Source organism: Bacteroidota bacterium, assembly GCA_016699695.1.
In the GTDB taxonomy this organism is placed as follows: Bacteria; Bacteroidota; Bacteroidia; order Bacteroidales; family UBA10428; genus UBA10428.
In genome coordinates this window covers 980,414-1,095,756 of record CP065006.1, presented here as the reverse complement: position 1 = coordinate 1,095,756, position 115,343 = coordinate 980,414, and the positions used below count along the sequence as shown (strand labels likewise).

Here is a 115,343-nt window from a genome sequence, read left to right as displayed (position 1 = left end):
AGTCGCGCTGTTCGGGGTCGAATTTTGATTGGTTAACAAGGGTGCTTATTAAAGTAATATTATTCAGTGGAGTCCGTATCTGATGCGACAATTGAGAAAGAAAATCATCTTTCTTTTTAATTTCCGCACTGTTTTGCTCGATCTCTTTTTTCAGTTGCAAGGACCCCGATTTTTTTATGAATTCATAAACCAAGAACATAGTGTGCAAGGCAACATAGGCAATAAAAAACCTTATTGTAAGCGAGATTGAAATTAGTGAGAGATTAGGCAAATAGAATCCTAAAAGGGTAACCAAAGCTAGTGTTGAAAGAAAAAGCAGAGAAAACAAGTTACCCTTTTCGAAACCTTTTATGCTTATTGCCAGCAAAGGAAAAATCAGCGACCACAAAAAGCCCCAACTATCAATGCTTTCGAAAACATAAAGATAAAGAAGCAGTATGGCCGAAAGGAGAATAAAAATATTCACCGAAGGTGCAAATCGCTCAATTTGGAAAAGGAGCTTGTAATTAATAAAAATCATCACGCAGAATGCCATCAAAATACTTGCAGTCTTGTAATCCGCTTCGATTATTCTTGAAAGCATAAAACCAATTAACAGTAAAATAAGAGATAAACTGTATATACCCACCAGAACAGCAACATTCTGGTGCTCGGTATCAAGAGTATTTCCAGCCTTCGTTTTCAGGTAATTCGCGAGCAAACTTAAACCCCTCATTCTTGTATGTAGTTTTTTAGCTTGGTTATTTTGGGCATGTTAAATATAATTAAAAAACAGTTACTGTTTACCTTTGGCATGAAAATAGCTTGTATCACAGGACTTGCGAGTACGTTAATTTTTGTAATTTAGTAAATGAGGCAGCAGTCCGTTTTATCTTATTAGTATACAATGAAGCAAATTTTAACCAATAACGTATGGATCAAATACTCCCGTATCGGAATTGCTCTGTACTGTTTGTTATTTATAAGCGGGTATTCCCGGGCACAGGCTGATTCCCTAATACCCTATTCTGCCTCGTTTAAATTTCAGGAGGGAATCTTTCTTTCTTTTGCCGATGTTACCTACAACAACCCAGTTCCAAAGGGTCGCATACTGGCAGATGTGGATTACAGTCACCCCGAGTTTTTTGAAAATGTACTGCAAAAGCCCAAAATAGTATACCTTGATAAGTTGGGTAATCAGATAGTAGTGCCTACTAATAAAATATGGGGGTACTCGCGCAATGGCTTCTTATACATCCGCGTCGACGATGGTTTTTACCGGATCACACTGGTTGGTAGTTGCTGTCACTTTTTGGCATATAAAACCTACCAGGTAACCACCAATTCCTCTCCATATTACAATAGTTATCAATATCCCTATTCCACTTATCCGCAGCCTACTACAACACAGAGCGAAATGAGACAATACATGCTCGATTTTAAAACCGGAAATATTCTCGAGTATTCCGTAGCCGGGCTGGAAGTGATTTTAATGAACGACCAGGAGCTTTATGACGAATACATGCTCTTATCGTCGAAAAAGAAGAATCAGTTAAAATTTATGTTTATCAGAAAATATAACGAGAGAAATCCTTTATATTTATTAAAACTAAAATAAAAAACCATGAAAAAGCTATTCTTTTCCGCTTTGATTTATATTCTTATAGGGCCATCTTCCTATTCGCAGGACTATATTCCGAGCCGCGATGATATCCAGGCCTTCTTTAATACAAAAACCCTTGTGGTACTGCAAGATAATCCGCTTCTTGAGTACAATCAGGTAATTCAGGATGTAATGAAACAGGAATGGACCATCACCGAATTTGAATTTATCAGTTACAAAGAATTCGAAGAAAAGCGTTTCGATCCGCAGTATTCTTTTTTGTACATGTCGCAGGTAATGTTCGACAACGATAAAACGGATGCCCGTTACAGGTTTTTGCATTTATCCCTTGGTGGAGATTATTTCAGAACAAACCAGATGCCCGATATTGCCTCTGTACCCTTATCCTATTTCAGTGTCGAAGAGGATAATTATATCTATAAATTAGCCATATTGGTGCGTTTTATGCAAAATCACGCGAAGCTGATTAAGGATAAACCGGAAATTGTATCGGCTAACGTATTTAAATACTATAACAACAACATTAAAGATATCCATTCGAAAACGCTTTATGTGCTTGAAGAGGAATTATCGAAAGAAGTGAATTCTGCAGCGCGCATCCGCAAAATTTATCCTCATAAATTTCAGATAGTTACAAAAGAAGAAATTACTGCTGCCATTAAAGACAGAAACGAAGAAATTGTTTTTCTGCACAAAGTAGGTCCGGAAGGTACTAAAATAGATGCCCGTTGTTACAAGGTAATTATTGGTGCTGCCGATGCGAATTTCTATTATTTCGACTATCACAAAATCAGCGAAAAAAAGCCAGATGGGCTTTTAGATGCTGATTTCGAGAAAATGGCAAAATAATGCCCCAACCACAGGAATGGTTTTTCATTCCTGTTGGTAATTTTTATTCGGCAAGCTCTGATTATTGCTTATATTGCTTTAAATATGATCAAAATGTTTCGTCTTTCAGTTTATACTGTGTTATTGTTGCTTACAAGTTTATGTCAGGCACAAACTACCCCGTTTGAAATGGAGCTAAAACAAGCCGATAAACTTGCAAAGGAAGGTAGTTACACCGAAGCTCTGGTGGTTGTGGAGGCTGTAGTAAAAAATGATCCCTTGAATTTGCCAGCACTTGAAAGAAAAGTCAACCTAATGATTCTTGCGGGGAAAGAGAAAGAAATCACCAAAGAGATCAACTCGCTTATTGAAGCATATCCGCAACAACCAGAGTATTATTACCTACGCTCCGTTTTGTACCTTTATAATCAAAGAGGAGCCAAAGCAATTGAAGATTTAATCAGTGCCGAATACTACCAGATGCCCCAACCATATCTCGAAAAAATGTATATCAATCGCGGAAAGGCTTATTTTTATAACGATGAATTCCCACAGGCCGAGGAGGACTTTAAGCAAGCTGTGGAAATTAACCCGCGAAGTGCCACTGCATACCATAGCTGGGGCATGTTAAAATACGAGGAGCAATTGTATGAAGACGCAATTAAATATTTTAATAAAGCAATTCAATTTCAAGACGATAACGCCATCCTTTATTACAACCTTGGTATGTCGTATTTTAAAACTGGCGATAAGAAAAACGCCTGCTACAATTTCAATCGATCCTGCAATTTAAAACATTCCAATGGGTGTAAAATCTATGTGGTAGAATGTTCCGAATAGCATAAACTAATTCAACTATCCTGGCTTCAACAGCCTTATTTGTATGGATATTTCCATCGTCATTGTTAATTATAACGTAAAGCATTTTCTCGAGCAATGCCTGCATTCTGTTTATCGTGCAGTTCATTCCTTGGAGGCTGAAGTTTTTGTGGTAGATAACAACTCAGTCGATGGTTCATGCCAGATGGTAAGAGAAAAATTTCCATGGGTTAAATTAATAGAGAATAATGAGAATCTTGGTTTTTCAAAAGCCAACAATCAAGCTCTCAGGATGGCTACAGGAAGGTATTCTTTGTTGCTCAATCCCGACACTTTTGTACAGGAAGACACTTTTGTAAAATGCATCAATTTTTGCGACAGTCATCCTGATGCAGGAGGCTTAGGGGTTAAAATGATTGATGGACGCGGCGAATTTCTACCCGAGTCGAAACGATCATTGCCTACCCCTGCAGTAGCCTTTTATAAAATATTTGGCTTGTCGGCCCTTTTTCCTCGCTCGAAAGTGTTTGGTAAATACCATCTAGGTTACCTCGATGCCCACCAGACACATTCGGTTCAGATTTTAGCCGGAGCATTTATGATGGTACGCCAAACTGTGCTGGAAAAGATTGGTTTACTCGATGAGAGTTTTTTCATGTACGGCGAGGATATTGACCTTTCATATCGAATTACACAGGCTGGTTATAAGAACTATTATTTTCCTGAAACTACAATCATTCATTATAAAGGCGAGAGTACGAAAAAAGGGAGTATAAACTATGTTATGGTTTTTTATAAGGCCATGAACATTTTTGCCCGCAAGCATTTTACCGCTAAAAACGCCAGATTGTACGCTTTGCTAATTCATTTTGCCATTTATTTCAGGGCAGCTCTGGGAATCATACGGCGGATAGTGCTGAATCTGTTTGAGCCGGTGCTCGATTTTGTCTTTCTCTATTTTGGATTTTACCTTATTGCCTCCTATTGGGAAATGGTGAAGGGCGGATACAATCATTACTTCCCCAGGCATTATTTTACCTTTATTATCCCATTGTACATTTTTACATGGATTTTTAGTCTGTTTATTGCAGGTGGTTACGAAAAGAAAATTAAACCCATTAACCTAATCAAAGGGATTGGTTGGGGAAGTCTGGCAATAATTTTCATATATGCTTTATTGCCCGAGAGTCTCAGGTTTTCGCGCTTTCTGATTTTGGGTGGAACCATTTGGGCTCTTATTATTGTATTTATGGTAAGGGTGTTAGGTACTTTTGTTTTTCCAAAAAACAGAAAACTTGAGCTGGCAGCATTAAGCAGGCAGATTGCTATTGTGGGTGAGCACAATGAAGCAAACAGGGTACTTACCATTTTAAAGGAATCGGGACTTTATTTCGAATATACCGGTCGAATTGGACTTCATCAAAGAGTCCCTGATGACGACGTTATTGGGAGTATTGACCAGCTTGATGAGATTATTGCAATTAATAAAGTAGACGAAATTATCTTTTGTTCTGCCGATATTGCAGCCAGTCATATTATCAATGCCATGCTTACCACTTCCAGTACAGCCACGGCATTTAAAATAGCCCCACCCGAAAGTATTTCAGTTATCGGAAGTAATTCAATACACACCACAGGCGATTTGTATGTAATCGATTTAAATTCGCTTAACAAAGGAATGAACAAAAGAAAAAAAAGGTTGTTTGATCTGGCGTCAGCAAGCCTCCTTTTGTTCTTGAGTCCATTTTTATTTCCTTTCATAAAGAGTTACAAGGGATTTTTAAGAAATGCACTCAAGGTGGTAACCGGAAAGGTTTCGTGGGTTGGCATCAGGATTTCAAACTCCAGCCTTATGGTCAACCACAACGAAATAAAGAAAGGAGTATTAAATCCGGCAGACGGCTTTAAATCTAAGTCTATGTCCGATTCGGTAAAGGAAAGGTTGAATATAAATTATGCAAAAGATTACCGGGTAATCCACGACGTTAAATTAGTAGCACGTAACATTCGGGAACTTGGAAGGAATTTGTAAAAAGGAATAAATGGCAAAAGTTGAAGTGATATTGCCCCAAATGGGCGAAGGTATTATCGAGGCTACCATAACCCGCTGGCTTGTAGCAGTTAACAATAGAGTAGAGTTGGATAATCCGCTTGTAGAGATTGCTACCGATAAAGTTGATTCTGAATTACCGGCACCGGTATCGGGATTAGTTATAAAGCACTTCTTTTCTGAAGGTGAAGTTCCCCGCGTAGGAGATGTGATTGCAATAATAGACGATGGGAAAGAAGTGACTTCAAGCCCTGGAATTGTTGATAAACCAGAAGAGAAAATACCTAAAGGAAAATCCATTCAAAAAAGCAGTCTTGAAAAAAAGATGCCTTCTGCTAAACCCGTTGTCAACCTGCAACAAGCCTCTGTTTCACCATTCATTCGTTTCTTTGCCCAATCAAGAGGGGTTAGTTCAGCCGAACTCAATCAAATTGCTTTGTCGGTTCAACCCCGTAAGCCTGGCACCGAAGATGTATTGCAATACATCAGAGAGGGAAGATTTTTCCGACATACCGAAGATTTTTATTCGCCCAATATAAAAGCAGAACCTAAAAGCGAAATAGAATACACACCCAAAGAGGGCGAAGAAGTAATTGATCTGGACCGAACCCGTATTCTTATTGCCCAGCATATGGTAAAATCTGTGCAAACGGCACCTCATGTTACTTCTTTGGTAGAGGCAGATATCACCAGCATGGTGCTTTGGCGAGAAAAGATAAAAAAACAATTTCAGCAACAGAACAATACCAACTTAACATACACTCCCTTGATTGTCGAGGCTGTAATTCAGGCTCTGAAAGAATTTCCAGGGATTAACGTTTCACTATTGGGGATTGAGAAAATGGTAGTAAAAAAGAATATCAACATTGGAATTGCTACTGCACTGCCCGATGGAAACCTGATAGTGCCTGTGTTAAAGAATGCCGACAGACTTAACCTTGCATCGCTTGCTGCCGGTATTAACGATATGACCAGCAGGGCTCGCGAAGGCAAATTGTTGCCTGGCGAAACAACCGGAGGAACCTTTACCATTACCAACCTCGGTTCATTTGGCAATGTATCGGGTACGCCTATTATTAACCAACCTGAATCTGCCATACTGGCTGTTGGTGCTATACAAAAGAAACCATGGGTTATCTACAATCAGGGTACACCGGGTATTGGCATTCGCGATATTGTTACTTTATCGCTCAGTTATGACCATCGTATTATCGATGGTGCTCTGGGAGGAGCTTTCCTATCAAGAATAGGGCAGATTATTCAGGGTTTTAATCTAGAGAGAAGTAATTAAAATAACCCTTCAGACCTCTTTTATCAACATATTGAAAGCAAACCCTTTCAGATAAGGTTTTTATTTTTATTTTTGTTTAAAAACCAACCTTAACTCTTTCAATGAAACACATACAAGCAGGTCTGTCGAAGTTATCATTTCTTTTAGTTTTTCTTTCCAGTATCGCTTTTTCTCAGCAAACAATTAATGTGAAGGAGTTTTTTGTAGAGGCGGAATCCTTCTTCCTTTTCGAAGAATACTCCGATGCTCTGCCACTCTATCAGCGCATCTTAAGTGTCGACCCTGAGAATTACAACATTGTCTATAAGGTTGGTATCTGTTATCTGAACGATCCTTATCAAAAAGAAAAGTCCGTCAAGTACCTGCTCGATGCCTCTAACCATATAAGCACCGATTACAAGCCAAATTCCATTAAAGAACGAATGGCGCCACCGGAAGTCTTGTATTACCTTGGACAGGCATACAGGGCCACCCGACAACTCGATAAAGCCATTGAGTCTTATAATAATTTTAAAGATATTGCCGATCCGGAAGAGTTTGATTTTTCCATCATTGATTCGGAAATTGCATCCTGCCATGTGGCAAAAAAAATGATAAAGTCGTCGGTATACGCCAACCGATTCAGTGTGGGCGAGCCAATTAATTCGCGTTTTGCCGACATTAACCCTGTACTTTCAGGCGATGGCCGCTCCCTTGTTTTTAACCGCAAACTGCAATTTTACGATGCAGTATTCATTTCCACACTCGACTCTGCAGGGCAGTGGTCTGAGCCCTATAACCTTACACCTGATTTTGGCCTCGACGGAAATTCTTATGTTACCGGAATTACTTACAACGGCGATGAAATATTTGTTTACCGCAGCGACAATTTTGATGGCAATATCTATTCTAGCAAGCGGATTGGCATTCATTGGCAAGCATTAGTCAGGCTTAACGAGCATATCAACACCAAGTATTGGGAATCTTCTGCCTCACCCTCACCAGATGGCACACAACTTTATTTTACATCCAACCGTAAGGATGGTTTTGGAGGTCTCGATATTTACCGGTCCACAAAGGGATCCGATGGACAATGGCGAGCACCTGTTAACCTCGGGCCAATTGTGAATTCTCCATATAACGATGATGCTCCTTTTCTTTCGCCCAAGGGTGATATGTTGTATTTTACTTCTCTGGGCCACGATGGAATGGGAGGCTATGATATCTTTATTTCAGCTAAAACAGGCGATAATAAATGGAGTAAACCAGTTAATATTGGATATCCGGTTAACACAACCGGCGATGAAATGATGTTTTGTCCGGTAAGCAAAAATGAAATTACCGGTATTTATGCATACTTCGATCAGAACAGTAGTTATGGACTGAAAGATATATATTGGGCCGAAGTGTATAACTCCATTTTACCGCGTTCTTTTACCCTGAAAGGTAATGTAGCCATGCCTGCCGGATTGAGTTCAAACGCGGGCATTACAGCAACACTGGTGGATGATGCTACAGGCAAAATAGTAGCCCAGGTTCCTGTCGATTCCACAGGAGCCTTTAACATGGTTGCCACTCAGGGAAGCTATCAGCTTGTCATCGACGGGCAGGGAATTAATCCTGTAAGTTCACCTGTTGAGCTGGATGTGAATAGCGATAAATCATTAATCGCACTTGGTCTGATAACCGCCACTGCAGCCAGTAAAGGCGAAGTATTTGCTACAACGGACTCAAAACCAGAACTGAAAGTAGTGGGCGGGAACAATATAGTAGCCACAACTGCTCCAGTAGCCATTGCACTTAAAGTTGAGAAAGGAAGCGATTTAACAGCCGAACACTTTGTCAATGGAGAATTGGTGAATTCCGAAAAATTCTATCTTGCCAAAGATGAATTTACCTACAATTTTACGCCCGAACCAGGCGAAAATATTGTTGTGTTTACTATAACCGATAAGCAAGGCAATACCAGTGAGCAAAGAGTAGTTGTTAATTATAATCCGGAAGTGATTGAGCCAATTGCCGATGCAAGCGTATCTGAAAAATCTACTGCCCTGCCAGAAGTAGCTTTGATAGCAGCAGCAGGTGGTTTACAAACCTATTTACTTTCTCTTGGCGATGCTGATTATGATTCCAAAGCCGAATTGTACGAAATGCTTATTGCCAATGCTGATGAAAACAATTATACAGTTGAGGATGTAAATGAACTTTTCGCCATAATGCTCACTCAACGTAATAAAGAGGAGTACCTTTCTCAATACACTGTCGCCGATCCTTTTACAGAGCTTCAGTTGGCCGATTCTGTCATAGAACCCCTTGAGATGCCTTTAGCTATTTCATTGACAAGCCTTCAAACATTCCCTGCTTCGGGAAATGAAATACACGTAGGTTTAATAAGCATTGTACCTTATACTGCATCGAGCGACAAAGAGTTTGATTACCTTCTTTCGTTTAGTGATTCAGTTTTTACTGCCGGAAGTTATTCAGTGCCTGCAAACGATGCCGAAGCATGGACAATGCTGCAAACAATGGATGGTGCCGAAGGTGCTTCCTATGCTGTAAACCTGGCTTCATCCACGCAAGAGCTTAATTACTATTATCAGAATATTCTTGCGAGCAGTGATGGAAAAATGCTGGAGATGCTAAAAGCCATTGATTTTAAAACGAACAATCTGATTAATTCAATTGATTTGGTGAATCACCTTATGGCAGTTTCTCCTCAATATGGCATTGGTAACAGCGAATTAATCGACAACCTGGAGAAAGCACAAAACCAACAGGATATAAACCTGGTTGATTTCCAAAATGCCCTAGCTGCTGCAAGTACAGGCAAACTAAAAAGCGTTATTGAGGAACTAGATCTGGAAGCAGATGATATAAACACCTATGAAGAATTGTTTAACGTATTGCTTGCCAAATCAAAAACCGAAGGGTATTCTTCCAGCGAAGTTTACGATCTGATGTTAAGCATGCTTGAATATGCCACTGTTGAAGAATTGGCTGTAGCTATGAATTCCTCATCAAACGGTCAGTTGAATGAGGTCTTTAAGTCGGTTGATTTAAAACAATTCTCCTCTCAGCTTGAGCTTATTCAATATTTACTTGCGCATTCGGGTGAGTACGATTATACTGAATCGGATATCAACAATTTATTGCTACGCATGCTGCTCGAGAAAGGCATAAGCAATTACCTCGAAACTGAACAGGAGAAGAAAAGCGAAAAACTCATCATGCGCAGAAGGATGATAACTACTATCATACTCGTAAATGGCCTTATTGTTATATTCTTAATATTGTTTGCTCGTCGTCGTAAGAAGAAAAAAGATAGTATGCAAAATGGCAATTAATTCAAAGATATCGATTCTGCTGTGCGTTATATCTTTCCATATCAATGGGCTTTATGCTCAGATATGGATCGATCAGGAATCGATCTACGAGGAAGCTGAAGGATATCTCGAAGGCAAGGAACCGGAAGAGGCTCTTTCTCTTTATAAATTGATTGAAAAGAAGGGAATTTCCAATTCAAACATAAGCTACAAAATGGGCTTATGTTATTTTATGCAAGAAGGCCTGTCGAGGCAATCTATTCCTTATTTCGAGAGTGCCGTTGCAAATCTTACTAAAGACTATAGTTCGTCCATTTATCAAACAAAAGCTCCCTATGAGGCTTTAATCTATTTAGGACGAGCCTATCGTGCCGACAATCGCTTTGATAAAGCAGAAGAGTGCCTGCAACAAATGTTTGATGCACATATCAACGAGGAGCTTGACCTTAAGGCGAAGCATTATTTACAGCAAGTCCAGTATGCACGCCTTTTTACTTCGCAACCTGGCAGTGCAAGACTTGTGGATATAAACGATAACAGTGCCTATTCGGTCTATAACCCCATTGTTTTGTCTGATAAACAGGTGTTTTATATGGAGTCCCGTCCATTTTATGAAGCTGTGCTTTCAGGCGCTATACTCGACAATGTGCTTATTGAGAGTGAGAATCTTTCTCCCATGATCGGTACCGATGAGGATTTGATACTCACAAGTGCCTCTTATTCTGGTGATCAATTGATTTTTGTGGCTTATGTTCCGGGTAAAGGAAACGAATTGTATTACAGCCAGAAGGTAGATGAAAAATGGACTACTGCTACTGCCTTTTCCGACCCGATAAATAGTCCATCGAACGAAAACTTTGCATCCCTTTCTGCGGCTTGTGATATTCTTTATTTTAGCAGCAACCGCCCGGGAGGGGTTGGAGGTAGCGATATTTACATGGCACTCCCAGACGAAAACAAAATATTTGACAAGGTGCAAAACCTTGGCCCAATAGTGAATACTCCTTACGACGAGGAACTTTGTTATGTGTCACCAGACGGAAATACCTTGTTTATTAATTCCGAAGGATCTATCAATATAGGAGAATCGGATTATTTTGTTACAACCAAAGATGACAACGGAAACTGGAATGTACCCGTTAATTTGGGCTTACCTGTGTCTACAACCGATTTCGATAACTTTCTTTCACCTTCTCCGTCAGGCGATTTGTATTTGAGTCGCTACAGCGCTGAGATGGCTGGTAAGCAAGGTATTTACAGGGCTACTCCAACATCAGGTGCTGACTTGCGAAAAGTTATAGTGAATTCACAGCTCGATTTTACCGGACAAATGGAGCCTAAAGCTGTGCAGTATTCGATTACCAACACAGCCAACGGAGAATTAGTGAAGCAATCGCAAACCGATCTTCTGGGTGCAACCACCAACATTCTTACCGAAGGTACTTATCTATACTCCTTTGTATACAATGACGAACTGATTGCACGACAAAAAGTTGTGATTACACCTGATTTTCCGGCAGATGAGCTCAATCCGGAACCTCCCGTATGGGAATACATGAATTTAAAATTAGAAATCACCGAAATAGTTTTGCAGGATATTCTTTTTGAATTTAACAGTACAAAACTCGATTACCGGTATAGGCCTATGCTCGACTCCCTCTTGATGGAACTCCAGAAAGATCAAACAATTCAAATCATTATCGAAGGATACAGCGATGTGATTGGCAAAAAGGAGTATAACGAAATTTTGTCGCTAAAGCGGGCACAAACTGTGAAAGAATACTTCGTGAAAAATGGTGTGGCTGACAGCAGAATATCCATCCAGGGTAAAGGCCCAGTGAACCCTGTTGCGATTAATACAAATGACGATGGCTCTGATAATCCAGAAGGTCGAAAATACAACAGGCGGGTGAACCTGCAATTGGATACTAATCAGGCTAAGTTTGTAATTCGTCGGGTCAATATTGTACCCACCGAATTATTGGTTAAATAGAAGCTTGAGTGTTTTCTATTGTGATCAGAGATCATAAGCATTTTGTATTCTGTACACCTGCTAAAAATACTTTAGACCCTAATGGGTATTTTCTGCAGGCTTTTTATTTAAATTTGTTTTCGAGCCAAAACATTTACACCTTTTTGTCTGTCATTTCTAAAAGATTAGCCATAGTAAGGTGTTTTGGTCGGCTACCAGATAAAACTAAATCCTATGAAAAGAACATTGTTTCTGCTATTATTCAGTCTTTGTTTAAGCACTGTCGATGCACAAAAGAAAGAGATTTCGTTAAAAGAATACTTTGCCGATGCACAATTCTTCTTTACACAGGAAGCCTATATCGATGCTTTGAGCGATTATCAGCAGGTTTACGCCATGGGTTATGAGAACAATGCGAATATCAATTATCATATCGGAGTGTGTTATTTAAATATCCCAGGGCAGAAATTTAAATCCATACCTTATCTTGAAAAGGCTACACTAAATGCATCCTTAAAATACCGCGAATCGACATTAAACGAAGTTTATGCACCTCTGGATGCCTATTTGTACCTTGGCAACGCCTATCGTATAGATAATCAATTAGATACAGCCATAGCCCGTTACAAAACATACCTGGGCTTGATTTCTGAGAAATCGCAAGTTGAGAAGGACTATGTCAACAAGCAAATAGAATCGTGTCTGATAGCCAAAGAATACATGGATAACCCCGTTCCGGTTTCCTTTAATAACATGGGAAGTCTTATTAACACCAGCAGTTCCAATTATAACCCTGTTTTATCGGGCGATGGCAATACACTCGTGTACATGATTAAACTGCCTTTTTACGAAGCGGTTTTTATGTCGCAGAAACGTGGTAAAAACTGGTCGCGACCTGTCAATATCACCCCCCAATTGATGTCTGATGGAGACCAGACAATAACAGGTATTTCTTATGATGGAAAGACTATATTATTGGCTAAGGCTGATGTATTCGACAGCGATATTTATTACAGCGAATTTGTTGAAGGACAGTGGTCGAAATCCAAATCCATTAGTAAAAATATCAATACAAAATTCTGGGAGACAGAAGCCAGTTTTTCTGCTGATGGTAAGGTTATTTACTTTAGCAGCAACCGAAAAGGCGATGGTACCATGGACCTCTATAAATCGGTTCTGGGTACTGATGGCGACTGGGGTATGCCGGTGAACCTGGGAGAAGGTGTGAACACTCCACTCAACGAAGCTTCTCCATTTGTAACTGCCGATGGTAAAAGACTTTATTTTGCCTCGCAGGGGCATCGCGGTATGGGTGGATATGACCTGTACTTTGCAGAGTGGAACGATACTTCCTGGACCAACCCTCAGAACCTAAATTACCCATTTTCTACAACCGACGAGGACATGTTTTTTTACCCATTTAAGAATGGAGAAATTGGATATGTATACAAAATTCTCGAAAATGGCTATGGGGTTTACGATATCTATGAGGTAACACTGGTAGAACAAAAAGAGGAACCTGAACTTATTGAGCCGGTATCTGAACCCATTGCTCTTGTTGTTGAACCAACCGAAATAAAAACCGATTCTGTAATCAAGCCAGAGCCTGCTGTAATTGAACTCCGACCTATTCTATTTGGTTTCGACCGATCGGTAATACAAAACGATACCTTGAGTGGACTGGCGTTTCTTGCCCAATTGCTATTAGACAATCCGCAAATGAAGATGCGTCTGAGCGGACATACCGATGCGCTTGGCTCTGAAACTTACAACCAATATCTATCGGAGCGCAGGGCCAAAACCATTGCTAATTATTTTATTGGCAAAGGTGTTTCATCTAAACAGTTAGAGGTTATTGGAATGGGCGAAAAAAGTTTTGTTGCGCAAAACACAACCAGCAGTGGTGACGATAACCCTGAAGGAAGAAAATACAACCGGCGGGTTGAATTAGAGTTAATTCAGTACCCTACAGACAAATACCTGGTTAAGAGCATCAATATCGTGCCCGATAATTACCGACTAGCGAAACCCTAAGAAATAAACAGCCTACCTCTTTCTACATCAAACATGCACTTTTGTCTAGGAGGTAGGCTGTTTATTCGTATGACTTAAATTTCATGAGTTCACGAAATGAAATTTTATAGTCGAATTCCGATTTAAATCAATCGGGACTGAAAGCGGGTGCGCTGGTAAATACCCGCCCCATGAGGCGAATAAAGTAAAATCCTTTGCAGATAACCCGTCAGCTTGCTTCAGGGAGCTTCATTATTTTCTATGAACTTATTGTGAGAGTTTGAGGGATAAGTCTTTGTCTGAAAAGACTTATCTACAACATCTTATCAACAAGCCACTAATTTAAGGAGCGTCAAATATGGTCATCTAATATATTGTATTACAATTTATTAGGAATTTTATTCCACTGTAAAAGGCCATTGTTTATTATTTAAAGTGTTCTACTTGCTATTGACAGTGGAAAGATATGTCCTATTTTCACTAAATTTAGGTATTCATAACATATGTATCCATGAGAGGTTTTTTACTTTTCGCAACCATTTTGGTTATATTTTCTTCGCTTAGAGCACAGGAAACTTCTTCGCCTGAGGAGTTATTCGACGATGCCCAATACTTTTTTAATAGAAAAGATTACAAGGAAGCAGTATTTTTCTTTAAAAAACTACTTGAGGTAAAACCGAACAATGCAAATTTTAATTTTAAGGCCGGCGAATGCTATTTAAATATCCCCGGGCAGGAACATCTGGCTGTGCCTTATTTCGAAAAAGCGTGCCTGCATACAGTGCCTAAAAACCAATACAAAGATCGCGATTATAACGAAAGCAAAGCCCCCTTACATGCCTATTACTATTTGGGCAATGCATACCGTATGGCCGAACAGCTGGAATCGGCATTAAAAGCCTACAACAAGTTTATCGATTCGCCCTATTTTTATGGCAATTATAATCTGGCAGTGGTAGAGCAAGAAATAAAGTCGTGCGAACGGGCTAAAATTATTCAAGATTCACCCATCGACATGGTCCGCACACAAATGGGTGAACCCATAAGTAGTTCTTCCAGCGAGTTTAATCCGGTCATTTCTTTCGATAACCAAACCTTTGTATTTGTGAGGGGGCTAAAGTTCTACGATGCTGTATTTGTATCCCGTTTGGTTGATAACCAATGGTCAGAACCAGTGAACATTAATCCTGAAATAGGCTCCGACGGAGAGTATTATCCTACCGGAATCAACAGCAATGGTACTATGATTTTGTTTGTTCAGGTTAACACCGATAATTCCGACATCTTCTTCTCACAATTCGATGGTCAAACCTGGAGCAAGTTGCAGAAGCTACCTGGTAAGGTGAATTCTATAGCCAACGAGTCGTTTGCAAGTTTTGGTGCAGACGATAAAACTATATATTTAGTCAGCAACCGAAATGGGGGAAGAGGCGGAAAAGATATCTGGATAAGCTCACTATCTGAATCTGGCGAATGGAGTAAACCCAAAAATTTGGGTAAAACTGTTAACACCAAGCTCGAAGAAGAGTCGCCTGTTTACTGCCACGAAACAGGAGCTCTGTTTTTTAGTTCGCAAGGGCATTACAACATGGGAGGTTTCGATATATTTTATTCGCACAAGAAGAATAACCAATGGTCTATCCCACGAAATGTAGGATATCCATTGAACACTACCCGCGACAATTTAAACTTTATAGTAAACGGGAAATGCAATACGGGATATTATTCAATCATAGACCAGGAATCAGGTGTATCGGATATTTTTCTCATCGAATTGAAGTCGACATTGTCGATTCCTGGATTATATCCATAGTGAATGAAGGATTTTAGAATAATACAAGGATTTATTGCCTGTTCTTTATTTATTTCTCTTTCAGGCAATGCACAGTATTCCGATGCGGAAAAGAAGATTTTTGTAAAAGCCGAAAAATTTCTCGAAGAAAAAGATTACTCCTTTGCACTCGAACAGTATTTATTATTGCTTCCTGCGCAAGTGAGCAACGCAAATGTAAATTATCGGATTGGGCAATGTTATATGAATTTGCTTGGTCAGGAGAGAAATGCACTTTCTTACCTTCAGAAAGCGGAGAAAAGCATCGATGAAAACTATATCCCCGGAAGCTTTACTAGCGATGCTGCTCATCCTGAAGCATTACTTCTGCTGGGCGAATCTTATATGCGGGAGGAAATGACAGTAGAAGCTGCAAAAGCTTATCAGGACTATCGGAATTATGTATTAAACAATCCCCAGCAACTGGCTATTGTCGATGAGCAGATTCGAGCGCTTGGCATTACTGAGTCGGAAGAAAATCAAAATTCGCGTGAGGTATTGCTCACGAATATGGGCGACAAGATTAATACTGCAGCCTCAGAATACAATATTGTTTATAGTGGAGATATGAAAACGATGGCTTTTACGCGTTACGATAAGCGCAAAGACGTCATTTTTGTGTCTTTCTTGCGCAATGGCCAATGGACCGAACCCATGGATATTAGTTCGCAGATAAATTCACAGGGTGATATGTATGTAACAGCTCTATCTTACAATGGCCAGGAACTTTATGCAGTAATGCTAACAGAATTTGATGCTGACTTGTATGTTTCTACCCTAACAGATGGTAAGTGGAGTATGGCAAGCAATTTGGGTCGTAATGTAAACTCGAAGTACATCGAGAGCAGTGCCAGTATAAGTGCAGATGGAAATACTCTCTTTTTTGCCAGCGACCGTGCTGGAGGGGTGGGTGGTTTTGACCTTTATTATTCCACTAAGGCAGAAGGAAAATGGGATAAGGCTCAGGGAATAGGAGAAGTAGTGAATTCAAAATCGAACGAAGAATCTCCTTTTATCACCGAGAGTGGCAATGCACTTTACTTTAGTTCCGATCGATCTGGGTCTATTGGCCGTATGGATATATACCTTTCAACTCGCGAAGGCAATGGTGATAACTGGACCGCTCCAGAAAACCTGGGTATGCCTTATAACTCAGTCGAAGACGATATAGCTTTTCGCTTTTACAATCAATACAATAAGGGCTATCTGGCTCGGGATTTACCGGGAGGATTTGGGAAACTGGATATATACCTGATTCAAAGTGGTGCTGACCGCCAGCGCGAAATGGCCGACTATATAAAATCGCAAAAGCCAAAGGAAACTGAAACAAAAAAAGCAGAGGTTACTACTTCGCCAGTTGCGCAACAATCTAAAGAACCAACAGAGAAGACAATTCCTGTAGTAGCTACTGCTGCTGTGCTTGCTGTTGCAACTCCAGTTGCGGAGGAGAAAAAAGCCGAACCTGTCGTAGCAGTAAAGGTAACCTCCGAACCTTCGAAAACAGAATCTACTGTTCAGGTTAAAAAGACAGAACCAGAACTACCGAAAAAACCTACCCCTGCTAAGAGTGCAGAAAATAAAGTGGTAGAGCCGGTTGTAAAGCCACTATCCGGAAATTATGCTATTCAAATACTGGCATTGACACATCCTGTAGAAGTAGAAAAACTAAAGGGTGTGGACAAGGGTTCTTTGGCAGTTGTACACTGCAAAGATGGCTATACGCGCTATCTGGTTGGGCATTATTCTTCACAGGAAGAAGCTATTTCGGACTTGCGTTTGTATTTCACGAAGGGATACAAAGATGCATTTATTCGAAGCACCCAGGAAATTGAAAAGTTGAAATAGCGATGCCAGTCAATCAGCCTTTTCAGATTATTTTAAGGGCCCTGGAGCCTGAAGACATCGAATACCTTTATCGTTGGGAAAACGACCCTCAAACCTGGAAAGTCAGCAATACCATTTCCCCTTTTTCACGCAGTGTGCTAAATCGCTATATCGAGAATGCCCACCTCGATATTTTTCAAACCCGGCAGCTCAGGCTTATGATAGATGTAAAGGAAGATTCCCTTACAAAAACTGTAGGCGCCATTGACCTGTTCGATTTCGAACCTCTGCATTTGAGGGTAGGGGCGGGGATACTTATTGGCGAAGCTGCAGAGCGTGGGAAAGGTTATGCGCAGGAATCGCTTAAGAAGCTTTGTGAATATGCCTTCGAGGTTATGCAACTGCACCAGGTATATTGCAACATTATGGCCAATAATGAGGCAAGCCTGAAGCTTTTTCAACAACTTGGTTTTGAACAAACTGGCAATAAAAAAGAATGGATAAAAACCCCTGAAGGCTATGTTGATGAATGGATATTGCAAAAGATTAATCCCCGCGACCGGGTATAAACAAACTATTGCAGTTCGCGGTATTCTGGTATTGTATTCATGAACTCCATCTTTCCCTCTGCATTTCGTTTTAAGAAAAAATGGTTCATTCCATTTGTAATAAGCAGATAGGGGGCTGAAACGCTGGTGTTGTATGCAAAAATCTGGTCGAACACTGCCTGATTGATACTTACGGCCGGAGCCTTGCATTCGAGCAATACCAGCGGTAAATTCTGGCGAGAATAGATCAAACCGTCATACCGTCTTTTGAGGCGGTTTACCCGCAAGCCCGCCTCAATAGAAATCAATCCATTCGGAAAGCCTTTCTCAGTTACCAGGTACTTTAAAATATTTTGTCTCACCCACTCTTCAGGGGTAAGCACTACAAAACACCTTCGGATTTCGTCGAATATTTCCTTTTTTGAGCCTTTATTTTGAATATTAAAGCTATACAACGGAAGATTTAGTGCCTGCATATCCTTAGGTGATCATTCGGTTCGAATGCCCGAAAAATACTAATCTTTTTCCTATTTTAGCAGCCATAAAACTTCGAAATGACTTTTGAGTCTATACTTTCCGATCTGAAACAAAAGAAGTATGCCCCCATTTATTTTCTCATGGGTGAGGAGTCTTATTTTATTGATAAGATAACCGATTACATTGCAGCCAATGTATTAAAAGAAGAAGAAAAAGCCTTTAATCAGACGGTGCTTTATGGAAAAGATGTTGACATAGTGAGTGTAATCAATGCGGCCAAGCGTTACCCGATGATGGCGCAACACCAGGTAATAATTGTGAAAGAGGCCCAAAACATTAACTCTATCGACGATTTGGTGTATTATGCCGAACATCCTTTGAAATCGACCCTCCTGGTACTTAATTACAAATATAAAACACTCGACAAGCGCAAAAAACTCTTTAAAATACTCGAAAAGGATGCGGTATTGTTCGAGTCGAAAAAACTTTATGACGATAAAGTGCCCGATTGGATTACAAAATACTGCCAGTCGGGAGGATTCTCCATTCAGCCTACCGCAGCCTTGTTGCTCACCGAATTTCTGGGGTCAGATCTCAATAAGATTGCCATGGAAATCGATAAACTTACCATTACCCTTGCGGCTGGCGAAAAGCTCATCACCTCGGTACATATCGAAGAAAATATTGGCATTAGCAAAGATTTTAACAACATTGAACTTCAGAATGCTTTGGTGCGTCGCGATCACCTGAAGGTTTACCGTATTGTCGACCATTTTGCACGCAATCAGCGCGACAATCCTCTCGTGGTTACCCTTGCCATATTATATAGTTTTTTTAATAAGGTAATTGTCTACCATAAACTTTCCGATAAATCCAAGCTATCGGTGGCGGCAGCACTAAAAATAAATCCCTATTTCGTACCCGAATACCAGAAGGCTGCCAGTAGGTTCTCTTTTGAGAAATCGGCAGAAATTATCTCGCAACTTCGCCAGTACGACCTGAAATCGAAGGGCGTTGGAAATATTTCTGCCTCGCCCGGAGATTTATTGAAGGAGCTGGCCTTTAAAATTCTTAATTAGTATACTGTAACACATTAGCACATGACTATTGTATTAATCATTATCACCGTTGCAATATCGGTTCTGGCTTTTCAGAACAGAAGCATGTTTATCCGGCTTCAGTTCAACCCCTACCAGGTATTTCATCGCAGAGAATACTACCGGATTTTGTCGCATGGTTTTATTCATGCCAACTGGTGGCACCTATTTGTAAACATGTTTGTGTTGTATTTTTTTGGCAGCACGGTCGAACTCTATCTTGGCCAGCTGGCTGCCAATGGAATCATCCGTTACCCGGTGCTGATTTTTATTGTGTTTTATCTTTTGGCGATAGTATTTGCAGCCTCCATGTCGCTGTATCGTCATCGTGACGATCCGTGGTACAATTCTGTGGGGGCTTCAGGAGCTGTATCGGCTGTACTTTTTTTCAGTATCTTTTTCGATCCTTGGAACATGATTGGGGTTTATTTTATCCCGGTACCCGGAATTATTTTCGCCGTGCTTTATGTAGCCTATTCGCATTACCAGTCGAAACGAGGTGGCGACAATATTGCCCACGATGCGCATTTATTGGGTGCTGTATTTGGTTTTGTGTTCCCCTTATTTCTTGAACTTGAGCTGATCAGGCATTTTATATCCAAATTGCTCATGTATGCCTAAATACCTTTGCTATCAGGGAGATATGGTGGCGGCAGATAAGCCCTTGTTGTTTGCCGATAACAGGGCATTTTGCTATGGCGATGGCTTTTTCGAAACAATCCGGTGTGCCAATTCAGAACCATTGTTTTTTCACAGGCATTACGCACGCATTCTTCGAACTCTGGCCTTATTAAACATGCAAATGCCTGCTGATTTTACTGCAGAGTATTTTCGATTTCAAATACACAGGTTGTTGCAAAAGAACCGCATTTACAAGGCAGCCCGCATCAGGCTTGTCTTATTTCGCGTTCCGGGGGGCTTTTATGCTCCTGCATTAAAGGATGTCCAATACCTTATCACTTGCGAGCCGCTAAGTCAGGAGAAGTTTCAACTACCAGAAAAAGGGTTAAATGTAGAGGTGTATGAGGAGATTAAGAAACCCATCAACAAGCTTTCGGCTTTTAAACATAGCAGTGCCATGTTTTACGTAATGGCAGGTATCTGGAAAAATGAAAATGCATTGGACGATTGCCTGCTATTGAATGAGGAGGATAAGCTTATCGAAGGTTTATCGTCGAATTTGTTTTTGGTAAAAAATCGAATAATTTATGCAACAACAGCCGAATGTGGCTGTGTAGCAGGAACCATGAGGGAAACCATTCTCGAACTAGCTCACAATCAAAAGCTGCCTGTTAAAGAGGTTGAAGGCTTCGGTATCAACCATATACTCGAAGCCGATGAGTTGTGGCTTACCAATGCCATACAAGGCATCAGACATGTTGGAGCCTTTCGGAACAGGCGATACTTTCATCGCATGGCTGAGATGCTTACCCACCGGCTAAACGAATTGGCTGGACTTTAAATAGCAGGGTAGAGAAGGTTTACTAGTTCATCTCGGGGTCTTCCGGGAAGTTCGACCACATCTCGTATTTTTTTCCTTTGCTTTGCAGGTGGCGTTTCCAGTAATTGCGGTTCATGGGAGCCATAATTTCTTCCGGGCTGAGTTCGGATATTAACCATGCACTTTGTTCAAGTTCCTCTTCGAGCTGGTTAGCCGACCAACCCGAATATCCAAGGAAGAACTTTATCTGGCTGTTGGAAATATTACCCGATGCAATAAGCTTCTCTACCACCTCAAAATCGCCCCCCCAGAAAACATTTCCAATGACCCTGTTGCTGTTGGGAATAATATCGCCCAGAGTGTGTATGTAATGCAGTGTATTGGTATTCACTGGACCACCCAATGAGAGTGATGCGTTGGTTTTAGGAAAATTCTCTACAATTTCGCTGATAGCAATGTCCACAGGTTTATTCAGCACAAATCCAACTGTTCCTTCCGATTCCGAATGCTCTGTAATCAGCACAATGGATCGCTTGAAATAGTTGTCCGTTAAGAAAGGTTCTGATATGAGCACTTTACCTTTCTGCGGTTCCTGTCTGTTGTCGGGTTCGAAGAAATTGTAATTTAAAATCATTCTCAGCTTGGTTTTGAACGACCCGCCATGGTGCATTCGCAATTATTTGGTAAAAATAGACGAAAAAGAACAAAAGAACTTTACCAAATTGTTAATATTCCCTTATTTTACAAAACAAGCGGTGATTACCACTTAAAAAAACAGTATGAGTGCAAAGGCAACCAAGCAAATTTCTTTTTTTTCGGCCATGGTGCCAGTATTGTTCCTCGTTGTTTTTTTAACCCTTAACGTACTGCTCTTTGGCGACGATACCCTTTCGGGGTCGAATCAGATTATCCTTTTATTGGCCTCCGTCTTAGCTTCGGTCATTGCTTACCGGCATGGCGTGCAGTGGACCCAGATTAAATCGCGCATCCTTCACAGTATCGACAAAGCTATGCCAGCCATGTTGATTTTACTGCTTATTGGTTCCCTGGCGGGTACCTGGTTATTGAGTGGGGTAATACCAGCCATGATTTTTTATGGGTTGGAGATTATACACCCCAAAGTTTTTTTACTCACGGTGATTGTGGTATGCTGCATGGTGTCGTTGGCCACTGGATCGTCTTGGTCTACTGTAGCCACAATTGGGGTCGCCTTTCTGGGTATCGGCAATGCTCTGGGTTTTCATGAGGGCCTGGTGGCAGGCGCGGTTATTTCGGGTGCCTATTTTGGCGATAAAATGTCTCCCTTGTCCGATACCACCAACCTTGCCCCGGCCGTTGCAGGTACCGATTTGTTTACGCATGTGCGCTACATGACAATTACAACTATTCCTTCGATTCTTATTGCTATCTTAATTTTTACAATAATTGGATTTAATATTGAATTACAAAACACCGAAGCCAATGTTGCACAGGTAACGAAAGCCATCAGTGATTCCTTTTTTATCTCGCCTGTTTTACTTTTAGTACCTGTTATTCTCATGGTAGTGATTTTAAAAAAAGTACCCCCGCTACCTGCCTTAATGGCCGGAACCCTTCTGGGTGGTGTATTTGCACTCATTTTTCAACGAGGTATTGTGTTGGAAATAGGCTCTATCGATGGCAATAATTCTATAGAAGGAATTAAAAATTTCTTTGGCAGTCTGTTTCCTCATGCCGATGGCACCTATTTTTTTGCATCGTATAAGTCATTTATGCAGGCCATGTTTGGAAATTTGCACATTGAATCGGATAATGAAATCGTAAAAGAGTTGTTTACAACCACAGGTATGGCCGGCATGTTAAATACCGTATGGCTGATAATATCTGCGATGGTTTATGGAGGCACCATGCAAGCTGGAGGTATGCTGGCACGAATTACTTCTGCAATAATTAAACGGGCCAAATCTACAGGCTCATTGATCGCCTCTACCATCGGATCTTCAATCTTCTTTAATATCACTGCCAGCGACCAGTATATTTCTATTCTTGTGCCGGGTGAGATGTTTGCCGAAAGTTACAAGAAGAGAGGGTTGAAGCCAGAAGTGCTAAGCCGCACCCTCGAAGATGGGGGTACCCTCACCTCCGTGCTGGTTCCATGGAATACATGCGGGGCTACCCAGGCTAAGGTTTTGGGTGTATCGACATGGACTTATTTGCCGTATTGCTTTTTTAACCTGGTTAATCCTTTGGTGGCTATAACCATCGGGTACCTTGGTTATAAAATACGGCACATAGACAAAGGAAGTACTGCTGAAAAGAAGAATGAATAGTGGGCAGCAAAAGAGAGGTTAATCGTTTGATTAATCGAGTATTACTATTTTTAGGGTTTATTTTTCTTCTTTTTATTTTTTGAAGATTCTTTTCCAGTAAGGTCTTTTTTGTCGAATTTCAGACTGAAAGTGGTATTCCAGTTGTTTTTTTTTATGAGTTCGAGTACATGCGACTCGAAAATTTGTTTGATAATTAGTTCAGTAACATCCGGGTAATCAACCTCTACCCGGTAATCGGAGTCGACCCAGTTTTGTATTTTTCCAATTTTGCTTTCATTTAGTTTTTTAATAACCGGCACCCCCATACTTTTCAGAGCAGCCGCATTGCATTGCTGCTCATATTGTCCTTTCATAGGCACTACCATTAATTTTTTGCCCATGTGCAAGGCTTCAGCCGGGCCCTCGAACCCAGCTCCACATAAAAGGCCTGCACTTTTTCGCAGACTTTCGATATACAATTCGTTGGTTATCGGAAAAACCTTTATATCGCCATGCTCAGAGCTTTTCTTTGTATGCTTCGAAAAAATATGCCATTTCGTACCCTTTACTTCTGAAAGAAGTGTAACCAGTTTATCGTCGCCGTAAGCAGGAAGATATACAGTGTAATGCCCTTTGTTACTAAGTTTGGCCTGGCGTATTTCGCTGCGTATGATGGGTGTAAAAATAGTAGGCGAATAACGGCTGAAGTGCAATCCGAATTGCATGTTCGAGGGAGCATAATTTTTCAGAATAAACCTGCCCATTAAGTCGGTAGTTTTTGGTTTCGGCGCATTCGGATTGAGCACAGCCGACTGGTGACTAAACGCCACACAAGGCACTTTCTTTTTATAGCAGGCCCATGCCGAAACGGGTTCGAAATCGTTGATTACAAAATCATAATCTTCAACAGGAACACTCTTAATCTCTTCGCGCAATTTTTTGATGTTGGCTTTGACATAGGTATTCCACATATCGACCCCACCCTTTTTGCCAAAAATAAAACTTAATCCACGGTAATTGTATTTTACTTCGAATGGCAGTTTTACATCGGCCTGGTAGCCAGACACAAGAATGTCAACTTCACAAAACTTTTTTAAGGCTGGCACAACATCGCGTGCCCGGCTCAGATGTCCGTTTCCGGTACCTTGTATGGCATAGAGTATTTTCACTTGAGTAGGGAATTCGTTTTTATTCGTTGGGAACAATGAGAAGGTAAGTAGCGTTGGAGTACATTTTGTCTTCTCATCGATTTGTGTGTTTAATTCTGAAACTCCTTTAACATCTGGTTGAACAACTCTTTGTTATCGAGATCAGCAGGAGAAGAAAAATCCTCGTCTACCCCGCCATTGTTGGTTAGCAGCTTGTTGTCGTCGAGGTACCGGTATATTTTCCACTTACCCTTTTTATATTCAAGGGCAGTAAGGTTTTCAATCCAGTCGCCCGAGTTGAGGTAACGGATTGTTTTCCCGTGATTATCCTTCACAATGCGGTCATCGGGGTGATGGATGTGCCCGCATATAATGTAATCGAAACCTTTCTGAATGGCCAGCTGCGCGGCAGTTTCCTCGAAATTATTAATGTATTTTACGGCCGATTTTACATTGTCTTTGATTTTTTTCGAGAGCGATACTTTGCCTCTGCCAAAGAGACTGCTGGTTTTATTAATGAAAATATTCAAGAGAATCAGGGCATCGTAACTAATCGCACCTAGTTTGGCAAGCCACCGCGAATATTGCATGATCACATCAAACACATCGCCATGGAAAATCCAGGCTTTTTTGCCATCTAGTTCGAGTTCGAGTTTATTGACAATGTGAAAATTTCCCATGCTTAATCCGGCAAATTTGCGCAAGGTTTCATCGTGGTTTCCGGTGACGTAATATACTTTGGTACCTTTGGCAGACAGATTTAAAATTTGCTTTATCACCTTCATGTGAGGGTTGGGCCAGTATCGCTTCGAAAACTGCCAGATGTCGATTATATCGCCATTGAGAATTAGGGTTTCGGGATGGATACTTTTCAGGTACCGGTTGAGTTCTCGGGCATGGCATCCATAGGTTCCCAAGTGAACATCGGAAATAACTGCGATCTCAACTTTTCGACGTGTTTTATTCATGCAGCTTTTATGAATGGAAGGTAATGAGTCCAAATTCCACAATTCAAGGTACAAAATTCTTTTATCTCTGTAACCTAATTCCCTTCTCTTAATGCCAACGCTAAGGAATAAAAATATAAAGCTTTCTGATTTAATTTTGCGTTAAGTAATTGTTACTTATTTCTTTTTAAGCCTTATAAGACAAGGAACCCTGAATTATAGCATCAAAGTATTTATTCACCAAAGAACATTCGTCTTGCCACAGGAGATAACTGATGGGTGTCGAGTAGTACCAGATAATCGATGGTTTTAAAGGCCCTGTCGATGGCTGGGTAACTTATTACAGTAGCACCATAGCGCAGGTACATGCCCAGTAGCGGGGGCATTTCTATCTCGGGCTGGTTGGCTATTAGTTTGTTGGCACGAATGGTATACTCTGGCTGGGTGCCTATCAGGAAGTTTTTATCGAGGTGACCTGCATCTTTAAGCTGTTGCCAGAGTTTTATACCTTCCAGGTCATCTTGGCTTTTTAGCGAGCAGCAACCAAATAGATACCGTTTTTCGGTGTACTGGGCATAACGTGCAATACCACACCAGAGCAGGTACAATGTTTTTTTGTTACGAAAATCGCGTGCAATACAGGCACGGCCTAATTCTGCTGCATTTTCAATTATCGAAACCGGCAATGAATCAAGCACAAACTCATCGTTGGAATAAAAACCTTTACCTTCTTTAGCAATATCGTAAGACTGCATCCGGTAGGTGCCAATAATTTTTTGGCTAGCTTTTTCAATAATAATTAAATGGTGGCACTGCTGGTCGAAATCATCTTCGTCGCGCAGGGTTTGAAAAGAAGATTGCAAGCCTTCTCCCATTTCAAGGTTAAACACTTCGAAGCGAAGTTTTAAGGCTTCGTCGAGTTCAATCGGGGTTCTGGCAAGTCTGGTAATGTATAGTTCATCTTCAATGATAAACTGGGGAATGGTACTTTGGTTGTAGTTACTATTTTTATCCTGAAGGGTTTTCAGATACATAGATTAATTTTTAGTACCTGGCGAAGGTACAACCTGCATATTAGTAAATTGTGAAGTGTATATTAATAAAAGTAAAGCATTACAGCCTTTAAAATTAAATAATTGCAATACATCAGTCAAGAGTATGGGCAGGTTCTGATGCTATGGCGAAGGAAATGTTAGCGAAGGCTGTATTATTGAAGTGGTTTGAACTTATTTGGGTTGACCTTGCACATTATCTCATACGCCATTTCAAAAAGGTCGTCGGCAATGGGGTTCGAATAATAATCGCCATCGGAAGTATAAGCCGGCCGGTGGTCGCGACCGGAGAGGGTACGAGGTGCCATTTCGAGGTAATCAAAGCCGCCTTGCTCTTCGAGCACTTTCTGCATCATGTAAGCCGAAGCACCTCCGGGTACATCTTCGTCCATAAAAATAATCTTGTGGGTTCGTTTCAATGATTCTACAATCGAATGGTTGATATCGAAGGGAAGTAGTGTTTGTGCATCTATCAAATCGATAAATATGCCAAATTCTTCGAGTTGCAAGGCTGCCTCATGTGCCACACGTACGCTCGAACCATAGGTTACCACGGTAATGTCGTCGCCATTGCAGATAAATTCAGGCACTCCGAGGGCGATTTTAAATTCGCCAAGGTTTTGGGGCATGGGCTCCTTCAGGCGATAGGCATTGAGTGGCTCAATGATGATGGCCGGGTCTTGTCCTTCGAGCAGCATATTGTAAAATCCTGCCGCCTGAGTCATGTTGCGGGGCACACATAAATATATTCCGCGCAGGGCATTTATTATCATGCCTATGGGCGAACCGGCATGCCAGATTCCTTCGAGCCTGTGCCCACGGGTACTTACAATAAGGGGTGCCGATTGGCCGGCGGTAGTGCGCCAGTGAAGGGTTGCCAGATCATCGCTGAGGGTTTGCAGGCCGTAAAGCAGGTAATCGAGGTATTGGATTTCGGCAATGGGCCTGAATCCCCTCAGGGCTAATCCTATACCTTTGCCCATAATGCTTGTTTCGCGAATGCCAGTATCGAAAATGCGGCTTATGCCATATTTTTCCTGCAAGCCTTCGTAAGTTTGGTTAACACCGCCAATCTTACCTACATCTTCGCCAAAGGCAACCAGTTTGGGGTATTTGGCAAACAGTTTGTCGAAGTTGTCGCGAATAATCAGCCTGCCTGGCACCTCTTCAGGTTTTTCTGGGTATAGGGGTGGTACTCCTTCCTGGTGAAGTACCGATTTTTCATTCTCCGAATAGACTCCTGAGCTGTATTGTTCAAAATTCATCGACCTGTTTTGTGCCAGCCAGGACTTAATTTTTTCCTGTAGGTCCTCGCGCTCTGGACAATCGCTGCACACGAACCTTAAAAGTTTTCTGGCGGCAGAAGTAATGTCTTTTCTTAATGGGGTTTCGGTGTGTTCGAGGTTACGAACCAAGATTGAAAGTTTATCAATTCCTTCGTTCCTACACGCACATCTTCGGTTTTTAATAATCGCCATCAGCTCCTGCTTGTGCTGATTGATGGGCTTCCGGAAACCTTTCCATGCAATTTCACGTGCTTTATTCACTTCTGTGCTGGCTTCAGCTTCAATGGCGTTGAGTTGTGCTGCTGTTGCGAGTTTCTTTTGAAGAATCAATTCGCGCAATTTTGCAAGACCGTCATATTCCTTTTCCCATTCGAGCCGTTCGGCCGATTTGTAGCGTTCATGCGAGCCCGAAGTAGAATGCCCAAGGGGTTGGGTAATTTCGTCGATATGAAACAGCACCGGCACATGGTGCTTGCGAGCCTGGGCTATACCTTCGCTAAAGATATCGAAGAGCCCTTCATAATCCCAGCCTTTACCGCGGTAAATGAGCAATCCGTTCGACTTATCTTTTTTCTCAAAACCGCTGAGTGCTTCCGAGATGCTGCCTTTTATGGTTTGTTTTTCTTTTTCTACCGAAATGCCATAGCCATCATCCCACACGCAGGTTACCAAGGGTACTTGCAACACACCTGCTGCGTTCAGTATTTCAAAAAAGTGTCCCTCGGAAGTGCTTGCATCACCAATAGTGGCAAAAACAACCTCGTTTCCTTTGTTCGAAAAAGTAGTTTCGTCATGCAGGGTTTTATTGTGTCTATAAATTTTCGATGCCAGTGCCAGGCCAATCGAACGGGGCATCTGGCCGGCTGTAGGGGATAAATCGGCAGCAGAGTTCTTTTGCGCCATCAGGTCGATCCATTCGCCATTTTCTTTAAGGATGCGCGAACCAAAATGGTTGTTAAACGAACGACCACCATTGGAAGGGTTTTGCTCGATGTTGGTAGCCCCGTAGAGTTGGTAAAAAAATTCTTCGAGCGTAAACATTTCTGTGGCGAGCATCAGCGTCTGGTCGCGGTAGTAACCCGATCGCCAGTCGCCTTTTTCGAAAAAATGTGCCAGCACCAGCTGAGGAATTTCTTTGCCATCGCCAAAAATTCCAAATTTTGCCTTTCCGGTAAGTACTTCTTTACGGCCAGCCATGCTCAAATAGCGGCTTTGCCATCCGGTTTTATAATCGCGAAGAATTTGGTCTTTGGTTGCAGGAAGTGAATGTGCGCTCTTGGTCATATTATTTTTTTATCAAGTATGGAACAATCGAGCAGGCTTGTTGTTTAACAAATATAGCAACAATAGAGCTTGAATATACGTTTGTGTTGTTTTGCAAACTAAGATATAGAATGACAGGATTGATTAATTTTGTAAAAAATTGAAACATGGAAGTAGTATTAATTGCGATTGTGCTGGTGGGTATTTCCTTTTTAATTCTTGGTGTGAGGATTTTCTTTGTGAAGGGGGGTAACTTTCCGGAAACGGAGGTAGGCACAAACAGAAATATGCGGCATTTGGGAATTACCTGTGTGAAATGCGATGAAAACAAGAGATACCGTGAAGCCGTTCGGAAAAGAGCCGCAAAAAACATTAATCCTTTGTACTTAAAAGTCGATGTGTCGGGCCTCGGGTCGAAAAAATCTGCTGAATAGAATGCACTTTTCTTAAAAGCACCCCAGTAGAAAGAATATAATTTTTCCTAGACAATGACTCCTATTGCACCATTGAGTTTTTCATTCCCTCCGTAATAAAAGTTTTATAATTACCATCTTCATCGGCATAAATGAGGAAGGCATCCAATTCGGGGTGCTTAGTTAGCCATGCTATGCTATTTTCAAGACCCATTACCATAAAGGCAGTAGCCATAGCATCGGCAGTCATGCAATCGGAAGCAACCACAGTAGTGCTCAGTAAATTACTTACAACGGGGTAACCGGTATGCGGGTCGATGCTGTGCACGTATTTCTGGCCGTCTTTTTCATAAAACTTCCTGTAATTACCCGAGGTTGCAAGCGCCTTACCAGAAATTTTTAAGATTGCCTGAAGGTTCTGCCCGGGCGAAAAGTTATTGTCGGTGGGTTTGTCAACGCCAATTTTCCATTCTTCGCCTTTCGGATTTAAACCTTTGGTTACAATCTCTCCTCCAATTTCAACCATAAGGTTTACCACTCTTTTGCTAACGAGGAAATCTGCGATTACATCTGCCGAATAACCTTGTGCAATGGCATTTACATCGATTTTCACCGCTGGATGATTTTTAATCAATGTCCTTCCTTCCACCTTCACAAGCGGCATACCCACATATTGCCGTAGGCTGTCAATCAACGCGCTGTCGGCGTTCTGTGCCGGATCGGGACCAAATCCCCAGGCATTTACCAGGGGGGCTACTGTAATATCAAAGGCTCCATCGGTGAGGGTATAAATCTCTTTCGATTTATTGAAAACCGTAATAAAGTAATCATCTAGCATTACGTTTGTTTCGTTTCGGTTTACTCTCGATAGTATCGATTCCTGCACATAGGCCGACAATGAAAGATCGAAGTCGGCCAGCAGTTTTTCAATTTCGGGTTGAAAATTATTTCGCGGATGGCTTTGATAGGTAATATGATAGGTAGTACCCTGGGTTTCGCCTTGTATTTTTTTATAGACAGGTTCCTGTTTGCAGGATAAAGGCAATAAAGCGATAAAGAGAAAAAATAGTGATGTTAGTTTTTTGAATAGTGAATTCATTGTATGGGATTTTCATGCGAAGGTAAGAATCTAAATAATCAAAAAGTAGCGCAACTCATGCTATTCTGAATAAAATTGAAGTGGAATAAACTGTCAAAAAAACTACGGCCTACTCAGAAAATAGACTTAAGAATTGATATCTAAAAATAAAAAAAGGAGGCTAGATAAGCCTCCTTTAAAATTGGTTTGTTTGGTATGAATTAATTTCCAAAGTCGTCGAAATAGATACTTTCATCAGCTACACCCAGGTTGTACAACATTTTTTTCACTGCTCCAACCATAGGGCCGGGGCCGCACATGTAATACTCAATATCTTCCGGGGCTTCGTGTTTGCTGAGGTAATTGTCATAAATCACCTGGTGAATAAAGCCAACAGGGCCGTCCCAGTTGTCGTTGGGCTGTGGATCGCTTAAAGCAATTACAAATTTAAAGTTGGGAAATTCTTTTTCAATGGCACGGAATTGATCTTCGTAAAATATTTCACGGCGCGAGCGAGCTCCGTACCAATAACTTACTTTCCGGCCAGATTTTGCAGTATGAAACAGATGGAAAAGATGAGAACGCAAAGGGGCCATACCAGCCCCACCACCAATATAGAGCATTTCGTTGTTGGTGTCTTGAATAAAGAATTCGCCATAAGGGCCCGAGATGGTTACTTTATCGCCGGGTTTGCGCGAAAAGATGTACGATGAACAAATACCAGGGTTAACCTTTGCCCAACTTCCGGTTTTGGCATCCCAGGGTGGAGTGGCTATACGTATGTTGAGCATAACAATATTTCCTTCTGCAGGGTGGTTGGCCATCGAATAAGCCCGATAAGTTTCTTCGGAATTCTTCATTTTCAAATCCCACAGTTTGAATTTGTCCCACTCATCGCGGTACTCAGCTTCAACCTCCAAATCTTTAAAGTCCATTTCATATTTGGGAACATCTATCTGAATGTATCCCCCCGATTTAAAATCGAGGGTTTCGCCCGGCGGAAGTTTTACTACAAATTCTTTAATAAAAGTGGCAACATTGTGGTTCGAAACCACCTCGCATTCCCATTTTTTGATGCCTAAAATTTCTTCAGGCACATGTATTTTAAGGTCGTTACGCACTTTTACCTGACAACCCAGGCGCCAGTGATTGGCTTGTTCCTTACGTGTAAAGTATCCTGTTTCTGTCGATAGGATCGATCCCCCGCCCTCAATTACCTGACAACGGCACATGCCGCAGGTTCCACCGCCACCACATGCCGAAGGTAAAAATATATTTTGAGCCGATAGAGTACTTAATAGAGTCGATCCCGGACTAACCTCTACGGTGTTGCCATCGTTGATGTTAATCACCACCTTACCTTGCGGAGCAAGTCTGTTACGTGCTATAATTAAACTTGTAACAAGTAGCAGAATGATAATCCAGAAAGATAAGATGCTTATCAGAATTACCATCGAAGTTGTAGCCGCTATAATCATGTTCTAACTGGTTAAAAATCGTTAAAGTTTGATGCCCATAAAACTCATAAATGCTATTCCAAGCAAACCTGTAATTATAAAGGTGATACCCAAACCACGCAAGGGGGCCGGAATGTTTGAATACCTTATTCTTTCGCGTATTGCGGCAAGTGTAACAATTGCCAGAGCCCAGCCAAATCCCGATCCGAATGAAAAGGATAATACCTCACCCATATTTTGATATTCACGCTGCTCCATAAACAACGATCCTGCAAGGATTGCACAGTTCACAGCGATCAACGGAAGAAATATTCCTAAAGAATTGTATAGGCTGGGTGAAAATTTCTCTACTATCATCTCTACTAACTGAACCATTGCAGCAATAGTGGCAATGTAAATCATAAAACTTAGAAACGACAGATCAATTTCAGAAAAAGAACCTCCGAGCCAGGTTAAGGCTCCGGGTTTTAAAACATTTTCCAGCAAAAGGTAGTTAACCGGTACGGTAACCATTTGCACGAAAATTACGGCGATTCCAAGCCCCAGCGATGTTTTTACTGTTTTCGACACGGCAAGGTATGAACACATGCCGAGGAAAAAAGCGAAAATCATGTTCTCGCTAAAAATGGCCTTAACTATTATATTGATATACTCCTGCATGGTAGTGCTTTTATAATTTTAATGCGTTTCGTTCAGTTCAGGGAATTTGCTACGTTGCACCCAGATGATGAGGCCAACTACTATCAGTGCCATTGGGGGCATAATCATCATACCGTTATTCATATACCCAGCTTCGTAGAATGACTGGGGTACCACATTGTAACCAAGCAGGCTTCCAGAACCAAGTAGTTCTCTGGTAAAACCAATCATGATCAGAATAACTGCATAGCCTGCTCCATTTCCTACACCATCAACAAAGGAGGGCCAGGGTTTATTAGCCATCGCATAGGCTTCCAATCTTCCCATGATGATACAGTTGGTAATAATAAGGCCGACATATACCGATAATTGCTTACTGACGTCGTAAACAAATGCGCGCAGAACCTGGTCAACCAATATAACGAGAGCAGCCACCACTACCAGCTGCACTATGATTCTGATACGGGGCGGTATATAGTCTCTCATGAGCGATATGAGAAGGTTAGAAAAGGCAGTTACTACCATTACTGAAACACCCATCACAATTGCAGGTTTCAGTTTAACTGTTACCGCAAGTGCCGAACAGATTCCAAGAACCTGCACTGTAATTGGGTTGTGCAGATTGAAGGGAGCAGTAAACAGTTTTAAATTTTTCGATGATGTACTCATATCAGCTTATATGATGGTTATTTTCTGTTTATAAAATAATACTCTTTGTAAAGCACAAGACAGGAATCAATCATTGCCTCAAGGCCTTTACTGGTGATGGTTCCACCCGAAATGCCATCTACAGCATGAGGATTTGCAGGATCGACAATTCCTTTAAGCACTTTTATCGACACAAAAGTGGTCGAATCTTGAAATATTTTTTTTCCGATAAATTTCTGCTGATACCAGCTTTCTTTAATTTCTGCACCCAAACCAGGGGTTTCTCCCTGATGGTCGAAACTGACTCCATAAATGGTGTTTAAGTCTTTATTCAGCGAAATATAGCCCCAAATCGGACCCCAAAGCCCTTTACCTCTTAGGGGAAGAACAAAAGCATTTTCACCATTGCTAAGTGTGCTTACATAAACCGGGAGTGCTCTCTCAATAGAAGGTTTTGAAAGTTCTGCTTTCATATCTACTCCGAAGGCATCAATGCCATCAACCCGCAATCCTGTTGTGTTCACTACGTAACTTTCTGTAATGTATTTATCATAGAGTTCTTCTGCATTTTCTGCAGTAGCCGGAACATTAATCGAAGCGAGAATATTTTGTTTTTTCTCAATTTCGATATTTTTATCCTGCAAAGGTTTAAGTTGCAATGCAGCCAATGCAAGCAGCAGTGCCACAACGATTACCATGATGGAGGAAAAGGTGAATATATACGTATTGCTGAACTCTTTCATCTTTTTTTGCAATTAGATAGTTGATTTTACTTTCACGCGTTTCAGGCGTTTTTTAATGTTGGCTTCGATTACATAATGGTCGATGAGGGAAGCCCAGGCATTGCCAAGAAGAATTGCCAACATAACACCTTCAGGATAGGCTGGATTAACAACTCTAATCAGCACGGCTATGATGCCTATCAGGAATCCATAAATCCACTTTCCTTTTTCGGTTTGTGAGGCAGAAACAGGGTCGGTTGCCATAAATACTATTCCAAATGCGAAACCTCCCATTACCAAGTGATAATAGGCCGGAATATGCATGTAAGCATTTTCTATCGATGGGTTCATGATACCAACCAACTGAAAGGTAAGTCCCATGGCTAATGCTCCCAGCACCCCGGAAAGCATAATCTTCCAACTTCCAATGCCTGTAAAAACAAGAATAAACGCACCGATTAAAATGGCCAGCACCGATGTTTCGCCAATAGAACCAGGTATAAAACCAAAAAACATATCAGAAAAGTCGGCAAGTTTCGAGGCCTCGTTTTGTGCCAGATGAGCCAGGGGTGTTGCTCCGGAGAATCCATCCACTACACCGGTACCTTCCGGCAAGCCAGCTACCCACACCTTATCTCCAGACATTTCGGAGGGATAGGCAAAGAAAAGAAATGCACGGGCTAAAAGTGCAGGGTTAAAGATGTTCATTCCAGTGCCACCAAAAGCTTCAACTCCAATGATAACCGCAAATGCAGTAGCAAGAGCTACCATCCAAAGGGGAATATTTACAGGAAGTATAAGTGGAATCAGCATTCCTGTTACAAAGAAACCTTCTGGAACATCGTGATGTTTTATTTGGGCAAAGATAATTTCGATGGTTAATCCCGTGCCATAAGATACCAGTATAATGGGAAGCACTTTCAGGAATCCAAAGAAGAATACTTCGCCAAAGCTTTTATCGGCATAGGTACCTATTGATAAAAAATGGTGGTAACCTACATTCCACATACCAAAAAGAAGTGCAGGAACCATGGCCAACACTACCATAATCATGGTACGCTTCATATCGATGGCATCGCGTATGTGAGACCCGCTATAGGTAACCTTGTTGGGCACAAAAAGCAGGGTTTCGACCGAATCGAAAAGTGAATGGAATTTTTCCAACTTGCCTCCCTTTTCAAAATTCGGTTTTATTTTGTTGAGATAATTTCTAAGACCTTTCATTCAAATCTCTGTTTTAAAAATATCGGTTCTTTACTAACTCATTTCCTTCACCATCAAATCCAATCCTTTTCTTACAATGGACTGGATTTCGGTTTTAGAAGTATCGATAAACTCGCACAATGCAAAATCTTCTTCTGTTACTTCGTAAATTCCCAATTGCTCCATCAAATCGATGTCTTCGATGATGATGGCTTTAAGCAATTGCATTGGTAATATGTTGAAGGGGAATACTTTTTCGAAGTTACCTGTAATCATTAGTGCACGGTGGCCACCTTTTATGTTGGTATCGACGATGTATTCCTTATTGGGTGTGAGCCACGAGAAGAATGTGTGCGAGAAGCTGAATTTGTTGAAACCTGGAGCAATCCATCCCATGAATTCGTAATGGTTACCTTCCGGAATTACGGTAATCTGTGGTTCATAGTAACCAAGGAAATCATCCGAATCGAGGAGGCTTCCTGTCAGCACATTGCCACCAATTATTCGCACGTTACTTCCTTTTACATTGTTCGCAAGAATTGTAGAAAGATGTGCTCCCGAAACCATTTTAAAATAACCGGTGTTTTTCACTTCCGAACCGGTTAATGCTATTATTCTTGTGGCATCGTAGCGACCTTCTGTAAATAGGTGGCCAATGGCTACAACCTGCTGTGGGTCGAGGGTCCATACCACTTCGCCTTTGTTTATAGGGTCGAGTTTATGGATATGGGTGCCTACATTGCCTGCAGGGTGAGGGCCCTGGTAAGATGTAAGTACGAGATTTTGTGCGCCGGTAAATGCTGCGCAGGTTTCGGCTTTGGCATCTACTCCCAGGTGAATTTTGCCATCGGTGAGTTTCGAAAGAATATCAATACCTGCCTGAAATTCTCTTTCGAGGCCCTTCATGATGAAGTTGTAATCGACACCAAGCGGGGCACTGTCCATTCCGGAAATAAAAATGGATTTTGGTTTATCCTGAGGGCGAGCTATAATTCCGTATGGCCTCATTTTCAGCGATGGCCATAACCCACTTTTCAGTAAGTTTTCAACTATTGTTTCTCTGTTCAAACTGTTTGCTGCTCCACGGGTAAAACTTTTGTATTGCCCTTTTCCGTCTGGTTCAACCGTAATGGAAAGAATTTTCCTGCGGTCGCCCCTTAAAATTTCTTTTACTGTTCCGCTAACCGGAGAAGTAAAAAGAATTTCGGGTTTGACTTTGTCGCAAAAAAGCGGGCTGCCAGCTTTTACTTCATCACCTTCTTTTACGAGTAGTTTTGGAACCACCCCAATAAAATCAGAGGGTTTAAGGGCATACAACGCAGCCGTCGGAATATTGGCCATTGTCTTGCCAGCTTTACCGGCAAGATTGATTCGAAGCCCCTTTTTAATCTTTATTACTTTTGACATGCTTGATAAAGCTTTTAGAGGTGCAAAAATAAGTAAAATTCACAGTATACCAACTTTCCGAATCATTAGTTCAGGTTTGCAATTTGATGCTAAAAGCGAGATTCAGGAATTACTTTTTATTCCTCATAAACCCTTAAAACCAACAGATGTTTAGCAAAGGGCTTTATTTTTTTTAATTTGCACTAATTTTTAGAATAGATCAGCGTTTTAGAAGGTAAAATACCCTATGAGAATATTTGTTTTTTTGATATTGCTACTGGTTTTTCCTGGTTCCTCATTAAAGGCCCAGACTCTAAGCCATGTTTCCGGAATACCTGAGGTGCATCATTCCTCTATAGGCAATGTGGTCTTTCATCCAATTGGCAGTCCTTTGTCTTTTCCAGCGATCAATTTGTACGATGCGCAAGCTTTGTTGCTGCAGTTCGATCTGCTGACCACTGAAAGCGAAGCTTTGCGGTATGAAATCGATCTTTGCCTTGCCGACTGGAGTTTATCTGCCCTCGATTATTCGGAGTTCATAGCTGGTTTCGAAGAAAACACAATGGATGTATACTCCGCTTCATTCAATACCACTTTAGATTATCTGCAATACAGGCTTCAATTGCCCAATGAGGAGGTGCATTTCAGACTAAGTGGAAATTATTTAATTACTGTGTTCAACAGCAAGGATGAAGTTCTTCTTCAACGCCGGTTTGTGGTATATGAGTCGGGGGCCGGTCTTACTGTGAATCTCGATAAACTTTTGGCAGAACCCTATTCCGGCATTCAGGCAATAGAAGTGAAGGTGAACCCTCAATCGCTTTCCTTCAATCAGCTTGCCGGTAACATGAAATTGGCTGTGATGCAGAATGCGAACTGGTACAACCTCCGGTACCTTGAGAATTACCATATCGACGATCAACAGGGTTTTCTCTACACCTCCCGCCAGGAACTAAAATTCGAAGGCTTAAATGAGTTTAGATACTTCGACACCAAATCGCTGCGCACTCCTTCGGCCAGCATGGCAGGTATCGAATACAAGCCGCCCTTTTACAACGTGTATTTAAAGACCGATGGTTTGCGAGGGCAAGAGGGGTATTTTGCAAAAGTCGATTTCGATGGTAATTTTTATATCTGGAATCAGGAATCGCACGACGACGAAATGCTCGATGCCGACTATGCCTGGGTGCATTTTACACTCGAAACAGGCTATCCCTTTCCTGCAGAAGTATATGTCGATGGCAGTTTTAGTTTGTGGCAATACGATCGAAACAACATGACCTACAACAGCGAAAGAGGTATTTATGAACTAAACCTTTTGCTTAAACAGGGAATTTACAACTACCGATATGTTACCAAAGAATACAACAATCAACTGGTGTATTCCGATTTGACCGAGGGTAACCACTACGAAACGGGCAACAGCTATCAGGCTTTTCTGTATTACCGCCAACCCGGGGAAAGGAATGACAGGTTAGTAGGCTATGGTCTCTTATCGACAGGAATGGAAATAAAGGAGTATGATAAAAACGAAGACAACAACCTTATAAAACAAATACTTGAGCAGAAGAAAAAGCAGGAGGGGTTTGAATAAATTATTTTGAGGTACCAATACATTGCATAATCGCAGGAAACCAGCAGCTAAAATACCTTGTTGATGAGGGTTATATTTCTATTTTTATTCCGTATTTAATTATTTGATTAACAATAGGCTGGTTATAATTGAATTCATCCTTAGAAAAAGCATGTGGTTCAATTATGGTCTCTTCTCCCTTTCTATTTAACATCAATTGCACATCCGTATCAAATGTGTGAATCACGTTTTCTTTAAGCACAATAGCAATATCAATATCACTATTTTCATGTTGATTGCCATTGGCAAACGAACCAAACAAATAAGCATCAGAAAATCCAATATTTGAATTTTTAAGTCTATTTAAATATTCTCTACTTATCCTTAAAGCATCGTTTTTATCCATAATCTACAGTCTTTTATTTTATCAATCCATTCAGATGTGAAGCTATCTGTACACAGTCTATGAAAACTTTGTTTATAATCATCATACCTGGCATTTATATTAAATCTTGAAATGCTATCAAGCAAAATTTGTTGGTTATTATCCAAATTATTATTTGACTTTTCATACAACCTCCTTAAGTCATGAATCAAAGGAGGAAACTCTTCATTGCATTTGACAAATAAAGCTTTAAGGAGTTTTTCAATCACAAGATGCCCCATAAAGAGAGCCCAGCTGTTGTTTTGAGTATTGTATAAATCCATCATTGTTTTAAAGTCCTTATCAGAACTCTCAATCCAATGATTAATTATTCGTTCTTTGTCAAATAGATCATCCATATAATATTGATATTCAAAGTAATCTAGGTAAAGATACGAAATTTTTCATATGAACAGTTTATCGACGCTTTGCCGATTTTTTAATGTCCGCTAACATTGTGACACCTTATGCCCATAAACAAAAAGAGCAGGTTTTCAGGCCTGCTCTTTTTTTCGTCAATCAATTATTCATTCATTATCAAGGAATGGATAGCGGTAATCAACCGGAGAAACAAAGGTTTCCTTTATTGACCGTGGCGATACCCAGCGCATCAGGTTTACGAGCGAACCTGCTTTATCGTTGGTGCCAGAACCTCTTGCACCTCCAAACGGTTGTTGGCTTACCACGGCGCCAGTAGGTTTATCGTTAATGTAAAAGTTACCTGCTGCAAAGCGCAGTTTATCCTGTGCGGTGATGATGGCCTCGCGGTCTTTGGCAAATATTGCTCCGGTTAAGGCGTAGATAGAAGTTTTATCGCACAATTCGAGGGTTTCTTCGAATTTGTCGCCATCGTATACATAAATGGTCAGTATCGGTCCAAAGAGCTCTTCTTCCATGCTAAAGAACTTCGGATTCGTCGTGAGTATCACTGTGGGTTCAATAAAATAACCCACAGTCATATCGTATTTACCACCCATAATCACTTCGGCATCAGAAGCCGAACGGGCTTTATCAATCGAAGCACTTAGTTTTTTAAAGGCACTTTCGTCGATAACAGCATTGATAAAATTGCCAAAATCTTCCGGACCACCCATTTTCATCGAGCTCAATTGTTTCTGAAGTATGCTTCTTACTTCGTTCCATATTTCTTTTGGAATATAAGCCCTGCTTGCCGCCGAACATTTCTGCCCCTGGTATTCAAATGCACCCCTTGCCAGTGCGGTAGCTACTTCGGCCGGCACGGCACTCTTGTGGGCAAACACAAAGTCTTTTCCTCCGGTTTCGCCCACAATGCGCGGGTACGATTTATAAATCTGAATGTTTTTACCAATTTTTTCCCAGATACTATGAAAAACTCCGGTGGAACCTGTAAAGTGGAAACCGGCAAAATCGGGGTGGCTCATCACTACTTCGGCAGCGGCAGGCCCTGCCGCGAAAACCAGGTTTATAACCCCATCGGGCAGTCCTGCCCGTTGAAGCACTTCCATAATAACAGCTGCTGAATAGATTTGTGTTTTCGATGGTTTCCAAACCACCGTATTGCCCATCATAGCCGGAGAAGTCTGAAGGTTGCCGGCAATGGCTGTAAAATTAAAAGGTGTAAGCGCAAACACAAAACCTTCCAGCGGGCGCCATTCGGTGCGGTTCCAGTTGTTGGGCACCGAACGTGGCTGCATTTCATAAATCTGCTCCATAAACTTTACGTTGAAGCGGTAAAAATCTACGAGTTCGCATGCCGAATCAATTTCCGCCTGGTAAGCATTTTTCGATTGCCCCAACATGGTGGCTGCATTCATTTTTGCCCTGTAAGGTCCGGCCAGCAAGTCTGCTGCTTTTAAAAAGATAGCAGCTCTGTGCTGCCAGGGCATATTCATCCATTTGTCTTTAGCTCTCAAAGCTGCATCGATGGCCATTTTCACATGGCTTTCGTCTCCCTGATGGTAATAACCTAGTGTATGATGAATATCGTGAGGGGGGCAGATACGATGCTTGTTGTTGGTTCTTATCTCCTTGCCGTCAATTACCATAGGGATATCGACTTCTTTCGACCTCCATTCTTTTAGGGCAGCCTTTAATGCAGCACGCTCGGCGGTGCCAGGGGCATAGGTCAGAACAGTTTCGTTAACCGGATTCGGAATCAGATATCGTCCGTTGCTCATAGTTTATTTGTTTTGCGTTAAAAATAGATCAACACCCAGGGCTAAAAAATGACATTTCTTACACGACTTTAGGGGTTTGCATGATTTAAATCACGAATCGTGTAAGTTCCATGTCAATAACTTTTAAGGTATACCAGCAAGGAGAGAAAAACACTTAACTAATTTTACAGCATGAAACTGCAATTTGTAAAATCCTTTCTCGAAGGCCCCGGAAAGAAATGGGCTGTCAGGCTTAAGAATAAGTACATGATTGCGATTATAGCCTTTGTGTTTTGGGTGAGTTTTTTCGATCAGAACAACCTCATGGAACGCATCCAGATCAAACGTGAGTTAATGCGCATGGATAACGAAAGGGAATATTATCTCGAAAAAATTCAGCACGATGCAGCTCGTTTGAAAGAGCTAAAAACCAATACACAAAATCTTGAGAAATTTGCGCGCGAACAATACCTGATGAAACGCGACGACGAAGATGTATTTGTGATTGTTTACGACTAAATTCGTGAGTATTTCCTAATTATTCCCTAGCGTCCAATTTGCGGTAGGCGTCGAGTAGTAAGAATACATCCCTTTCTTTCGTGTTCAATTGTTTTGATGCCGCCTTGCAAATTTCTACTGGGGGATAAAAACTCTGACGGACATAATTCAGGTACTTTACTACCATCAATCCATCGAACCAGACAAACAAACGCTTTAAGAAAGTTTCGATTGAAGCACTGTTTTTTCTGGCCTCTTCCACTTTTGAAATTAGTTCAGTATGTTGAAGGAAATTTTGAACCGATTCTGGAAGGGATTTGACTATGCTCTGCATTTCATTCACTCCATCGTACATTTTCTCAAAACTTTGAAAAAGGGGTTTCAGGTCTCTGAAGGAATCAGGGTGGTAGGTATAATAAAGTTGATCTTTATCTTCAAGAATTTTTTGTATAGCAGGGCCTGTGCCAAAAGGTACTCGCCAGGATGGGCGCGGTGAGGGTTGAATTTGTACTTGCGGTAAGAATTGGGTGGGGGCTACAGGCATCACTTTTTGTAAAAAATAAAAATCCTCTCCGGCCTTACGGCGACTCATTCCACCTGCTTTGATGTAGGTGCTGGCTTTTACAGCAAAACACGACCCCAGGGTATAATGATAAAAAGGGAAAGCTATTTTTTGCAGCTGGCTTTTGTAGTAGCGCAGGTGCAATTCGTATTGCGCCGCAGCATGATATACCATTGAAGGAAATTCTTCCCCCACAACAGGGTGGCAGGGATTAAAGATGAAACAGGCTGTTTGAGGGTTTAAGGTCTCCTGCTCATGAATTCTGGTAAAATAGTTAACCGGAACTTTCGTGTCGGCATCGAGCGAAAGTATGATCCCGTTCTCCTGACCGGCCTGCAAAAACCGATGGCAGGCTTCATCCATAAGTATTTTTCTGGCCAGGCCTGCACCTGCATGTTTATCAGGCAGGTTTTTTGCGAGCATCGGAATAAACCGTAACGATTCGAAGCTATTTTTATCTGCCCATTCCCTGAGTAAATCGAAATCCTTTTGATTCTCTACCTTCAACACATCTAATGTACCCTGCGCATAATTTATTAAAATAAAAACCTCTGTATGCACAACCGGAAGGTGGCAGCTTTTAATTGAATCCAGAGTCTTGCAAAGGTCTGGTTCGCAAAAGGCAGGTATAACGACAATATACTTCAAGAGTCCCGTGGGATTCGGGACTTCTGACAGATCAAGTTTTAAAAACTGATGTTTTTCAAGATATTTTTGCGCTGGTCCCACCTGGGGGAGGCTTATTTTTCTAATGTGGCAGCATATTCAGCATTCAGCCCTGTTATCACTGCCTCGGTAATGTTCAATTGATCGTTGGCATACAATACATTGCCACCAAAAGTAGTTCCGAGTACAAATTGAAAGTGTTGTTCGCTTTCGAGACTTTTTAAATACTCCATAATTGAATTAAGCACCTTACGTTGGGCCACTTGCTCTTTTTCTGCCAGTTCGTATTGCATCGTTTGCTGCAATTGCATCAACGACTGTTGTTCTGCCTGCAGGTTTTGTTCAATCGATGCGGCTTCGCTGCGGGTAACCAGTCCTTTATTGGCTTTATTCTGGTAATCGTTTACGCTGGCCTCGAACTTACGCTGCTTGGTTTGCAGTTCAGCATCTTTTGTGCTAAGGGTATTTTGCAAATCGGCCATCACATCTTTGTACATGTTATAATTTGCAAGAACCGAATCGATGTTGATATACACAATGCCTCCCGAACCATTGCTGGCAGCCATGGTAGAGTCGCTCAGGGCAATTTTATGGTTCTGGCTTTTTCCTGTGCTGAAATGTAAAAAATACAATACAGCTACCGACAGGATTAACACAACATTAAGAATGATAGGTGCTTTTTTCACGAGTATAGGTTTTAATTTTGTTTGCGGCTACAAAAATATAATTTTCGGGTCACGATAAAAGGGCTTGCACGGAATAAAAGAGATTTTGTGTCACACAACTTCGAAATAAATGAGAAGTGAGACAGATTAGCTTATACTATAACTAATCATTATTTCTAGAATTGCGGGCAGGGCACTGCTGTCTTAGACACACGTTTTGGCAGCAAAAATTTATAGGCCAGTGAGATCTCATGTGAACCTCTGGTGTAGGGCAGCAAGCTCGAAATAGTAAAATCGTAGCTGTATCCAACGTTCACACTTCGGGTTTTTATGCCAGCCAGAAAAATTATTGCATCGCCCACCTCTGAATTAAATCCGGGTATTCCTCTATACCATATACCCAGTACAATTGGGTGGTTGTACCAATAAATACCCAAATCGAGCTGCTTTACCGCTTCCTGTTGTTTGTATAAAAAAGCAAAAGTCATCACATCGTCGCTGGGCTTTAGCAATTTACCTCTACGGCGTAAATCGATACCACCATAAACCGAGATTTTATAGGGTATCACAGCTTCGGTAGAATAGAGCGAAACATTGGGACTTAAAAGGTGGTCGACTGTGGCACCTAACCAGAAACCTTGTGTGTAAGTAATCAATGAAGCTCCTGCATCGATGTCGCGCGCACTTTGCAGGGCAGGTGGTGGTGTCGAGCCTGGATTGTCAGGTCGGTCTATCTGGTCAATAAAAGTAACATCACCAAAAATACCATGTTCGAGGTAGGAAAAGGAGATACCCGGGCGTATGTGCCAGATGTTAAAAACCTGCACATTGTAAGAATAGTGCAATCCTGTCTGAAGGCTGCCCAGCTTGCTTGTTCCAGCCACATCCTGCAAAAAGTTTATTCCAATTCCGCTGTTGAATGTACTGAAATAGTGATCGTACGAAGCACTGTAGGTAATAAACTTCGAAGGCTGATCGTACCATTGATTGCGGTACTGCGCAGTAATTCTGCTGCCTTCCACAGCCCCTGCAAAGGATGGCCCCAGGTAAAGCGGATTGGCATAAAACTGCGAAAAGTGTGGGTCCTGTGCCCTTAAACCAGCCGCATTGCCTATAAGTAGAATGATAAGAATATACTTTTTCAAAGGTTCAATCTAAAAACTTCCTTTTACGCCAGTTTTGGCATAAGGTTTAAATTCGAACTAAAATAATTTAAAAGTGAATGGGAGGGTTTAAATTTTATGAACAATTGATTTAAACCCTCCCCAATCAGAATGAATTATTATTGAGGTGCAGCTTCGTCTTTTCCATGAATCAGTGTTACATCACCACTCATGTCATAAGCCTGGCCATTGGCATACCTTCCTCTCACGCGCCAGATGTATACGTCTTGTTTGGCAGGGATGCCATCCACGTAACCATTCCAGCCTTGGTTTACATTTTTACTTTCAAATACCCTTACTCCCCAGCGGTTGTATATTTCGAGATGATATTCTTCCACACCGCCACTAAGTGGGAAAAAGACATATTTATTACGCCCACGGGTATCGTATTCATCGGCAGGCCCATCGGGACTTACCAGAAAGGCTGTTGGATATTGCAGGTATCCTTCGGCAAGTACGATTATTGGGGTCGGATGTAAAAGCGTATCGAGGCATCCTACACCTGATTCGGCAATCAGACCTACATAGTATTCGCCAACTTCGGTGTAATACCACGATGGATCTCTTTCCTCTGAATCGGGCATGCCACCCAGATTGCGTTCGGAATCGAAATACCAGCGGTACGAAGTAGCATAGGTCGATTGGTTAAAGAAGTTAATCCAATCATAGCCTTTGGTCTGGCTCGAGTCGAATACCACCGAATCGTTAAAGAAAAATGCGGCCTCTGGTTTGGGGTCAACCTGTATTATTTTATAATCCCAGTTGGTACCACCTTCACCATGCACCACCAGTTTTACAGTATAAGTTCCCGGATTCAGGAATGTATACGATGGGGTTGGTTCGGTCGATGTTTCGCCCTCTATTCCAAATTCCCACTGATAATCGTTTTCGTCGATGTATTTAGTGGTGGCGCTAAAATCTACCGTAAATGGCTGGCATCCTGAAAGATCTTCGGCCAGGTCTATTTGTGGCAGCGGCGGGTAGATAATTACATCGTGCAAAACAGTATCGCGGCATTCGGGGTTCGCATTGTTCCAGGCCACAAGACGAACAGGAATAATGTTGTCATTTTCGTTCTGGCCCCAGAAGAAAGCGCCATAATTGTATACAAATTGGCCTAAACTCTGGTTATCGAAATTACCATCGCCGTAATTCCATTCATAATTCCAGTTGTCCTGGAAAGGTGTTTCGTTAAAGAAAGTAATGGGTGTCTGGTCGGCTGCAGTTCCATAATCGGCCGGCAATGGGCTGGGTATGTACTCAGCGATGGGCGAAGGAAATACAGTTACCTGTTTGGTGGTATCGGCCGAACACTCATAAAACGACAAGGCTGAGAAGCGTACGTCGTATGTTTTGTTATCCGGTGTTTCGTTCACAAAGCGGTAAACAGGGTCTTTGATAGTACTAAAAGCTCTTCCGTCGATGTACCAGATCATCTGCAGTACATTGCTTGTATCGCCAATAAAGCTAACTTCGAGGGGGCTGCAACCCTGGTTAACAGTGTAGGCAAAATCGACATTTACATCCGGGTAAACCGATACAGGTTTTACTAGGGTATCGGAACAGGCTTTGTCGGAACGCACAATCAAGGTAATAGGTTTATCAATCAATGCACTGGTACTGTTGCTGAATGTGTGCGAAGGGCTTTGTTCTGTGCTGGCAGCTTCTCCGGCAAAATCCCAGTTGTAAGTCAGGTTCGATCCCATGGAATTATCTACCATTTGCGCCAAAAATGGTGGGCATGCCACCGAAACCGGAAAGTAAAAATCGGCATTGGGTTTGGCATAAATGGTAACCTGTTTGGTAAGCGTATCGAAACAGTTATAGTTCGAGGTAGCTGTTAATTTCACACTGTAAGTCTGGTCGATTATCGGATTAAAGTTATTGTACAAGTGCACCGGACTGGTTTCAATGCTGCTCGATCCATCTCCGAAAACCCAGTTGGCCCGGTTGGCGTTTACCGAATTGTTGGTAAAGACCGTATTATGCGGGAAACATATGGCTGTAAAGTCGGGATCGAAGGCAGCGGTTACTTTTGGGTACACGGTAACTGTGTCGCGCCAAGTCGAAGCGCAGTTGTGTTTGTTGAATACCGTCAGGCTTATTTCTTTTTCTAAGGGAACTGAACTGGTGAGGTTTTCAAACACATGGTAAAAACGGTTGGTGGTAACATTGCTGGTATCTTCGCCATTGAAATCCCAGTGACGGTATGAGATTCCACCATTGGTGTATGTCTGATCGATCCTAACACTGTCGTTCGAACAGATGGAGGAAGGGGCCACTGAAAAAAACGCATCGACCAGCGAGTGGATATAAATCTGCTGTGCAGCAGTATCGCGGCAACCATATTGGCTCCGTCCATAAAGGAAAACGGTAAAGCTGGTGTCGTAATTCTGATAATTGTTTTGAGTAAGTGTTGGCGGATTGTCGTTCGAACTATAAAAATTCTCATCGATGTACCAGGCAAAGCTGGTCCCGGGTATCAGGTTGGTAGTGTTGGAGATTGTCGAAACCAACGGCTGACAACCAATGGTGTCGCTCATCAGAATACCTGCCTCTAGTTCGGGATAAACAGTTACTGTAATCTGGTGGGTATCGGCGCAGGCCAGGTGGGCTGCATCGGCTGCTCCGGCTGCTACTAGTTCAACCACATAAGGTCTTACAGTTTCGTCCTGTTCCACATAGGCCGGTACTATGGGTTCAAAATCGGTGCTGGTGGTGCTGTTTCCAAAATCCCAGTGAAACACTTGTGCCCCTGCCGACGAAAGATTCTCGGGACGAATGGTAAAGGGAGAACAACTATCGGCTACCGGCAGGCTGAATTCGGCATCGATAAATGCAAAAACCTCTACCGGACGAGTAACAACACTGTCGCAGCCCAAAAGGTTACGGGCTCTGAGCTGCACAATATAAGTAGTGTCGGAGTCGGTTACGTTATTAAATAATTTATCGAAATTAACTGCGGTGGTGGTCGACGAAGAGTTGTCGCCAAAATCCCAGGTGTAGGTCAAACTTCCTCCGGTTGAAAGGTTCTGAAGTCCAACATTTAAAGGGGCACAGCCTACACTGTCTGAAGTAAAATCGAAATTGGCCACTACCTGAGGAAATAAGAGCAGGGGCCTTGTAATGCTGTCGAAGCATAATTCAGGGTTCCGAACCACCAGCTTAATCATAATGGTGGTGTCGGTATTCGAGTAGGGGTTTATAAAAGTACGGTTTATGGTTGGGTTGTTGTCTATCACTGGCGTACCGGTTCCAAAATCCCATTGATTAACTTGCGAGCGCACACTGGTGTTGGTGATTAAGGTAGGCAGAGGAGAGCAATTGTTTTGGAAGCTTAGCCCAAAGTCGGCCTTAATGTATGGGTGCACTGTGATGTTGGTATCCATTTCATCCGAACAGAAATAGCTCGAAACAGCTCTTAACCTCACATTGTACACAGTATCCATGTTGGAGCGGTTGAAAAAGATCTTGGTATACGGAATTCCTGTGGTATCCTGACTGAAAGTGCTGTTACCAAAATCCCAGTCGTAAAAAAGTTTGTAACCAAAGGAGTTGTTGGTAAACACGATAGGCACCGAGTCGCAAACTACACTTTCGCTAACAGTAAAATCAGCAATTACATCAGGGTAAGCGATGAGTCTTCGGGTTGGAGCGGTATCGGAACACCCCATGCGATTCATCCCTACCAGGTTTACCCAAAGAGTATCGGGCCCTGCTGCAGTGGATGTATCGTAGTGGGTGATGGTTCTTGAAATATTTGAGGTTGTTTGAAAAGTACTATCGCCATAATGGTAATCGATATGCCACCAGAGGGTATCTGCACCCACCGATGCACCCGGGTTTAGCACCGACACAAGGGGTGAACACGATTCGGTGTTGGCGACCGCCAGGTTCACTGCAATGCGAGGGTGCACGGTAATATTTTGTCGCGCTGTATCGGTACATCCAAAGGGCGAAATAGTTACCAGTCTCACAGGGAAAATCACATTGTCGGGTGTATAATTGGTGTAGTTTTTCGTGGGTATACTGTCGAAGGACTGCGAATAGTCGCCAAAATCCCAATAATAACTGTTAGTATCGAGGTTACCCGACGAGGTATTGGCAAAACTCACCAGCAGTGGGTGACAGCCAATGGTATCGCTCGGAATAAAACCAGCCTCTATTTGTGGCAATACCTTAATGTCTTTAGTCTGTTTACTGGGGCATGAGTTAAAGGGACCTTTTACAACCAGCTCTACTTTATGTAGCTGTATCGAGTCGGTATGATTTTCAGGCAGAAGCAAATCGAAGCTGCGGGGTATTGTGTCCTGGTTTATTTGATAGGCACTTCCCACGGCGGGTTTTACTGTCCATACCTGGTTCACACCATATACGGTATCCGATTGGTTGTTAAGGGTAGGTGCAAAAGGAGAACAACCAATATCCGATGAAAAGGAGAAACTCGCCGAAGTGTTGTTCATAACAAGTATCTGAACCGGCAGGGTGTCCCTCGACTGGCATTCGCCGGTAACAACAACATTGAAGTTAAATATACCGGTTGTATCGGGCGTAAAATAGGGAGCTGCAATGGTATCGTAATCGAGTTGATTCACAAGAAGAGGGTCGTAGGGGGCATACCAACGGTATGAAGTTCCACCGCCGGCTACTATCTGAATAGGATCCAGGCCGCAAAAGATTCCGGAATTACCCTGGGTAAACCCCCCGATACCTGCGCCGGCATCGCTGGCAGCAAAATCGGAAAAGTACCCATAGCGGCAACCAGGACTGTTGATGGCCTGCATGGTGCCCAAATGAAAGCGTGCCAGGTTGTTTTCTACCCGAATGGTTTGTCCGTCGGTAACAGCATTGTAATAGGCACCCCCTCCGGCTTTGGTACGGTCGTATACCGCAAAAGCAGAGTCCATAATGTAGGTAAAGTGATTGGGGTTCATGGTCTGTACCGGCCCACCATTGATGGAATAGGTGAAATTATGAATGGCCTGGTTGCGGGTAGGGCTGCCTGTAAGGGTATCGTTGCGAACCATCAGGTTATGGAAATACCGCCAGCCGGTAGCCGGTGTTCGTTTCACTGTGACTGAGTGAGATCCGGTACATCGGTCAATGGGGGGTAAGATGGCACCTCCAAGTTCACGGGCTGCAGTAGTTATTGGGTTTGTAGAGAAACCAGAAACATGGTTTAGGTAAATGGGTTTTGTGGCCCTTACATGGGTTACATAGGGTGGAACCGTTTTTGTGATTACCCGGTCAAAATAGGCCCCGGCATTTAATCCGGCAGCTACCAGCACGCCATCGATATAGATATCAGTGCCGTTTTGGGTTGGGGTAATGAAGATGGCTTCCCCGTCTTTGAGGTTTGCAGGGGCATCTTGTACCCAGCCATGCAGCACCACGTATTCAAGCCCAACCAATGAGGTGGGCACAATCTGGTCGGCAAAGATATCCCAGTTACCCGCGCCATCGTCTATCTGCATCGAGTCGTCGAATATCAGGATGGTCACATCGTTGTTCGAGGTGACGCGTATACCGTGAATGTGTTGCGCCGGGGCTTGGCCTTGTGCCTTTAAAGCAATGGATTGACCTTTGTTGAGGATTACTGAAAAAGGAGTGGTGCCATGAAAATCCAGGTTGTTTCCGTTGGGGTTGATGTTCACGGTAGTATTGTCCTTTGTGGCTACTATTGTAAACCCACTAAAACAGTCATTTGGGTTTGGAGCACTGTAAAAGTGATTCTTGTATTTGCGTTGTGTCGAAACCCAGAAATCTTTGCCCAGGGCATTATGGGCTTTAAGGGCAATAATGTCGGAGTTGGGCAGAGCTGATGGTTCGTAATAGGCAGTAATCTCGCCAGGGTATGCCGAAATTAAGAAACCTTTATTTTGAATAAAATCGGGAGCTGCAGCGGCACGGGCATAGGTTTCGATACTGGGTACGGTTAAGTTATTGATGGCCGGATTGGCATCTAATCTGATTTCCTGCGTTTGTTGCTGAGCCAGGTTAAAAGTATAGGGTATAAAAGTAGGATCGGCAGGCCGCGAAATGGTGACCGTGGTGTTATACATCGCAGTAATATGCAGCCTTAGGGGGATGCTGTTGTTGGCGTGCGACTGAGAAATATCGGGTGCAGCAAACCAAAACTGGGTTCCAATTTGCCCCCTGGTAAGAGGAGCAATCAGAAGAAAGATTATTATAAAAACCTGTGATAAACGCATGGTGTTAATAGTTTAGTGCCCTAAATATACGCAAATATGAAAGTAAAGGTTTTTTTTGCATGTAGTTTTAATAACAAGATGCTAACTTTATATGTGCTTAGCTCGTAGAAAAAAACATTTGGCTGTGAATTATTGTTACAGAAAGTTATGTTTTAAAGAATGGAAATAAGAAACTACTTATACTATTAGGCAAACCATGAAACACTTAACCACTTTATTGTTTTTATTTATAAGTATAATTTCTGCCTATCCGCAGGAGTTGTTTTACCTGGTTGAGGACTGGGAAGACCCTGCCCTAATAAGCCGTTGGACCCAAAGTCCTATAAAAATTGACCCGCAGTGGGAATTTACCTATGGGGGGCAATCGGGTGCTGGTGAAACGAACCCCGAAATACCCGTGCAGGGCAACTACAATGCAGGTTTATACTGGGGTAATATAACCAGAGATACCATTATGCTCATTTCTCCGAAGCTTGAGCTGGCTGGTGCGCAAAAACCAACGCTTCGATTCTTTCATTGCCAGTATACAAGCTTTTTTGGTCCGGATATTCTAAAATTGTTTTTTCGGCAAAGCGAAGCTTTTCCATGGACTCTTATCAGAAATTATACAGGGGAAATTAATAATTGGGAAGAAGATATCTTTGATATCAAGAATCTCAACCCCGCTTATTTAACCGACGAATTTCAGTTTGCTTTTCAGGGCATCGTGGGCAATGGCTATGGGGTGTATGTCGATAGTGTGACAATACGCGAAGATACGGTGGTGAATAAGTACGTAAAACGGACAACCTACAAATCTCTCGATTACGAGGTAATCCCTGCCGGGGCTACGGATGTGCCACTCGAAGAAATTGTAATTAGAATACTGGGGAACGAAGGAAATGCCATTCTCGATTCGCTCACCATCGTGCCCACAGGACCAGGAGTTAGCGAGCTTGAGCCCAACAGTTTTAAGCTATTCTATTCTGTAGGTAATACTTTTGCACCCTTTGTGGCCGATACTTCTACCTTAATTGCTACTGCCAGTCTGGTTGCCGGCCAGATAGTGTTTTCCAACATGAATCGCTACCTCGATATAGGCGACAACCACTTGTGGTTTACAGCCAGTTTCAAAAATACGTTGCAGGGCCAAACCACAGTGCGGTTTCAGATTCCGGCCTATGGAATCAATGTCAACGACACTCTGTTCCCTGCTTCGAATCAACTTTTAACCGAAACCCATCTCGTAAAAGAGTCCATATTTTACGACAATTTTGAAACAGGTGCACCTGATTGGACCCTGCAAAGTAATTTCGAAGTAGGCTGGCCGGATGGCAATTTCATAGGATCTTACAACAATCCCGAATCGCCCTTTAATGGCACCAACATTCTGGCTACCGATTTGGATGGTTCCTACACGCTTGGCATTGACGCTGGAACGGCCTACTATGCCTACTCACCTATTCTCAACTTAAAATATTATGTCAGGCCTTCGATTTACATGCATTCTTATACCAATATTAATGGAGTCGATCAGGGCAGAATGGATATTTCGGTCGACAGTGGTGCCACCTGGCATAACGTATGGCAGAGTAGTTTTTCTGAAAACAGCTCGTTTTGGCGCGAGATTTATAACCAATCAATCGATTCGATAGCCAACCGCCAGGAAACATTTCAGTTCAGGGTAGGAATAGCAGAATCTATTGGCAGTTCACCCTATCCGGGTTTTGGCATTGATAACTTTGCCATCGTTGCCGAAAAACTTTATACCGATGTGGGCGTTACCCGCATTATTACCCCTTATAGCGATTGCCTCGACTGTGGAAACGATACGGTTAGGGCATGGTTCAGGAATTACGCCGATGGCGATGCGCCCAATGAGATTCCGGTTTATTTTGCCCTTTGGGGCCCCGATACTATTCGTGTGTACGACACCATTTATGGGGGTATCGCAAAGGATGATAGTGTAGAGTTTGTGTTCACCCGTTTGGCCGATTTTCCGATAGGTGATTTTTATACCCATTTTACGGTGGGCGTTAACCTTACCGGCGATCAGGACCCTGTGAACGATACCTTGATCAAATCACTGGTAATACAGAACAATTACGAACCCGTCCATTTCGAAAATTTCGAATACAAGGGAGGTATCTGGCTGAGTAAAGAAGGATCGACCTGGCAGGCTACCGAGATGCTTGGAACCATCACTACCGATCCGGCCTCGCCTGTTATGTGGGTACTCTCGCCCACGGGTAACTACGCGAATGATGATACATCGTGGGTCAGCAGTGGTTGTTACGATTTAAGTAATGTAACACGCAATATTCTTCAATTTAAAGTGTGGACCGATTCGGAGAATGAACGCGACGGCGGCCGTCTCGAATATTCGAAAGACGATGGTGCAAACTGGCAAACACTTACTGATCCTGTTTATGGCAATGGATGGGGATGGATGCCCGATACAGTATGGGCACTCCAATCTCGCGGGTGGACCGGCACATACGAATGGCGAACAGCAAAAGCTCTTCTGCCGCTCGATATCGATACCATCGAGAAAGCACGCTTCAGGGTATTCTATCGTTCCGATGCTGCGAACACGCAAGCCCAGGGCTTTGCTTTCGACGATTTATCCATCTTCCCTGCTCCGCATGATATTGGTGTCACATCCATACTGGCTCCATACGATGCCTGTCAGGGTGCGAATGCCACTACAGTATCTGTGAGGGTGCGGAACTTTGGTTACAATGCCCTGCATACCAACGATACCATTATAGTTGGTGTCGATTTTGAAAGCGTGCCCTTTATCGATACCCTCTTGTTAAGTTCCGACCTGTTGCCGGGCGATTCGGTTGACCTTGTAATAAATACCGATATCGACATTGCTGCCGCAGGAAGCTATAACTTAAGTGCGTATACTTTAATTGAAAGTGACCCCTTCTATTACCTTGCCAACAACGATACGGCACACTATTCTTTTACAGTGTGGCCCAACCCGATAATTAACCTTGCCGATACGCTTGGTTCGCGTCAGCCTGATACCTTAACAGTGGTACCGGAATATGTAGACTGGGTACCGGGTTATACTTACCTTTGGGATCCTGGTGCTGTAACCGATAGTATTTACGATGTATCATTACATGGTTTTGGCGACACAATCTATAAAGTCTTGGTTACTGAACCTCTGCATGGTTGTCAGACACTAGATAGTGCTCTTGTATACCTTCTATACTCTGATGTGGGTGTTGATAGCATTTTGTCACCATCTTCCACATGTGAGTTAACAAATTCTGAATTTATTCAGGTTCGAATACGAAACTTTGGTACGGATAGTGTTTATACTATTTCCGGCGATACTGCCCGACTGGTGGTTGCCTACCAGGTAATTGGCGATGCAAATATTTTTGCAGATACCATCAAGATATTAGATCCAATACGGTCAGGCAGATCTATTTTACACACATTCACAACCTATCCGTACGATTTTTCTGCTTTTGATGACTACTCTATCAGTGCATGGGCTTATTACTTGGGTGGCGATGTGGATGATACCAACGATAGCACCAGAAAAGACTTCACCACATATGGCTATACCCCAATTAATATCGGTGGCGATACGACCATCAAGGCGTTGGAGTATACACTTGATGCAGGAACAGATTTTGTAAGCTACCATTGGAATACAGGCGAAACAACCCAGACCAAGTTTATCGATGCTTCGGTGGGCAACCGTTCGGGTCAGTATTATGTCGATGCCGTTGACCCCAATGGTTGTGCTTCAAGCGATTCCATCACGCTTTTCTTTAAAATACGTGATGTGCGCGCCGACAGGCTGATTTCTCCTACCACCTCCTGCAACGATGGTCGCACCCTGCCCGTGGAGGTTAGGTTGGTTAACATAGGCACGGATACCATTCAACCTGGAGATAGTATTAATTACTCTTACCGTATTGGTTCCGGAACAACCGTTACAGAAACTGCATCGCCTACATCACAAATAAGGCCAGGACAGCAATATACGCATACGTTTAGTAACAGCGAAAATTTCGGGGCCATTCAAAGTTATACTTTGTTTTTATCTACTTCAGCGGTGGGTGATTTACGCCCTGCCAACGATACACTCACCGCCAACCTTGCCACTTTTGCTAATCCTGTGGTGGATCTGGGCGACTATCCCGATGCCATACTTTCTCTTTCATTCGAGCTAAATGCCGGAACGGGCCCATACGATTACATATGGCAGGATAATGTGACCCGAACACAAACCTATACGGCCTTGGCTACAGGTGAATACAGCGTAATGGTTACTGATACCAATACCGGATGTTCCGGTAGCGATACTACTTACCTGGTGTTCGACATTGTAGACTATTCGGTGCTTAACGTAAACGGATTGTTGGCAAGGGTTTGCCAGGGCGAGGAGATTAACCTGGCTGTGCAAGTGGCAAACCTGGGTAATCAGCCCCGAAGCAATACTGTGATTCGTGTGGGTTACCTTATACCGGGAGAAACTCCTGTGAACGAAGATGTTACTGTAAGTGGCATCTGGTTACCAGGGGCTTCCAATGCACGTCTTATTAATCTTTCAAACCCTGTTGAGTTTAATTCCACCGGAGCAAAAACCATAGATGTGTATGTGACTCATGATGGCGATATGGTCCGTTCCAACGATACGATTACACGCACTACTACAGTGGATCCTTCACCCATTGTTGATTTTGGTGGCGATACCATTCAGGTTTCGATGCCCTATGTGCTCGATGCTGGCCCGCATAACACCTATCAATGGCAGGATAATTTCGATGGACGTTACTACAACGTACGCCCGGAGAATTACCTCTATACCGTTACGGTTACCGATGTGGGTAATAGTTGTATCACCACAAAATCGGTATTTGTTGAGCCCTCAATGTCCAGCGGGCCAGATGTTTCGGAGAAACTTAATCTGAAAATTTATCCCAATCCGGCAAACAGCTTCTTTACCATCGAGGCTGAGGTGCTGAATGGCAAAGCTGTTGCAATTGAGTTTTATTCCATCACCAACCAGTTAATATGGAAAGACCAGCACGATGGTTTGGGACAATATCAGCGAACAGTCGATATCGGTGAACTCAACAGGGGTATCTACCTTCTACGGTTAAGTAACGAGGAGTTCAGTTTTGTTCAACGTCTGATTGTTAATTAATTTTAAGACACTAGAAGAAAAAAGCCGGCTATCTGCCGGCTTTTTTTATGCTCTAAGAATTGTAATTCCGCTATCTGCAGAGAATAAGACTTTTCTCAGGTTCTGACAATTGTCCTGTTTTCAGCTGCACACAACCTGTACCTTAATTTTTTATTTATCACAATAATATTGCTGTATTATGTTGAACAGGTTTCTTGCAAAAATAATTGCTTTACTTCCTCAAAACCTTGTGTGGATATTTTCTAAACGGTACATCGCTGGAAAGGAGTTGAAAGATGCCCTGCGGGTTAGCCGGGAACTCAATGCTGTTCAGATAAAATCGACCATTGATGTGCTGGGCGAATATATTCAAAAAACAGACGAGGCAATCGAATACAAACGCGGTTACCTGCATACCATCGAAATGCTTAAAAAGGAAGGAATCGACGCTACCCTTTCAGTTAAACCTTCTATGTTTGGCTTGCTGCTCGACGAAGAGTTTTGTTATCAGCAGCTTAAGGAAGTGATGAAGAAGGCTGGTGAAGCAGGCCTATCGGTGTGCATGGATATGGAAGACTCATCCTGTACCCAGATGGAGTTGAATCTGTTTGAAAAACTCTACAAGGAATTTCCTGGCACAGTGAGTATTGTTTTGCAGGCATACCTGCATCGAACACTAAATGACCTGCAATGGCTAAAAAGCATCATGCTACCGGAATATCCTATTAATGTGCGAATTTGCAAAGGTATTTATATCGAACCGGAAGAAATTGCCTACCAGGGCTATCAGGCCGTCAATAAAAACTTTGAAGCCTGTATCGCCTATATGCTCGACAATGGATTTTACTCGGCAATAGCAACACATGATAAGCGTATCATTGCCTCTGCAAAGCAAATGCTGAAGCAAAAAGCGATTGATGGCGAAGCATACGAATTTCAGATGCTCTATGGTGTTCGGCCTGCTTTGCGCAATAAGCTGGTAAAAGAAGGGCACGACATGCGGGTGTATGTGCCCTATGGCACGCATTGGTATGGTTATTCCACCCGAAGGCTGAAAGAGAACCCCAGAATGATTACACACATCATAAAAGCTTTGATATTTAGAGGGTAGAGTTTGCCGTTATCCTATTACCCGACCGTGTTTTTCAATAAAAAGCGCGGTCTTTTTTTATAGTAGAATCACGAGCCTGTATTGGTCGGGAATGTTTTCTGAAAACAACTGGTAAGCAATCCGCAATAGTTCGTACCTGCCTGCACCGTGATATTTCAATGGTTTCACACTCAATTGAATGACTCCTCGATTAACAGAGTCGATACAAATCTCAGCGTGCGACTGGGACTTTAGCTTTTCAGCTTTTTCTTCAATCAACAATTTCTTGTCAACCGAAAGATTCGGAATAAGTTCAAGTTGTTTTTTCAAGTCTTCCATTGGCTTACATTTTTTTATCGGCCTGTCGGATGCAAAAAAGCATACAACAAACAGTAAATCAACATCAGCCATCAAGATTTAATCGGGGAGTCTGAGTATACGGGTTTACCGAACTATTTTTTGACCAGACAGGCCCACATCGATCTACCACCGTGGTGTTCGCAACTCGGTTGGTATCCTGTTCTACAATTGCAGAACAAAATTCTTGATGCTTCTGCAAAGGTAAAAGATTTAGGTAATAACAACTGATAATTGCAAAAAAACCGGGCAAAATTTTCATTCGCACCGGCATTCTTTTATAGTAGGCAGAAAATATTTTTACAAATTCAGTTTCGTGGCTTTATTTCCTGTTGCTGGGTTCGCAATTGTTTTAAGAGGTAATTTCTGAATTGAATTTCGGTAAGGTAAATCTTAAGCACTTTTTCGTCGGGCAATACCTGCCTGAATTTTTGATTGTATGTTTCCAGCAGTTGAGTTTCTTCTTTTTCAATGGCCACATACCTGTCGAGTGTTTCAGCTATTTCCTTTTCGCTCATGTTGCTCTGGTTGCTGCTAAAAAAGCTCATAAGGTTTTTTCGCTCAGTCGTAAGTTTGTTTTTGCGACTTTGATAGTCATTGTAAATGGGCCAGAATTTTTTTGACTCATCGGGAGTAAGTTCCAATTTTTCGTTGAAAAATTTTACCCTGGCTGCCTGAACCTTATCAGAAGGTTGATTCTGTGCGATCAGTGGCACAATATTTAGCAGACTAATTAGTATGATTATTGCTGTTCTCATAACATTGGGCTTAAAATTCAAGATCGGATAAATCAAAATCAGAACCTTCCTGCGAAAGATATTCCAATATCTCCTCCCTGGTAAGCTTAATTTCCTCGTTGGCGGGTATTTGCTGGGCTGTTTGAGTGAGATCGTACAATTCAGTATCGTCAAAACTCATGATTTCGTTTTCGATAAAGGCAATCAATTCTGGTTCGGAAAGCTCTTTATTGCTTTCGCTGTTTAAAAATACTCTTATCATTGTAAAGCTCAGCACTACGATGGCAGCTACAGAAGCAGCTACTGCAACAAATTTGCGCCATTGAACAATTTTATGTGTTTTGTACTGGCTGGCCTCATGGCTGGTTTCAGATTCCCTGATCCGGTCCATTATTCTACCTGATAGGGTATCGAAATAGCCTTCAGGAACTTGGAATTGCTCATTTCTTCTGAGCTGTTCAAGCTTGTTTAAATTTGTATTTTTTTCTGCCATACCTTTGTTGGATATATAAAAATAGAAAAGGTTTAATCGTCGTCGAGCAAATTCTCAATCTTTTTCACTGCATGGTGGTAGGAGGCCTTTAATGCCCCTACCGAGGTGTCGAGTATAAGGGCCATATCCTCGTATTTCATTTCCTCGAAATACTTCAGGTTAAAAACTACCCGTTGTTTCTCGGGCAATTGCAAAAGAGCATACTGTAATTTCTGCTGGGCTTTATCGGCATTAAGGTATTCATCGGCCATAAGGGTTTCGGACAAGTTGTAGTCTTTTCCCTCCATGGGCACTAGTGTTCGTCGTTTTTGTTGTTTCAGATGGTTGAGCGCCTCGTTGGTGGCAATGCGGTAAAGCCATGTAAACAACTGAGAGTCGGAGCGGAAACCATCCAGGCTCTTCCACACGTTTACAAAAGCGTTTTGAATGCAATCATCCGTATCGTCGTGACTGATAACAAGTTTACGGATATGCCAATACAACCTCTGCTGGTACTTTTTTACTATCAGGTTAAAAGCAAATTCTTTTTGGCCCGATTGAAAAAGAGATACCAGTTCGGCATCGGAATATGATTTACCTACTTGTTGCATTTTGCTCGAGGCAATTTTGACAATTCTGCCGGCATTTGGTTTAATCCAAATTGCGTATTAACGCAATCGATGTAATCAAATATACAGATTATTAATACTTAAAATTTTGCTAATCTTAGATTTGATAAATCGGGATTAACCCAACTAAATCAAATAGTTCGGCTTCCCGCCATGCTGGACAGGCTATTCTTCGCCTTCTATTGATTAAATTGGGTTTAATGCCTGCCGAAGATCTTTTTAAGGTAAATCGTTCTTAGGGGTATTTATTCGTAAAAGCAAAGGTAGGGAGTATCTTCGCTTACTTCTACCTGAAATTTTACATGGGCAGCAACTTCGAACGATTCGTACTTCTTGTAGGTTTTCCATTCCTGGCTTCCCGGCAACTGGGCTTTCATACTTCCGGAAAGTACGGTCATAATTTCTTTGGAACTGGTGCCAAATTCATAGCTACCTTTTTTCATTACTCCTACGGTGGCTTTTCCTTCGCTGCTTTCGAAAGCCAATGAAGCTACACGACCTTCGAAATAGTTATTTACTTTAATCATGTTATGAGTGATGGTTCGTTTTGAACAGCAAAAATATCATTTCGCGAAAGAGTGCACCCATAAACCGACTGGTTTTTTTAATATTCCCGTCAATTCAATTTTTAACGATTCGGAAAAGTTGAAGTTAATTCAGAGCAATATCCTGTATGCTTTTCCAATGGGTTTCGGCTCTAACCAATTCCTTGTTGTCGATATTGCGAACAATTGAATGCCTGAATACAATATTTCTAACCTCTTCGGAAGTGATAATGTGAACGCCATCACCGCTCCGTGCCTCTGCAAAATAATTGATGTCAAGCTGCAGCAGGAGATTCTTTTTTCGAAAAGCAGTAGGCAGGCTTTTCAGAATCCAGTCGACGTATTTTACATTATTTACATGCCTGTGCATATCCAGATCAGAAAAATCGACCACATAAGGATAGGTTGTAAGGTCGTTGCTGGTATAGGAAGGTATCCGGTTCAATGTTCCTTCGGTGGTTTTTTCGCAAAGCACAAAGTTCTTGTGCTGTGCACAGAGCAGGTCGGTAGACACTGCCTTGCTGTTCAATCGGTCGAAAGCAAAGTATATAGCCGAGCAATTTACCAGTGGCTGATTGTGCTGGTCGATAATCTGAAACTCACGGTGAATGTACAAACGGTTGTAATCTCGTGGCCATGTTTTTACGGTTACCGTTTCGCCCCATCGCGGATATCGGTTCACCTGTAATCTTTTACGGGCATAGGCCCAAACCAGGCCTTTTGGTTGCATAAAATCGTAACCTAGCCCAAGTTGGTTGGCATGTTCCCAACAGGTTTCGGACAGGAAACTGAATAGTTCCTGTATGCGGCAATTGCTGTGAATATCGGTATCGTGGAAGCGTATTTTAAACGTTTCTTCCCAAACAAGTTTCATTTAACAGTGACTTAAGAATGAGGGGAAATTCCTAATGCATAAATAAACTCTTTAGGTGAATCCTATAAAGATACTGTGTAAAGAAATCGTTAAGTGCTTTTATCAATAATAGTTCTAAATAATTATGAATTTCAGGACTGGAAAATTGCGGATAGAAATTACTTGCACTTTGATAAAATAAAAAACCACCGAGGCAAATCCCCAGTGGTTCTTTAAAATGCTAACCTGAGCTGCTTATTTAAAGCTTACAGCAAGTTCGCTAACGTATTTAGGATTGAAAGGTGCAAGTTCGAGAATACTTGATTCCAATGCATCGTAACCTTCTGCAGGAGCGTTGCCGGCTTGCACAAAACCATCCTTGTTAAAATATCCGGGAGCCTCGGCGTTTTGTAAATAATTGGCCAGATCTTCTTCGCTTGGTCTTATTCCAATTTCATCCAAAAACCATTGGTTGATTTCGGCGGTAAGTACATTCAGTATCGAATATTCTTCAAGCAATACGCTTCTGTCATCACTGTCTAAAGTACTGGCTGGCAAACCTACCTCAGCAACTCCAATGTTGGCCGATTCTGAACCAGAGGCAACAAAAGCCCAGTTAAAACCAGTATTGTCGGTAAAGAATTGTGCATTGGGGTGGTTCGAGTTTCCATACACATCGACGATATCGCCTTTTTTACCTACAAACATTTTAAGGTTATTTACACTAAATGGGTCAGCATTTTCACCTGTAACCGGAAGGTCTACAATACTTACTATCATGTGCGATTCATAGCCACCCATTTCAACCTCTGAGTAATCGATACGGAAGATGGCATCAGCAGCATTTTCGTTCTCGGTGCGGTTGAGGTTATAAGGTTTAATGATAGAAATACCTTCGATTGGGTTGTTGTTCCAGAAAACCTGCATACCCTTGCCTCCGTCGGCATTACCTTCCGACAATACATCGGTGATGGTAAGCTGGTATTCCCAGGTTCTTCCGTCGAATTCAGCATCGGCTTCTACTGCCAGGTGCTTCACTCTGAAGTCTTCGTCGCTGGTGTAAGTAAGGTCGATTACGCTTTCGATATTGTAAAGTCTGATATGGAAGATGATGGCCTCTACAATTTCGGCTGAACCTTCGCCGATGGCAATAAAATTAGCCAGATGGCCATAAATGTCGTTTCCACTCAAGGTGTCTCCCTGTGCACTTTTCATAGTTGTGTTGGTGGTAAGAGAGGCAGGCACATCGACTTTAAAATTAGAGGGAAGGATGCCGTAATCGTCACCTGGTTTAACGTTGTTTTCGTCGCATGCCGAAAAAAGAAAAAGAGCGCTTGCTGCAAGCATTCCGAAGAGAATTTTTTTTGTGTTTTTCATAATACTATTTTTTAAAGGTTAAAGTGTTTTTTGTGTTGAACAACTTTAACACACACCTGCCGGTATTTACCCTTAGCAGAAATTTATTTTTTTTTGAAATATTCTTGAATGCTTCGGTATACGCACCTTTCAGGAGTAAAGTACTATTTCTGGCAGAAAGATTGTATTATAGAAAGTGTCGGATCCTGGATGGGAAGGAGAGAATACTGTACAGTTAGCGCAAATTAAAGAAAAAGTTGCACGATAGTGAAACATTGCATATTTTTGTTGCATGGATTCAAAAAGAAAATATAGGACAGCAATTTTCTACAAAGATTACTTTGAAAGTTTTTTTATTCAACAAACGGAAAAAGTAAAAGCGAAAATTATTTGGACTATTGAACTAATTGAAGAATTAGATAGGATTCCTGATGTTTATTTTAAACATATAGAATCAACAGACGGACTGTATGAAATTCGAGTAAAGCTAGGAAGTGATATTTTTAGAATCTTTTGTTTCTTTGACCATGGAAAGCTGATAATTTTAGCAAACGGATTTCAAAAGAAATCGCAGAAGACACCGACAAAAGAAATTGAGCGAGCACTTAAAATTATGGAGGAGTACGAAAATGAAAACAAATAACAAAATGACTCTTGATGAATTCAAGAATAAACATTACGGAGTAAAAGGAACCAAATCAAGAAACGAACTTGACAATGGTTATGAAAACTTTAAATTGGGGACGCTTTTGCATGCGGCAAGACTTGAAAAAGGTCTTACCCAAGCTGAATTGGCTGAAAAAGTTGGCACAACAAAATCATATATTTCGAAGATTGAGAATAATATAAAAGAAGTTAGACTTTCTACTTTGCAAAAGATTGTTCACTTAGGATTGGGGGGACAATTAGATTTTTCGATTAGATTATAAAAAATAACTTGCGCCAACACATGGTATAGTGCATGCGGGTTTAGCTTTGTTACTCCCTGTGGTCGTGAACTCACTTCGTTCGGTTCGCTGAGCTCCCTTTGGTCGGTTCAGCGGTTTTCGAAGGGTTGTGGCTCGTAAAAAAGTTCGGTGTAAACTGATAGGAAATCGCTTCGTAATCCCGCACGACACCATACCATGGGGGCGATACACAAGTAATTATAAACCCAGCTGGATGCTGTCTGAAACAACTTGGCAGAGGGCAAACCATCCCAGGGTTCCGTGTTCGAAATTAGAGGGTACATTTCCCTGTTCGGTATCGAATAGGCCTCCGCGCCATTCGGTTTCAATTAAAAGCGACCGTACAAATTGCTGATGAGCATCGGAAAGGGAGTAGTTTTTTCGGATAATTTTTGTGCCAGCCGGAAACCAAATCACCTGCCGGGGTGGGCCAAACTCCTCTCCAATATCTATAGATTCGAGCGTGTAGTATGTTTCTGCAGCTAGGCAAGCACCATAATGTTGACAAAAATCCAGATCGACCGACCAGTCGTAAGTAATCTCCATCATCGAGGGCTGGGCACTTTCGATATACTCGTAGCGGAAAAGGCTTTCGCCGCGGAACAGACTGTCGCCGGGTACGATCTGATAAGGCTCAAGCGGGCTTACAGCCTGCATTATCGCTTTGGCGGAGTCTGTCAATCCAGCGTTTTCAACTACAAGGGTATACTCTATTCCGGTTAAAACTAAAATGGCAGGTGAATAATAATATCCAGGTTTTTCGTTCGATTCGGTAAATTGAACTATACCTGAAGGCCCTTTTAGTTGAATTTGGGCGCCAGAGAGTGGCTCAGGATCCGCATTTAGTTCCGTAGAGGAATAAAACATTGTCACAAGCTGGGGTTTGTTTTCGCTTGTGATCAGGGCATCCACTACAAATCGTCTTTCCGACGGGTTAATTTCCCATTGAGCAGTGTATTCGCAAGAGACTACTACCGCGGCAAGCATAAAAAGAGTTATATATTTTTTAATTACTGCCATCAGAATCGCAGGGTGTATGTTACTGAAGGAATAATGCGAAAAACGTAGCGGTAGGTAGCCACTTGCTCCTGACGATTTAACTTATCGGCCGGAATTACATAGATACCTTCGCTATCGACTGTTTTGCTGAAATACAGAAATGCAGCATTTCTATTGGCAAAGAAGTTATAGAACGAAACAATCAGGTGATGTTCGAACTTACTTGTTTTCAGCTTGTTAAACCTAAAGTCGCTGCCAACATCAAAGCGCGAATAGTTGGGTAGCCTGCCGTTATTCTGTTCTGTATAAATGGGCACCTGTGTTCCGCGGTAGCTGTAAAATCCTGTGGGCGTGGTTGTCATCAGCCCTGAACTGAGGGTGTAATTGCCCGTTAGGGTCCACCGGGGTTTTAAGGCGTAATTGAACCCAACCGAAAAATCGAGCGGTTTATCCTGCCTTGCTTTGAATGTTCTTCCGGCATTTAGTGTGGGCAGGTTAACCAAACTGCGGGTAAACGAATAACCCAAATGGCCTTTCAAACGGCCCATGGTTTTTGTGGCATATACCTCAAAACCATAGGCTGTTCCAGGCCCCTGCCTAATTTGCCCTTCGATATAGCGATTCAGTAGCATTTCGGCATGGTAGGCATAACCAATCTGGTTGTGCATTTTTTTGTAAAAAATATCGGCACTGAATTCCACACTCTTTTTAGGCCAGAATTGAACCAATCCTACATTGAAAATATCTGCCTTCTGTGCCTTGATATTTGGCCCCGAGGGCAACCAGACTTCGAGCGAATTAAATGGACTGATGCTGTTATTGATTAGGTGAATATTCTGAAGACTACGGTTGTAGCTTGCTTTCAACGAAGAATAGGTGCTGGTTTTAAATGAAATCGAAAGACGCGGCTCAAGGTGAATGCTGTTAAAGTAAGCTGTGCCTTTCGGGTATTGTGTGATCGCTGTTGGCTCGTAATTCTGGTACGAAACCACATAGGCTTCGCCAATATCGGCCCATCTGGTTAAACGGAGTCCGTAATGAAGGTTTATACGATGGCTAATCATGTGTTCGTTGCCTGCAAAAATAATTAATTCTGAAGCATTGAGTTCCGAAACTGTTTTGTCGGTAGGCAAATCGGAACTGTTGTAGTTGCCTGGGTTAAAGAAATAACCGCCCACTTTTATCCCAAACTTGATATGGTTTTTTGGATTGAAGTACCAGTTAAAATCCGACTGCAGGTGGGTACCCGTAATTCTCGAATTCCAATATGTCTGTGCATCGTAATTGGTATGCAGAAAGTAATCGTAGTTGCTGGAATAAATGGTTGTATTGGCAAACAGGCGGGGACCAAAAATATGATTCCATCGCAAGGTAAGTGAAGTATTGCCCCATTCGATCCCGGAGGTAAGGTCAGTTTGTTCATCGGCCAGAAACTTGTCGCGACCATAATACATGGTTACAAATAACCGGTCACGTTCTGAGATCTTTAGATTAAACTTGGTGGTGATGTCGTTAAAATAGAAATCTTGCACAGCTGGGTTGGCAGCTTTAAACATCCACCCAAAGTAAGAGCGGCGCAGGGAAATAAAATACGAACTGGCTTCTTTTTTAATAGGTCCTTCTACACTAAGGCGCATCGACACCAGACTCAGGGAGGCATTCACATTTACTTCCTCCTTGTTGCCATCGCGGGTACGCACATCGATAATAGAAGATGTACGGCCGCCGTACTCAATCGGAAAATCGGCTTTATAAAGTGTGCTTGTTTTTATGGCATCGGGTATAATGGGAGTAAAAAGCCCAAGCATGTGACTAGGGTTATACAGAGGTGCTTCGTCGAGCAGAATGAGGTTTTGGTCACGACCACCGCCACGTACGAAAAAATAACTAGAGCCATCGCCCTGGAAGCTTATTCCTGGCAGATTATCGAATGACTTAAGCATATCGGTTTCGCCCAAGGCTGAATTTTCTTGTTTTACTGCCGCGGGATTAATACTCTGTTGCCCCGAAAGGCTTTTAAAAATTGTTTCTTCGCGCACTACTGAGCTAATTATCACTTCTTCAACCATCGAGGATACTGGTTCGAGGCTAATATCCCATTTATGGTTACTGTATAGCTCTATTTGTTTACTGCCAATAGTATATCCCAGAAACGATGTTTCCAAAGTATATGAGCCTTCTGGTAGGGTTAGCGAGAAATACCCATAATTATTCGTAAGGGCACCAATACCTGTTTCGGGGTTATAAACAGCTGCGCCTATCAGAAATTCTTTGTTTTGTGCATCGGTAATGTAGCCGCTGATGGTATATTTTTTTACAATCGGTGGAGGTGGAATCGGTATATCTGTCTGGGTAAGCACCAGGTGGTCTCCCACTAGTTTATATTGTATTCCGGCCAGGGTGCAAATATCGTCAAGAACAAGAGATAGTTTACGGCTGGTGCAGGTATAGCTTATGCTCTTATTTACCGGAATGGCATCGGGACTGTATGAAAAACGGACCGATGATTGGGCTGAAATTTGCTGCAAAACCTGTTCGAGTGGAGTATTTACAAACCGTAAACTCAGGTTTTGTTCGGGAAGAGTATTTTGATTGAAGGCATCGGACAAAAACGCAAACCAACAAATGATGCTTACTATTAGCTTGAAGAAGCCTCCGGATAAATGCATAATCAGGGATTTTGGCATCCTTGGCCCGATAAGAAAATTTTATCATTGTCTACACGAACCCTGAGGGACAGGGTCGATTTTAGCACACTTAACACCGAAGCCAGGTCGCTGTCTTCGAAGCTTACGGTGATGGAACATTCTCGAACAGTTTCCGACACCTCAATTTCAACCTGGTAAGTATTTTCAAGTACGCTGGCTACTTCGTGCAAAGGAGTATGTTCAAAATACATTTGTCTGCTTTTCCAGGCCATATCGTTTACATTCACGACTGGCTTAAGAATGATTTTCTGATTAGTCTTGTTGTATGTAGCCGATTCGCCGGCTTTAAGTATGGCACTTTTTGCTTGCTTTTTACGGTCTGAGAATTTAACAGTGCCCTCTGTTACCGATACCTTCACTTCTGTCTGGTTTTTATAAGCCTTTACATTGAATTGGGTACCCAGAACCTCAATCCGGCTATTGTGGGCAATAACAATAAAGGGTTTGGTTTTATCGTGAGCTACCTCAAAAAAGGCTTCGCCCTCGAGTGTAAGTTCGCGGGTTGTTTTACCAAAGTTTTTTGAATAGCTTATTTTTGAGTTGGCATTTAAACTAATGGTGCTGCCATCGGGCAGAACCAGGTTGCTGAGCTGGCTGGCACCCGATTTTTCTTTTACCATCATCGATTGCCTTAATCCAATTGCAGCCAGGGAAGAAATTACAAATATGGCTGCGGCAACTCTAAGAATAGTCTGGAAGTTAAGCTGTTTCTTTTTTGCGAAGCCAAGGGTGTTTTCCATACGTCTCCACTCGGCTTCAAGGTTTATTTCAGGTTGCTGAATAGCTGTATGGCTTGCAAGCCATAATTTCTCAATAGCTTCGAACTCTTTTTTATTTTCGTCCGAAGCCTTTATCCAATTTTCTACTAAAACACGCTCCCCGGCACCCGATTCCCGGGCCAGGTATTTGGTGATTAGCTCGATGGGGGCAATATGTCGTGTATTGTTTTGCATGGCTTTCTGTGGGTAACACACCTGAATAGGATTTTACCCTTAGAGCATATCGTTATTATTTAGTATTAAAAACAAAATCAGGTAGATGTAATCTTTTAATTCTTCTTTTAATATTTTAAGTGCTTTGGACATATGAGCTTCTACAGTTTTAAGAGAAAGATTCAGTTGAAGCGCAATTTCGTTGTATTTTTTATTCTCAAAACGGTTTAGTTCAAACACTTCGCGGCATTTATCGGGCAATTTGGTAAGAGCCTTTTTGATTCGCCCTTCAAGCTCTGCCAATTCCATGGTATCGTGGAATTCGCCTCCATCGAGTTCGGCATTTTTTGCATATTCATTGTCTGTTGTGCTAAATTTTTTGTTGTCGCGGAGCATATTCAAACTACGATTGTATACCGAAGTGAAAAGATAGGATTTGGCAGGCTTATCGAAATCAAATTCGGCCCGGTTTTCCCATATTTTAATAAACACAGCATGCACTACTTCCTTGCTGCTGTCGAGGTCGCCCAGGTATTTCTTTGCAAAATAGCACAATGATGTAAAATGCTCTTTGAAAAGCTTTTCGAACTTTTGTTGCAGTATGGGGTCGTTATTCGTCAATGGCTATTTTAAAGTATTACGAATGTAGCAATTGTTACTTTCTCTGTCAAATGAAGAAAATAACAAACTGCATTTTTAAACAGTAATAATTCCTTTGTTGGTTTTACCATCGATGCGTATCTCGAAACCGCTGGGAATACGAACATGCCGGATAAATTCAGTTTCGAACTCGGCAGGCAGTTGGTCGAGGTACTGAAAATTGCAATGCCCGTCGCTCAGGTATGGGTTGATGGTAAAATATCCGACCCCAAAACTGGTAAGATTATGGAAGAAGTGGGTGCCTTGGCTGGGATCTACCCTAAAGTGTTCCAGACCCGACTCTACAATGATACGAGCCGAAGATATCTGGGCCCATTTTACCGGTATGCCAAGCCAGTGGTCGCTTGACCCCCAGCGGCCGGGACCAATTAACACATAATTCTCATCGGCTTCCCTGAATTTTTGATTCAGCGTATCCAGCTCAGTGGCGATTTGTTTGTTATGGGCAGGGTTAAATTTTTCTGTTTTTACATATACAATATCGGTAATCTCTTTGATAATACCATTTCCCATTGCTTTTTCAGAATACAGGAGCGAATCTTTCATGTCGGTTTCGACACACGCCGACGAAAATTCGCTTACCGACGATACGATTGGTCTAACCTGAAGATAGTTGAATATTTTGGGTTCTCCAGGCGGGGTATCCAGGTTCACGGCAAATTCAATTTCCACATCGTTACTCATGGCTTCTTTGCTAATCTTCAGCAAATCGGTAATAATTTCAGCAAGCGGAAACGAGTTGTGATTTAAAATATTCGAAAAAGTAATAATCTTTTTTCCATCGGCATGCAGTCCATCGCGGATGCTATTGTTCTCAAAATCGTAAGTAGAAACAACATGTGCCAGTGCACTGTCTTTTTCAGCTTCCCGTATCGAAAGTTTCAGGATATTAATATTGTCCACAACCGATGTTACAAAGCTGGCAGGGTTCATGTCGAGGCTGCAGAAGTATTTCTGGGTATTTTTAATGGCGTAATCAGGGTTCGAAAGTTGTATAATTCTCCTTGGATGGGCAGGAGAAAAGCGCAAGGAAGTGTTTCCTTCCACAATGTGTTTGCCAAGTCCAAAAGCAAGATCCACTACACCATCTTCGGCCTTTTCAGGTGGTATAGGGTAATAGTTGAGCGAACGGGCAACTCCAGAAATGGTTGGATAATAGCGCCCTCCGTAGTTGGTTCCACACACCGATTGAATGATAACCCCCATTTTTTCTTCGTCGATCAGGTTAGAGGTGGCCGACATATAAGATTTACTGGTGCGAAAATAGACTGAAGCATACACCGATTTAATGGCTTTTTCAATCATATCCACCATTTGCTTGATATCAGGGATATACGGAATCATATAGGTCGAATAAATTCCGGCGAAGGGTTGGTAAAAAGAGTCTTCCAATTTACTCGACGAACGAATGGCAAGGGGTGTATTGGTGAGGCTTGCGATGGTGATGAGGTCTTCGTGAATCTTATCCGGCAGTGAGGCTTGTATAAAATGCTCCAGAATTTCTTCGTCGCTTGCATTTGACTGGGCAATAGCCTGCAAGTTATTTTGTAACATAAATTCTTCAAAAATATCGGTAGTGAGCACTACTGTAGCCGGAATGGTGATAATTACGTCGGGATATTTACTAAATATTTTTTCATTCTTAATTACCGAATTCATAAATGCCAATCCTCTTGCCTTGCCACCCAGGTTACCGTTTCCTATACGCGAAAAGAAGAGGTAAGCATCGAATTTGCTGCGATCGAATTCGGCAATAATACCTCGGGCTTTGCTTACCCTGAAACTAGAGATGGTGGTATAAATGTATTTACGCAAAGATTCGGGCGAGGCAAACTCATCGAACTGTGCTTCTTTAAATTTCCGTGCAATGGGGTAAAGAGCCCTGGCATTGAGCCATTTCGAGAAATCGTCTCTACGCGAGTGGTATTCGATAATGTGGTCGGGCACTGACAGGATTATTTCCTGAAATTCTTTTAAATCGCGTGCCTGGTGGGTTTTTTCTCCGGTTTGGGGGTCGGTAAACAGAAATGGTCCAAACCCAAAATTATTGATTATGTATTCTTTCAGTTCGCTCAGGAGATTATCGGAATATTTATTGATAAATCCTGCGTGGAGCTTTTCGGCAAGTTCTTTATTTTGGTTGTCCGACGATTGAAGCAGAAAAGGCATATTGGGGTCGTCGGCTTTCACAACAGCACATAATTTCAGGCCGGCTTTTTGTTTGGTATCGCGCCGGTTAGGAGTGTATTTGTAGCTTACATCCGAGATAATTCCTAATATATTTCCCTTGAATTTTTGGTACAGTCCAAACGCTTCATCGTAGTTGCGGGCCAGTAATATTTTAGGTCGTCCGCGCCTGCGCAACATTTGCTGGTGCTCGTTCAGGGCTTCGAGCATAAACTCTTTCGACTGTTCGAGAATAATGTGATAAAGACTGGGAAGGTAAGACGAGATGTACCTCACCGAATCTTCCACCAGTAAAACAGCCTGCACGCCTACTTCCAGTATATCGTTATTGGCGTTCATCTTATCTTCGATAAGTTTGATGATGGCCAGAAAAATATCGGTATTGCCTAGCCAGCAAAAAACATGGTCTATGCTTGAAAGATCAACTTTTTGCAGGCGCAAGGATACCTCGCGCGAGAAGTGAGTGAGCACTACTATGGGCTTTTCAGGGTACAACTCCTTGAGTTTTTTGGCAAACACAAAAGTATCGGTGTCTACCATACTCAGCATTGGAATTATTAAGTCTATTTCTTCGCGTTCAAGAATTTTTAAAGCTTTTATACTTGAGTCGGCGTGAAGAAATACTGGAGGGTAACGCAGGTTTAAAGAGACATATTCATTAAATATCTGTTCGTCGATGCGTCCGTCTTCTTCGAGTGTAAAAAAATCGTAATTGCTGCATAAAACAAGCACTTTCTGAATGCGTTTTTGCATCAGCAGTCCGAAAGAGGTATCGGAAAAATAATAGGCGTCGCGGTTGCTCAACTCAAACATTTTCTTTCAATAAATATAGTTTTTTATAGGCAGAATGAAAAGCGGGAACTAAAAACCATTTGCGTGTGAATAAAAAAAGCCGTTGCATATGCTCACGGCCTTTCTATTTGATGTAATTAACAGTGTTAGTTTATTTTGAAGGTATTGCCGCTCATAAGTAAATCGTTTACACATTTTACGCTGCTGCGGGCTTTGGCTGCTACTATTTGTTTTTCCAACAAGGTTTCGTACACATCAGTTTCGCATTGCCTGATTACACCCAAAGCCACTGGGTAGTCGGGTAATGTCATACGCGAAAGCTGGTAATGCCTTGTACCTTCCAGGTTGTGCGCGTCATGTACCAGCACGTCGGCCAGGCTCACTCCATTTTTTCCTATCTCGCCAACGATAAATTTCGACCCGGCCCTTACAATACCCTTTTCTTTGTTTTTGCCAAAAAGCATGGGCTTACCATGTTCGAGATAGAGCTGGTTTTCATCGCGAACTTCTTTTCCGGTAATATCTTCGTGCACTTTGTTGTTAAAAATTACGCAGTTTTGCAACACTTCTACGAGCGAGGTTCCTTTGTGTTGGGCTGCTTTTATAAATACCTCCTTCATCATTTTTGGGTCGGTATCTATAACCCGTGCAAAAAAAGTAGCGTTGGATCCCATGGCCAGTTCTCCTGGTAAAAATGGGTTTTCGATGGTGCCGTCCGGCGATGTTTTGGTTATACTGCCGGCAGGAGTTGTAGGCGAATACTGCCCCTTGGTCAGGCCATATATTTTATTGTTGAAGAGAATAATGTTGACATCGATGTTTCGGCGCAGAATATGAATGAAATGATTTCCGCCAATGGCCATCGAATCGCCATCGCCGGTGGCCAGCCAAACGCTCAAATCGGGGTTGGAAACTTTAATTCCGGAGGCTATTGCTGCCCCACGGCCATGCAAACTATGGAATCCATAAGTATTGATATAATAAGGAAACCTAGAGGAACATCCTATTCCTGAAACAAAAACAAATTTCTCTTTTGGGATTCCAAGTTCAGGTAGTGTTTTTTTTATAGATGAAAGTACTGCATGGCCGCCACAACCTGGGCACCACTTTACATCGTAATCGACAGAAAAATCCTGAGGACTGGCCAATGGTATATTGCATTCGGGTATCATCTTAAATTTCCTCCAATATTTCTTTAAACTTGGTTTTTAACTCTGAAATCATAAAGGGTAGCCCTTGTATTTTATTGAACTGCAGGTAGTCGAACTGCGGAATTTTCGAGCGAAGGTAAGTCGCAAATTGTCCCATATTCAATTCGCAAACAATCCGCTTTTTGTGATTCTCCATCACCTCTTTGGTGTTTTTTGGCAGAGGATTGATATAGGTAAATTGAGCCAAACTAATGCTATAACCTTCTTCCTGTAGTTCTTTTACTGCTGTGTAAAGTGCGCCATAGGTACCACCCCATCCGATAACCAATAAATCGGAGGCTTTGTTGCCCATTATTTCCTGTTTTGGAATGTAATTCGAAATGCGTTCGATTTTTTCGGCGCGGTTCCTCACCATCAGTTCGTGGTTGCCCGGATCGTGCGACACAATGCCTGTTACGTCTTCTTTTTCCAACCCGCCAACCCGGTGGCGCAATCCTTCCTGACCGGGAAGCGCCCATTGACGTGCAAGACTTTCGATATCGCGTTTATAGGGTTTGTATTCCATATCGTTGTCTTGAACCAAAGGCGGTTCAATTGGGTCAAGGTCTTCGACTTTTGGAATAGGCCAAAGTTCAGAACCGTTTGCCAGATAGCCATCGGTTAACAAAATAACAGGGGTCATATGTTCAATGGCCAATTTTGCAGACATGTAAGCATAATAAAAACAATTGGCTGGTGTGGAGGCAGCCAAAACGGCCACCGGACTCTCACCATTTCGTCCGAATAGTGCCTGCATTAAATCGGACTGTTCGGTTTTTGTCGGTAGGCCCGTCGATGGTCCGCCACGTTGAACATTTACAATTACGAGTGGTAGTTCCGTGATTACAGCAAGTCCAATGGCTTCGCCCTTAAGGGCAAGTCCCGGACCTGATGTAGAGGTAGCTCCCAGTTTTCCAGTAAACGATGCGCCAATGGCTGAACAAATACCTGCAATTTCGTCTTCGGCCTGAAAGGTGATGCAGTCTAGGTGTTTCATTACCGAAAGTTCCTGCAAAATTTCTGTAGCTGGAGTGATAGGATAAGATCCTAAAAACAATTTTCGCCCCGAACGTTCCGATGCAGCAAGCAAACCCCATGCAGTAGCCTGATTTCCGGTAATATTTCTAAACAGACCTTTACCTTTTAATGCTGGGTTCACCTGAAATTTTACAGCCATGGCCTCCACTGTTTCGGCAAAATTGTAGCCCGCCCTTAAAACCGCAATATTTGGTTGAATATATTCCGGATGTTTTTTAAATCGTTCGCTGATAAAGTTTTCTCCGATTTTCATGTCGCGGTTAAACAGCCAATACAACACACCTGCCACAAACTGGTTGCGTGTTTTTTCGGCTGTGCGGTTGTCGAGGCCGAATTCGGCCACTGTCGAACGGGTCAAGGTAGAAATTGGAGCTTTTACCAGGTTAAAACCTTCAAGACTGCCATCCTGAAGGGGATCTTCTGTATATCCGGCCTTTTTATAGTGGTTGCTGTCAAAATTATCGATATCGATTATAATGGTAGCCCCTGGTTTTGTCCATCGTAAATTGGCTTTCAACGCAGCTGGGTTCATCGCTACCAAAACATCAGCAAGGTCGCCCGGCGTTTGAACTTCTTTGTGCCCAATGTGCACCTGAAACCCTGAAACACCGGCAATTGTACCCTGTGGTGCCCTGATTTCCGATGGGTAATCGGGAAAAGTCGAAAGGTCGTTGCCTACAAAAGCTGAAGTGTCTGAGAACTGGCTACCCGAAAGCTGCATTCCATCGCCCGAATCACCAGCAAATTTTACAACAACATCATCGAGCTCGATTATTTGTTTAACTTTTGCCATATTTCATCCTTGTTTTTGAAGTATACCCTCTTATCTAAATTTATCATGAAGGCAATGTTAGAAAAACTTCACATAATAAAACATGAGATTCCTTCTAAACTAGGCTGAGTCTGACTTAAATCATATCTGGAGCCAATTAGAATTTTGCCTTTCGGAAGTTGGAGATGCCTTCATTCAGGTAGTTTAAAAACTCTTTCTTGTTAGTATTGTAGGTGAAATATGGGACTTCTGTAATAACCCGACCGTTTGTATCTAAAATGGCATATAGCGGTAAAGCATTCGATTGAAACTTACTTATCTGAAAATCGAGGTTCTTTTTTCCAAGGGTATTTTTTTCTTTACCATCTAAGGTTGAAGTATACCATTCACTTTCAGGTAATGGAGTGCGGTCGTCGGTGTACAGGGCAATGATGATGAATTCCTCCTGGAGTTTGGCAAGAATTTGTGGGTCGGACCATACATCGGCATACATTTTTTTGCAGTTTTTACACGAATGGCCAACAAAGTCAAGGAGCACAGGCTTATTTAGTTCCTGGGCACAGGCCATCCCCTCTTCGTAATCGAAATAACCGGCCAGATTATGAGGCAGATGCAATTTGTCTGAGTAACGCGGGTTAGGGTGGCATAGGGCTGTTGTACTTACTTCCAACAACGATACATTGGAAGTGAAAGCTTGCCGAACATTCATTTCAGAAGTTTCTTCTGCGGGAAGGAATGGGGAAAGAGCCTTCAGTGGGCTTCCGAATAGTCCGGGCAATAGGTACAGAGCAAGACTGAAAGAAACAATTGATAATAAAAGCCGCGGCACTTTTAAGGAAGGCAGGTCGCTGTCGTGGGCAAATTTTATTTTTCCAAGCAGGTAAATGCCTAAAAGTATAAATGTGGCTATATTGAGCGCAAGTATTGTGTCGCGGTTAAATAAGGCCCATTGGGTATTGCCAAGGAAAATATATGCCGCTACTAGCATCAGAAAAGCAAACACCACTTTTACAGCATTGAGCCATCCTCCGGATTTTGGCATGTTTTTCAGCATACCAGGAAAAATTCCAAGCAATACAAATGGGAGTGCAAAGGCCGAAGAGAACCCGGCCATGGCTATTACAGGTGTGATTATTTCACCATTCATGGCTGCGCCAATGGCCACACCGGCAATAGGTCCTACGCACGAAAAGGAAACTACTGCAGTAACAAGTGCCAGGAAAAATGGGGCAAGCAATCCGCCTTTGTCTACCTTGTTATCGAGCTTGTTCGATAGACTGCCTGGCAGCACCAGTTCGAACATACCGAAAAAAGAAGCAGCAAAGGCTAACAATACAGCGGCTATAATTATGTTTGCTAACCAATGTCTTGTTAGGGCGGTGATATCTATTTGGAGTAATCCTGCCACAAGTCCAACAATCGAATAGATGGCCACTATAGAAAGCCCAAAAAACAGAGCTTGAAAAATCCTTTTGCCGGTGGTACTGTCGCGCATGAAAAATGCCACCGTGAGAGGTATAATTGGAAAAACGCAGGGAGTAAGAATTGCCAGAAGGCCTTTTGTAAATGCCTCCCAGAATATCGTCCAGCGAGATTTTCTATTCTGTTCAGGTTCATTGTCAGAGTTTAGGTTTGAAAGGGTTTCGACTTTCTGTTCACTTTTATCTGGAGCGCTTGCCACTTCGTTCACCAAAGTCAGGGTATCTATGCCGGGTAATGCTTTTTGAGCAGGAGTTGCAGAAGTTTTCTCTGCCAGGGTATTTGCAAGGGAATAACTGAATTCAATTTCCGAAGGTGGAAGGCAACGGGAATCATCGCAAGCCATAAATTCGATAAAACCTTTGATGGATGCACCTTCCGTTGTTTTTTTTATTTTCTGTGAAAAGGAAACGGTGCCATCAAAAAGCTCAAGTTCCATCTCGAAAGTGTTGTCGAATTTTACCTCTGGCTTTTTGGATGTTTGTGTATTCCCCATCAACTCTGCCCCTACAAGTTTATTGTAGGTAAATGAGGTGGCAATGGGGCCTCCTTCCGGAATGTTAAGCCCATAAAGGTGCCAGCCTTTATCAATGGAGGCTTTGAATACAATTTCGTAAGTCTCATCGTCTATTTGTTTCAGGCTGTGTTCCCATTTCACAGGCTTGATCACATCGGCATACAAACCCAGGCTAATGAGTAATAAGATGCTTGTTGTCAGATTCTTGTAATTTAATTTCATAGTAAAACAGTTGCAATAAAATTAAAACATTAAGATATATAGATATAATAAATATTTATGTAATGATTTGTTAATTCTTGTTAATCAATTGAAAAAATCGAGGGCTTAAGGTATAAAAAAAGCTGCCAGGATAACCCAGACAGCTTTCAAAATATTTTTTTCGATAGAGATTTAAATAAACTCTTCGTTGTCTTTGTCAAAGAAATGAAATTCGAGGAAATCGAAAGAGCTGATAGGAACAATCTTCAATCCGAGTTTGTATTTTCTTTTCCAACGTGCTTTTACTGAGTTAAAGAGTCCCTTATTGATATAGGCTGCAATAAAGGGATGTACACGCACATTTACCTTTTTAGGTTTGTATTTTTCAATCACATCTACCAGGTGCGATTCTATTCGTTCGATAATGAGCACACTGGGCGAAATTTCGCCAGTACCTTCGCATGTGGGGCATTTTTCTCGTGTGTTGATATGCATTTCGGGCCTCACACGCTGACGTGTAATCTGCATCAATCCAAAACGGCTCAATGGCAATATGGAATGCTTCGTACGGTCCGTTTCCATTGCAGCTTTCATGCGTTCGAAAACCTTATTTTTGTTGTCTTGCGATTGCATATCGATAAAATCAATAACGATAATGCCGCCCATATCGCGCAAGCGTAACTGACGGGCAATTTCATCGCAGGCAGCAAGGTTCACATCCAAGCCGGTTGATTCCTGGTTATCAACATTTTTAGCCCTGTTCCCGCTGTTGACATCGATCACATGCAGGGCTTCGGTATGCTCTATTATAAGGTATGCGCCACTTCTAAACGATACGGTTTTTCCGAAAGCGGCTTTTATCTGTTTAAGAACCCCGTATTTTTCAAAAATTGGTGCTGCGCCAGTATATAGGTTTACAATTTTTTCCTTTTCAGGGGCAATGGTGCTAATATACTCCCTTATTTCGCGGTGAAGACTTTCGTCGTTTACATGTATGTTGTTGAAGCCAACATTCAGAATGTCGCGAAGAATGACAGAGGTGCGATTTAATTCGCTCAAAAAAAGCTTTGGTGGCTGTGCTCCCCTAAGTTTTTCGAATGCCAGTTCCCATTTTTTCTGAAGATTACGCAACTCTTCGTCGAGGGTTTTCACCATTTTACCTTCGGCAGCAGTGCGTATTATTAATCCGTAATTGGCAGGTCTAATGCTGGTAATTAGGGTCTTAAGTCTTTTCTTTTCGTCGGCCGATTCAATCTTTTGCGAAATGGAAATTTTATCGCTAAAAGGCATCAGTACCATGTTGCGCCCGGCAATGGCAATTTCCGAAGTAAGTCTTGGACCTTTTGTAGAGATGGGTTCTTTGGCAATTTGTACCAATACCAACTGACCTGCAGTAAGTACCTGGTTTATCTTGCCATTTTTATCAATATCGGGTTCGCGTTTAAACTTTTGTTGTGGTACCAGCTTGGTTTTGCGACTTAAAGCTTCGTTAAGGTATTTATGAAGCGTACGAAACTGAGGGCCAAGATCGAGGTAGTGTAAAAAGGCATCTTTTTCATACCCCACATCCACAAAGGCAGCATTTAACCCGGGCATTACTTTTTTTACTCTACCCAGATAGATATCACCCACAGAGAATTTCGGATTGCTTTTCTCCTTGCTTAATTCAAGAAGCTTTTTATCTTCAAGCAGAGCAATATCAATCTCATTGGCTTTAACATCAATAACCAGTTCTTTGCTCACAATGTAGAGATATTTTGCACAATAAAAACTTGTAGCGGGATAAATAACAATATAGATGAAAAACCTAAAGCCAAAGGCTTTAGGTTTTTCAGAAGGTGGTAATGCTTAAACAATTAAGCTATTTCTTTTTCTTATGACGATTTTTTCTAAGACGTTTTTTACGCTTATGCGTCGCCATTTTATGTCTTTTCCTTTTCTTTCCGCTTGGCATTTGAGTATGTTTTAATTATTTTTTAATGTTGCTTTTTACTTTTCCTACAAAAGTTTTTGCTGGTTTGAAGGAAGGAATAAAATGCTCAGGGATAATAATAGTAGTGTTTTTCGAAATGTTGCGAGCAGTTTTCTTAGCCCTTTTTTTCACAATGAAGCTACCAAAGCCTCTTAAATATACATTTCTTTCCTGAGTGAGTGAATCTTTCACCACTTCCATAAATGATTCAACTGCTTTCTGTACAGTGATTTTTTCAATACCAGTGTTCTTGGAAATTTCGTTTACGATATCTGCTTTGGTCATTTTTTAAACGCTTTAATTATCAGTTATTTACGGATTCTTTCATTTGTGGAGTGCAAATATAAAGCATTTTAGGCGATAATTGAAACACTATTTAAGATATTTTGTTATTTCTTCTTGAATTTGTTTACCCACTATGTAAAACTAACAATGGAGGAGCTAATACATTGGTTTAACGTGAATAACCGTGATTTACCCTGGCGGTATACCCGCGATCCTTACCTTATCTGGATTTCGGAAGTGATATTGCAGCAAACCCGTGTTGACCAGGGTATTGGATATTATCATAGGTTTATAAGCCGGTTTCCGACAATAAAGGAACTTGCTGACGCTGATATCGATGAAATTTTAATGTTGTGGCAGGGACTTGGCTATTACACCAGAGCCCGCAATCTGCATGAAACCGCCAAAATAGTTCAGAGTAAATACAAAGGAAAGTTCCCCGATGAGGTGAGCGATCTAAAGGGACTAAAAGGTATTGGAGATTACACAGCTGCAGCCATCGCATCTCTCGCTTTTAATAAACCCGAAGCCATGGTCGACGGCAATGTTTACCGGGTATTGTCCAGGTATTTTGCCAGCGAAATTCCCATCGACAGCACTTCAGGGAAGAAACATTTTAAAGAACTGGCTCAAGCAGTTTTAAACACAAAGAATCCGGCTGCCCACAACGAAGCATTGATGGAACTTGGAGCAACAGTTTGTTTGCCAGCAAATCCCATCTGTACTCATTGCCCACTCCAGCTAAAGTGCATGTCATTGGCTCAAAAAAACACCTTCTCTTACCCCGTGAAGTCAAGAAAGTTGAAACAACGGGTGCGGTATTTATATTTTGTTGTGATGCATTACAAGGAGAACACCTACATTGAAAAACGTCAAAATACCGATATCTGGAAAGGTTTGTATCAATTTCCTCTGGTGGAATCCGAAGCACAGGTTCAGCCCGAAGAGTTTTCTGATTTTCTGCAAAAGACCATTTTCAAGACCTTTTCTGCTTATAAGATCCGTGTTATCTCATCAGAATTCAAACATATACTCTCTCATCAGGTTTTGCAAGGTTGTTTTGTACATGTTGACCTCGAAGAGGAATGGTCCAAATCTGGTTCTATTTTTGTGCAACCGGCAGACCTGGCAAAATTTGCCATGCCCAGGTTAATTACGAGGTACCTCGAACAGGCAATGGATTAAAAGTAGGGAATGGATTCTGACAGTGTGCTTCCCCTCAAATTTTATAATCAAAAAAAAATTGTACTTTTACTCCAAACAATCAAACTATGTCAGTAAACAAAGTCATTCTCGTTGGTCACGTCGGTAATGATCCAGAAGTCAAGCATTTAGATGCCGGAACGCCGGTGGCAAATTTTCGGCTGGCAACCTCTGAGTCGTATAAAAATCGCGATGGAGAGCGTGTAGTTCAGACAGAGTGGCACTCTGTGGTTGCATGGCGTGGACTAGCCGAAATAGTAGAAAAATATGTGAAAAAGGGACAACAACTCTACATAGAGGGTCGAATCCGCACACGTGCCTGGGACGATAAAGATGGCAATAAACGCTATACTACAGAAATAGTTGCCGATAACATGCAGATGTTGGGCAAGCGATCGGAATCCGATACGATGACAGATAATTCTGGTTCCGTACAAAGCTTTTCTAAAAATCAACAGGAGGTTATCAGCTCTGCTCCCTCATCAGTGGAAGAAACTGATGACGATCTCCCATTTTAATAATTAATTGTGAAGTATTGTTTTGGAAGATTCGGAACCTTATCAATGGGGCTTGTTTAACTTGGAAATATTCCCAGGTGCTGTGATTGACCTGGCTTTTGTGTCGGCACTTTTACTCGTGGTTTTATTGCTGATTATTACTTCAATTGTTTGGGGTAGCCGGCTGGCTTTTCTTTCCCTTTCGGAGCAGGAGGAAGAAAGCATACATGAAGCAATATACAAGCCGGATCTCCGAATAAAAAAGCTACTTGCTTTTCCCCTTCATTTTTTAAATACAACCATAGTATTAATCACCTTTTTGCAGGTTGGTATGGTTGTATTATTTGTTTTTTTTACAAAGTACAGCAGACCAGATGCAGTTTGGAATACAATTCCTTTTGCATGGCAGGTTCTTCTTTTTAGCTTTTTGATACTTTTTAGTTCTGGATTTGTGGCTCAAAATTTTGCCTCAAAGCGGGCTCTGCCTTTTTTAAGAAGTACTTCAAGGCTAATGCTATTTTTTACTCGATTATTCTGGCCATTTAGCAGTGGGCTGATATTTTTAGCATCCCTTGTTAGCAATCGCTTTAATGCGAAGAAAATAATATTGCCCTTTAACCAATTAAGCGATGCTTTGTCTGATGGCGAGGTTACCATGCCTCAGGAAAAAAGCCTGTTAAAAGGTATTGCAAAATTTGGCAACATCGAAGTTTGTGAAATAATGCAGGCCAGGGTAGATGTGGTTGGTATTGATCAATTAGCAAGTTTCGAAGAACTGATGCTGCTAATCAACGAATCGGGTTACTCACGCATCCCTGTGTACGAAGAGTCCTTCGATAAAATTAATGGCATTTTATACATCAAAGATTTACTGCCACACATGAGCGAGGGCAATGATTTTGTCTGGCAAAGACTTATCAGGGAACCATACTTTGTGCCGGAGAGCAAAAAAATTAACGATTTGCTGAATAAGTTTCAGCGTATGCACATTCACATGGCGATTGTGGTGGACGATTACGGAGGCACTTCGGGCATTGTTACCCTGGAGGATATTCTGGAAGAGATAGTAGGAGAAATATCGGACGAAACAGATGACGATGAACTTCCTTACAAAATAATTGACGATAACACCATAATATTTGAAGGAAAAATACTTCTGAATGACTTTAGTAAGGTTGCCAATGTCGATTCAGATTTTTTTGATCAGGTAAAAGGCGATGCCGATACCCTGGCAGGCCTGATTCTTGAGCTGAGAGGCGATATTCCAAAGCGGAACGATGTATTATCGTATAAAAATTTTACATTCGAGGTGCTCGAGGTCGATAAGCGCCGGATAAAGTTTATTCAAGCTTCAATTAAAAGATAGAGATAAACATGCTAAGATATTCGATTCTGTTCTTTGTGGTTTTTTTGCTTTTTCTAATATCCTGCACCCAGCCGGCCACTCCTAAACCACGTGCTTATTTTCGCATTGATTTTCCGGAAAAAGAATATCAGCTCTACGATAGTACCTGTCCATACCGTTTCGAGTACCCAACTTATGGGGTTATCGAATCAGTTCAATCGGCTTATGCCGAAGCATGTTGGTATAACATTGACTTTCCGGGCTATCACACCAAAATCCACCTTACCTATAAACCTTTACATAAAAATCTGGGCACACATATCGAAGACATCAGAACAATTGTTTACAAGCATGTAATTAAAGCCGACGATATAGTGGAGCACCTCGTGTGGGGTCCTGAAAAAGATGTTTTTGGAGTTATTTATATGCTCGAAGGAAATACGGCATCGTCGGCAGTTTTTTTTCTCACCGACAGCGTCAATCATTTTTTAACCGGATCGCTCTATATTTCGGCATTGCCGAATAAAGATTCACTTGCACCTTCTGTTACATTTTTTCAGGAAGATGTTGTACATTTAACCGAATCTCTATCCTGGAAATAAATATTTGCATTGCATGCCTCTAGTTTATAATCAAATCGTTTACGACGATTGTCAGGTTGGAATATGGGAGATAACCGAATCGTACGAGGAGTTGTATTCGAAGGTTCACTTTTTTGCTGGCGAAAAACAAAAGCTGGCCGATTATAAAAGTACCAACCGGCAGATAGAATGGCTTAGTGTGCGCCGGTTGTTACGCGAAATCAGGGGTGTTCCAACTCAGATAGTCTATAACGAAATGCGAAAACCCTATCTTTTTAATTCAGACATGAACATCAGCATCAGTCATTCGCGCGACCTGACAGCTTTAATACTAAGTAAGAATAAAAAAGTAGGGATTGATGTGGAATACATGTCGCACGATATTCATAAAGTAGCTCACAAATTCGTTAATAATGACGAGTACATTGTGAGCGACCCGGAAATGCAGCATTTTCATCTTTATATACACTGGTGTGCTAAAGAGGCATTGTATAAATTGTGCGATAAACAGGACATTAATTTCAGAAGAAACCTGACCATTGAGCCCTTTGAGCCAAGTGAATGTGGCGAAATATATGGCTGGGTCGACAACCAGTTCTGGCACGATAAGTTTCTCATGCGCTATTTTACCATTAAAGGACACGTACTTGTCTATTGCTCGAAATAATGCAATGTTATAATATCATAGCTTCGCCAGGAAAAAAAATTGCCCTGTTAATCGATCCGGATAAGTTGGGTTTACAAAGCATTATTGCTACTGTATATGCAGCCAACGAAAATGCCGTTAGCCTTATCCTGGTTGGAGGAAGCCTGATGAGTACCCACATCGATAAGGTAATTCAAACAATTAAAGAACATACCCGGATACCGGTTGTTTTGTTTCCGGGAAGTCTGCTGCAGCTTAGCAGAATGGCCGATGCCTTATTGCTTTTAAGCCTGGTTTCGGGAAGAAACCCCGATTATTTAATAGGAAACCATGTGCAAGCTGCGCCATTTATAAGGCAATCGGCTTTGGAGGTAATTCCTACTGCCTATGTATTGATTGATGGGGGTACAGTTACTTCAGTAGAGTATGTAAGCAATACCCGACCCATACCTTCGAATAAGCCTGAGCTGGTAGTTGCAACCTGCATAGCCGCTGAGATGCTTGGTCACAGACTTATTTACCTTGAGGCAGGTAGTGGGGCACTTAACCCTGTTCCACCCCGGGTTATTTCGGAGGTTAAAAAGATTGTGAATATTCCGGTTATTGTAGGCGGAGGTCTTAATTCGCCAGAAAAGGTAGCCGCCAGTTTCGAGAGTGGAGCCGATATGGTAGTGATTGGCAATGTAGTTGAAAAGAATATTGAGAACTTGCATAAAATTGCAAGCGTACTCCAAAACTTTAAAAACTAGAAAAGGTTTTTTCTTTATCTACCTGTTTACAGAGCATTTTCGGATTGCAATAGCAAGATCAAAATTTCAGAAGAGGAGAAATCTTTTGTTGAAAAAATTGAATCGTTCGTCAAATCTGAGTCATGGTTAATCGAATATTAATAACTACCTTTCGGTATCAGGCGTAAGAGCAGGTAGAAATCAATTGTAAAAAATACGGGTTAAATCCTGGTAAGATTTTGCCCAAGTTGGTTTAGTTAGTAGTTTTGTGGTTTACCGGGGAGTGTGGTTACTCCCCGGTTTTTTTAAGTCTTTTTTTGAGATTGAAACTGCAGGAACCGCTGAAATAGCAATGCAATTCATTATCTGGCCTGCTTGAAATACTGCTGGCTGGCCAAAGGAACAAACACCTTTTCTAAGGGCATTTAGAGAAAGGAATTACCTTACTACGTCTTCAATTGGGATTCCTGTGGAGGAATTCGGAAAAGAAATATCCAATAAAACCGAAATGGTAGGGGCTACATCTGTAAGATCAACCGGTTGCAACACGGTTTTCCTTTTCATTTTCCATCCATACCAGATTAAGGGTATGTGGGCATCGTGGCCATAAGAAACAATATTTCTTCCTTCTTTTTCAATCCATCCATTTTTTAAACTAAAAATCACATCTCCCGAACGTTTCTGGTTATAGCCATTTTGAATTTTCAGAAATACACCGCTACTAAAATTGGTATTTTGAAGGGAATAGGAAGTGAGGGTGTTTTCAACTCCGTGAAATTGTAAAAGCAAACCAGCCACATTATCCTGCACCTGGCTCAGGTTAAGTCCTGCCGATTCAATGAGAGTGCGGTTGAGGTAAATCTGCTGGGCGTGATACTCCTTAATCCATTCTCCTTTGCCGTAGAGATTATTCAGGTAGCTTTTCAGCAAGGAAATGGCACTGGCCGAATTGAAATAGCCTGCCGGGATTTTGTGATCAGTAAGGTATTCGGGGTTGTAAGGTAGTCCATGCTCTGCAGAAAATATAAATAAGGTATTTTCTATTCCCACGGTGCTTTCGATGAAACTAATAAAATGGGCAATTTCGCTATCGAGGCGGAGCACTGCATCCTGCATTTCGATGGAAAGCGGACCAAAAAGACGCCCGATCTGTTCATGGGCAGTAAAATTCACACACAACACATCGGTAAAATCATCCATACCCAGATTTTCGTTCGCAAGGACTTGAATAGCAAAATCCTTCACCATTGTATTTCCGTAGGGCACAGAATTCAGAATGCCAAAGCGTTCGTTCTTTTTCAGGTTTTTCGTGAGGTCGCTTATTTCGTAAGGAAAAACTTTATTGCCATTGAACCCTTCTTCGTATGGGTTACTGTCGCTCATACTTTCGGTATATTGTTCAATGGGCAAGAGGGTGTTCCATGTTTGTTCGAGGTAGATATCAGCAAATTTTTTCGAATTGAATTCATTTACCCAGGCAGGCAGCGAATCGATGTAATAGCTCGAGGTAATAAAATTACCTTGCTGATTATCGAACCAATAGCTAGCCTGAGCGGTATGTCCCGCGCTAACTACAGCAGAGATTGGTTCAAGCGAAACACTAATAATGCGCGAATTGAAATGATTGGAAAGGTTAATTTCATCGCTGAAAGTAGTCGATAGCAAGTGCTGGGGAGAATAGCGTCCCTGGTCAAAGGAGCCTCCAATGGTGTTTATTGTTTCATCATCCACAGCTTTTATTACAGTACCTTTTAGGTCGCTATACCAGCTGTCGGCTATGATACCATGCAACGAAGGATTTGCACCGGTAACCAGTGTAGCCGTTCCGACACCCTTGTCGTTGATTAGGTAATTGTAACTTGTATTTTTACAATAGGTTCCCCGCTCTATCATCCTCTTCAATCCATTCTCAGAGAGTTTATCCCAATACCTCGAGATGTAATCGTTTCGGAATTGAGAAACCGATAATACTACAATGAGTTTTGGTTTTTCCGGAACCACCAGCACATTTTTCTGTCCAGAGGATAAAAGATAAAAAGATATTAAGATAACTGTAAGCGTAATCTGGCGCAGGGATTTATTATTCATATGATCTGTTGGTATAAGGAATTAAGTATTATAACTCCGGGTGGTTAAAGAAAGTATTGACAGGGATGCTATTTTTAAACATTGAACCTGAAATGCATGATGTCGCCATCCTGGACAATGTATTCCTTGCCCTCGACACTCATTTTACCTTTGTCTTTACATGCCTGTTCAGAGCCTAGTTCAATAAAGTCCTTATATTTGATTACCTCGGCTCGGATAAAACCCTTCTCAAAATCGGTGTGTATTACACCGGCAGCTTGCGGAGCAGTGGCACCCACAGGGATAGTCCAGGCGCGCACTTCTTTTTTTCCGGCAGTAAAATAGGTTTGCAGTTTTAATATTCTGTAAGCTGCCCGTATGAGTTTGTTTACGCCTGGTTCGTCGAGTTGCAGGTCTTCGAGAAAAATTTTCCTTTCTTCATAAGTTTCGAGCTCTGCAATATCGGCTTCAATGGCCGCACCAATTACAAGCACTTCTGCCTTTTCCTTGGCTGCCATTTCTTTTACCTTTTCTACATAGGCATTTCCTGTGCGCACCGAAGCTTCGTCGACATTGCATACATACAAAACAGGTTTGGCTGTAAGAAGATGCATGTCTCTTATCAGAAAACTTTCCTGTTCATCGAATTCGATTGTGCGGGCATTTTTGCCTTGTTCAATAATTTTTTTGATGTTTTCGACAAGTTCCTTTTTTTTAAGCACCATTTTATCTCCACTCTTCGATTCCTTTTCCAGGGCGGAAATTCTTTTTTCTATGGTTTCGAGGTCTTTCAGTTGTAACTCGGTATCGATAATTTCCTTGTCGCGTATAGGATTTACCGAGCCATCGACGTGCACGACATTGTCATCGTCGAAACACCTGATAAGGTGGATTATGGCATTGGTGTCGCGAATGTTGCTCAGAAACTTGTTTCCAAGACCTTCGCCTTTGCTGGCACCTTTTACAAGCCCTGCAATGTCAACAATCTCTACTGTAGCGGGGAGCACCTGTTCTGGTTTTACAAGATCTTCCAGTTTCTCAAGCCTGGGGTCGGGTACATTGATTACCCCTAAGTTGGGTTCAATAGTACAAAAAGGGAAGTTGGCCGATTGCGCCTTTGCATTCGACAAGCAATTAAAAAGAGTCGACTTGCCCACATTAGGTAGTCCTACAATTCCGCACTGTAAAGCCATTCAGAATGAATTAAAATTAAATAAGGCGCAAAATTACATTTAAAATTGATACGATTAAGATAGTTGCCCTGAACTTTTTATATTTGCACGCTTAAATAGAAATTAAAGTAGAATTTTACAATGAGTGACCAAAAACTTCGCCGTGCGGCCGATAATATTCGGGCCTTGTCGGTAGCAATGGTAGAAAAGGCCAACAGCGGTCATCCCGGTGGTGCCATGGGTGGTGCCGATTTTGTATCGGTTTTGTATAGTGAGTTTATGAATTGGGACCCCAGTGATATGCTTTGGCGTAACCGCGATCGTTTCTTTCTAGATCCGGGTCATATGTCGCCCATGTTGTATTCTATATTAACCCTTACCGGAAATTATACCCTGGACGATATCCGTCAGTTCAGGCAATGGGGAAGCGTGACTCCCGGGCACCCTGAAGTGGATTTTGCCCGTGGTGTGGAAAATACTTCCGGACCCCTCGGACAGGGGCATGTAATGGCCGTGGGAGCTGCTATTGCTGAACGTTTTCTGGCAGCTCGCTTTGGCGAATGGATGAGCCATAAGATTTATACTTTCATCTCAGATGGCGGTATACAAGAAGAAATTTCGCAGGGAGCGGGTCGCATAGCAGGTCATCTTGGTTTAGGCAATCTTGTGATGTTTTACGATGCTAATGACATACAACTCTCCCATACTACCGATGTAACTTCTTCGGAGAATACAGCCAAAAAATACGAGGCGTGGGATTGGCATGTGCAGACCATTGAAGGAAACAATATTGAACAGATACGTCAAGCCCTCAAAGCAGCCTTGGCCGAGACCAACAAGCCATCGCTCATCATTGGTAAAACTGTAATGGGCAAGGGAGCAATTAACAAGGAAGGCTCAAGTTTTGAACGTCAGGTTTCAACACACGGTCAGCCACTTTCGGCTGCTGGGGCCGATGTACCAAAAACCCTTGCTAACCTGGGGGCCGATCCTCAGAACCCATTTGCAATTTTCTCCGATGTGGCAGAGTATTTCAACGAGGTACTTGACTCGAAAAAGGCTAATGCGAAAAGACGTAAAGTGGAAGAAAAAAACTGGGCGGAAAAGAATCCCGAACTTGCTAAAAAGTGGGATCAGTTTTTCAGCCTCGACTACAGAAATCTGAATTTTTCTTCTATTGAAAATAAGCCTAACAGCCCTACCAGAAACGCTTCGAGTAATGTGTTGACTTATTTAGCGCAGAACCTCGATAATATGATTGTTGCTTCGGCAGATTTAGCCAACAGCGATAAAACGGACGGCTTCTTGAAAAATACTACTGTACTTAAGAAGAATGATTTTAAAGGAGCCTTCTTGCAGGCAGGGGTATCGGAACTTACCATGGCTGCAATATGCAATGGCATAGCCCTTCATGGTGGCGTGAGGGCTGCCTGCGGAACTTTCTTTGTATTCAGCGACTACATGAAACCTGCCATGCGCATGTCGGCACTCATGGAATTACCTGTAATTTATATCTGGTCGCACGATGCCTTTAGGGTAGGAGAGGACGGGCCCACTCATCAACCAATCGAACAGGAAGCGCAGGTTCGTCTATTGGAACAATTGAAAAATCATTCGGGTAGCAACAGTTTTCTGGTACTTCGTCCGGCCGATTCGGCCGAGTCGCTAGTTGCATGGAAAATGGCAATAGAAAACACAAAAACACCAACAGGTTTAATTTTTTCGCGTCAGAATATAAAAGACTTGCCAGCACAAAACCAAAGCCGCCTTCAAGAGGCTATGCAGGCAGAAAAAGGCGCTTATATAGCGAAAAAAGCCAATGGAAAACCTGATGTGATACTGGTTGGAAATGGATCGGAGGTTTCGACCCTGATCGAAGGGGCAGCCTTACTCGAAGTCAGGGAGGACAAAAAAGTGCAGGTGGTTTCGGTGCCATCTTTGGGCTTGTTTTTTGAACAGGATGAAAAATACCGCCTACAGCTTATTCCAGAAAACGCTCCAGTTTTTGGTTTAACCGCAGGACTTCCATCTGTATTTACTCCATTGGTTGGACAAAAAGGTAAGGTATATGGCATGCAAGCTTTTGGTTATTCTGCCCCCTTTCAGGTATTGGACGAAAAATTCGGATTTACCGGCGAGAATGTGTTTAACGAGGTGAAAAAATATTTGTTAGCCTATTAGCACTCAGAGAAATATGTGAATAAAGCGGACACCAGGAAAGAGGTTGTCCGTTTTTTTTTGGCTATCTTTCTGTAAAATAATCAATAAGAAATTCCGTTATAGGAATTTGAAATACAAATTATCTCATGCTTCGAAATTTCCTGCCAGTTGTAGTTTTACTTTTTTTTACGGTATCACTTTCCGCTCAGGTATATTCGCCCCTAAAGTATACCCCTCCTGAAACCCGTATTCTATTTGTGTTCGATGCTTCGCAGAGCATGAATGGCTATTGGGCCTCTGACCGTAAAATTAATATTGCCCGCAAAACACTTGTAGCACTCATCGACAGTCTCGAGCAACTCAAGAATGTGCAAATGGCACTAAGGGTTTATGGCCATCAAAGTCCGGTACCACCTCAGAATTGCGGAGATACCCGCCTTGAAGTTCCATTTGCCCCGGGCAATGCTCCGCGCATAAGACAGGAACTGCATTATATTAATCCGAAAGGTACTACCCCTATCGCATACTCCTTGCAGCAAGCCGGGAGTGACTTTCCGGAAGATTGCAACGATTGCCGCAATATTATTATACTTATTACCGATGGCATAGAAGCCTGTGAGGGCGATCCTTGTGCTGTGTCTTACGAATTGCAGAAAAAAGGCATAGTGCTAAAGCCTTTTATCATAGGCATAGGCATTGGCGATGATTATCAGGAAAATTTTGATTGCATCGGGCATTATTTCAATGCTACCAACGAAAATAGTTTCAAGGAGGTACTGGGTGTGGTTATCTCTCAGGCATTGAATTCGACCACTATGCAGGTTAATTTATTGGATTCCAAAGGCCTGCCCACAGAAACCAATGTAAACATGACCTTTTACGATCACTTCTCAGGTAAAGTGATGAATAATTATATTCATACCATCAATCACCGTGGAAATCCGGATACACTTTACCTCGATCATTTGGTAACTTACGATTTGCGTGTTAACACCATACCGCCAGTTTTTGTTGATAGTTTCAGGGTATTTGTTGGGAAACATACTGTAGTAGCTGCCGATTGTCCACAGGGCGAATTGCTCATTAATGTGGAGGGTGGGGTTCAATACCGCAATTTGCAATGTATCATTCGACAGAAGGGTAAAATGGAGTCACTCAATTACCAATCGCTGAACCAGCCGGAAAAGTATCTGGTTGGTAAATATTCTCTGGAAATACCTGTATTGCCCAAAATATTAATCGACGAAGTAATTATAAGTCAAAGTACCACTACTACCATCACCATTCCCGATCCGGGTATTCTCAATTTATCGAAAAATTCAGCGGGATATGGTAGTATTTATGTACGCCGGGGAAATGGCGAAGAAGAATGGGTGTTGAATATCAACAACAATTTGAAAAGTGAATCTATTGTGCTACAACCCGGCACTTACAGGGTAGTTTTCAGGGCACAAAATGCCAAGCAGACCCTTTATACAATTAATAAAACAGTTAAAATCCGTTCTGGAAGTTCAGAAGTGGTGCAATTGTTTTAAAAACGCAGCTTCAATAAATCAGGTAGGTATCCAACAGAGGTTTGGTTCAGGAAGTAAGCCAATAGAACAATAAGAATGATATTCAAAGAAATGCTTAATAGCGGTTGTCGACTGTCGTCATTCCTTTCTTCCTCAAGAATTAGGCGCCATTGAGCTGGCGTACCATCGTTGCGAAATAAGTAAGCCCGGTAAAAGAAATTGCCATAATAGGCAAGAAAAAAAGTAAGTACAAAACCACCTGCTATTACCACAAACAGACCACTCAGGTAAAAAAGTACCGGAAATTGTTTTAATTGAAGTTGCAGGTATTCGATGGTAATATCTGTTCTTTCCACCTCTAATTTCAATTTCGAATTGTACTGCATGAAATGCTTTTCGATGGTTTTAACTTTTTGCTCCACTTCCTCTACACGCGTCTGATTAAGGGCAAGTTTATTTTGCTCTTGCCTGAGCACTTCTTTCAGTGATTCTATTTCCTGATTAGCTTTTTCCTGGTTGATTGCAAGCTCAATGAGGTATTGTTTTTTTAAATTCTGATATTGTATGATCTCATTGCTGATTAGTCCACGGTGGTTGATATCCTGAAAAAACTGTCTTGGGAAAGTTGCCACCTGCTTCATAAGGTTAATTTCTTGTCCGATACGGTGCTCTTCGATTTGGTCAGAAGTTTTTGATTGCTTCAGCATGAGCTGATCAATTTTTATTTCCGAAATGTTTTCTTTCACTTTCAGGGTAGCAAAAGTGGCCAGAATCACCAAAAGGCTAACAGGAATAATGCTTATGATTGAAAATATCACAGAAGGAATTATGCCGGAAGCCTGCTGAAAACAACGCCGTAGGATATAGGAGAGCAATTGGGCTAAATCTTTCAGGGAGGTTTCGGAGAAGCTATTGTATAGCCTGTAGGTTGGTAAAACGAAACTACTGAAAAGAATTAATACCGCTACAAAAAGCAGAATCACATTAACCAGAAAGCTGATATTGATGCTTAAGCCCAGAAAGATGATGCCCGAACCCTGAATCCATCCCAGCATACTTAATCCTGTTTGGGCAAGCACCAGAAACACAAAAAAACTAATAAAAAGTACCAGGCTCCGCACACTCTCCATACCGTTATGAAATTTGGCGCGTATCTGGCTGAAAGGGGCGTCTAAAAGTTCCTGTCCCCGTATGGAAGCAATTTCACCAAAAACCCAGGTAATTGGTAGTATCGACAAAACAATGCCAATATAATAAAGCCCTGGTGTTTCAGTAATTATGCTGATAAAGTAAAACAATTGAAACACAAACAAGGCAATAAATGCCCCAATGGCAGATGTTTTCAGTAGGTTAATCCGAAAGGTTTTACCTACTGATTTATAGGCATACCGATAAATCCACCATGGCCATTTTATGAAGTAGAATAACACAAGTTTGAATAAAATACGCCATGTGGGCCATAGAGTTCTCAGAAGCTTAATAATCAGTTGCAGGATAAAAAAGAGGCCCTCTTTAACAAGATAGATAAGATCGGTGAATAGCAGTACAATCTGATAAAGACCCCAAACAACCCACACCAAAATATCGTAGACGAAGGCCATTAGCATGGTTGGAATTCGAACAAGGTCACGAAGTCCGCCTTGGGCAAAATATTTTTCGCTGCGCTGAAAATTATATAACTCTTTTGGTTGAGCGTGCAAAATACGCGAAGCGATTAAACCAAAAACAAGCAGCAAAATTGGGATGGAGATAAGAAATGGCACAAAATCCTGTGTAATCAGGTATACCAGCACTAAAAGTGCAAGAGCTACCAGTTTACGCAAAAAAACTAAGGCATTTTCCATTGAAAACAAATAAAATCAGAGAGACAATATTACAAAAATCCTTTTAATTGTTGGTGTTTGCCAAATCTGGTTGCAAAAGGAGGATTACTTCATTAATAAACTTTGGGTAGCTGCATTTTGTTGTGAATTAACTCAAACTGTTAACCGGCTAGAGGTATTTGTCTTGTTGCAGATAATTTTTTACATAGTCGCCTATGCCTTGTTCAAGACTGGTAAATGCTTTCGTATAACCAGCTGCCTGAAGCTTTGTCATTCGGGCTTCGGTAAAATATTGGTATTTATCGCGGATGTCTTCGGGAGTATCAATAAAGCTGATATCTTCAGTTATATTCATGGCATGAAAGGTGGCCTTTGCTAGATTCAGAAAGGTGCGGGCAGTTCCTGTACCAAGGTTATAAATGCCAGGGTGCTGCTGATGTTCCATGAAGAATAAAAGCACATCGATCAGATCTTTCACATAAATAAAGTCGCGTTTTTGTTCCCCGTCTTTAAAACCAGGGTTGTGCGAACGGAAAAGCTTCATGCTGCCTTTTTCTTTAATCTGGTTGTAGGCATGGTACACGACGCTGGCCATGCGCGATTTATGGTATTCGTTAGGGCCATATACATTAAAAAACTTGAAACCACACCAGAACGGGGGAGTGTTATTTTGTTGCAGCACCCATTTGTCAAAGTCATTTTTCGATTCGCCGTAAGGATTAAGAGGTTTCAGCTTTTCGATGATGCTGTGCTCGTCGATGTAGCCATACTCACCCATGCCATAAGTAGCTGCCGAAGAGGCATATAAGAATGGAATTCCTTTCCGGGTGCAGATGCGCCAGATATCTTTGGAGTAATTAAGGTTGAGTGCATCAAACACTTTGGAGTCGAACTCAGTGGTGTCGGTTCGGGCACCAATATGAAATACATAGGTAATTTTTTCGGCATTTTTGTCTAACCAATCGATAAACACATCACGGTCAATCTGCTGATCCCACGATTTGCCCTCGAGGTTTTTATTCTTTTGCTGGTTTGTGAATTTATCAACCAGTACCAGGTTCTGAAAACCATTCTGATTGAGTTTATTTACCATGCAACTTCCAATAAACCCGGCTGCCCCAGTTACAACTATCATAATAAATCTTTGTTATTTTGTCTTGTTTCTACTCGCAAACCTACATGTTTTTTGGATAAGGCAAGCACCAAATTCAATTTTTCGATAAGTGGTTTTCCAGGTTTTCCTGTTCTAATCGAGCTTTAGCTCATTGAGAATGCTTACTACAGTGGCCGTAAGGCTTTCGACTGCATTGGGTATATTCCAGCTTTCGATACGGCGTATTTCCACAAAATGACTTATGGCCCTGATCTGCAGAAAGGGAATTTTTTCCTGCAGGCAAACATAAAAAAAGGCGGCACCGGTCATGGTTTCTACTTCAGGGTCGAATTTATCGCGCAGTTTGGCAAGCCATTTTGGGTCGCTATGTAGTGTATTGAGCGTAATACCCTTCACCGGTATGAGCGATTCTACCTCATCGAGCTCGAAATTACCAAGGCTGTGCAGTTTTCCTTCGGCAAAAGGAAAAGTGTTTTCGTCCATCAACTCTTCATCGGCAAGGGTAAAAAAGTTGTTTTTGTGCACTACACCCAAATCAGCAAACTGTTCCTGAATGACATTCACCACAAAACCCTGTTCAAGAAAATGGTCGAAACTGCCAGCAAGGCCAATGTTGATAGCCAGGTCGTAGTTGATCATATTCAATGCCCTGGTTAGGTGGTAAGCCATAAAGGTGCTTCCCAGCCCTGTAATCAGAATATCTACATGCAGGTTATAACAGCTATAGCTTTTAAAATTAGGCTCAATCTGATTTACAAACTTCAATTCATCGACCAGCTTTAAAACCTCTCTTGGCGACTCTGCAACAATAAGTATTCTCAATTTGCCCGATTTTTATTTTTTTGAAAGAATATCTTTTAACTTTGAAGTGTATTGTGTCTATTAAAAATAGGCATTTTCTGCGAGAACTATCATGAAAATACACTGAAAATTGCCGGAATGGACAAATCGTTTTTAGAAGAACTTGCCAAAGAAGGTTACATGCTGCCAGAAAGTTTCGACAACGAAAAAACACGGCAGTTGGCCGCTCATTATGAGGCTATACTGAAATTGCTGGGCGAAGACCTTCATCGCGAGGGAATGACTAAAACCCCTCAAAGGGTTGCTCGTGCCATGCAGTTTCTGACACAGGGCATGCAGGAAGATCCGGTGAAGATGCTTGAAGAATCGAAGTTCTGCGAAGAATACAACCACATGCTCCTGGTGAAGGACATTGAATTGCATTCGATGTGTGAGCATCATCTGTTGCCATTTTTTGGTAAAGCCCACATAGCCTATATACCTAACGGCTATATTACCGGCCTAAGTAAGATAGCCCGTATTGTCGATAGTTTCTCTCGCCGTTTGCAGGTTCAGGAGCGAATGACTATTCAGATTCGCGATTGCATACAAGAGGCACTTCAACCTCTGGGTGTAGCCGTGGTAATTGAAGCCAAACACCTGTGCATGACCATGCGAGGGGTGCAAAAGCAAAACTCCGTGATCACCACCTCGGCATTTAAGGGCGCATTTATGAAAAACCCAAAAACCCGCGAGGAGTTTATGGATTTAATTGGCAAGAAATACCAATAAAACCCAAACTCCCATCGATGCAAAATTCACCAGGTTTTATTGGTGCCCTTCGAATTTAAAGGAGACTTTAATCTTTGCCCGGTAATGTTCGATTTTACCATTGTTGATTTGCATGTCGAGCATCTCTACTTCGGCAATGCGTAAATCGCGTAAGGTTTCTGCAGCTTTTGTAACAGCTGCCTGGGCGGCTTTTTCCCACGATTCGGTACTGGTGCCAACCAGCTCGATAATTTTATACACACTTTCTGCCATAATAAAAAAGTTTTTCTGCCATCAACATGTTGAACGTGCAGGGTAGGTAATTGAAAGTAATTCTTTATCAACTTGTTAAATAGAAATGCGGTTGTTCTTAAAGTGTCGAAAGGTATTGTTACTTAAAGTTAAGCATTTAAAAGGCCATTGTCAATATGATACGGATAAGGTAAGAGCAATTTCAGATTTGTTAATGGCTGGCAACTTTCAAAATCAAGTTGTTAGAATATTGCAGGATAAGGTTGCCATTTATCGCAGATTTTAATAATTTAAGCCCTTATGATCTATTGCCTGATCCGAGAACAGAATATATAGTTTTTATGCTTGAACCCCTGCTTATTAAAGGCGATGAAGTTACGCCATTCGTAAATTTTAATTACACTACAGGAAAGCTTGTGATGGGTGGCATGGCTGTTCCCGAGAATGTAAAAGAGATGTTTGCCCCAATTCGGGAATGGCTGGAGCTTTATCAAAAACAACCCCAACCAGCCACAGAATTTGTGTTAAACTTTGAATACCTCAACACGGCAGCTACGAAAATGGTGTTTGAAATTGCCAACACAGTGAGTAACCTACATGGGCGCGAAAATTGTCGTGTTAAAATTACTTGGAAATACCTAAGGGGCGATGCCGAGATGCGTGAACTGGGTGAAGAAATACTCGACGAATTTGTTTGTTTAAAAGAGATTGCCGCCGTAGACTCGCTCCATTAATATGGGGTTTGGCCTATTATGTGATTTCCAACCTCAAAGTATTTTTGGGTATATAACTTTTACAACCCGTTTACCTTATTATTGCGATATCAGGAAAAGGCGCTTATTTGATATCCTTCGCTTTTAATAGTTTTAGTCCTTTTATAAGTAAGCGGGGCAATGGTTTCTCTGCCGGGCGTTTCATCAGGTCAATTGAGAGGCCTAGTTTTTTACTTAAAGGTATTTTGTGGGTTTCGACGTATTCAATCAAGGCACCATCTGGGTCTTCGTTGTAGGCAAAGAGCCCTGCTGCATCTCCCATATCAAAACTTGCGTCTTTAAATATTTCGGCAGTATCTACCGTAAGAGGGAACCCAAATTTCCTGCATTTCTCGCGCAGGATGTTCATCCCTCTGATATCAAAACAAAGGTGAATAAAGCCAAGTTCGCCCCAGAAGCGGTTCTCAAATATTTTTTTTGCAGGACGATTTAATACCTGCACAAGCTCCATTTCGCTTGCTCCAAAAAGCTCGCTAAAAGCGCCCTGGCGGGGTTTACTGTGTCTTAGCAGCACTCTTCTGAACTCCATGTTTCCACCAGGTAGTACAGAGAAATCTTCAAAAACTCCCTGCTTATCGTAAACGACGATATCGTATCCAAGCAGGTTTTTGTAGAATTCCATCGATTTTTCCATTTGGCTGCAACCAATAATGGCTCCATAACCTCCGCCTGTGTATTTTTTCTCATCCTTAAACCAATTGCTTGCAGGCACCATGTGAAAGAGATTTCCATAAGGGTCTTTGAGGAAAAATTGTTTTTGGCCTTCGACCTCTTGAATTTTACCTACCACATTTTGTTTCTCAGCCAGAAACCAATTGTAGGCTTTCTCAACATCCACGCATTTTATTTTCGCTGCATAGATACCCAGGTCGCCCAGCTGCACCTCAAAGGAAGGGCCTTTAGGTTCAAAATCGGTATGGTTCCATATTTCGAATCCACCTCCTCCTTGCAGGGTTATGGCCAGTGCGGCATGTCTGTTTCGGGGTTTGCCTCCTGTATAAGGCAGCATGTATTCTGCCGGGGCCGACTCTTCGAGAATGCGAATATCGATACCAAAGTATTTCTTGTACCAGGCCCATGCTTCGTGTACATTCTTTACGCCTATTCCGATTTGCTGAATACCGCTGATAATAATATCTGTCATTGCATTTGCGTTTAGGTGGGTTTTACTTTCGACGCCAGTTTATAATAAAGTGCAGGAAAATATTTTCTGATATACACCATGAGAATTTCTTTACGACCAATAAGTATATCTTTTTTATTTCTACTTACAGCCGAAATAATTTTTTTTGCGCATAATTCAGCCGGCATGCCATCTTCCTGGCCTGCATCCATTACGCCATGTTTGTTTCCGTTTTTATCCACCGCATTAATGGAAATGCTGGTGCGGATGCGTCCCGGGCTTACAATACTTACCCGTATATGCTCTGCTGTCATTTCTGCACGCAGGCTTTCGAAGTAACCCTGCAGGGCATGCTTCGATGCCGAATAGGCTGTACGTAGCGGAAACCCAAACTTACCCACCACACTGCTGATAACTACAATGTGTCCGCCACCTTGTTTCACCATCACTGGTAGTATTAGTTTTGTGAGGCTAATGGCACCAAAGAAATTGGTTTCCATCACGGTACGGTCTACTTCAATGGGAGTTTCTAACGATCGAGAACGCTGGCTGATGCCACCATTGTTCACTAAAATGTCGATACGCTGATTTGTTTGAATTATTTGCTGAACAGCCGATTGAATGGAAAGTTTATCTGTTAAATCGAGTGGAATAACCTGACATTGACTACCCGCTAACTCGCATTTTTGTTTTACTTTCTGCAGCTTTTCTATATTTCGGCCAGCAAGTATCAGCTTGGTGCTGCATTTCGACCATTCCAGCGAAAGGGCTTCACCAATTCCCGATGAGGCACCTGTAATCAGAATGGTTTTTGATTCAAAATTCATGGATGTATTTTTATTGAATAGTTGAGGTTAGGTATAAAAAGGATTAAATAGTGAGTGAATCCAACGATTCAATTATTTTTTTTCGGAGTACAATTGCTTTCCTTAAATCTGAAGAATGATTCTTTGCCAGGTTGAATTTAATTCTGGCCCTGTTTTTTACCAATAGTGTATAGACACGATAAGCGGCCAACCCACTTAGCGGAATTAAGGGTATGTACAATAATTTCATCCATAGTACAGGAAGAAAAACAAAACCGAGCATGATAAGAATTGGGTAATAGATAATTTGCATTACTAACCCTACACCCCATGCAGCTGTGCTCCGAAACTGGGTGTCTTTGATTTTTTTAACGTACCAGAAGGGAACAAAAAAGTTAGGCCAGTTATTCAGAATACCAAAGAGAAAAACCGGGAGTAATACCAAGGAGGCTATTGATCTTAAAAAAATTCCTGCCCACGAATACCCGTTTTTTCTTAAAACCCATTCCCGAAGCTGGAGGTCATCTCTTAAAAATACATACTCTTGCGTTAGTTTATGTATCGCTTCTATTTTTTGAGGATTTGCTGCCAAAACAAGGTCAAGTTTCTCAATGAGGATTTTGTCGGATTGGAATTGATGCAATAGGTTTCCTTGTTTGAGATTAAGCCGATTGAGGAGGTTCGGCCGGTAAATTTCGCGCAAGTGCATGTAGGTGTCGTAATACTCCTCCGATTGTATATCGATCATGCATTGGCGCATATGCTCAGACAGTTTGTCGCGCAGATTATTGGTGGCTATACTGGGGTTTTCTTCGAAATCTTTCCAGAATTCAGCAACCTCAATGGGTTTGCCATAATTCACAAGCAGGTTCTTACCGAACTTCTGATAATGTTCGTAATCGAGTCCTACAGGCATGATAACTATTCCGGGCTGGTCTTTGTATTTTTCCTGTGCTAAAAAAGCAATTCGAAAGATACCCTTTACAAGCGGACGTAGTCTGCGCTTATCGCCATGGTTCCCTTCGGGGAACATAAAAAGCGGGCTTCTTTTATTGTGCAGGATCTCAACGGCTGTATCGAAAATTTCTTCGTTTTTCTGCAAACTCGAACGCCCATCGCGGATTCGAAAAATCGGAAGCATTTTCATGAAATATAGAATGCGTTCAACAAAGGGTTTGTTGAACACATCGGCCCGTGTAAGAAAAATCCTTTGTTTGGGAGGTTGACTTACAAAAGCTATGGCATCCATCAGAGCATTCTGGTGATTGGGAGCTATAATAATGGATCGATTCGAAGGAATAAGATGATCGTTGAATATGCCAATCTTTTTATAGTATAAGTAGAAGTTTACTCTTACCCAGAATTTTTGAAGTATCCAATACCAAACCGACCACTTGTCAATATCCCTTCTTGCCATATCATTCAGCTTATGGGCGGCAAATATAAGATGAAAGTTCGAAAGTTTTTCATTCTTAATTTATTAGACGAAGGGTATATTTTTATTGTTTACCTCTTTATGTTTTAATTAATTTTTGAAGGTTTTCTTGACCAATACCAGGCCAGGGTAAGTCCGGAAATAATGTGCCAGATGCCCCACCAGGCAGCAATAAATGCCATACCTCCGTTGTTGAGTTCTGCCGGAAATATTTTGGGGTTAAACAGAAGGGCTAGCCCTAAGCCCGAATTCTGTATGCCTGTTTCAATGGCGATAGTCCGGCGGTTTGCACCGTGAATTCCAAATAGTCTGGAAAAGTAACTTCCAGCCAGATAACCTAAGCCATTGTGAATAAGAACAATAATAAAAACAAATTTAATATATGCCAGAAAATACTCAATGTTATTCGAAAGCATGGCTATTACCAGCAGGAAGAAAATAATGATGCTGCTGATGCGGATCGGCCTATCGATGCGGGCAGTGAATTTGGGCAGAAAATGATTGGTGAGCATGCCTAGCACCAAAGGAATTCCAAGAAGAATGACCACTGCCTGAAACATGCGGTTTGGATTTATGCTTAGCGGCTGAAGCAATCCATGGCTCGATGCACTTAAATAGCCATTATACAATCCGCCCCAAATTTTAAAGTTCAGAGGTGTCATAATAATAGCGGCAATGGTGGCAATGGCTGTCAGCGAAACTGAAAGAGCAGCATTGCCCTTGGCAAGTGCAGTAATGAAATTACTAATGTTTCCACCAGGGCAGGCGGCTACCAGAATCATACCCATGGCCACTGTCGGTGTTATAAAACTGTTAAACAGAATGATAATTAAAAAAGTGAGGATTGGTAACGCTAAAAATTGAGATAAAAAACCAATAATTGGCAGTTTAGGTGATTTAAAAACATCGCGAAAGTGTTGTACCTTTATTCCAAGTGCCACCCCATACATGATAAAAGCAAGGGTAATGTTAATGAAAAAGACCCCTTCGGTTGAAAAATTCAGTCGGACCGCATCCAGGGCCAATAGTTCTTCCCTCATGATAAAAAGTTTTAGTTAGGTGGTTGAAGATAAGGAAAAAAATATTTATCAATAATAGATTAAGAAAATGAAAAACATTCAGGAACTATTTCGGAGCATAAAACCCGAAGAAATTCAATCCAATATTTTCTCGCTAATCGGGAAGGAGTGGTTCCTTATAACTGCGGGAACTGAGAAGGAATTTAATACTATGACTGCCAGCTGGGGTATGGCAGGTATATTGTGGAATAAGCCCATATTTGTTAGCTATGTCAGGCCAACCCGCCATACCTATTTGTTTATGCAGGAGGCCGACATTTTTACCATCAGTTTTATTGGAGAGAACCGCGAAGCTATTCATAAAATATGTGGGTCCAAGTCGGGGAGAGACACCAATAAAATAAAAGAAAGTGGATTAAGGCCGGTGTTGACAGAAAGAGGAAACATAAGCTTCGAGCAAGCTAATCTTGTTCTGGAATGCCGGAAAATCTATTTTGACGATTTAAAGCCGGTCTATTTTCTTCCCGATGATATTGATGAGGTTTTTTATCCTAATCAGGATTATCACCGTGTGTATTATGGAGAAATCCTGAATGTTTACACCCGCTGAGATCCTTTATTTCTGAAGGTAACTGGTAAGAATTCCGTTTTGCATGGAGGAAAGACCTCCAGGTGTGCCAATCCACAAAGTATTATCAATGTCTACTTCCAGACAGTTGACTTGGTTGTGAACCAATCCGTCGCTGGCAGTATACGATTGCCAGGCAGAACCATCGAATGAAGACAATCCCAAGTCGGTTCCAAACCAGAGAATGCCCTCGTTATCGAGTACTATGGCAAACACCTTATCGGAAATGAGTCCATCCTTTTTTCGGTATTTTTTCCAATACTTCAAGTCGGTTCGATTATAACCTTCGTGAAATACCGCACCACTGTCGGTGGCATAATAGTGGACAGAATCAGAAGCCACGAAAACAGAATGAACCATATCGGTTTCGAGCGGCGACCAGTCGGAAACAAAAGTCGCACCAGAGACTACATCAACATCCATTCGAAAGGTCAAAACCCCTCTGCCGCTGGTAGACACAAAACACCAACCGTTTTCGTCGGTTTCTATATCGGTAATCGTATAGCCCGAAAACTTATGGTTGGTAGAAGGTTCGAACCAATCACTTCCTTGATATACAATCAGCCCTTCGCTGGTTCCAATCCAACGCGCACTTCCTGTATCGACAGCAACCGCACTAACCATGTTGTTCAATAGTTCGGAATTTTCACTTGTATAATTTGTGGCCGACGAAACTGCATCGATCTCGTAACTGAATACGCCAAGGCCATTGTTGGTGGCAAGCCACAACTCATCGCCACTGTAGTCAGAAAACTGGTAAGCCAGGCTGGCAATGTTTTTTCCCTCGAGGGAGCTTGTCGAGTCATAAGTCTTCCATACACCTTGACGGTAGCTGGCCAAACCATTGCTGGTGGCTATCCACAAAGTGTTCTGGTTGTCGAGGTACAAATCGTTTACCTGGTTTGAAGGGAGTACCCGAAGCACTTCTGATTCACTATCTTCTTCTTTGCAGCCTGTAAGAATCATGAATACTACAACTGCGGTCAGTATTATTTCTTGTTTCATTCGAAGCTTTGTTATTGAAGCACCACCTGGGTTGAATAGATGGCTCCTTTGGAGCGAAGTTGTACAATGTAAGTACCCACTGCCAGGCGATTACCCTGGTTGTCGGTCCCCGACCATTGGGTAGTTTCATTGTTTGGGTTCACCTGTTGTTGGTAGATTAGTTTACCAATGGCATCGTATACCATAAGCTGTTGCGATACCTGGCCATTTTGGGTAGGAATAGTTAGCACATCGCTGAATGGATTAGGATAGACCTTAAGTGATTGATTGGCTAGATTATTAGGCAGACCATTGGGGTATTGAGCGCCAAACGGAACTTTCACAAAATCGATACCGGACCCAGAGTAAGCTTTATCGGTGCCATTGTTCCAATGTTCATACACGCCAAGGCTCCCGATTTTTACACCATCATTTTCTGGGTCGTAGGTAATGTTCGAAGGCCAGTATGACTCGTCGGCAGCCTGCAGGAGGTAATCGTTTACGCCATTGTAATAGGGGTATTTCACATCGTTATCGGGGTGGTCTTTGTATTCTTCCAGCAGAAAGTCAAAACATACGGCCTCAATGGCAACAGGGTCCTGAGAGACGAAAAGTGAATTAGGATAGTCGTTGTTGAAAGGGCTCATTTGCCACTTGAAAATGTTGCCGGCCCAGTTATCGCCACCCCAAATGCCATCGATAAGGTATAGAAGTGTTTTACCGCCGGTTTGCTTATGGCCCATATAATCTACTAAATGGCGGTATTTGCCATAACCGGGGCTTTCGAGAGGCATGCTGTAATGCATAAATTCGGCATACTGGTTGGACGCATTGCCCCCGGGTTGCACGATTGAGCCCTGGTGGTTTTTGGCACACAGACTAATACCAGTCTGATCATGTGATTTAAGGCAGGCAATATTAATAAAATAAGCGGCATTGAGGTAATGTTGCGGGAGTTTTGAACTATATTCCCCATCACTGAAAACCATCACATTGGAACTTGAAAGTACTGTTTGTTCGCGGTCATTCATACCATGACCATCAACATAATGTACATCCGGAAAGCTGGTGTGGCATTTATCCCAATACTCATTGCGGAAAAGCCTGTAATTATCTCCGCACCAGATGTTCGATTCGGCAATTCCTAAATCTTCGACAAGTGTCTTTAACAATGCATTTACCAATTGAGGGGTAGCATCCATCCTTTCTTTGTCTTCGATCTTTTCGGTATCCCACATTCCACAACATGAGTTGGTAAGATTTATTTTAATGGCAATTTTTTCGCCAGCGGTATATCCCACATTCCCTTTGCCAATCTGGTTGTTGTAATGCTTGAATAGTTCGTTCCATGCATTGGTCACCGTAGTTTCCCCGAGCAGGTTGATTACAGCAAGGTCAAGCATTTTTTTGATAGTATCTTCATTGGAGTTTTTGTCCATATACCAATAGTCCCCTTCCACATTGGTCATGTTAGCATTGGTAGCATGAGGGTTATGCACCCAAACTACCCTGCCGGGGTTTTTGCCCTTACCTTCTCCAATGGGTGAAGCCGGAAACACAATTTCGGAGTAGCCAATAATGTCGGCCGCTTTAACAACTTCGGGATTTTTATAAATGGCCAACAAACTAAAAGAAAGCATAGCTGGCAGAAATAAGAGTGCCCAGCCGAGTTTTCTTTGTTGCAGGGCTGCAAACGACTTTTTAAAAAAGAAGGCTGAACCTGTAATGCTTAGAAGATATACCACAAAAGCCGAAGCCCAGGGTGCCGCAGCCTGCATGCACGGATAGCTGGCTCGCTGAGGTTTTGGAATAACCCGAAACAAGAACCAGGCAGTGGAAAGAATTCCTAATGCAATAAAACTAATCTTTGCAGGCATTTTGAATTTATGCAGAAAGCCTTTTTTTGTATTGAAGACGGAAGCTTTTGTTGTATTTTCCATTGGTATTTGTGTTAGCGATTGCCGGTAAATCTACAAAAAACCAGTTAGAAAGTAACCTGATGAACAATTGCACTCATATTAAATTTCAATTTTCCCTTCTTCCATTTTCTTAAAAGAAGCCGACAGATGGCTAAGCAGGGTGCTAAAAGTATTCATGGCCTTCAATGTTTCCTCGGTAACTTCTTTCTTTTTCAATCGCAATAATAACAATCCATACAATGCAAAAAAGCAGAGTTCAATCTCGTTCGATTCAGATTTACCAAGCTTGGTGCGGAAAGAGTTTATATTCTCTTTGGCAAGCTTATAAGTATGAATGTACCCAGGATCGATCATGGTTTCCATCAATCGATGGTGCAGCTGATACATCTCGTCAATCAAGCTTTTTACAATTTGCAGATGCCCGCTTTGTGTGATACCTTCTTCGTGCATGGCCAGTATAAGATTGGTATACCAGTCGCGAATCTCATCCATCACATGGGGGGGTTGTTTGAACTGCGAAAGGAGCCTTTCTTCGAGTGTGTTGATATTAAAGTTGAATGCACGGATGGTATCTTCTACCTGCCACATATAAAGCACATATTCGGCTACATTCTTCTTACGTTTTTCTCTTGCAACAATCATAATTCCTATGAATTATTGGTATTCAGCCGGTCTATTACGCGCCTTTCTTTTTTGGTTGGGCGACCCATACCCCGATCTCTTTTAATAAAGAAGGTTTCGTTTATTTTCAGCTTATTAAGTTCTTCGATGGAGGTGCAATCTTCGAGGTATTCATGTACTGTTTTAGCCGGAAGTCGGCCACCTGGCAAGGCTAATACCTTATAACTGTATACTACAGGTGGTTTGCGAACCGTAATGCTCTCATTTCCTTTAATTTCCTTCGACGCTTTTGCTTGCTGTCCATCAACAAGTACGCGGCCTTTGGCACAGGCATCGCTGGCAAGGGTGCGGGTTTTAAAAATTCGCACTGTCCAGAGGAATTTATCGATCCGGCATTTTTCCATGGGGGTAAAATTAGTTATTTTAAACAAATTGATCTGTTTGTCACCTTTTCTGAATCAAATAAAAGTTTGTTTAGAAAGACTTCAGTTATTTCAAGTTTCTGGCGGTAAATGATGAAAAGAATCATAAGTCGTTCAGCCAAAGGCTGACTGTTATCATTCTTAAGACATCGAATTAAATTGTATTTTCAATCTTTATATCTCACGTACCAAAAAAAACTTTTACTATGGACGTAAATAAAATAATGCAATCGCTTGAACAACGTAACCCAGGCGAGAAAGAATACTTACAGGCAGTGCACGAAGTGCTGGAATCGATTGTGGATGTGTACAATCAAAATCCGCATTTTAAAACAGCCAATATTATCGAGCGCTTAATTGAACCCGACCGGGTTCTCAGTTTTAAAGTACCCTGGATGGACGATCAGGGAAACGTACATGTTAACCGTGGGTACCGTATTCAGTTTAACAATGCCATTGGGCCCTACAAGGGTGGGTTGAGGTTTCACCCGAGTGTGAACCTGAGCATTCTTAAGTTTCTTGGATTCGAGCAAATATTTAAAAATGCCCTTACTACCTTGCCTATGGGTGGAGCAAAGGGAGGTTCAGATTTTCAACCAAAAGGGAAATCGAACAATGAAATCATGCGCTTTTGCCAGAGTTATATGCTAGAATTGTGGCGTATCATTGGTCCGGATACCGACGTGCCTGCAGGTGATATAGGTGTTGGAGCACGCGAAATCGGATTTTTGTATGGCATGTATAAAAAGCTTACGCACAATCATGTGGGTGTGCTTACCGGAAAAGGAATTAACTGGGGCGGTAGCTTGATACGTCCGGAGGCTACCGGCTTTGGTGCTGTGTATTTTGCCCAGGAAATGTTAAATACACGAAAAGAAAGCCTCGAAGGTAAAAAGGTTGCAATTTCTGGTTTTGGAAACGTTGCCTGGGGTGCTGCCATTAAGCTGAATCAACTCGGAGCAAAAGTAGTGACCATTTCCGGACCCGATGGATATATTTACGACGAAGCAGGTATTTCGGGCGAAAAGATAGAGTATATGCTCGAATTGCGTGCCAGCAACGAAGACATTGTAGAGCCCTATGCCACTGAGTTTAAAGGGTCACAGTTTATTCCGAACAAACACCCCTGGGAAGTTAAATGCGATATAGCCATGCCCTGTGCCACCCAGAATGAGCTGGATAAAACCGATGCCCAGAACCTGGTAAAAAATGGTTGTAAGTGTGTGTGCGAAGGTGCCAATATGCCTTGTACCCCCGAAGCCATAGAAATAATACAAGGCAACAAAATGCTTTATGCACCCGGCAAGGCATCCAATGCGGGTGGTGTAGCTACTTCAGGCCTTGAGATGACTCAAAATGCCATGAAACTCAACTGGGGCAAAGAAGAGGTAGACAGCAGGCTTAACAGCATTATGAAAGCCATACACCAAACTTCGATGCATTATGGAAAAAGACCTGATGGATATGTGGATTATGTGCGTGGAGCCAATATTGCCGGATTTTTGAAAGTGGCCAACTCCATGATCGACCAGGGAATAGTGTAATTACCCTAAATACTCTTATAAAAAGAACGGAGCTTCCTTCTAGGGGCTCCGTTTTTCTTTTGTTCAGTAGAGGATGAGAGAGTATATTTTAAGGTAAAGGTGGTTTATTCAACCCTATGCTGCCATTTATCGGGGTCGTCTGATGTGCAGAAAACCGTCTTAATGCTCACGGCTTGTTGACTTTCCAACACCCTGTAGTGAAACAAATATTGGAATTTTTTCATGGGCATACAGTGTATATCGCCATACCGGAAAGCAAAAGAGCGGTAGGTTTTTTTCAGGATGCTGAAATGCTTGTCAATAGTATCATAGAAATGTTTGCCCAGGCCAGATTGTTTTTGGTTTTAATAATCGACAACTTCTAACGGAATGCAGGAAAAACCAATGGTATTAATCTTTTACAAGAAATTGAATAAAAAATATGTAAAAACACATGATTTGATACCTTTGCAAACGAATATTTGTAGAGAACAATAAAATGCAGAAACCTTCCATTCCGAAAGGAACCCGCGACTTTGGCCCATCAGAAATGGTGAAGCGCAACTATATATTCGATTCCATCAAATCGGTTTTCCAGCTTTATGGTTACCTGCCCATTGAAACTCCGGCCATGGAAAACCTCGACACCCTGCTGGGCAAATACGGCGAAGAAGGTGATAAATTGCTCTTTAAAATTCTCAATTCGGGCGATTACCTGAAATCGACCACTGATGTGGATTTCGAAAAAAAAGAACTCAATGCACTTGCCCTGAAATTGTGCGAAAAAGGTTTGCGCTACGACCTTACCGTACCTTTTGCGCGTTTTGTGGTGCAACACCAAAACGAGATTACCTTTCCGTTTAAACGTTACCAGATTCAACCCGTATGGCGTGCCGACAGGCCCCAGAAAGGGCGTTACCGCGAATTTTACCAATGCGATGCCGATGTAATCGGGAGCGACTCGCTTTTAAACGAGGTGGAACTTATATCGATTATCGATACGGTATTTAACCGCCTGGGAATTTCCACTACTATAAAAGTAAATAACCGCAAGATTTTAGCCGGTATTGCCGAATATCTTCAGGCCAATCACCTGCTTACCGACATTACCGTGGCCATCGACAAAATCGATAAAATTGGACTGGAAGCCGTGAATGCCGAACTCGAAAGCAAAGGCCTTTCCGGCGATGTAATCAGAAAATTAAGACCGGTGCTGTTGCTCAAAGGAAGCAACCAGGAAAAACTCGCTCAGCTTCACACCATTTTATCCGGTTCCGAAACTGGCCTGCAGGGCATTGAAGAAGTCAATACCCTATTTTCGTTTTTGAGTCACGCACCTGTAAAAACACCTATAGAGCTCGACCTTACCCTTGCACGTGGGCTCAATTATTATACCGGGGCTATTTTCGAAGTAAAGGCCAACGACGTTGCCATTGGAAGCATCTGCGGTGGAGGTCGTTACGACGACCTTACCGGCATTTTCGGACTAAAAGATATTTCGGGCGTGGGCATTAGTTTTGGTGCCGACCGCATTTACGATGTCATGAACCAGCTCAATGGTTTTCCGGCTGAAACAGCAGCCGGCACTCGGATAATGCTGGTGAATTTTGGCGAAGCAGAACAGAATTATTGCCTGAAAGTACTAAAGCTCTTACGCGAATCGAATATCAGCGCCGAATTATACCCCGAAAGTGCCAAACTAAAGAAGCAGCTGTCGTATGCAAATGACAAACAAATACCCTGGGTTCTGCTGGCCGGACAAAAGGAGATAGAATCGGGCCGGCTGACCTTGAAAAATATGGCTCTTGGCGAACAATTTGAACTATCACTGAATGAAATTGTTAATAAGCTAGTGGCCGAAAGTTGATTTCGTTATACAATTTTTTTTAGTTAAGTTTGCCTACTAATCTGGTTACACTTTAAGGTTTCATGAACAAGCGCGATTTTATCAAGAAGGGAGTGTTGGGTTTGATTGGTGTTGGAGCCGCTCTTCAATTAAAATCGAATGGATTAAGTCAGGCTGTTGCATCCAGCAGCAAAATTCAGTTTGTGCCTTTCAGTAGTGAATCGTTTTTGCATTTATTCTCCGAAGTATCTTTTTTGTTGCACTATAAACAGCACTATCAGGAGTCTTTTCAACAAACCCAGGGATTGTTGAAGTCGGTAAGTTTTGCCCCCACCTCACTACGGCAGCTATTCATTTCTCCTTCGCAATACAACCAGAAACTTGTTGAAAAAGCAAGCGCCTACTACAACCACAAGCTTTTTTTTAAGCAATTGAGCAGGCATAAAAACATCTCAGGCCATCTGAAAATTAATTCGCAGATAGAGTCTCAGTTTGGCAGCAAAGAGATTCTGTTTAAAATTTTTTTAGAGACTTTCAGTTCAATGCATGCTGATGGATGGCTTTGGCTGGTGCAGAGCGAGGGTAAGCTTAAGGTAGTTACTACTAGGGAAAATGACAATCCATTTCTCACATCTCTTCCGCTCAATAAACAAGGATTTCCGCTAATTGCTATCGATTGCTGGGAGCATAACTGGCAGGCAGATTATTCTACAAAAGAACTTTATCTTCAAGCGGTTTGGAATAATCTGAATTGGAATTTTATCGACAAACGATTGGTAAAATCCCTATCGGTTTAAAACATTTTGCTCTTTGACTGAATTAATTTCGGTTGCAGTAGAATGGTCTGTTAGTCCCAGATGTTGTTGAGTTCAAGGTCGACGTCTTCTTCGAAAAACATTTTGGAAATAATCCGGAAAGATTTGGTTACATCGGAAACATAGAACTTCCTTTGTGCCGGAATTGTTTCTAAGTTCAATAGATTATTTTCCCGAAGCAGCTGATGAAGGCTTTGGGCCACAATGCGCGAAGAGTCGATGATATCGATTCCAAAATTGTAAAACTTATTAATCTGGTTGCGAATAATGGGGTAGTGGGTGCAACCCAGTATCAGTGAATCGATTCCGGCTATTTCATGCCGCGACAGGTAATTGCGGATAATGGCATTGCTAATGTCGTCAAAAATAAATCCTTCCTCAATCATGGGAACAAACAAGGGTGTAGCCATTGACGATACCAGCACGGTTTTGCTTAAATCCGAAATCTTTTTTTCATAAGTGCGGCTGTTGATGGTGCTTTTTGTGCCTATTACCCCAATATGTTTGTATCCGGAGTTTTGAGTGACCTCACGAATTATTGGATCAATCACATTCAGCACCGGAATATTCTCGCCGGCCGTTTGGCATACCACCTTGTAAGCGTTGGCAGAAGCCGTGTTGCAGGCAATTACAATGACTTTGCAATCTTGTTCGAGCAGAAAACGGGTAATGCCTTTCGAATAATGGCTAATGGTTTCGGGTGATTTGTCGCCATAGGGCAAGTGCGAAGTATCGCCATAATAAATAAGGTTCTCGTTGGGCAAGGCATGCCGTATGGCATTGGCCACTGTTAAACCTCCAACTCCCGAATCGAATATACCAATAGGACGTTTGTCGCTCATTTGAAATAAAAAAAGCGCCATCTAAACAACTCGTTTAAATGGCGCAATATCTTAAATATTAATTAATGCCAAGCTTTGCTTTCACGAGGGGCAGAATATCCACTGCATCGTCGCCCATGTATACAACCACTCCGGTGGCAGTATCGAACACATAGGTGAAACCTTTTTCTTTCGATACATCGTTCACTGCTTTAACAGCTTTCTCCTGTATAGGTTGAAAAAGCTTCATCCGTTGATTTTGCAGATCCTGCTCGGCGGTTTGCTGAAAAGCCTGCACGCGTTTTTGTAAATCCTGAAGTTCGGCTTCCTTGCTGGCCTTTACCAAATCACTCATTTCGTTGTATTTGGCATTATAGTCTTCCATCTTTTTGTTGAACTCTACCGACATTTCTTCAAGCGCAAGATCATGTTCCATGGCAATCTTTTCCAATTGCTTTTGTGCACTATCAGTCTCTGGCATAGAAACCAATAACTCCTGGCTGTTAATGTGTGCAAGTTTCTGTGCACTCACAGAGTGAGCCAATAAAAGACAGGAAAGGACGGCAATAATTTTCGTTGTTGTTTTCATTCCGATTTATTAATAATTTGATTGAGGGCAAATGTATAAAATTAATTCTTATAACCTAGTCGTATCAGCACTTCGTCGCTGATATCGAAGCGGGGATTGGTATACAATACTGTAGGTCCACCAGCCGAATCGAAAATTATGGCATAGCCACTTTCATTCGATATTTCTTTCAGTGCATTAAAAACCTCATCTTGTATAGGTTTTATCTTTTCCTGACGCTTTTTAAACAAAAGGCCTTCTTCACCAAAGTAGTCGTTTTGTAATTTTTTTACTTCGCGCTCCGAATTGATAATCTCTTCTTCGCGTTTCTTGCGCATCTCCTGAGTCAGCAATACTTTTTCGGCCTGGTATTCGCGGTACAATTTATCAATTTCCTGGTACCTGGCTTCTACCTCGGTTTGCCATTCGGCGGCTTGTTTGTCAAGCTCATCCTGGGCTGCCTTGTAATTGGGTATATTGTTTAAGATGTACTCGGTATCGACAAAAGCAAATTTTTGTGCTTCGAGGGTAATGCCTATTGTTAGTGCGAGCAGTAAAAATAATGTGCGTTTCATATTTGCAATTTTTCGTTTGTACTGATGGGAATTTTGTATCGAGTCACAATTTAACAAATACTATTCCAAAACTAAAGTTGCTGGCCGATGATAAAATGGAATTGGCCGCTTGGCTCATAAAGCACGTTTCCGTTACTGGAATCGAATATTGGGTCGAAACCAAAAGCCCAATCAAACCCTAGTAAGCCGAACATGGGTAAAAACGCCCTTATACCCAATCCGGCAGCCCGCTTCACTGAATATGGATTTACTTCATCCCACTGTTGCCAGATATTTCCACCTTCGATAAATACATGTCCGTAAAGGGTGGCAGAAGGATTGAGTGTAATCGGATACCTCAACTCGGCATAAAAGCGACTGTATATATTTCCGTTGTCAATATACGTTCTTGAGTTTTCATCGTACTTTCTGGGCGTAAGTGAGTTATCTTCATAGCCCCTTAAAGGTACCACATCGGTACCATATAGGTTGTATCCCGACAAACCGCTACCCCCCATATCAAACTTCTCAAAAATAGGATAACCAAGATCTTCGTTATAAAATCCTAGTGCACCAAATTCGGCTTTTAAAGCCAACACCAGGTTACCCACAATGGAAGTGTACCAGGCGGCATTGAATGTCCATTTATGAAATTCCACATTACGATAACGCTCATAAGAGCTTATTGTAGAATCGTTTGCATAATCTACCCCATTAAAGGCAGAGTAAGGTGGAGTCATTTCCAAACCTAAGCTGAAGGACGATCCCTGGCGGGGATAAATCATCTGGTCTTGCGAACTGCGCGAAAGCACTCCTTTTATGGTGAGCATATTATAATCTCCATCGCCAAGGGCAAAATAGGGGTAGTTTTTTAATCTGTAGAGATTGTATGCAAATTCGGTATAAACGCTAAAATAGTCGTCGGGCCATTTTAACCTTTTTCCAAAACCCACCGACCCGCCCAGGGTTTTAAAACTTCCTGCAGCTACCTGGTTCACCGACGAGCCTTGGGTTTTTTGAATTGTGTAGTTAAAAGAGATACTCAGAGAATTCGGTTTGCGTCCTCCGAGCCAGGGTTCGATAAAAGAGATGTTGAATCCATGGTAATAGAGGTTAGATTGTGCCCTTAACGATAGCGTTTGTCCGTTTCCGGTAGGTACCGGACGCCATTCGTCGAAGTTCAGAGCGCGGTCAAGCGCCATGTTGGTAAACCTTACACCTATGGAACCTACAAAGCCGTAGCCCCCGCCCCAGCCTCCGGACAATTCGAGCTGGTCGTTGGCACGTTCTTCAAGGTTGTATTCAATATCCACGGTACCATCTGCCGGATTGGGCAGTGGATTAAGTCCAATGTTTTCGGGGTTAAAATGTCCCAGGTTGGCAATCTCACGATAAGAGCGTATCAGGTCGGTTTTACTAAAAAGTTCTCCCGGGCGTGTGTACAATTCGCGCCGTATTACATGCTCGTTGGTTTTGGTGTTGCCTTTAATGATAATTTTATTGATGTTGGCAGGTTCACCTTCTCTAATTCTGAATTCGAGGTCGACCGAATCGTTGTCGATTCTAACCTCATAAGGAGTGACAGTGAAAAACAAATAGCCATTGTCGAGGTAAAGATTCGATACAGCATCTTCATCTACCGAAAGCCTGTCGTTAATGAGTTTTTTGTCATAAACCTGTTTTTCCTTCACGCCCAAGGCCTGCGAAAGTAGTTCGGACGGATAAATGGTATTGCCAATCCAACGAATGGAACGGATATAATACTGGCTTCCCTCGTAAATTGTAATTTTTAGAGCAATACGCTTATCGCTGAGGGTTATTAGTTCTTCCTTCACAATTTTTGCATCGCGGTAACCCGATTCGTTATAAAAATCTATTAGCAAAATTTTATCTGCCTTATAATCTTCTTCGCTGTATTTGGTGCTTTTAAATACATTGGCACTTTTTTGTTTGGTCTTTTTAAATGCCTTTCGAAGCTTTTCTGTAGTAAAAATGTCGTTGCCTTCGAAAATAATTTCATCAATTTTAACCTTCGATTTCTTTTCGATTTCGAGCCATAGGTTTACCCGGTTATCGCCTGTAGTATCAGGTACCTGGCGGGGTTTCACCTCGATATTAAAATAACCTTTCTTAACAAAATGCTTCTTAATAATGGTCACCGCATTATTAATTACATTGTCGGTTAACTGTACACCCCGGTTAAGGTTAATCTTTTCCTTGATGTCGTCGGTTTCTGATTTGTTTAAACCTGTAATTTTAAGGTTATTAAGCCTGGGTTGTTCCACAAGTTTAATTTCTATAAAGGCATTTTCACCTTCAATTTTGGTGATATATACCTGCACATCGGAAAAAAGTCCATGTCGCCAGTATTTGTTAATGGCATCCTGAATTTCTGTGCCTGGAATGGTAATCTTTTGTCCGCGCTGTAAGCCGGAGATACCAATAAGGTGGTTGGGATTGAGGTACTGTACACCGGTAACCTTTATTTCGGCAATAACATACTCTGTTGGTCTGCTATAATCAAAAATCTTCAGATTTGCGCCAGGTTCTTCCTGAGCAAAAATAGCTATACCAAAAAAACACAATGAGAGGAGATAAATAAATCGTAGCATTCTAATTCTTAACTGTTTGCATTAACACCCTGAATAATTTGTTCGCTGGTCTTTCCAAAACGACGCTCGCGGCATTGAAAATCGGCAATGGCTTTATAAAGATGCTCTCTTCTGAAATCGGGCCAGAGGGTTTCAGTGAAATACAATTCGCAATAAGCAAGTTGCCACAATAAAAAGTTACTGATGCGTGTTTCGCCGCTTGTGCGGATAAGCAGCTCGGGGTCGGGGATTTCTGAGGTTGTAAGATGTCTGGCAAATAAATCGTTGGTCACATCGCTTGCTTTTATTAGTCCCTTGTTGGCTTTCTCGACTATTTTCTTCACTGCATCCACAATTTCCCAACGTGCACTGTAACTGAGCGCCAATACGAGCCTTAAGCCAGTGTTGTTCCTGGTTTTTTCGATAGCCTCTTCCAGTTGACGGGATACCCGTGCAGGCAGCGCACTTAAATCTCCAATGGCCAACAACTGAACATTATTTTCAAGCAAGGTCTTGGTTTCTTTATTAATTGTAGTCAGCAACAAGGTCATGAGTGCATCGACTTCTGTTCGGGGACGGTTCCAGTTTTCTGTTGAAAAGGCATATAAAGTCAGGTATTGGATACCTAATTCGGCACAAGCCTCTACCGTATCGCGTACAGCAGCTACTCCATTTTTGTGGCCAAAAACCCGTGGATTTCCTTTTTTGCGTGCCCACCTACCATTGCCATCCATAATAATGGCTATATGGCCCGGCAATTTCTCCTTCTCAAGCTCTTCTTTATTTATCATAATTGCATCACTAATCGTATACCGGACAATCGGCTGCAAATTTAAAAAACTTATAGGTAATAAAAAGCCCCGCGAAATTATACCAGTCGTTTTTACTTAAAGTTGAAGTTCCGGTGGGTGGAATTACGCCATCGATACGGTCTGTAAAGGTTTTGTTGAAAGTCCATTCCACCCCACCACTCAGTCTGGAAGTAAAGTTTATTTTGGCTCCTGCACCAAAGGGTATCACCAAGTGGCTGTTCGCCGAAACATTGGTAGTAGCTGAACTGGATAAAATTACCGAATAGCCGGCACCCCCGAATACATAAGGGGTCCAGTCGTAATTCTTATCGCCAGTGAGGTAGGGGATAAAATTAAATTCTACCTGAGAGGCCAGGTTAATCAATCCGGTTGAAAAGGTCGTAGGGTTGCGTCCTACAACAACTTTATCAAAATCGTTGTCGCTGCCACTCATGTGTGCATAGGCTGCTTTAATACGAAGAGAATATCTTGGGTTGAAATTGTACCTATAAAGCGCGCCAAAGGTATAACCGGGGTTATAAAAAATCTTTTCCGGATTCACTTCGCCAAGGTAAAATGTAGCTCCTCCATAAATACCTATATCCGACTTCCTTTGAGAAAAAGCACTGGCTGTCAAGACAATAAAAACAATGGTAAACAAATATCTTTTCATTCAAGATGGTTTGATTCCTGGGTATTGGATGAATGCATTTTTCTTGTTTTTTCGTTTTTTTAAGCCGAAAGTTTAATTATTTCATCCAAGCCAAGAGTTAGCGCAATTATAAACGATTTTATCCGGCTTTTTAGCGTTCAGGATCAATAATTTTCATTGTTTATCATAAAAAAAGTTAAGTGCCCCTGATACATATTCTTCTTGCTTTCTTAAGATTAAAGGATAGTATTTAGGAAAGATTGAGATGAGGAATCCATCGGATCACCTATAAATAAATAGCTCTAAGAAGTTTTTGGGAGCGGAAGAAAATTGAAAAACCAAGCTGGAAGTATCTCCAATATTTCGTTACAAACTATATCTTACTTTTCGGTCCAGTATGGTAGGTATACCCCTGCG

Annotated in this window: 96 protein-coding genes and 1 riboswitch (2 of these 97 running past the window's edge); of the genes, 37 read left to right on the top strand and 59 right to left on the bottom strand. The window is 41.9% G+C overall.

Annotation, left to right across the window (positions count from 1 at the left end):
- Positions 1–715 carry the beginning of a response regulator gene (locus IPM71_04580; GenBank protein QQS52011.1) on the bottom strand. 1,016 nt of this gene lie to the left of the window's left edge, so only the first 715 of its 1,731 coding nucleotides appear in the window; it begins with the start codon at positions 713–715; its stop codon lies off the left edge, out of view.
- Positions 716–886: 171 nt separating this feature from the next.
- Between IPM71_04580 and IPM71_04575 the strand changes: the two genes are divergently transcribed.
- The 11 genes from IPM71_04575 to IPM71_04525 all read left to right on the top strand — a co-directional run bounded on the left by IPM71_04575 (position 887) and on the right by IPM71_04525 (position 18,102).
- Complete coding sequence (locus IPM71_04575) at positions 887–1,597, top strand: hypothetical protein (protein QQS52010.1); 711 nt, start codon at positions 887–889, stop codon at positions 1,595–1,597.
- A 6-nt stretch (positions 1,598–1,603) separates the two neighbouring features.
- Complete coding sequence (locus IPM71_04570; GenBank protein ID QQS52009.1) at positions 1,604–2,452, top strand: hypothetical protein; 849 nt, start codon at positions 1,604–1,606, stop codon at positions 2,450–2,452.
- Positions 2,453–2,545: 93 nt separating this feature from the next.
- Positions 2,546–3,271, top strand: a complete 726-nt coding sequence (locus tag IPM71_04565; GenBank protein ID QQS52008.1) for a tetratricopeptide repeat protein — start codon at positions 2,546–2,548, stop codon at positions 3,269–3,271.
- Positions 3,272–3,314: 43 nt separating this feature from the next.
- The gene (locus IPM71_04560; protein ID QQS52007.1) at positions 3,315–5,282 is read left to right on the top strand and encodes a glycosyltransferase; all 1,968 of its coding nucleotides are present in this window, start codon (positions 3,315–3,317) and stop codon (positions 5,280–5,282) included.
- 10 nt (positions 5,283–5,292) lie between these two features.
- Positions 5,293–6,591 carry a 2-oxo acid dehydrogenase subunit E2 gene (locus IPM71_04555; protein QQS52006.1) on the top strand — a complete coding sequence of 433 codons (1,299 nt, stop codon included), beginning with the start codon at positions 5,293–5,295 and terminating at the stop codon, positions 6,589–6,591.
- Positions 6,592–6,692: 101 nt separating this feature from the next.
- A complete protein-coding gene (locus IPM71_04550; GenBank protein ID QQS52005.1) occupies positions 6,693–9,914 on the top strand; it encodes a PD40 domain-containing protein in 3,222 nt (1,073 codons plus the stop codon).
- Positions 9,904–11,886, top strand: coding sequence for an OmpA family protein (locus tag IPM71_04545; GenBank protein QQS52004.1), 1,983 nt, complete (start codon positions 9,904–9,906; stop codon positions 11,884–11,886). Before IPM71_04550 ends, IPM71_04545 begins: the two co-directional genes overlap by 11 nt.
- A gap of 213 nt (positions 11,887–12,099) precedes the next feature.
- Positions 12,100–13,899 carry a PD40 domain-containing protein gene (locus IPM71_04540; GenBank protein QQS52003.1) on the top strand — a complete coding sequence of 600 codons (1,800 nt, stop codon included), beginning with the start codon at positions 12,100–12,102 and terminating at the stop codon, positions 13,897–13,899.
- 490 nt (positions 13,900–14,389) lie between these two features.
- A complete protein-coding gene (locus IPM71_04535) occupies positions 14,390–15,691 on the top strand; it encodes a PD40 domain-containing protein (protein ID QQS52002.1) in 1,302 nt (433 codons plus the stop codon).
- A gap of 3 nt (positions 15,692–15,694) precedes the next feature.
- The gene (locus IPM71_04530; protein ID QQS52001.1) at positions 15,695–17,554 is read left to right on the top strand and encodes a PD40 domain-containing protein; all 1,860 of its coding nucleotides are present in this window, start codon (positions 15,695–15,697) and stop codon (positions 17,552–17,554) included.
- A 2-nt stretch (positions 17,555–17,556) separates the two neighbouring features.
- The gene (locus IPM71_04525) at positions 17,557–18,102 is read left to right on the top strand and encodes a GNAT family N-acetyltransferase (protein ID QQS52000.1); all 546 of its coding nucleotides are present in this window, start codon (positions 17,557–17,559) and stop codon (positions 18,100–18,102) included.
- Positions 18,103–18,107: 5 nt separating this feature from the next.
- On the opposite strand, the gene IPM71_04520 is transcribed toward IPM71_04525, so the two are convergent.
- Positions 18,108–18,557 carry a type I restriction enzyme HsdR N-terminal domain-containing protein gene (locus tag IPM71_04520; protein ID QQS51999.1) on the bottom strand — a complete coding sequence of 150 codons (450 nt, stop codon included), beginning with the start codon at positions 18,555–18,557 and terminating at the stop codon, positions 18,108–18,110.
- A gap of 78 nt (positions 18,558–18,635) precedes the next feature.
- Here IPM71_04520 and holA point away from each other — a divergent pair, with 78 nt between their 5' ends.
- The 3 genes from holA to IPM71_04505 are packed head-to-tail and all read left to right on the top strand — an operon-like array spanning position 18,636 to position 21,117.
- Positions 18,636–19,637 carry a DNA polymerase III subunit delta gene (gene holA, locus IPM71_04515; protein QQS51998.1) on the top strand — a complete coding sequence of 334 codons (1,002 nt, stop codon included), beginning with the start codon at positions 18,636–18,638 and terminating at the stop codon, positions 19,635–19,637.
- A 21-nt stretch (positions 19,638–19,658) separates the two neighbouring features.
- A complete protein-coding gene (locus tag IPM71_04510) occupies positions 19,659–20,276 on the top strand; it encodes a rhomboid family intramembrane serine protease (GenBank protein ID QQS51997.1) in 618 nt (205 codons plus the stop codon).
- Positions 20,269–21,117 carry an aminotransferase class IV gene (locus tag IPM71_04505; protein ID QQS51996.1) on the top strand — a complete coding sequence of 283 codons (849 nt, stop codon included), beginning with the start codon at positions 20,269–20,271 and terminating at the stop codon, positions 21,115–21,117. Before IPM71_04510 ends, IPM71_04505 begins: the two co-directional genes overlap by 8 nt.
- 22 nt (positions 21,118–21,139) lie before the next feature.
- Here IPM71_04505 and IPM71_04500 read toward each other — a convergent pair whose 3' ends face one another.
- Complete coding sequence (locus IPM71_04500; GenBank protein ID QQS51995.1) at positions 21,140–21,730, bottom strand: YqgE/AlgH family protein; 591 nt, start codon at positions 21,728–21,730, stop codon at positions 21,140–21,142.
- A gap of 145 nt (positions 21,731–21,875) precedes the next feature.
- Here IPM71_04500 and nhaC point away from each other — a divergent pair, with 145 nt between their 5' ends.
- The gene (gene nhaC, locus IPM71_04495) at positions 21,876–23,405 is read left to right on the top strand and encodes a Na+/H+ antiporter NhaC (GenBank protein QQS51994.1); all 1,530 of its coding nucleotides are present in this window, start codon (positions 21,876–21,878) and stop codon (positions 23,403–23,405) included.
- 50 nt (positions 23,406–23,455) lie between these two features.
- Here nhaC and IPM71_04490 read toward each other — a convergent pair whose 3' ends face one another.
- The 4 genes from IPM71_04490 to IPM71_04475 all read right to left on the bottom strand — a co-directional run bounded on the left by IPM71_04490 (position 23,456) and on the right by IPM71_04475 (position 29,101).
- On the bottom strand, positions 23,456–24,553 hold the full coding sequence (locus IPM71_04490) for a glycosyl transferase (GenBank protein ID QQS51993.1): 1,098 nt from the start codon (positions 24,551–24,553) through the stop codon (positions 23,456–23,458).
- An 89-nt stretch (positions 24,554–24,642) separates the two neighbouring features.
- Entirely contained in the window at positions 24,643–25,500 is an 858-nt protein-coding gene (locus tag IPM71_04485; GenBank protein QQS51992.1) for a UDP-2,3-diacylglucosamine diphosphatase, read from the bottom strand.
- 212 nt (positions 25,501–25,712) lie between these two features.
- On the bottom strand, positions 25,713–26,513 hold the full coding sequence (locus IPM71_04480) for a GNAT family N-acetyltransferase (protein ID QQS51991.1): 801 nt from the start codon (positions 26,511–26,513) through the stop codon (positions 25,713–25,715).
- Between the two features lie 173 nt (positions 26,514–26,686).
- Entirely contained in the window at positions 26,687–29,101 is a 2,415-nt protein-coding gene (locus tag IPM71_04475) for a transketolase (GenBank protein ID QQS51990.1), read from the bottom strand.
- Between the two features lie 146 nt (positions 29,102–29,247).
- Here IPM71_04475 and IPM71_04470 point away from each other — a divergent pair, with 146 nt between their 5' ends.
- Positions 29,248–29,514: a hypothetical protein gene (locus IPM71_04470; protein QQS51989.1), complete on the top strand. Its 267-nt coding sequence runs from the start codon at positions 29,248–29,250 to the stop codon at positions 29,512–29,514.
- Between the two features lie 61 nt (positions 29,515–29,575).
- Here the strand turns inward: IPM71_04470 and IPM71_04465 are convergent, their stop codons facing one another.
- From IPM71_04465 to IPM71_04435, 7 genes are all read right to left on the bottom strand, one after another.
- The gene (locus tag IPM71_04465; protein ID QQS51988.1) at positions 29,576–30,592 is read right to left on the bottom strand and encodes an FAD:protein FMN transferase; all 1,017 of its coding nucleotides are present in this window, start codon (positions 30,590–30,592) and stop codon (positions 29,576–29,578) included.
- A gap of 200 nt (positions 30,593–30,792) precedes the next feature.
- A complete protein-coding gene (locus tag IPM71_04460) occupies positions 30,793–32,049 on the bottom strand; it encodes an NADH:ubiquinone reductase (Na(+)-transporting) subunit F (GenBank protein ID QQS51987.1) in 1,257 nt (418 codons plus the stop codon).
- Positions 32,050–32,070: 21 nt separating this feature from the next.
- Complete coding sequence (gene nqrE, locus IPM71_04455) at positions 32,071–32,688, bottom strand: NADH:ubiquinone reductase (Na(+)-transporting) subunit E (GenBank protein QQS51986.1); 618 nt, start codon at positions 32,686–32,688, stop codon at positions 32,071–32,073.
- A gap of 18 nt (positions 32,689–32,706) precedes the next feature.
- A complete protein-coding gene (locus tag IPM71_04450) occupies positions 32,707–33,336 on the bottom strand; it encodes an NADH:ubiquinone reductase (Na(+)-transporting) subunit D (GenBank protein QQS51985.1) in 630 nt (209 codons plus the stop codon).
- 17 nt (positions 33,337–33,353) lie between these two features.
- Positions 33,354–34,058 (bottom strand): NADH:ubiquinone reductase (Na(+)-transporting) subunit C, encoded by a 705-nt coding sequence (gene nqrC / locus IPM71_04445; protein QQS51984.1) that lies wholly within the window; start codon positions 34,056–34,058, stop codon positions 33,354–33,356.
- 12 nt (positions 34,059–34,070) lie between these two features.
- Entirely contained in the window at positions 34,071–35,261 is a 1,191-nt protein-coding gene (locus IPM71_04440) for an NADH:ubiquinone reductase (Na(+)-transporting) subunit B (protein ID QQS51983.1), read from the bottom strand.
- A 33-nt stretch (positions 35,262–35,294) separates the two neighbouring features.
- The gene (locus IPM71_04435; protein ID QQS51982.1) at positions 35,295–36,647 is read right to left on the bottom strand and encodes a Na(+)-translocating NADH-quinone reductase subunit A; all 1,353 of its coding nucleotides are present in this window, start codon (positions 36,645–36,647) and stop codon (positions 35,295–35,297) included.
- 226 nt (positions 36,648–36,873) lie between these two features.
- Here IPM71_04435 and IPM71_04430 point away from each other — a divergent pair, with 226 nt between their 5' ends.
- A complete protein-coding gene (locus tag IPM71_04430) occupies positions 36,874–38,220 on the top strand; it encodes a DUF5103 domain-containing protein (protein ID QQS51981.1) in 1,347 nt (448 codons plus the stop codon).
- 70 nt (positions 38,221–38,290) lie between these two features.
- Here IPM71_04430 and IPM71_04425 read toward each other — a convergent pair whose 3' ends face one another.
- The 3 genes from IPM71_04425 to pruA form a co-directional block, all read right to left on the bottom strand.
- Positions 38,291–38,605: a nucleotidyltransferase domain-containing protein gene (locus IPM71_04425; protein ID QQS51980.1), complete on the bottom strand. Its 315-nt coding sequence runs from the start codon at positions 38,603–38,605 to the stop codon at positions 38,291–38,293.
- Positions 38,584–38,982 carry a HEPN domain-containing protein gene (locus IPM71_04420; GenBank protein QQS51979.1) on the bottom strand — a complete coding sequence of 133 codons (399 nt, stop codon included), beginning with the start codon at positions 38,980–38,982 and terminating at the stop codon, positions 38,584–38,586. The genes IPM71_04425 and IPM71_04420 overlap by 22 nt, the downstream gene beginning before the upstream one ends.
- A gap of 168 nt (positions 38,983–39,150) precedes the next feature.
- Positions 39,151–40,782, bottom strand: a complete 1,632-nt coding sequence (gene pruA, locus IPM71_04415; GenBank protein ID QQS51978.1) for an L-glutamate gamma-semialdehyde dehydrogenase — start codon at positions 40,780–40,782, stop codon at positions 39,151–39,153.
- A gap of 171 nt (positions 40,783–40,953) precedes the next feature.
- On the opposite strand from pruA, the gene IPM71_04410 reads away from it, so the two are divergent.
- Positions 40,954–41,280 (top strand): septum formation initiator family protein, encoded by a 327-nt coding sequence (locus IPM71_04410; GenBank protein ID QQS51977.1) that lies wholly within the window; start codon positions 40,954–40,956, stop codon positions 41,278–41,280.
- A gap of 19 nt (positions 41,281–41,299) precedes the next feature.
- Here IPM71_04410 and IPM71_04405 read toward each other — a convergent pair whose 3' ends face one another.
- From IPM71_04405 to IPM71_04390, 4 genes are all read right to left on the bottom strand, one after another.
- Positions 41,300–42,469 carry a hypothetical protein gene (locus IPM71_04405; protein ID QQS51976.1) on the bottom strand — a complete coding sequence of 390 codons (1,170 nt, stop codon included), beginning with the start codon at positions 42,467–42,469 and terminating at the stop codon, positions 41,300–41,302.
- Between the two features lie 92 nt (positions 42,470–42,561).
- Positions 42,562–43,173: an OmpH family outer membrane protein gene (locus IPM71_04400; protein ID QQS51975.1), complete on the bottom strand. Its 612-nt coding sequence runs from the start codon at positions 43,171–43,173 to the stop codon at positions 42,562–42,564.
- A gap of 155 nt (positions 43,174–43,328) precedes the next feature.
- Complete coding sequence (locus IPM71_04395) at positions 43,329–44,297, bottom strand: PorP/SprF family type IX secretion system membrane protein (GenBank protein QQS51974.1); 969 nt, start codon at positions 44,295–44,297, stop codon at positions 43,329–43,331.
- 137 nt (positions 44,298–44,434) lie between these two features.
- A complete protein-coding gene (locus IPM71_04390; protein ID QQS51973.1) occupies positions 44,435–50,527 on the bottom strand; it encodes a PKD domain-containing protein in 6,093 nt (2,030 codons plus the stop codon).
- Between the two features lie 196 nt (positions 50,528–50,723).
- Here IPM71_04390 and IPM71_04385 point away from each other — a divergent pair, with 196 nt between their 5' ends.
- Together IPM71_04385 and IPM71_04380 are read left to right on the top strand one after the other, a co-directional pair.
- On the top strand, positions 50,724–55,685 hold the full coding sequence (locus tag IPM71_04385) for a T9SS type A sorting domain-containing protein (protein ID QQS51972.1): 4,962 nt from the start codon (positions 50,724–50,726) through the stop codon (positions 55,683–55,685).
- 178 nt (positions 55,686–55,863) lie between these two features.
- On the top strand, positions 55,864–56,775 hold the full coding sequence (locus tag IPM71_04380; GenBank protein QQS51971.1) for a proline dehydrogenase family protein: 912 nt from the start codon (positions 55,864–55,866) through the stop codon (positions 56,773–56,775).
- A gap of 57 nt (positions 56,776–56,832) precedes the next feature.
- On the opposite strand, the gene IPM71_04375 is transcribed toward IPM71_04380, so the two are convergent.
- From IPM71_04375 to IPM71_04345, 7 genes are all read right to left on the bottom strand, one after another.
- A complete protein-coding gene (locus IPM71_04375; GenBank protein ID QQS51970.1) occupies positions 56,833–57,093 on the bottom strand; it encodes a hypothetical protein in 261 nt (86 codons plus the stop codon).
- 106 nt (positions 57,094–57,199) lie between these two features.
- A riboswitch (SAM riboswitch) is annotated at positions 57,200–57,310 on the bottom strand.
- A 109-nt stretch (positions 57,311–57,419) separates the two neighbouring features.
- Complete coding sequence (locus tag IPM71_04370) at positions 57,420–57,869, bottom strand: hypothetical protein (GenBank protein ID QQS51969.1); 450 nt, start codon at positions 57,867–57,869, stop codon at positions 57,420–57,422.
- A 10-nt stretch (positions 57,870–57,879) separates the two neighbouring features.
- Positions 57,880–58,341: a hypothetical protein gene (locus IPM71_04365; GenBank protein ID QQS51968.1), complete on the bottom strand. Its 462-nt coding sequence runs from the start codon at positions 58,339–58,341 to the stop codon at positions 57,880–57,882.
- A gap of 32 nt (positions 58,342–58,373) precedes the next feature.
- The gene (locus IPM71_04360; protein QQS51967.1) at positions 58,374–58,931 is read right to left on the bottom strand and encodes a sigma-70 family RNA polymerase sigma factor; all 558 of its coding nucleotides are present in this window, start codon (positions 58,929–58,931) and stop codon (positions 58,374–58,376) included.
- 263 nt (positions 58,932–59,194) lie between these two features.
- Positions 59,195–59,476 carry a pyrimidine/purine nucleoside phosphorylase gene (locus tag IPM71_04355; protein ID QQS51966.1) on the bottom strand — a complete coding sequence of 94 codons (282 nt, stop codon included), beginning with the start codon at positions 59,474–59,476 and terminating at the stop codon, positions 59,195–59,197.
- 124 nt (positions 59,477–59,600) lie between these two features.
- Positions 59,601–60,368: a hypothetical protein gene (locus IPM71_04350; GenBank protein QQS51965.1), complete on the bottom strand. Its 768-nt coding sequence runs from the start codon at positions 60,366–60,368 to the stop codon at positions 59,601–59,603.
- A 234-nt stretch (positions 60,369–60,602) separates the two neighbouring features.
- A complete protein-coding gene (locus IPM71_04345) occupies positions 60,603–61,724 on the bottom strand; it encodes a hypothetical protein (protein QQS51964.1) in 1,122 nt (373 codons plus the stop codon).
- Between the two features lie 271 nt (positions 61,725–61,995).
- On the opposite strand from IPM71_04345, the gene IPM71_04340 reads away from it, so the two are divergent.
- Both IPM71_04340 and IPM71_04335 read left to right on the top strand, forming a co-directional pair.
- On the top strand, positions 61,996–62,346 hold the full coding sequence (locus IPM71_04340) for a type II toxin-antitoxin system RelE/ParE family toxin (protein ID QQS51963.1): 351 nt from the start codon (positions 61,996–61,998) through the stop codon (positions 62,344–62,346).
- On the top strand, positions 62,333–62,632 hold the full coding sequence (locus tag IPM71_04335) for a helix-turn-helix transcriptional regulator (GenBank protein QQS51962.1): 300 nt from the start codon (positions 62,333–62,335) through the stop codon (positions 62,630–62,632). The genes IPM71_04340 and IPM71_04335 overlap by 14 nt, the downstream gene beginning before the upstream one ends.
- Positions 62,633–62,848: 216 nt before the next feature.
- Here the strand turns inward: IPM71_04335 and IPM71_04330 are convergent, their stop codons facing one another.
- From IPM71_04330 to IPM71_04285, 10 genes are all read right to left on the bottom strand, one after another.
- The gene (locus tag IPM71_04330; protein QQS51961.1) at positions 62,849–63,670 is read right to left on the bottom strand and encodes a DUF4249 family protein; all 822 of its coding nucleotides are present in this window, start codon (positions 63,668–63,670) and stop codon (positions 62,849–62,851) included.
- On the bottom strand, positions 63,670–66,318 hold the full coding sequence (locus tag IPM71_04325; protein QQS51960.1) for a carboxypeptidase-like regulatory domain-containing protein: 2,649 nt from the start codon (positions 66,316–66,318) through the stop codon (positions 63,670–63,672). The genes IPM71_04330 and IPM71_04325 overlap by 1 nt, the downstream gene beginning before the upstream one ends.
- A gap of 2 nt (positions 66,319–66,320) precedes the next feature.
- Positions 66,321–67,331 (bottom strand): FecR domain-containing protein, encoded by a 1,011-nt coding sequence (locus IPM71_04320; GenBank protein ID QQS51959.1) that lies wholly within the window; start codon positions 67,329–67,331, stop codon positions 66,321–66,323.
- Between the two features lie 18 nt (positions 67,332–67,349).
- Complete coding sequence (locus IPM71_04315; protein ID QQS51958.1) at positions 67,350–67,910, bottom strand: RNA polymerase sigma-70 factor; 561 nt, start codon at positions 67,908–67,910, stop codon at positions 67,350–67,352.
- Positions 67,911–67,985: 75 nt separating this feature from the next.
- Complete coding sequence (locus IPM71_04310; protein ID QQS51957.1) at positions 67,986–70,949, bottom strand: phosphoenolpyruvate synthase; 2,964 nt, start codon at positions 70,947–70,949, stop codon at positions 67,986–67,988.
- 125 nt (positions 70,950–71,074) lie between these two features.
- Entirely contained in the window at positions 71,075–72,100 is a 1,026-nt protein-coding gene (locus IPM71_04305; protein QQS51956.1) for a 2-oxoacid:ferredoxin oxidoreductase subunit beta, read from the bottom strand.
- A 1-nt stretch (position 72,101) separates the two neighbouring features.
- The gene (locus tag IPM71_04300) at positions 72,102–73,949 is read right to left on the bottom strand and encodes a 2-oxoacid:acceptor oxidoreductase subunit alpha (GenBank protein ID QQS51955.1); all 1,848 of its coding nucleotides are present in this window, start codon (positions 73,947–73,949) and stop codon (positions 72,102–72,104) included.
- A gap of 136 nt (positions 73,950–74,085) precedes the next feature.
- Positions 74,086–76,146 (bottom strand): thioredoxin family protein, encoded by a 2,061-nt coding sequence (locus tag IPM71_04295; GenBank protein QQS51954.1) that lies wholly within the window; start codon positions 76,144–76,146, stop codon positions 74,086–74,088.
- A gap of 171 nt (positions 76,147–76,317) precedes the next feature.
- Positions 76,318–77,868 carry an Rne/Rng family ribonuclease gene (locus tag IPM71_04290; GenBank protein QQS51953.1) on the bottom strand — a complete coding sequence of 517 codons (1,551 nt, stop codon included), beginning with the start codon at positions 77,866–77,868 and terminating at the stop codon, positions 76,318–76,320.
- A gap of 226 nt (positions 77,869–78,094) precedes the next feature.
- A complete protein-coding gene (locus IPM71_04285; protein QQS51952.1) occupies positions 78,095–78,382 on the bottom strand; it encodes an integration host factor subunit beta in 288 nt (95 codons plus the stop codon).
- A gap of 147 nt (positions 78,383–78,529) precedes the next feature.
- Here IPM71_04285 and mutY point away from each other — a divergent pair, with 147 nt between their 5' ends.
- The 6 genes from mutY (at position 78,530) to IPM71_04255 (ending at position 83,403) form a co-directional block, all read left to right on the top strand.
- Positions 78,530–79,567, top strand: coding sequence for an A/G-specific adenine glycosylase (gene mutY / locus IPM71_04280; GenBank protein QQS51951.1), 1,038 nt, complete (start codon positions 78,530–78,532; stop codon positions 79,565–79,567).
- 86 nt (positions 79,568–79,653) lie between these two features.
- Positions 79,654–80,103, top strand: a complete 450-nt coding sequence (locus IPM71_04275; GenBank protein QQS51950.1) for a single-stranded DNA-binding protein — start codon at positions 79,654–79,656, stop codon at positions 80,101–80,103.
- Positions 80,104–80,125: 22 nt separating this feature from the next.
- Positions 80,126–81,448: a gliding motility-associated protein GldE gene (gene gldE / locus IPM71_04270; GenBank protein QQS51949.1), complete on the top strand. Its 1,323-nt coding sequence runs from the start codon at positions 80,126–80,128 to the stop codon at positions 81,446–81,448.
- 8 nt (positions 81,449–81,456) lie between these two features.
- The gene (gene gldD / locus IPM71_04265; protein ID QQS51948.1) at positions 81,457–82,029 is read left to right on the top strand and encodes a gliding motility lipoprotein GldD; all 573 of its coding nucleotides are present in this window, start codon (positions 81,457–81,459) and stop codon (positions 82,027–82,029) included.
- 13 nt (positions 82,030–82,042) lie between these two features.
- The gene (locus IPM71_04260) at positions 82,043–82,675 is read left to right on the top strand and encodes a 4'-phosphopantetheinyl transferase superfamily protein (protein QQS51947.1); all 633 of its coding nucleotides are present in this window, start codon (positions 82,043–82,045) and stop codon (positions 82,673–82,675) included.
- Complete coding sequence (locus tag IPM71_04255) at positions 82,675–83,403, top strand: geranylgeranylglyceryl/heptaprenylglyceryl phosphate synthase (GenBank protein ID QQS51946.1); 729 nt, start codon at positions 82,675–82,677, stop codon at positions 83,401–83,403. The genes IPM71_04260 and IPM71_04255 overlap by 1 nt, the downstream gene beginning before the upstream one ends.
- A gap of 417 nt (positions 83,404–83,820) precedes the next feature.
- Here the strand turns inward: IPM71_04255 and IPM71_04250 are convergent, their stop codons facing one another.
- Positions 83,821–85,470, bottom strand: a complete 1,650-nt coding sequence (locus tag IPM71_04250) for an alkaline phosphatase family protein (GenBank protein ID QQS51945.1) — start codon at positions 85,468–85,470, stop codon at positions 83,821–83,823.
- A gap of 74 nt (positions 85,471–85,544) precedes the next feature.
- Entirely contained in the window at positions 85,545–86,642 is a 1,098-nt protein-coding gene (gene ychF / locus IPM71_04245) for a redox-regulated ATPase YchF (GenBank protein ID QQS51944.1), read from the bottom strand.
- Positions 86,643–86,762: 120 nt separating this feature from the next.
- Between ychF and IPM71_04240 the strand changes: the two genes are divergently transcribed.
- Complete coding sequence (locus IPM71_04240) at positions 86,763–88,802, top strand: transketolase (GenBank protein ID QQS51943.1); 2,040 nt, start codon at positions 86,763–86,765, stop codon at positions 88,800–88,802.
- A 125-nt stretch (positions 88,803–88,927) separates the two neighbouring features.
- On the top strand, positions 88,928–90,316 hold the full coding sequence (locus IPM71_04235; GenBank protein ID QQS51942.1) for a VWA domain-containing protein: 1,389 nt from the start codon (positions 88,928–88,930) through the stop codon (positions 90,314–90,316).
- Here the strand turns inward: IPM71_04235 and IPM71_04230 are convergent.
- The 3 genes from IPM71_04230 to IPM71_04220 form a co-directional block, all read right to left on the bottom strand.
- Positions 90,313–92,139 carry a hypothetical protein gene (locus IPM71_04230; GenBank protein QQS51941.1) on the bottom strand — a complete coding sequence of 609 codons (1,827 nt, stop codon included), beginning with the start codon at positions 92,137–92,139 and terminating at the stop codon, positions 90,313–90,315. The two genes, IPM71_04235 and IPM71_04230, sit on opposite strands and share 4 nt — an antisense overlap.
- Before the next feature lie 148 nt (positions 92,140–92,287).
- Complete coding sequence (rfaD, locus tag IPM71_04225; GenBank protein ID QQS51940.1) at positions 92,288–93,253, bottom strand: ADP-glyceromanno-heptose 6-epimerase; 966 nt, start codon at positions 93,251–93,253, stop codon at positions 92,288–92,290.
- A gap of 111 nt (positions 93,254–93,364) precedes the next feature.
- Entirely contained in the window at positions 93,365–94,054 is a 690-nt protein-coding gene (locus IPM71_04220) for a hypothetical protein (GenBank protein ID QQS51939.1), read from the bottom strand.
- Positions 94,055–94,213: 159 nt separating this feature from the next.
- Between IPM71_04220 and folE the strand changes: the two genes are divergently transcribed.
- A complete protein-coding gene (gene folE, locus IPM71_04215) occupies positions 94,214–94,804 on the top strand; it encodes a GTP cyclohydrolase I FolE (GenBank protein QQS52781.1) in 591 nt (196 codons plus the stop codon).
- 36 nt (positions 94,805–94,840) lie between these two features.
- Here the strand turns inward: folE and IPM71_04210 are convergent, their stop codons facing one another.
- A complete protein-coding gene (locus IPM71_04210) occupies positions 94,841–95,056 on the bottom strand; it encodes a dodecin domain-containing protein (protein QQS51938.1) in 216 nt (71 codons plus the stop codon).
- 320 nt (positions 95,057–95,376) lie between these two features.
- Between IPM71_04210 and IPM71_04205 the strand changes: the two genes are divergently transcribed.
- Positions 95,377–95,769: a DUF1987 domain-containing protein gene (locus tag IPM71_04205; protein QQS51937.1), complete on the top strand. Its 393-nt coding sequence runs from the start codon at positions 95,377–95,379 to the stop codon at positions 95,767–95,769.
- A gap of 103 nt (positions 95,770–95,872) precedes the next feature.
- Here IPM71_04205 and IPM71_04200 read toward each other — a convergent pair whose 3' ends face one another.
- The 4 genes from IPM71_04200 to IPM71_04185 all read right to left on the bottom strand — a co-directional run bounded on the left by IPM71_04200 (position 95,873) and on the right by IPM71_04185 (position 100,212).
- Positions 95,873–96,952 carry a VOC family protein gene (locus IPM71_04200; protein QQS51936.1) on the bottom strand — a complete coding sequence of 360 codons (1,080 nt, stop codon included), beginning with the start codon at positions 96,950–96,952 and terminating at the stop codon, positions 95,873–95,875.
- A gap of 11 nt (positions 96,953–96,963) precedes the next feature.
- The gene (locus IPM71_04195; GenBank protein ID QQS51935.1) at positions 96,964–97,758 is read right to left on the bottom strand and encodes an SDR family oxidoreductase; all 795 of its coding nucleotides are present in this window, start codon (positions 97,756–97,758) and stop codon (positions 96,964–96,966) included.
- A gap of 43 nt (positions 97,759–97,801) precedes the next feature.
- Positions 97,802–99,154, bottom strand: a complete 1,353-nt coding sequence (locus IPM71_04190) for a 1-acyl-sn-glycerol-3-phosphate acyltransferase (GenBank protein QQS51934.1) — start codon at positions 99,152–99,154, stop codon at positions 97,802–97,804.
- Between the two features lie 104 nt (positions 99,155–99,258).
- Entirely contained in the window at positions 99,259–100,212 is a 954-nt protein-coding gene (locus IPM71_04185; GenBank protein ID QQS51933.1) for a bile acid:sodium symporter family protein, read from the bottom strand.
- Positions 100,213–100,279: 67 nt separating this feature from the next.
- Here IPM71_04185 and IPM71_04180 point away from each other — a divergent pair, with 67 nt between their 5' ends.
- Complete coding sequence (locus IPM71_04180; protein QQS51932.1) at positions 100,280–100,801, top strand: flavin reductase; 522 nt, start codon at positions 100,280–100,282, stop codon at positions 100,799–100,801.
- A gap of 6 nt (positions 100,802–100,807) precedes the next feature.
- On the opposite strand, the gene IPM71_04175 is transcribed toward IPM71_04180, so the two are convergent.
- The 4 genes from IPM71_04175 to IPM71_04160 all read right to left on the bottom strand — a co-directional run bounded on the left by IPM71_04175 (position 100,808) and on the right by IPM71_04160 (position 104,747).
- On the bottom strand, positions 100,808–101,824 hold the full coding sequence (locus tag IPM71_04175; GenBank protein QQS51931.1) for a hypothetical protein: 1,017 nt from the start codon (positions 101,822–101,824) through the stop codon (positions 100,808–100,810).
- A gap of 11 nt (positions 101,825–101,835) precedes the next feature.
- Positions 101,836–103,743 carry a DUF362 domain-containing protein gene (locus tag IPM71_04170; protein QQS51930.1) on the bottom strand — a complete coding sequence of 636 codons (1,908 nt, stop codon included), beginning with the start codon at positions 103,741–103,743 and terminating at the stop codon, positions 101,836–101,838.
- A 78-nt stretch (positions 103,744–103,821) separates the two neighbouring features.
- Positions 103,822–104,364: a DUF4924 family protein gene (locus tag IPM71_04165; GenBank protein QQS51929.1), complete on the bottom strand. Its 543-nt coding sequence runs from the start codon at positions 104,362–104,364 to the stop codon at positions 103,822–103,824.
- Between the two features lie 5 nt (positions 104,365–104,369).
- Positions 104,370–104,747 carry an RNA-binding S4 domain-containing protein gene (locus tag IPM71_04160; GenBank protein QQS51928.1) on the bottom strand — a complete coding sequence of 126 codons (378 nt, stop codon included), beginning with the start codon at positions 104,745–104,747 and terminating at the stop codon, positions 104,370–104,372.
- Positions 104,748–104,971: 224 nt separating this feature from the next.
- Here IPM71_04160 and gdhA point away from each other — a divergent pair, with 224 nt between their 5' ends.
- The 4 genes from gdhA to IPM71_04140 all read left to right on the top strand — a co-directional run bounded on the left by gdhA (position 104,972) and on the right by IPM71_04140 (position 108,931).
- The gene (gene gdhA, locus IPM71_04155) at positions 104,972–106,309 is read left to right on the top strand and encodes an NADP-specific glutamate dehydrogenase (protein QQS51927.1); all 1,338 of its coding nucleotides are present in this window, start codon (positions 104,972–104,974) and stop codon (positions 106,307–106,309) included.
- 197 nt (positions 106,310–106,506) lie between these two features.
- On the top strand, positions 106,507–106,674 hold the full coding sequence (locus IPM71_04150; GenBank protein ID QQS51926.1) for a hypothetical protein: 168 nt from the start codon (positions 106,507–106,509) through the stop codon (positions 106,672–106,674).
- A 113-nt stretch (positions 106,675–106,787) separates the two neighbouring features.
- On the top strand, positions 106,788–108,155 hold the full coding sequence (locus tag IPM71_04145; GenBank protein QQS51925.1) for a histidine--tRNA ligase: 1,368 nt from the start codon (positions 106,788–106,790) through the stop codon (positions 108,153–108,155).
- Between the two features lie 62 nt (positions 108,156–108,217).
- Positions 108,218–108,931: a hypothetical protein gene (locus tag IPM71_04140; GenBank protein QQS51924.1), complete on the top strand. Its 714-nt coding sequence runs from the start codon at positions 108,218–108,220 to the stop codon at positions 108,929–108,931.
- Between the two features lie 50 nt (positions 108,932–108,981).
- Here the strand turns inward: IPM71_04140 and IPM71_04135 are convergent, their stop codons facing one another.
- The 7 genes from IPM71_04135 to IPM71_04105 all read right to left on the bottom strand — a co-directional run.
- The gene (locus IPM71_04135) at positions 108,982–109,791 is read right to left on the bottom strand and encodes a glutamate racemase (protein ID QQS52780.1); all 810 of its coding nucleotides are present in this window, start codon (positions 109,789–109,791) and stop codon (positions 108,982–108,984) included.
- Positions 109,792–109,849: 58 nt separating this feature from the next.
- Positions 109,850–110,359 carry an OmpH family outer membrane protein gene (locus IPM71_04130; GenBank protein QQS51923.1) on the bottom strand — a complete coding sequence of 170 codons (510 nt, stop codon included), beginning with the start codon at positions 110,357–110,359 and terminating at the stop codon, positions 109,850–109,852.
- A 41-nt stretch (positions 110,360–110,400) separates the two neighbouring features.
- Positions 110,401–110,913 carry an OmpH family outer membrane protein gene (locus IPM71_04125; GenBank protein ID QQS51922.1) on the bottom strand — a complete coding sequence of 171 codons (513 nt, stop codon included), beginning with the start codon at positions 110,911–110,913 and terminating at the stop codon, positions 110,401–110,403.
- A gap of 71 nt (positions 110,914–110,984) precedes the next feature.
- Positions 110,985–113,504, bottom strand: a complete 2,520-nt coding sequence (gene bamA, locus IPM71_04120) for an outer membrane protein assembly factor BamA (GenBank protein ID QQS51921.1) — start codon at positions 113,502–113,504, stop codon at positions 110,985–110,987.
- 8 nt (positions 113,505–113,512) lie between these two features.
- A complete protein-coding gene (locus tag IPM71_04115; protein ID QQS51920.1) occupies positions 113,513–114,274 on the bottom strand; it encodes an isoprenyl transferase in 762 nt (253 codons plus the stop codon).
- A gap of 10 nt (positions 114,275–114,284) precedes the next feature.
- A complete protein-coding gene (locus IPM71_04110; protein QQS51919.1) occupies positions 114,285–114,947 on the bottom strand; it encodes an outer membrane beta-barrel protein in 663 nt (220 codons plus the stop codon).
- A gap of 345 nt (positions 114,948–115,292) precedes the next feature.
- Positions 115,293–115,343: the final stretch of an outer membrane beta-barrel protein gene (locus IPM71_04105; protein ID QQS51918.1), read on the bottom strand. 783 nt of this gene lie beyond the right edge of the window; the window shows 51 of its 834 coding nt (coding positions 784–834); its start codon lies beyond the right edge, outside the window; it ends in the stop codon at positions 115,293–115,295.

Bases quoted from the DNA above. Each gene is read 5' to 3' on its own strand.
- IPM71_04575 (QQS52010.1), top strand. From the start codon at position 887: ATGAAGCAAATTTTAACCAATAACGTATGGATCAAATACTCCCGTATC.
- IPM71_04570 (QQS52009.1), top strand. From the start codon at position 1,604: ATGAAAAAGCTATTCTTTTCCGCTTTGATTTATATTCTTATAGGGCCA.
- IPM71_04565 (QQS52008.1), top strand. From the start codon at position 2,546: ATGTTTCGTCTTTCAGTTTATACTGTGTTATTGTTGCTTACAAGTTTA.
- IPM71_04560 (QQS52007.1), top strand. From the start codon at position 3,315: ATGGATATTTCCATCGTCATTGTTAATTATAACGTAAAGCATTTTCTC.
- IPM71_04555 (QQS52006.1), top strand. From the start codon at position 5,293: ATGGCAAAAGTTGAAGTGATATTGCCCCAAATGGGCGAAGGTATTATC.
- IPM71_04550 (QQS52005.1), top strand. From the start codon at position 6,693: ATGAAACACATACAAGCAGGTCTGTCGAAGTTATCATTTCTTTTAGTT.
- IPM71_04545 (QQS52004.1), top strand. From the start codon at position 9,904: ATGGCAATTAATTCAAAGATATCGATTCTGCTGTGCGTTATATCTTTC.
- IPM71_04540 (QQS52003.1), top strand. From the start codon at position 12,100: ATGAAAAGAACATTGTTTCTGCTATTATTCAGTCTTTGTTTAAGCACT.
- IPM71_04535 (QQS52002.1), top strand. From the start codon at position 14,390: ATGAGAGGTTTTTTACTTTTCGCAACCATTTTGGTTATATTTTCTTCG.
- IPM71_04530 (QQS52001.1), top strand. From the start codon at position 15,695: ATGAAGGATTTTAGAATAATACAAGGATTTATTGCCTGTTCTTTATTT.
- IPM71_04525 (QQS52000.1), top strand. From the start codon at position 17,557: ATGCCAGTCAATCAGCCTTTTCAGATTATTTTAAGGGCCCTGGAGCCT.
- IPM71_04520 (QQS51999.1), bottom strand. From the start codon at position 18,557: ATGCAGGCACTAAATCTTCCGTTGTATAGCTTTAATATTCAAAATAAA.
- holA (QQS51998.1), top strand. From the start codon at position 18,636: ATGACTTTTGAGTCTATACTTTCCGATCTGAAACAAAAGAAGTATGCC.
- IPM71_04510 (QQS51997.1), top strand. From the start codon at position 19,659: ATGACTATTGTATTAATCATTATCACCGTTGCAATATCGGTTCTGGCT.
- IPM71_04505 (QQS51996.1), top strand. From the start codon at position 20,269: ATGCCTAAATACCTTTGCTATCAGGGAGATATGGTGGCGGCAGATAAG.
- IPM71_04500 (QQS51995.1), bottom strand. From the start codon at position 21,730: ATGATTTTAAATTACAATTTCTTCGAACCCGACAACAGACAGGAACCG.
- nhaC (QQS51994.1), top strand. From the start codon at position 21,876: ATGAGTGCAAAGGCAACCAAGCAAATTTCTTTTTTTTCGGCCATGGTG.
- IPM71_04485 (QQS51992.1), bottom strand. From the start codon at position 25,500: ATGAATAAAACACGTCGAAAAGTTGAGATCGCAGTTATTTCCGATGTT.
- IPM71_04480 (QQS51991.1), bottom strand. From the start codon at position 26,513: ATGTATCTGAAAACCCTTCAGGATAAAAATAGTAACTACAACCAAAGT.
- IPM71_04475 (QQS51990.1), bottom strand. From the start codon at position 29,101: ATGACCAAGAGCGCACATTCACTTCCTGCAACCAAAGACCAAATTCTT.
- IPM71_04470 (QQS51989.1), top strand. From the start codon at position 29,248: ATGGAAGTAGTATTAATTGCGATTGTGCTGGTGGGTATTTCCTTTTTA.
- IPM71_04465 (QQS51988.1), bottom strand. From the start codon at position 30,592: ATGAATTCACTATTCAAAAAACTAACATCACTATTTTTTCTCTTTATC.
- IPM71_04460 (QQS51987.1), bottom strand. From the start codon at position 32,049: ATGATTATAGCGGCTACAACTTCGATGGTAATTCTGATAAGCATCTTA.
- nqrE (QQS51986.1), bottom strand. From the start codon at position 32,688: ATGCAGGAGTATATCAATATAATAGTTAAGGCCATTTTTAGCGAGAAC.
- IPM71_04450 (QQS51985.1), bottom strand. From the start codon at position 33,336: ATGAGTACATCATCGAAAAATTTAAAACTGTTTACTGCTCCCTTCAAT.
- nqrC (QQS51984.1), bottom strand. From the start codon at position 34,058: ATGAAAGAGTTCAGCAATACGTATATATTCACCTTTTCCTCCATCATG.
- IPM71_04440 (QQS51983.1), bottom strand. From the start codon at position 35,261: ATGAAAGGTCTTAGAAATTATCTCAACAAAATAAAACCGAATTTTGAA.
- IPM71_04435 (QQS51982.1), bottom strand. From the start codon at position 36,647: ATGTCAAAAGTAATAAAGATTAAAAAGGGGCTTCGAATCAATCTTGCC.
- IPM71_04430 (QQS51981.1), top strand. From the start codon at position 36,874: ATGAGAATATTTGTTTTTTTGATATTGCTACTGGTTTTTCCTGGTTCC.
- IPM71_04425 (QQS51980.1), bottom strand. From the start codon at position 38,605: ATGGATAAAAACGATGCTTTAAGGATAAGTAGAGAATATTTAAATAGA.
- IPM71_04420 (QQS51979.1), bottom strand. From the start codon at position 38,982: ATGGATGATCTATTTGACAAAGAACGAATAATTAATCATTGGATTGAG.
- pruA (QQS51978.1), bottom strand. From the start codon at position 40,782: ATGAGCAACGGACGATATCTGATTCCGAATCCGGTTAACGAAACTGTT.
- IPM71_04410 (QQS51977.1), top strand. From the start codon at position 40,954: ATGAAACTGCAATTTGTAAAATCCTTTCTCGAAGGCCCCGGAAAGAAA.
- IPM71_04390 (QQS51973.1), bottom strand. From the start codon at position 50,527: ATGCGTTTATCACAGGTTTTTATAATAATCTTTCTTCTGATTGCTCCT.
- IPM71_04385 (QQS51972.1), top strand. From the start codon at position 50,724: ATGAAACACTTAACCACTTTATTGTTTTTATTTATAAGTATAATTTCT.
- IPM71_04380 (QQS51971.1), top strand. From the start codon at position 55,864: ATGTTGAACAGGTTTCTTGCAAAAATAATTGCTTTACTTCCTCAAAAC.
- IPM71_04375 (QQS51970.1), bottom strand. From the start codon at position 57,093: ATGGAAGACTTGAAAAAACAACTTGAACTTATTCCGAATCTTTCGGTT.
- IPM71_04370 (QQS51969.1), bottom strand. From the start codon at position 57,869: ATGAGAACAGCAATAATCATACTAATTAGTCTGCTAAATATTGTGCCA.
- IPM71_04365 (QQS51968.1), bottom strand. From the start codon at position 58,341: ATGGCAGAAAAAAATACAAATTTAAACAAGCTTGAACAGCTCAGAAGA.
- IPM71_04360 (QQS51967.1), bottom strand. From the start codon at position 58,931: ATGCAACAAGTAGGTAAATCATATTCCGATGCCGAACTGGTATCTCTT.
- IPM71_04355 (QQS51966.1), bottom strand. From the start codon at position 59,476: ATGATTAAAGTAAATAACTATTTCGAAGGTCGTGTAGCTTCATTGGCT.
- IPM71_04350 (QQS51965.1), bottom strand. From the start codon at position 60,368: ATGAAACTTGTTTGGGAAGAAACGTTTAAAATACGCTTCCACGATACC.
- IPM71_04345 (QQS51964.1), bottom strand. From the start codon at position 61,724: ATGAAAAACACAAAAAAAATTCTCTTCGGAATGCTTGCAGCAAGCGCT.
- IPM71_04340 (QQS51963.1), top strand. From the start codon at position 61,996: ATGGATTCAAAAAGAAAATATAGGACAGCAATTTTCTACAAAGATTAC.
- IPM71_04335 (QQS51962.1), top strand. From the start codon at position 62,333: ATGAAAACAAATAACAAAATGACTCTTGATGAATTCAAGAATAAACAT.
- IPM71_04330 (QQS51961.1), bottom strand. From the start codon at position 63,670: ATGGCAGTAATTAAAAAATATATAACTCTTTTTATGCTTGCCGCGGTA.
- IPM71_04325 (QQS51960.1), bottom strand. From the start codon at position 66,318: ATGCATTTATCCGGAGGCTTCTTCAAGCTAATAGTAAGCATCATTTGT.
- IPM71_04310 (QQS51957.1), bottom strand. From the start codon at position 70,949: ATGTTTGAGTTGAGCAACCGCGACGCCTATTATTTTTCCGATACCTCT.
- IPM71_04305 (QQS51956.1), bottom strand. From the start codon at position 72,100: ATGATACCCGAATGCAATATACCATTGGCCAGTCCTCAGGATTTTTCT.
- IPM71_04300 (QQS51955.1), bottom strand. From the start codon at position 73,949: ATGGCAAAAGTTAAACAAATAATCGAGCTCGATGATGTTGTTGTAAAA.
- IPM71_04295 (QQS51954.1), bottom strand. From the start codon at position 76,146: ATGAAATTAAATTACAAGAATCTGACAACAAGCATCTTATTACTCATT.
- IPM71_04285 (QQS51952.1), bottom strand. From the start codon at position 78,382: ATGACCAAAGCAGATATCGTAAACGAAATTTCCAAGAACACTGGTATT.
- mutY (QQS51951.1), top strand. From the start codon at position 78,530: ATGGAGGAGCTAATACATTGGTTTAACGTGAATAACCGTGATTTACCC.
- IPM71_04275 (QQS51950.1), top strand. From the start codon at position 79,654: ATGTCAGTAAACAAAGTCATTCTCGTTGGTCACGTCGGTAATGATCCA.
- gldD (QQS51948.1), top strand. From the start codon at position 81,457: ATGCTAAGATATTCGATTCTGTTCTTTGTGGTTTTTTTGCTTTTTCTA.
- IPM71_04260 (QQS51947.1), top strand. From the start codon at position 82,043: ATGCCTCTAGTTTATAATCAAATCGTTTACGACGATTGTCAGGTTGGA.
- IPM71_04255 (QQS51946.1), top strand. From the start codon at position 82,675: ATGCAATGTTATAATATCATAGCTTCGCCAGGAAAAAAAATTGCCCTG.
- IPM71_04250 (QQS51945.1), bottom strand. From the start codon at position 85,470: ATGAATAATAAATCCCTGCGCCAGATTACGCTTACAGTTATCTTAATA.
- ychF (QQS51944.1), bottom strand. From the start codon at position 86,642: ATGGCTTTACAGTGCGGAATTGTAGGACTACCTAATGTGGGCAAGTCG.
- IPM71_04240 (QQS51943.1), top strand. From the start codon at position 86,763: ATGAGTGACCAAAAACTTCGCCGTGCGGCCGATAATATTCGGGCCTTG.
- IPM71_04235 (QQS51942.1), top strand. From the start codon at position 88,928: ATGCTTCGAAATTTCCTGCCAGTTGTAGTTTTACTTTTTTTTACGGTA.
- IPM71_04230 (QQS51941.1), bottom strand. From the start codon at position 92,139: ATGGAAAATGCCTTAGTTTTTTTGCGTAAACTGGTAGCTCTTGCACTT.
- rfaD (QQS51940.1), bottom strand. From the start codon at position 93,253: ATGATAGTTGTAACTGGGGCAGCCGGGTTTATTGGAAGTTGCATGGTA.
- folE (QQS52781.1), top strand. From the start codon at position 94,214: ATGCTGCCAGAAAGTTTCGACAACGAAAAAACACGGCAGTTGGCCGCT.
- IPM71_04210 (QQS51938.1), bottom strand. From the start codon at position 95,056: ATGGCAGAAAGTGTGTATAAAATTATCGAGCTGGTTGGCACCAGTACC.
- IPM71_04205 (QQS51937.1), top strand. From the start codon at position 95,377: ATGCTTGAACCCCTGCTTATTAAAGGCGATGAAGTTACGCCATTCGTA.
- IPM71_04200 (QQS51936.1), bottom strand. From the start codon at position 96,952: ATGACAGATATTATTATCAGCGGTATTCAGCAAATCGGAATAGGCGTA.
- IPM71_04195 (QQS51935.1), bottom strand. From the start codon at position 97,758: ATGAATTTTGAATCAAAAACCATTCTGATTACAGGTGCCTCATCGGGA.
- IPM71_04190 (QQS51934.1), bottom strand. From the start codon at position 99,154: ATGGCAAGAAGGGATATTGACAAGTGGTCGGTTTGGTATTGGATACTT.
- IPM71_04185 (QQS51933.1), bottom strand. From the start codon at position 100,212: ATGAGGGAAGAACTATTGGCCCTGGATGCGGTCCGACTGAATTTTTCA.
- IPM71_04180 (QQS51932.1), top strand. From the start codon at position 100,280: ATGAAAAACATTCAGGAACTATTTCGGAGCATAAAACCCGAAGAAATT.
- IPM71_04175 (QQS51931.1), bottom strand. From the start codon at position 101,824: ATGAAACAAGAAATAATACTGACCGCAGTTGTAGTATTCATGATTCTT.
- IPM71_04170 (QQS51930.1), bottom strand. From the start codon at position 103,743: ATGGAAAATACAACAAAAGCTTCCGTCTTCAATACAAAAAAAGGCTTT.
- IPM71_04165 (QQS51929.1), bottom strand. From the start codon at position 104,364: ATGATTGTTGCAAGAGAAAAACGTAAGAAGAATGTAGCCGAATATGTG.
- IPM71_04160 (QQS51928.1), bottom strand. From the start codon at position 104,747: ATGGAAAAATGCCGGATCGATAAATTCCTCTGGACAGTGCGAATTTTT.
- gdhA (QQS51927.1), top strand. From the start codon at position 104,972: ATGGACGTAAATAAAATAATGCAATCGCTTGAACAACGTAACCCAGGC.
- IPM71_04145 (QQS51925.1), top strand. From the start codon at position 106,788: ATGCAGAAACCTTCCATTCCGAAAGGAACCCGCGACTTTGGCCCATCA.
- IPM71_04140 (QQS51924.1), top strand. From the start codon at position 108,218: ATGAACAAGCGCGATTTTATCAAGAAGGGAGTGTTGGGTTTGATTGGT.
- IPM71_04135 (QQS52780.1), bottom strand. From the start codon at position 109,791: ATGAGCGACAAACGTCCTATTGGTATATTCGATTCGGGAGTTGGAGGT.
- IPM71_04130 (QQS51923.1), bottom strand. From the start codon at position 110,359: ATGAAAACAACAACGAAAATTATTGCCGTCCTTTCCTGTCTTTTATTG.
- IPM71_04125 (QQS51922.1), bottom strand. From the start codon at position 110,913: ATGAAACGCACATTATTTTTACTGCTCGCACTAACAATAGGCATTACC.
- bamA (QQS51921.1), bottom strand. From the start codon at position 113,504: ATGCTACGATTTATTTATCTCCTCTCATTGTGTTTTTTTGGTATAGCT.
- IPM71_04115 (QQS51920.1), bottom strand. From the start codon at position 114,274: ATGATAAATAAAGAAGAGCTTGAGAAGGAGAAATTGCCGGGCCATATA.
- IPM71_04110 (QQS51919.1), bottom strand. From the start codon at position 114,947: ATGAAAAGATATTTGTTTACCATTGTTTTTATTGTCTTGACAGCCAGT.